Source organism: Janthinobacterium sp. 78, assembly GCF_003096775.1.
Classification (GTDB): Bacteria; Pseudomonadota; Gammaproteobacteria; order Burkholderiales; family Burkholderiaceae_D; genus Janthinobacterium; species Janthinobacterium tructae.
This window is the reverse complement of sequence record NZ_QENT01000001.1, coordinates 5,614,168-5,727,596: the sequence shown is the minus strand read 5'-3', so window position 1 is coordinate 5,727,596 and position 113,429 is coordinate 5,614,168. Positions and strand designations below refer to the sequence as shown.

At 63.4% G+C, this 113,429-nt stretch carries 104 protein-coding genes and 1 pseudogene (2 of these 105 only partly in view); 56 read left to right on the top strand and 49 right to left on the bottom strand.

Annotated features, from left to right (window positions below; genetic code table 11):
• A protein-coding gene (locus tag C8C92_RS25185; RefSeq protein ID WP_116746119.1) for a TorF family putative porin crosses the window boundary here: on the top strand, positions 1-456 show its 3' portion. 294 nt of this gene lie to the left of the window's left edge; only the last 456 of its 750 coding nucleotides appear in the window; its start codon lies off the left edge, out of view; its stop codon occupies positions 454-456.
• Positions 457-520: 64 nt separating this feature from the next.
• Here the strand turns inward: C8C92_RS25185 and C8C92_RS25180 are convergent, their stop codons facing one another.
• From C8C92_RS25180 to C8C92_RS25170, 3 genes are read right to left on the bottom strand one after another with little or no spacing between them, the layout of a single operon-like run.
• On the bottom strand, positions 521-1,030 hold the full coding sequence (locus C8C92_RS25180) for a cobyrinic acid ac-diamide synthase (RefSeq protein WP_243420353.1): 510 nt from the start codon (positions 1,028-1,030) through the stop codon (positions 521-523).
• A 10-nt stretch (positions 1,031-1,040) separates the two neighbouring features.
• Positions 1,041-2,072: a 4-hydroxy-tetrahydrodipicolinate synthase gene (dapA, locus tag C8C92_RS25175; RefSeq protein ID WP_099762117.1), complete on the bottom strand. Its 1,032-nt coding sequence runs from the start codon at positions 2,070-2,072 to the stop codon at positions 1,041-1,043.
• Positions 2,069-2,377 (bottom strand): hypothetical protein, encoded by a 309-nt coding sequence (locus C8C92_RS25170; protein ID WP_243136064.1) that lies wholly within the window; start codon positions 2,375-2,377, stop codon positions 2,069-2,071. The genes dapA and C8C92_RS25170 overlap by 4 nt, the downstream gene beginning before the upstream one ends.
• 220 nt (positions 2,378-2,597) lie before the next feature.
• On the opposite strand from C8C92_RS25170, the gene C8C92_RS25165 reads away from it, so the two are divergent.
• On the top strand, positions 2,598-3,599 hold the full coding sequence (locus C8C92_RS25165) for a type 1 glutamine amidotransferase (protein ID WP_207781049.1): 1,002 nt from the start codon (positions 2,598-2,600) through the stop codon (positions 3,597-3,599).
• Positions 3,596-4,675, top strand: a complete 1,080-nt coding sequence (locus C8C92_RS25160) for an alginate lyase family protein (RefSeq protein WP_133250826.1) — start codon at positions 3,596-3,598, stop codon at positions 4,673-4,675. Before C8C92_RS25165 ends, C8C92_RS25160 begins: the two co-directional genes overlap by 4 nt.
• Before the next feature lie 13 nt (positions 4,676-4,688).
• Here the strand turns inward: C8C92_RS25160 and C8C92_RS25155 are convergent, their stop codons facing one another.
• The 8 genes and pseudogenes from C8C92_RS25155 to C8C92_RS25125 form a co-directional block, all read right to left on the bottom strand.
• Positions 4,689-7,160 (bottom strand): TonB-dependent receptor, encoded by a 2,472-nt coding sequence (locus C8C92_RS25155; RefSeq protein WP_116745574.1) that lies wholly within the window; start codon positions 7,158-7,160, stop codon positions 4,689-4,691.
• 95 nt (positions 7,161-7,255) lie between these two features.
• Complete coding sequence (locus C8C92_RS27890; RefSeq protein ID WP_243420440.1) at positions 7,256-7,900, bottom strand: FecR domain-containing protein; 645 nt, start codon at positions 7,898-7,900, stop codon at positions 7,256-7,258.
• Between the two features lie 189 nt (positions 7,901-8,089).
• Positions 8,090-8,572: pseudogene (locus C8C92_RS27885) on the bottom strand (sigma-70 family RNA polymerase sigma factor); the annotation flags it as partial.
• A gap of 275 nt (positions 8,573-8,847) precedes the next feature.
• Positions 8,848-9,978, bottom strand: coding sequence for a YbdK family carboxylate-amine ligase (locus C8C92_RS25145; RefSeq protein ID WP_116745572.1), 1,131 nt, complete (start codon positions 9,976-9,978; stop codon positions 8,848-8,850).
• Positions 9,979-11,166: a cation:proton antiporter gene (locus tag C8C92_RS25140; RefSeq protein ID WP_165829546.1), complete on the bottom strand. Its 1,188-nt coding sequence runs from the start codon at positions 11,164-11,166 to the stop codon at positions 9,979-9,981.
• Positions 11,167-11,479: 313 nt separating this feature from the next.
• A complete protein-coding gene (locus tag C8C92_RS25135) occupies positions 11,480-12,649 on the bottom strand; it encodes a VWA domain-containing protein (RefSeq protein ID WP_116745571.1) in 1,170 nt (389 codons plus the stop codon).
• Complete coding sequence (locus C8C92_RS25130) at positions 12,643-13,305, bottom strand: GNAT family protein (RefSeq protein ID WP_116745570.1); 663 nt, start codon at positions 13,303-13,305, stop codon at positions 12,643-12,645. Before C8C92_RS25130 ends, C8C92_RS25135 begins: the two co-directional genes overlap by 7 nt.
• Positions 13,306-13,314: 9 nt before the next feature.
• Positions 13,315-14,184: a MoxR family ATPase gene (locus C8C92_RS25125; RefSeq protein WP_071075484.1), complete on the bottom strand. Its 870-nt coding sequence runs from the start codon at positions 14,182-14,184 to the stop codon at positions 13,315-13,317.
• 233 nt (positions 14,185-14,417) lie between these two features.
• Between C8C92_RS25125 and C8C92_RS25120 the strand changes: the two genes are divergently transcribed.
• Together C8C92_RS25120 and C8C92_RS25115 are read left to right on the top strand one after the other, a co-directional pair.
• The gene (locus C8C92_RS25120; RefSeq protein ID WP_092796428.1) at positions 14,418-14,747 is read left to right on the top strand and encodes a cytochrome c; all 330 of its coding nucleotides are present in this window, start codon (positions 14,418-14,420) and stop codon (positions 14,745-14,747) included.
• 11 nt (positions 14,748-14,758) lie between these two features.
• Complete coding sequence (locus C8C92_RS25115) at positions 14,759-15,100, top strand: cytochrome c (protein WP_116745569.1); 342 nt, start codon at positions 14,759-14,761, stop codon at positions 15,098-15,100.
• A 63-nt stretch (positions 15,101-15,163) separates the two neighbouring features.
• Here the strand turns inward: C8C92_RS25115 and norR are convergent, their stop codons facing one another.
• The gene (gene norR / locus C8C92_RS25110; RefSeq protein WP_116745568.1) at positions 15,164-16,723 is read right to left on the bottom strand and encodes a nitric oxide reductase transcriptional regulator NorR; all 1,560 of its coding nucleotides are present in this window, start codon (positions 16,721-16,723) and stop codon (positions 15,164-15,166) included.
• Between the two features lie 150 nt (positions 16,724-16,873).
• Here norR and nirK point away from each other — a divergent pair, with 150 nt between their 5' ends.
• From nirK to C8C92_RS25095, 3 genes are read left to right on the top strand one after another with little or no spacing between them, the layout of a single operon-like run.
• On the top strand, positions 16,874-18,358 hold the full coding sequence (gene nirK / locus C8C92_RS25105) for a copper-containing nitrite reductase (RefSeq protein ID WP_116745567.1): 1,485 nt from the start codon (positions 16,874-16,876) through the stop codon (positions 18,356-18,358).
• A gap of 29 nt (positions 18,359-18,387) precedes the next feature.
• Positions 18,388-19,065, top strand: coding sequence for an iron-sulfur cluster repair protein YtfE (gene ytfE / locus C8C92_RS25100; RefSeq protein ID WP_099762127.1), 678 nt, complete (start codon positions 18,388-18,390; stop codon positions 19,063-19,065).
• Between the two features lie 14 nt (positions 19,066-19,079).
• Positions 19,080-21,365 carry a nitric-oxide reductase large subunit gene (locus C8C92_RS25095; protein ID WP_116745566.1) on the top strand — a complete coding sequence of 762 codons (2,286 nt, stop codon included), beginning with the start codon at positions 19,080-19,082 and terminating at the stop codon, positions 21,363-21,365.
• 148 nt (positions 21,366-21,513) lie between these two features.
• Here C8C92_RS25095 and C8C92_RS25090 read toward each other — a convergent pair whose 3' ends face one another.
• Complete coding sequence (locus C8C92_RS25090; RefSeq protein ID WP_034780276.1) at positions 21,514-21,936, bottom strand: DUF1841 family protein; 423 nt, start codon at positions 21,934-21,936, stop codon at positions 21,514-21,516.
• Between the two features lie 487 nt (positions 21,937-22,423).
• On the opposite strand from C8C92_RS25090, the gene mqo reads away from it, so the two are divergent.
• The gene (mqo, locus tag C8C92_RS25085) at positions 22,424-23,980 is read left to right on the top strand and encodes a malate dehydrogenase (quinone) (protein ID WP_116745565.1); all 1,557 of its coding nucleotides are present in this window, start codon (positions 22,424-22,426) and stop codon (positions 23,978-23,980) included.
• 222 nt (positions 23,981-24,202) lie between these two features.
• Here mqo and C8C92_RS25080 read toward each other — a convergent pair whose 3' ends face one another.
• On the bottom strand, positions 24,203-24,835 hold the full coding sequence (locus tag C8C92_RS25080; protein WP_116745564.1) for an RNA pyrophosphohydrolase: 633 nt from the start codon (positions 24,833-24,835) through the stop codon (positions 24,203-24,205).
• Positions 24,836-25,039: 204 nt separating this feature from the next.
• On the opposite strand from C8C92_RS25080, the gene C8C92_RS25075 reads away from it, so the two are divergent.
• Both C8C92_RS25075 and C8C92_RS25070 read left to right on the top strand, forming a co-directional pair.
• Positions 25,040-26,779 carry a proline--tRNA ligase gene (locus C8C92_RS25075; protein ID WP_099762131.1) on the top strand — a complete coding sequence of 580 codons (1,740 nt, stop codon included), beginning with the start codon at positions 25,040-25,042 and terminating at the stop codon, positions 26,777-26,779.
• Complete coding sequence (locus C8C92_RS25070) at positions 26,776-27,402, top strand: lytic transglycosylase domain-containing protein (protein ID WP_099762132.1); 627 nt, start codon at positions 26,776-26,778, stop codon at positions 27,400-27,402. Before C8C92_RS25075 ends, C8C92_RS25070 begins: the two co-directional genes overlap by 4 nt.
• 133 nt (positions 27,403-27,535) lie before the next feature.
• Here C8C92_RS25070 and C8C92_RS25065 read toward each other — a convergent pair whose 3' ends face one another.
• The gene (locus C8C92_RS25065; protein WP_099762133.1) at positions 27,536-27,931 is read right to left on the bottom strand and encodes an SWIB/MDM2 domain-containing protein; all 396 of its coding nucleotides are present in this window, start codon (positions 27,929-27,931) and stop codon (positions 27,536-27,538) included.
• 345 nt (positions 27,932-28,276) lie between these two features.
• Entirely contained in the window at positions 28,277-29,644 is a 1,368-nt protein-coding gene (gene ffh, locus C8C92_RS25060) for a signal recognition particle protein (RefSeq protein ID WP_116745563.1), read from the bottom strand.
• Positions 29,645-30,045: 401 nt separating this feature from the next.
• On the opposite strand from ffh, the gene C8C92_RS25055 reads away from it, so the two are divergent.
• The 18 genes from C8C92_RS25055 to C8C92_RS24970 all read left to right on the top strand — a co-directional run bounded on the left by C8C92_RS25055 (position 30,046) and on the right by C8C92_RS24970 (position 52,708).
• A complete protein-coding gene (locus C8C92_RS25055) occupies positions 30,046-30,555 on the top strand; it encodes a sigma-70 family RNA polymerase sigma factor (protein WP_116745562.1) in 510 nt (169 codons plus the stop codon).
• A gap of 5 nt (positions 30,556-30,560) precedes the next feature.
• Positions 30,561-31,544 (top strand): FecR domain-containing protein, encoded by a 984-nt coding sequence (locus C8C92_RS25050; protein ID WP_243420352.1) that lies wholly within the window; start codon positions 30,561-30,563, stop codon positions 31,542-31,544.
• A 117-nt stretch (positions 31,545-31,661) separates the two neighbouring features.
• A complete protein-coding gene (locus C8C92_RS25045; RefSeq protein WP_165829544.1) occupies positions 31,662-33,860 on the top strand; it encodes a TonB-dependent siderophore receptor in 2,199 nt (732 codons plus the stop codon).
• Positions 33,861-33,976: 116 nt separating this feature from the next.
• Positions 33,977-34,258, top strand: coding sequence for a hypothetical protein (locus C8C92_RS25040; protein ID WP_116745560.1), 282 nt, complete (start codon positions 33,977-33,979; stop codon positions 34,256-34,258).
• Positions 34,255-35,958, top strand: a complete 1,704-nt coding sequence (locus tag C8C92_RS25035) for a PepSY-associated TM helix domain-containing protein (RefSeq protein WP_116745559.1) — start codon at positions 34,255-34,257, stop codon at positions 35,956-35,958. The genes C8C92_RS25040 and C8C92_RS25035 overlap by 4 nt, the downstream gene beginning before the upstream one ends.
• Positions 35,955-36,296, top strand: coding sequence for a DUF3325 domain-containing protein (locus C8C92_RS25030; protein ID WP_096237848.1), 342 nt, complete (start codon positions 35,955-35,957; stop codon positions 36,294-36,296). Before C8C92_RS25035 ends, C8C92_RS25030 begins: the two co-directional genes overlap by 4 nt.
• A gap of 91 nt (positions 36,297-36,387) precedes the next feature.
• Complete coding sequence (locus C8C92_RS25025) at positions 36,388-37,575, top strand: efflux RND transporter periplasmic adaptor subunit (RefSeq protein WP_116745558.1); 1,188 nt, start codon at positions 36,388-36,390, stop codon at positions 37,573-37,575.
• Between the two features lie 5 nt (positions 37,576-37,580).
• Positions 37,581-39,575, top strand: a complete 1,995-nt coding sequence (locus C8C92_RS25020; RefSeq protein ID WP_116745557.1) for a MacB family efflux pump subunit — start codon at positions 37,581-37,583, stop codon at positions 39,573-39,575.
• A gap of 140 nt (positions 39,576-39,715) precedes the next feature.
• Positions 39,716-40,246: a sigma-70 family RNA polymerase sigma factor gene (locus tag C8C92_RS25015; protein ID WP_099762139.1), complete on the top strand. Its 531-nt coding sequence runs from the start codon at positions 39,716-39,718 to the stop codon at positions 40,244-40,246.
• Position 40,247: 1 nt separating this feature from the next.
• On the top strand, positions 40,248-41,207 hold the full coding sequence (locus tag C8C92_RS25010) for a FecR domain-containing protein (protein WP_279340951.1): 960 nt from the start codon (positions 40,248-40,250) through the stop codon (positions 41,205-41,207).
• A gap of 80 nt (positions 41,208-41,287) precedes the next feature.
• On the top strand, positions 41,288-43,801 hold the full coding sequence (locus C8C92_RS25005) for a TonB-dependent receptor (protein WP_116745555.1): 2,514 nt from the start codon (positions 41,288-41,290) through the stop codon (positions 43,799-43,801).
• Positions 43,802-43,972: 171 nt separating this feature from the next.
• Positions 43,973-44,917, top strand: coding sequence for an ABC transporter substrate-binding protein (locus C8C92_RS25000; protein ID WP_099764410.1), 945 nt, complete (start codon positions 43,973-43,975; stop codon positions 44,915-44,917).
• Positions 44,918-45,148: 231 nt separating this feature from the next.
• Positions 45,149-45,952: a cytochrome c biogenesis protein CcsA gene (ccsA, locus tag C8C92_RS24995; protein WP_116745554.1), complete on the top strand. Its 804-nt coding sequence runs from the start codon at positions 45,149-45,151 to the stop codon at positions 45,950-45,952.
• Positions 45,949-46,209, top strand: coding sequence for a PP0621 family protein (locus tag C8C92_RS24990; protein WP_034746591.1), 261 nt, complete (start codon positions 45,949-45,951; stop codon positions 46,207-46,209). Before ccsA ends, C8C92_RS24990 begins: the two co-directional genes overlap by 4 nt.
• Before the next feature lie 121 nt (positions 46,210-46,330).
• Complete coding sequence (locus C8C92_RS28060) at positions 46,331-47,386, top strand: sigma-54 dependent transcriptional regulator (protein ID WP_116745553.1); 1,056 nt, start codon at positions 46,331-46,333, stop codon at positions 47,384-47,386.
• Positions 47,386-47,997 carry a 1,6-anhydro-N-acetylmuramyl-L-alanine amidase AmpD gene (gene ampD / locus C8C92_RS24980; protein ID WP_116745552.1) on the top strand — a complete coding sequence of 204 codons (612 nt, stop codon included), beginning with the start codon at positions 47,386-47,388 and terminating at the stop codon, positions 47,995-47,997. Before C8C92_RS28060 ends, ampD begins: the two co-directional genes overlap by 1 nt.
• Before the next feature lie 382 nt (positions 47,998-48,379).
• The gene (locus C8C92_RS24975) at positions 48,380-51,334 is read left to right on the top strand and encodes a ribonucleoside-diphosphate reductase subunit alpha (RefSeq protein WP_116745551.1); all 2,955 of its coding nucleotides are present in this window, start codon (positions 48,380-48,382) and stop codon (positions 51,332-51,334) included.
• Positions 51,335-51,556: 222 nt separating this feature from the next.
• Positions 51,557-52,708, top strand: a complete 1,152-nt coding sequence (locus C8C92_RS24970) for a ribonucleotide-diphosphate reductase subunit beta (RefSeq protein WP_099762146.1) — start codon at positions 51,557-51,559, stop codon at positions 52,706-52,708.
• A 720-nt stretch (positions 52,709-53,428) separates the two neighbouring features.
• Here C8C92_RS24970 and C8C92_RS27675 read toward each other — a convergent pair.
• The gene (locus C8C92_RS27675) at positions 53,429-53,878 is read right to left on the bottom strand and encodes a hypothetical protein (RefSeq protein ID WP_207781048.1); all 450 of its coding nucleotides are present in this window, start codon (positions 53,876-53,878) and stop codon (positions 53,429-53,431) included.
• On the opposite strand from C8C92_RS27675, the gene C8C92_RS24965 reads away from it, so the two are divergent.
• Positions 53,847-54,653, top strand: coding sequence for a hypothetical protein (locus C8C92_RS24965; RefSeq protein WP_207781047.1), 807 nt, complete (start codon positions 53,847-53,849; stop codon positions 54,651-54,653). The two genes, C8C92_RS27675 and C8C92_RS24965, sit on opposite strands and share 32 nt — an antisense overlap.
• A gap of 83 nt (positions 54,654-54,736) precedes the next feature.
• Positions 54,737-55,270, top strand: coding sequence for a YggT family protein (locus C8C92_RS24960; protein ID WP_279340950.1), 534 nt, complete (start codon positions 54,737-54,739; stop codon positions 55,268-55,270).
• Between the two features lie 117 nt (positions 55,271-55,387).
• Here the strand turns inward: C8C92_RS24960 and C8C92_RS24955 are convergent, their stop codons facing one another.
• The 9 genes from C8C92_RS24955 to C8C92_RS24915 all read right to left on the bottom strand — a co-directional run bounded on the left by C8C92_RS24955 (position 55,388) and on the right by C8C92_RS24915 (position 63,277).
• Complete coding sequence (locus tag C8C92_RS24955) at positions 55,388-56,326, bottom strand: carbohydrate kinase family protein (RefSeq protein ID WP_116745548.1); 939 nt, start codon at positions 56,324-56,326, stop codon at positions 55,388-55,390.
• Positions 56,327-56,337: 11 nt separating this feature from the next.
• Positions 56,338-57,294 (bottom strand): PfkB family carbohydrate kinase, encoded by a 957-nt coding sequence (locus C8C92_RS24950; protein ID WP_165829543.1) that lies wholly within the window; start codon positions 57,292-57,294, stop codon positions 56,338-56,340.
• Positions 57,295-57,305: 11 nt separating this feature from the next.
• Positions 57,306-58,424 carry a DUF3426 domain-containing protein gene (locus C8C92_RS24945; protein ID WP_243420351.1) on the bottom strand — a complete coding sequence of 373 codons (1,119 nt, stop codon included), beginning with the start codon at positions 58,422-58,424 and terminating at the stop codon, positions 57,306-57,308.
• Positions 58,425-58,537: 113 nt separating this feature from the next.
• A complete protein-coding gene (prmA, locus tag C8C92_RS24940; RefSeq protein WP_116745547.1) occupies positions 58,538-59,482 on the bottom strand; it encodes a 50S ribosomal protein L11 methyltransferase in 945 nt (314 codons plus the stop codon).
• Positions 59,479-60,894, bottom strand: coding sequence for an acetyl-CoA carboxylase biotin carboxylase subunit (accC, locus tag C8C92_RS24935; RefSeq protein WP_096237830.1), 1,416 nt, complete (start codon positions 60,892-60,894; stop codon positions 59,479-59,481). Before accC ends, prmA begins: the two co-directional genes overlap by 4 nt.
• 101 nt (positions 60,895-60,995) lie before the next feature.
• Positions 60,996-61,454 (bottom strand): acetyl-CoA carboxylase biotin carboxyl carrier protein, encoded by a 459-nt coding sequence (gene accB, locus C8C92_RS24930; RefSeq protein ID WP_096237829.1) that lies wholly within the window; start codon positions 61,452-61,454, stop codon positions 60,996-60,998.
• 90 nt (positions 61,455-61,544) lie between these two features.
• Positions 61,545-61,982, bottom strand: coding sequence for a type II 3-dehydroquinate dehydratase (gene aroQ / locus C8C92_RS24925; protein WP_071075522.1), 438 nt, complete (start codon positions 61,980-61,982; stop codon positions 61,545-61,547).
• Between the two features lie 82 nt (positions 61,983-62,064).
• Entirely contained in the window at positions 62,065-62,619 is a 555-nt protein-coding gene (locus C8C92_RS24920; RefSeq protein WP_116745546.1) for a TlpA disulfide reductase family protein, read from the bottom strand.
• Positions 62,620-62,638: 19 nt separating this feature from the next.
• Positions 62,639-63,277 (bottom strand): hypothetical protein, encoded by a 639-nt coding sequence (locus tag C8C92_RS24915; protein WP_116745545.1) that lies wholly within the window; start codon positions 63,275-63,277, stop codon positions 62,639-62,641.
• A 115-nt stretch (positions 63,278-63,392) separates the two neighbouring features.
• Here C8C92_RS24915 and mpl point away from each other — a divergent pair, with 115 nt between their 5' ends.
• From mpl to mtgA, 7 genes are all read left to right on the top strand, one after another.
• Positions 63,393-64,769 (top strand): UDP-N-acetylmuramate:L-alanyl-gamma-D-glutamyl-meso-diaminopimelate ligase, encoded by a 1,377-nt coding sequence (mpl, locus tag C8C92_RS24910; protein WP_116745544.1) that lies wholly within the window; start codon positions 63,393-63,395, stop codon positions 64,767-64,769.
• Positions 64,766-65,350 carry a YqiA/YcfP family alpha/beta fold hydrolase gene (locus C8C92_RS24905; RefSeq protein ID WP_116745543.1) on the top strand — a complete coding sequence of 195 codons (585 nt, stop codon included), beginning with the start codon at positions 64,766-64,768 and terminating at the stop codon, positions 65,348-65,350. Before mpl ends, C8C92_RS24905 begins: the two co-directional genes overlap by 4 nt.
• Positions 65,347-65,961 (top strand): chorismate lyase, encoded by a 615-nt coding sequence (locus C8C92_RS24900; RefSeq protein WP_116745542.1) that lies wholly within the window; start codon positions 65,347-65,349, stop codon positions 65,959-65,961. The genes C8C92_RS24905 and C8C92_RS24900 overlap by 4 nt, the downstream gene beginning before the upstream one ends.
• A gap of 2 nt (positions 65,962-65,963) precedes the next feature.
• A complete protein-coding gene (locus tag C8C92_RS24895; RefSeq protein ID WP_116745541.1) occupies positions 65,964-68,051 on the top strand; it encodes an RNB domain-containing ribonuclease in 2,088 nt (695 codons plus the stop codon).
• A 137-nt stretch (positions 68,052-68,188) separates the two neighbouring features.
• Complete coding sequence (locus tag C8C92_RS24890; RefSeq protein ID WP_116745540.1) at positions 68,189-69,046, top strand: energy transducer TonB; 858 nt, start codon at positions 68,189-68,191, stop codon at positions 69,044-69,046.
• Positions 69,047-69,057: 11 nt separating this feature from the next.
• A complete protein-coding gene (gene aroE / locus C8C92_RS24885) occupies positions 69,058-69,885 on the top strand; it encodes a shikimate dehydrogenase (protein ID WP_116745539.1) in 828 nt (275 codons plus the stop codon).
• Complete coding sequence (gene mtgA / locus C8C92_RS24880; protein ID WP_116745538.1) at positions 69,882-70,613, top strand: monofunctional biosynthetic peptidoglycan transglycosylase; 732 nt, start codon at positions 69,882-69,884, stop codon at positions 70,611-70,613. Before aroE ends, mtgA begins: the two co-directional genes overlap by 4 nt.
• A 64-nt stretch (positions 70,614-70,677) precedes the next feature.
• Here mtgA and C8C92_RS27610 read toward each other — a convergent pair whose 3' ends face one another.
• Complete coding sequence (locus C8C92_RS27610) at positions 70,678-70,836, bottom strand: hypothetical protein (RefSeq protein WP_165829542.1); 159 nt, start codon at positions 70,834-70,836, stop codon at positions 70,678-70,680.
• Between C8C92_RS27610 and corA the strand changes: the two genes are divergently transcribed.
• Positions 70,835-71,800, top strand: a complete 966-nt coding sequence (corA, locus tag C8C92_RS24875; protein WP_099762164.1) for a magnesium/cobalt transporter CorA — start codon at positions 70,835-70,837, stop codon at positions 71,798-71,800. The two genes, C8C92_RS27610 and corA, sit on opposite strands and share 2 nt — an antisense overlap.
• Positions 71,801-71,853: 53 nt before the next feature.
• Here the strand turns inward: corA and C8C92_RS24870 are convergent, their stop codons facing one another.
• The gene (locus C8C92_RS24870) at positions 71,854-72,087 is read right to left on the bottom strand and encodes a hypothetical protein (protein ID WP_116745537.1); all 234 of its coding nucleotides are present in this window, start codon (positions 72,085-72,087) and stop codon (positions 71,854-71,856) included.
• Here C8C92_RS24870 and C8C92_RS24865 point away from each other — a divergent pair.
• Complete coding sequence (locus C8C92_RS24865; protein ID WP_116745536.1) at positions 72,086-72,802, top strand: HAD-IA family hydrolase; 717 nt, start codon at positions 72,086-72,088, stop codon at positions 72,800-72,802. The two genes, C8C92_RS24870 and C8C92_RS24865, sit on opposite strands and share 2 nt — an antisense overlap.
• Positions 72,803-72,807: 5 nt before the next feature.
• On the opposite strand, the gene hemL is transcribed toward C8C92_RS24865, so the two are convergent.
• On the bottom strand, positions 72,808-74,097 hold the full coding sequence (hemL, locus tag C8C92_RS24860) for a glutamate-1-semialdehyde 2,1-aminomutase (protein ID WP_116745535.1): 1,290 nt from the start codon (positions 74,095-74,097) through the stop codon (positions 72,808-72,810).
• A gap of 59 nt (positions 74,098-74,156) precedes the next feature.
• Positions 74,157-75,014 carry a hydroxymethylpyrimidine/phosphomethylpyrimidine kinase gene (locus C8C92_RS24855; protein ID WP_099762167.1) on the bottom strand — a complete coding sequence of 286 codons (858 nt, stop codon included), beginning with the start codon at positions 75,012-75,014 and terminating at the stop codon, positions 74,157-74,159.
• Positions 75,015-75,110: 96 nt separating this feature from the next.
• Between C8C92_RS24855 and C8C92_RS24850 the strand changes: the two genes are divergently transcribed.
• The 6 genes from C8C92_RS24850 to C8C92_RS24825 all read left to right on the top strand — a co-directional run bounded on the left by C8C92_RS24850 (position 75,111) and on the right by C8C92_RS24825 (position 84,393).
• Positions 75,111-75,263 (top strand): rubredoxin, encoded by a 153-nt coding sequence (locus C8C92_RS24850; RefSeq protein ID WP_010401308.1) that lies wholly within the window; start codon positions 75,111-75,113, stop codon positions 75,261-75,263.
• An 85-nt stretch (positions 75,264-75,348) separates the two neighbouring features.
• A complete protein-coding gene (locus tag C8C92_RS24845) occupies positions 75,349-75,771 on the top strand; it encodes a response regulator (protein ID WP_116745534.1) in 423 nt (140 codons plus the stop codon).
• A gap of 34 nt (positions 75,772-75,805) precedes the next feature.
• Positions 75,806-76,171, top strand: coding sequence for a response regulator (locus C8C92_RS24840; RefSeq protein WP_099762169.1), 366 nt, complete (start codon positions 75,806-75,808; stop codon positions 76,169-76,171).
• 26 nt (positions 76,172-76,197) lie between these two features.
• The gene (locus tag C8C92_RS24835) at positions 76,198-76,818 is read left to right on the top strand and encodes a chemotaxis protein CheW (RefSeq protein ID WP_347708479.1); all 621 of its coding nucleotides are present in this window, start codon (positions 76,198-76,200) and stop codon (positions 76,816-76,818) included.
• Positions 76,818-79,055, top strand: a complete 2,238-nt coding sequence (locus tag C8C92_RS24830) for a methyl-accepting chemotaxis protein (RefSeq protein ID WP_099762171.1) — start codon at positions 76,818-76,820, stop codon at positions 79,053-79,055. Before C8C92_RS24835 ends, C8C92_RS24830 begins: the two co-directional genes overlap by 1 nt.
• A gap of 40 nt (positions 79,056-79,095) precedes the next feature.
• Positions 79,096-84,393 carry an Hpt domain-containing protein gene (locus C8C92_RS24825; protein WP_116745532.1) on the top strand — a complete coding sequence of 1,766 codons (5,298 nt, stop codon included), beginning with the start codon at positions 79,096-79,098 and terminating at the stop codon, positions 84,391-84,393.
• Between the two features lie 263 nt (positions 84,394-84,656).
• On the opposite strand, the gene C8C92_RS24820 is transcribed toward C8C92_RS24825, so the two are convergent.
• Positions 84,657-86,120: a deoxyribodipyrimidine photo-lyase gene (locus tag C8C92_RS24820; protein ID WP_116745531.1), complete on the bottom strand. Its 1,464-nt coding sequence runs from the start codon at positions 86,118-86,120 to the stop codon at positions 84,657-84,659.
• A 392-nt stretch (positions 86,121-86,512) separates the two neighbouring features.
• On the opposite strand from C8C92_RS24820, the gene C8C92_RS24815 reads away from it, so the two are divergent.
• From C8C92_RS24815 to C8C92_RS24790, 6 genes are all read left to right on the top strand, one after another.
• Positions 86,513-87,115, top strand: coding sequence for a YqgE/AlgH family protein (locus C8C92_RS24815; protein WP_099762174.1), 603 nt, complete (start codon positions 86,513-86,515; stop codon positions 87,113-87,115).
• Entirely contained in the window at positions 87,112-87,510 is a 399-nt protein-coding gene (gene ruvX, locus C8C92_RS24810) for a Holliday junction resolvase RuvX (RefSeq protein WP_232730726.1), read from the top strand. Before C8C92_RS24815 ends, ruvX begins: the two co-directional genes overlap by 4 nt.
• 39 nt (positions 87,511-87,549) lie before the next feature.
• Positions 87,550-88,074: a bifunctional pyr operon transcriptional regulator/uracil phosphoribosyltransferase PyrR gene (gene pyrR, locus C8C92_RS24805; protein WP_071075539.1), complete on the top strand. Its 525-nt coding sequence runs from the start codon at positions 87,550-87,552 to the stop codon at positions 88,072-88,074.
• Positions 88,067-89,032, top strand: coding sequence for an aspartate carbamoyltransferase catalytic subunit (locus tag C8C92_RS24800; protein ID WP_034746695.1), 966 nt, complete (start codon positions 88,067-88,069; stop codon positions 89,030-89,032). Before pyrR ends, C8C92_RS24800 begins: the two co-directional genes overlap by 8 nt.
• 24 nt (positions 89,033-89,056) lie before the next feature.
• Positions 89,057-90,358 (top strand): dihydroorotase, encoded by a 1,302-nt coding sequence (locus C8C92_RS24795; RefSeq protein WP_116745530.1) that lies wholly within the window; start codon positions 89,057-89,059, stop codon positions 90,356-90,358.
• Between the two features lie 147 nt (positions 90,359-90,505).
• Complete coding sequence (locus C8C92_RS24790; RefSeq protein ID WP_116745529.1) at positions 90,506-91,303, top strand: lysophospholipid acyltransferase family protein; 798 nt, start codon at positions 90,506-90,508, stop codon at positions 91,301-91,303.
• Here the strand turns inward: C8C92_RS24790 and C8C92_RS24785 are convergent.
• The 7 genes from C8C92_RS24785 to C8C92_RS24755 all read right to left on the bottom strand — a co-directional run bounded on the left by C8C92_RS24785 (position 91,245) and on the right by C8C92_RS24755 (position 97,689).
• Positions 91,245-92,009 carry an ABC transporter permease gene (locus tag C8C92_RS24785; protein WP_207781046.1) on the bottom strand — a complete coding sequence of 255 codons (765 nt, stop codon included), beginning with the start codon at positions 92,007-92,009 and terminating at the stop codon, positions 91,245-91,247. The two genes, C8C92_RS24790 and C8C92_RS24785, sit on opposite strands and share 59 nt — an antisense overlap.
• Positions 92,010-92,011: 2 nt before the next feature.
• Positions 92,012-93,256, bottom strand: a complete 1,245-nt coding sequence (locus C8C92_RS24780; protein ID WP_116745528.1) for an ABC transporter substrate-binding protein — start codon at positions 93,254-93,256, stop codon at positions 92,012-92,014.
• A gap of 17 nt (positions 93,257-93,273) precedes the next feature.
• Positions 93,274-94,068 carry an ABC transporter ATP-binding protein gene (locus C8C92_RS24775; RefSeq protein ID WP_116745527.1) on the bottom strand — a complete coding sequence of 265 codons (795 nt, stop codon included), beginning with the start codon at positions 94,066-94,068 and terminating at the stop codon, positions 93,274-93,276.
• Positions 94,065-95,150 (bottom strand): acyl-CoA dehydrogenase family protein, encoded by a 1,086-nt coding sequence (locus C8C92_RS24770; protein WP_116745526.1) that lies wholly within the window; start codon positions 95,148-95,150, stop codon positions 94,065-94,067. The genes C8C92_RS24775 and C8C92_RS24770 overlap by 4 nt, the downstream gene beginning before the upstream one ends.
• A gap of 1 nt (position 95,151) precedes the next feature.
• A complete protein-coding gene (locus C8C92_RS24765) occupies positions 95,152-95,706 on the bottom strand; it encodes a carboxymuconolactone decarboxylase family protein (RefSeq protein WP_116745525.1) in 555 nt (184 codons plus the stop codon).
• Between the two features lie 129 nt (positions 95,707-95,835).
• On the bottom strand, positions 95,836-96,756 hold the full coding sequence (locus C8C92_RS24760) for an AraC family transcriptional regulator (RefSeq protein WP_099762181.1): 921 nt from the start codon (positions 96,754-96,756) through the stop codon (positions 95,836-95,838).
• A gap of 93 nt (positions 96,757-96,849) precedes the next feature.
• Entirely contained in the window at positions 96,850-97,689 is an 840-nt protein-coding gene (locus tag C8C92_RS24755) for a symmetrical bis(5'-nucleosyl)-tetraphosphatase (RefSeq protein ID WP_116745524.1), read from the bottom strand.
• A 430-nt stretch (positions 97,690-98,119) separates the two neighbouring features.
• On the opposite strand from C8C92_RS24755, the gene C8C92_RS24750 reads away from it, so the two are divergent.
• The 4 genes from C8C92_RS24750 to waaA all read left to right on the top strand — a co-directional run bounded on the left by C8C92_RS24750 (position 98,120) and on the right by waaA (position 102,241).
• Positions 98,120-98,428, top strand: a complete 309-nt coding sequence (locus C8C92_RS24750) for an H-NS histone family protein (RefSeq protein ID WP_116745523.1) — start codon at positions 98,120-98,122, stop codon at positions 98,426-98,428.
• A 99-nt stretch (positions 98,429-98,527) separates the two neighbouring features.
• On the top strand, positions 98,528-99,922 hold the full coding sequence (locus C8C92_RS24745; protein WP_116745522.1) for a phosphomannomutase/phosphoglucomutase: 1,395 nt from the start codon (positions 98,528-98,530) through the stop codon (positions 99,920-99,922).
• 4 nt (positions 99,923-99,926) lie between these two features.
• A complete protein-coding gene (gene waaC / locus C8C92_RS24740) occupies positions 99,927-100,949 on the top strand; it encodes a lipopolysaccharide heptosyltransferase I (RefSeq protein WP_116745521.1) in 1,023 nt (340 codons plus the stop codon).
• A 17-nt stretch (positions 100,950-100,966) separates the two neighbouring features.
• Entirely contained in the window at positions 100,967-102,241 is a 1,275-nt protein-coding gene (gene waaA, locus C8C92_RS24735) for a lipid IV(A) 3-deoxy-D-manno-octulosonic acid transferase (protein ID WP_099762186.1), read from the top strand.
• Positions 102,242-102,373: 132 nt separating this feature from the next.
• Here waaA and C8C92_RS24730 read toward each other — a convergent pair whose 3' ends face one another.
• The 11 genes from C8C92_RS24730 to miaB all read right to left on the bottom strand — a co-directional run.
• On the bottom strand, positions 102,374-103,297 hold the full coding sequence (locus tag C8C92_RS24730; RefSeq protein ID WP_099762187.1) for a SprT family zinc-dependent metalloprotease: 924 nt from the start codon (positions 103,295-103,297) through the stop codon (positions 102,374-102,376).
• Positions 103,298-103,341: 44 nt separating this feature from the next.
• Positions 103,342-104,082: a lysophospholipid acyltransferase family protein gene (locus tag C8C92_RS24725; RefSeq protein ID WP_099762188.1), complete on the bottom strand. Its 741-nt coding sequence runs from the start codon at positions 104,080-104,082 to the stop codon at positions 103,342-103,344.
• A 16-nt stretch (positions 104,083-104,098) separates the two neighbouring features.
• Positions 104,099-104,686, bottom strand: coding sequence for a D-glycero-beta-D-manno-heptose 1,7-bisphosphate 7-phosphatase (gmhB, locus tag C8C92_RS24720; RefSeq protein ID WP_243420436.1), 588 nt, complete (start codon positions 104,684-104,686; stop codon positions 104,099-104,101).
• Positions 104,686-106,788, bottom strand: a complete 2,103-nt coding sequence (gene glyS, locus C8C92_RS24715) for a glycine--tRNA ligase subunit beta (protein ID WP_116745520.1) — start codon at positions 106,786-106,788, stop codon at positions 104,686-104,688. The genes gmhB and glyS overlap by 1 nt, the downstream gene beginning before the upstream one ends.
• 39 nt (positions 106,789-106,827) lie before the next feature.
• On the bottom strand, positions 106,828-107,745 hold the full coding sequence (glyQ, locus tag C8C92_RS24710) for a glycine--tRNA ligase subunit alpha (protein WP_099762190.1): 918 nt from the start codon (positions 107,743-107,745) through the stop codon (positions 106,828-106,830).
• A 146-nt stretch (positions 107,746-107,891) separates the two neighbouring features.
• Entirely contained in the window at positions 107,892-109,418 is a 1,527-nt protein-coding gene (gene lnt / locus C8C92_RS24705) for an apolipoprotein N-acyltransferase (RefSeq protein WP_116746114.1), read from the bottom strand.
• Between the two features lie 79 nt (positions 109,419-109,497).
• Positions 109,498-110,376 (bottom strand): transporter associated domain-containing protein, encoded by an 879-nt coding sequence (locus tag C8C92_RS24700; RefSeq protein ID WP_071075558.1) that lies wholly within the window; start codon positions 110,374-110,376, stop codon positions 109,498-109,500.
• Positions 110,377-110,493: 117 nt separating this feature from the next.
• Positions 110,494-110,913: a DUF4259 domain-containing protein gene (locus tag C8C92_RS24695; RefSeq protein WP_116745519.1), complete on the bottom strand. Its 420-nt coding sequence runs from the start codon at positions 110,911-110,913 to the stop codon at positions 110,494-110,496.
• 171 nt (positions 110,914-111,084) lie between these two features.
• On the bottom strand, positions 111,085-111,555 hold the full coding sequence (ybeY, locus tag C8C92_RS24690; protein ID WP_116745518.1) for an rRNA maturation RNase YbeY: 471 nt from the start codon (positions 111,553-111,555) through the stop codon (positions 111,085-111,087).
• Positions 111,539-112,603 carry a PhoH family protein gene (locus C8C92_RS24685; RefSeq protein ID WP_096237787.1) on the bottom strand — a complete coding sequence of 355 codons (1,065 nt, stop codon included), beginning with the start codon at positions 112,601-112,603 and terminating at the stop codon, positions 111,539-111,541. Before C8C92_RS24685 ends, ybeY begins: the two co-directional genes overlap by 17 nt.
• On the bottom strand, positions 112,600-113,429 hold the 3' portion of the coding sequence (gene miaB, locus C8C92_RS24680; protein ID WP_116745517.1) for a tRNA (N6-isopentenyl adenosine(37)-C2)-methylthiotransferase MiaB. It continues 538 nt past the right edge of the window; the window shows 830 of its 1,368 coding nt (coding positions 539-1,368); the start codon falls outside the window, past its right edge; it ends in the stop codon at positions 112,600-112,602. The genes C8C92_RS24685 and miaB overlap by 4 nt, the downstream gene beginning before the upstream one ends.

Here is a 113,429-nt window from a genome sequence, read left to right as displayed (position 1 = left end):
CAGCTGACCAGCGATATAGGCTACGACGTGGGCGTACTGGCGTATGTGTATGCGGACAACGGCTTGAACCATATCGACGGCCTGGCCAACGCGGACACGCAGGAAGTCTACGGCCAGCTGTCGTATGGCCCCGCCTACATCAAGTATTCGCACGCCGTCTCCAATCTGTTCGGCATCGTCAACAGCAAGAACAGCGCTTACCTGGACATCGGCGCGAATATCGACCTGACGAACGGCTGGACCGGTAACCTGCACGCGGGCCACCAGAAGGTCAAAAACAATGATGCGGCTAGCTACACGGACTGGAAAGTGGGCGTCACGCGCGATTTCGGCGTGGTGACGGGCGCGCTGGCCGTGATCGGCACGAACGCGGGCAAGTCGGCCTATGCGTCGCCAGTGAATGGCAAATTCATGGGCAAGACGGCGCTGCTGCTGACGGTCAGCAAAACGTTTTAATGGACTGAGTTGAGTGAGAGGAGAGGCGGCGCATGCGCCGCCTTTTTTTGCGTGTCCAGCCAGGCTAGGCAGGCAGATTGAAAACGGCGCAATACAGCTGTCCCAGGCTGACCACGCGGGCGGCCGGAATCTGTGCGGCCAGTGCATGGGCGGGGGCCGCTTGTGTATCCGTTGCCAGCAGGACGCGCAGGTCGGGATTGACGCTGCGCGCGTGCGCGATGCGGCGCGCCAGGCCAGCCTGCGCGTCGCCGTCCACGACGCCGTCGAGCGGCACCACCAGTACGCGCGCGGCGATCAGGGCCGAACGGCTGCCCATGGAGTCGCGGCCTTCGCTGTCGATGACGATGTCGTGGTAGCAGTTCACCAGGTGTTCCAGCTCCGGCTGCAAGCCCTTGGCGCTGATGGCGCGCGCCATCAGGCGTGGCCGCGTCAGGCTGCCGTGCATGGCGCCGTCGTGCATGTTCCTGGCCTGCTCCATGGCGCCCTGGCGCGGATCGGCATCGAGCAGCAATACCTTGCGTCCGGCCAGTGCACGCGAGGCGGCCAGTCGCCCGGCCAGGATGGATTTCTCCATCCCCCCGCGTTCATCCGTGATGGCGATGATCATCTTGGCGCACGGCTGGCATGATGTTGGAAGCGGAGACCAGCTGCAGCAGACAGCCTTCACGCGGCGCGTCCCTGTCGCTGGCGGTCCATACGGGCAGTTCCATCAGGGGCTCGAGTGCTTCGGCCAGCTTGTGCTGGCCGGCGGACGACATCGGCGTCATCGGCAGGCGCAGCTCGTCGCGCACCTTGCCCTGCATGGCCAGTGCCGCCTTCACGGGGCCAGGATTGGGTTCGGCAAACAGCAGGCGGATGACGGGCAACATGACCTTGAACAGGGCGCCGGCGGCGCCGTGGCGGCCCTGCCTGACCAGGTGGTACAGCTGCGCATACAGGTCGGGGCGTACCTGGGCGGCGGCCGACATGGCGCCGTGGCCGCCCATGGACAGGCTGGCCAGCAGCAGCGCATCGTCGCCGCACAGCACATCGAGGCGCGTGTCGAGCAGCAGTTCGCCCAGTTGTTGCAGCTTGCCGCCCGCTTCCTTGATGGCGACGAAGTGCGAGTCGCGCGCCAGCAGCGCCGCTGTCTGCGGTTCGAGATTGACGCCCGTACGTGCCGGCACGTTGTACAGCACGATGGACTGGTCGGTGGCGGCGGCGATGGCCTCGAAGTGGCGCACGATGCCGTCCTGCGAAGGGCGTACATAGGACGGTGCGGAGATCAGCAGGCCGGCCAGCGGATGGTCGTGATAGCGCTGTACCGTGGCGACGACGCTGCGCGTATCGCTGCCGCCGATCCCCATCACGACGGGGAAGCGGGGGCCGATGGCTTCGAGCACGCTATCGAGCAGCATGGTGTGTTCCGCGGCGCTCAGCATGGCCGCTTCGCCCGTGGTGCCGCACACCACCAAGCCATCGACGCCGCTGGTGGCCAGCTCGCTGGCCAGCTGCTGGGCGGCGTCGAAGTCGATCTCGCCGTCACGGAATGGCGTGACCATCGGCACCCAGATACCCTGGAAGTGCGCGGTGATGCGCGATGAAGACATCGCCTGCTCGCAGGCATACTGGTTCATAGCGATTTCCCCTGGCTGATGCGGCCAAATTCCGCCGCCGGCAGCAGGCGCATGACGGCATCCATGGTCAGGCGCAGGGCCGGCTCCGTCACGCACAGCCAGACCTTCATGCGTTCGGCGTGGTCGACCGCCTCGACGCGCATGAACGACAGCATGCCGCCGCACGTCCTGACGACCAGCTGGCGCAGCTCGGCCAGGCAGGACTTGTCGACCGTGATATGCATGAGGAAAGTGGGCAGGCGGGGATGGCGGTGGGGCAGTGCTTGATGCGCTTGATGCGTTTGCAGGCGTGAATGGGGTTCCATGGTGGCTTTGCAGCGGTGGTTGAGGTACGTTCAAGATTAGCAGCGGGAGCGTAAAGATTCTCTAAAAAGCGGGGTCTTTGGTGTAAACGGACTGTATGCAGTGTTATTGCCGGCGTGTTGCGTGGATGCGCCGCGCCTGTGCTTTTGTTACAAAATTGAATCGTGCTTTGGGAGTCAGGGGTTTATATTGAAAGCGTCCCCGCTTTCAGTCAGCCTTGCCATGTCAGACGAAAAAGATCCCCAGCATCCCCCTTCCACCGATCCCGCAGCGCCAGCGCCGTCAAGGCCTGACCGCGTGGGCCGCCGGGCGCCCGATGATGAGCACCGCGCGCGCGATGCGGCCCCTCGCTACCTGAAGGATAACGATACGCCGCTGGCGCTGGCCTGGCGCGTGATCTCGTCGCGCTACCGCTCCATGCGCGACAAGGCCAGCCGCGATTTCATGCGGCGCACCCTGCGCATCGGCATCTCGGCGCGCATTTTCCACCCGGAGCCGGGTGCCACTGGCCTGCGCAGCAAGAACCTGCAATACCTGGAAGAGTCGATCGCGCAGTGGGTCATGTCGCGCGATGTGCTGGTGTTCATGATCCCGACCGTCAATACCAGTGGCCAGCTACACCCGAGCAATATCACCTTGCGCCACTATGCGCGCCACCTGGACGGCCTGGTGCTGCAGGGCGGTGCCGACGTCTCGCCGCAGACGTATTCCGAGGCGGCCACGCGGCCGGAATGGAACGGCGACCGGGCGCGCGACCTGTACGAACTGGAACTGCTGCACGAATTCGTCGATGCGGGCAAACCCGTGCTGGGCATATGCCGCGGCTGCCAACTGATCAACGTGGGCTTTGGCGGCACCCTGTACCAGGACATCGCTTCGGACGTGGAAGGTGCGACTTCCCACGTCAACGACCTGTATGACCGTCACCGCCACACCATCGTCTTCCCGAAAGGCTCGTCGCTGGCGGGCATGTTCCCGAAGGCGGGCGAGGCGCTGGTCAATTCCATCCACCACCAGTCGGTCAAGGAGCTGGGGCGCGATATCACCGTGGAAGCGTATTCGCAGGGCGACAATATCGTCGAAGCCATCCGCTACCAGCGGGCGCGCTTCGTCATGGGCTTGCAGTGGCACCCGGAATTCCATTCGGCGGGCGGCGTCGAACTGCTCGATTGCACGCCCATCCTCGATAACTTTTTGCGCGCAGCGCGGGAGACGCGGTTTTGAGTACGCATCTGATGCGCCGGCGCATTGTGCTGGCCGGCTTGCTGGCGCTGCCCCTGGCAGGCTTGCGCGCCGCGCCGCGCCCGCATGAGGGGGCGCTGCCGTTTGCGCTGACGTCCGCCGCGCGCGCCCGCACGCTCAAGGCGCGGGTGGCGCCGGCCATTGCCGAGCAGGTGCTCAAGACGGCGCGCAAGGATGCGGCGCGGCCCGTGCACCTGATGGCCGAAGTGCGCACGGGCGGCTTGCTGAAGGGAGAAGGCGGACGCGAGACCAGCCAGCAGGCGCAGGAGGACTGGCGCCAGGTGCGCCTGCAGGCGCTGGCCTGGAGATTATCGGGCGAGATGGCGCATTTCGAGGCAGCGCGCCAGTTGCTGCTGGCCTGGAGCGGTACTTATCAGCCATCGTTCAGTCCCGTCGACGAGACGGAGCTGGCCAGCCTGCTGATCGGCTTTGACCTGGTACAGGAGCGCTTGAACGGCGTCGAGCGCGAACAGGTGCAGGCGTTTTGCCGCACCCTGGCGCAAGGGTATCTGAGTGATCCCATCAAGGTGGGCGGTCCGTCCACGGCGCGCAACAATTGGCATAGCCACCGCATCAAGATCGGCACGGCCGCCGCGTATGTCACGGGCGACGCCTTGCTGATCGCGCGCGCGAAGGAGCGCTTCCTGGCGCACGTGCCGCGCAATATCGGCGCCGGCGGCGTGCCCTTCGACTTCGAGCAGCGCGACGCCCTGCATTACACCACCTACAGCCTGGAGCCGCTGCTGACGACAGCCCTGATGGCGCAGGCGCATGGCGACGACTGGTATGGTGCGCCGGAAGCGCGGCGCCTGGCCGAGGCGCTGGCCTGGCTGGCGCCGTATGCGCAGGGCCGAAAGACGCACGAGGAGTTCGCGAAAAGCGCCGTGCCCTTCGACCGCAAACGCGTGGCGGCCGGTGAAAAGGGTTTTACGGGGAACTGGGAGAGCAAGGGCGCCGCCAATGTGTACCTGCTGGCGGCGCGCTTCGACCCCGCTTACCTGTCGCTGGCGCTGGAATTGCACCCGCCAGCCTGGGCGCTGGCGCTGTACGGAACTTAGTTAGAACTTCGCGTTAAAACTTCGTCCGTACGGTGAACATCACATTGCGCGGTTCGCCGTAGAAGCCCGTCTGGAACAGACCCAGTCCCGTGAAGTACTTCTTGTCGAGCAGGTTGTTCACGTTGAGGCTGGCCGTGACGTTCTTGCTGATCTCGTAGCGCGCCATCAGGTTGACCAGCGCATAGCCGCCCTGCTTGATGCGGGAATAGTCCACGATGGCGGGGTTCCAGATATTGCCGTGGTAGCTGCTTTGCCAGTTGATGCCGCCACCGACGGTCAGCTTGTCCAGGCTGGCCGGCAGGCGCCACGTGCCCTGTACGCGCACCAGGTGGGCAGGCTGCGTGGTTTGCATCATGGTGGAAAACACGTCCTTGCCATCCGCGTCGCGCACATGCGCATAGGTATAGCCGGCGCTCAGCTTCACGTCCTTCATCACTTCGCCCGTCACTTCCATTTCCACGCCGCGGCTGGTGACGCCATCGATGGCCTTGAACACGGCCTCACCGTTGACTTCGCCCGCAGGGCCGGCCACGTTGCTTTGGCGGATCTGGAACAGGGCGGCGCTGGCATTGACCTTGCCATCCAAATATTCTGCCTTCACGCCTGCTTCAACACCCTTGCCGCGCACGGGCGACAGAAAATTACGGTTCACGTCGCGGTTGCTCTGCGGCGCAAAGATGCTGGTGTAGCTGCCGAACACGGAATAGGTCTTGTCGAGGTCATACACGACGCCCGCATACGGCGTGATGACGTTGGTTTCCTCGATGCGCGAAGTGATGCGCGCAGTCTTGGGGTCGAAGAAGCTGCGGTCCGTCTCTTGCTTGTAGTTGCTGACGCGCGCGCCGACGATGACGGACAGCGCGTCAAGCGGATGCAGGCGCAGCGCGCCATACAGGCCGCTCTGGCGCGTGCTGTCGTTGTCGTTGCCCAGGCGCTTGAACGCCGGTTCCGCGTACTGGCCGCGCCAGTCGAAGTAACTGCTGTCCAGGGTCGGATAGACTGATTCGTAGACGGGGCCATCCTGCTTTGCCGTCGAGGTGGAGTAGCCGAGCATCGCTTCATGCTGGCGGCCGAAGGCCATGAACGGGCCGCTGGCGTCCACGTTGACGGTGGTCTGGCGGCGGTCGCCCTTGTATTTGCCCATGAAGAAAAACGTGCCTTCGCCCGTATCGGGGCGGGGATTGCCGCCGCTGGCCGAACCGAGCACGCTGTCATGCTTGCTGCGCAACTGGTTGGCGCTCAATTTCACTTTCCACGCGTTGGCGAACGTATGCTCCAGCGCCGTGAATAGGGTGGTGTTCTGCATGTCGCGGCGGCTCCAGTCCGTGGCCGGATTCCACGCGGTGGGGAAATCCGTGCGGGTGCCGTCGGAGAGCAGGACAGGGAAACCCGTCCAGGTCGAGCCGCGCGGTTTGTAATCCTGGTGCGTGAAGCCGGCCGTCAGCAGGGTGACTTGCGTCAGGTCCGCCTCGATGATGCCGTAGGCGACGGATTTTTGCTGCGTGTAGCGGTCCAGGTAGGAGTGCTTGTCCTGGTAGGCGGCCACCAGGCGGCCGCGCAGCGTGCGGCTGTCGTTCAGGGGGCCGGAGACATCGGCTTCGGCGCGGTAGTTGTCCCACGATCCCGCGCCCAGGGTGGCCGAGCCCTCGAAGCTGGCGGTGGGGCGCTTGCGCACCATGTTGACGGTGGCCGACGGGTCGCCCGAGCCGCTCATCAGCCCCGTCGCGCCCTTCAGCACTTCGATGCGGTCATAGATGGCCATGTCGCTGTTGGTCGTGCCCCAGTCGTACACGCCGTCATAGATGGCCGACACGCCGTCGTACTGGAAATTGGTGACGGCAAAGCCGCGCGCCTGGAAGCTCCAGCGGTCGCTGTCATAGTTTTGCACGCTCACGCCATTGACGTTTTTCATGACGTCGGAAACGGCGTTGCTGTTCTGGTCATCCATCTGCTGGCGCGTGACGATGGTCAGCGACTGCGGCGTTTCGCGCTGCGTCAGGGCCAGTCCCGTGGCGCCGCTGGCGGGGCCGCCCGTGTAGCTGCCCGTGCCGCTGGTGGCGGCGCTGCGCTCGGCCGCCGCCACCACGGTGACGCCGCTCATGACGGCCACGCCACGGCTGTCCGCCGTGGGTGCGCTGGCGCTGGCGGGGGTCTTTTGCAGCAGGTAGCCGCCATTCGATTGCGGCACGGCTTGCAGGCCGCTGCCGGCCAGCAGCAGGCGGAAGCCCTCCTGCAGGCCATAGCTGCCTTGCAGGCCGGCGCTGCGCAAGCCTTGCGTGGACTCGCTGGAGAACGACAATAAAATGGCGCTGTCGCTGCCGAAGCGCGTCAGCACGTCACCGAGCGCGCCGGCCGGAATGCTGTAGGCGCGCACTTGCCGGGTTTGCTCCTGGGCTGATGCCGGCAGGGCCAGGGCCAAGCCGATCTGCGACAGGGCGCACGCCAGGACGGTGCGGGTAAGGAGGGAACGCGAAGCGTGATGCATGGAATAAAACCTTTCGTGGATGCGCAAGATGGAGACTACCTGTCTACCAAGTCACGCGAGCACGGCGAAACAGCTCACTTTGCAGAAAATTTAATTCAATGCGCCGCCAGTTCGATCCTGACGATTTGCCGGCCCCAGAAGCGCGTGACGGTATTGCGCCGCAGTTGCAGGCTGGCACTGACGGCGTCGAGGATGGCGCCCACATCGGCCAGCGGGTAGGAACCGGACACGCGCAGGCTGGCGACGGCGGGGGGACAGCCCAGCGGATGATCGCTGTAGCGCGTCAGCTCGGCGAGGAAATCGGCCAGGCGCATGTCGCGCGCCACCAGCATGCCATCGAGCCACGCGCCGCCATACGGCGCCAGCGCCTGGCGGTGAGCACCCGTACCGTCGAAATGCGCGCCTTCGCCTGGATGCAGCACCAGGCGCTGAGCGCCATCATCGGCCAGCACGGCGACGGCGCCTTCGAGCACGCCGGCGCTGGCGTATTGCTCGTGCAGGCGCACGGTGAAACGCGTGCCCAGCGCCTGCAGGCTGCCGTGCGGCGTGTCAACGAAGAACGGACGTTGTGCCGCTTCCTTGCCGGTGGCGATGAAGATCTCGCCTGCCAGCAGTTGAATGCGGCGTTGTGCGCCGCTGTAGTCGACATTCACGGCGCTGCTGGTGTTGAGCGTGAGCTGCGTGCCATCAGCGAGGGTCACGACGCGGCGCTGGTTGACGGCCGTGCGGTAGTCGGCCATCCAGCCGCGCCATGGGCTGCGGCGTTCGAACGCATACAGCGAGGCGCCGCAGGCCAGCAGCAGGGCCAGGGTCTTGATGGCATGGCGGCGCGGCGCGTTGGCTTGCACGCAGGCGCGCAGCAGGCTCGCGTGCGCTGCGGGTGGCAGATGCTCGTGCTGCGTTTGCAGCTGCTGCCACGCCTGCGTGGCGCTGCCGGCGCGCTGCAGATGGCGTTTTACTGTCGCCAGCGAGATGCCGAGCTGGCGCGCGATGTCTTCCTGCGGCAGCTCGTCGAGCTGGCGCAGCAGGAAGGCCCGCTTCACGGGGGGCGGCAAGCCGTCGAGCATGCGGTCGAGTTCAAACACGGTGGCCAGCAGCAGCGCGCGTTCTTCCGGTGATGGCGCATGCGGGGGCGGCAGCTGCGCCAGCACGTCGAGGTAAGCCTGTTCCAGCTTCTGGCGGCGGTAATGGTTGAACAGCACGCGCTGCGCCACGGTAGCCAGAAAGGCACGCGGTTCGCGCGCGGCGACGGCGTCTTCTCGGTCGAGCAGGCGCATAAAGGTGTCCTGCGCCACATCGGCCGCGCAGGCCGTGCTGCCGAGTTTTTTACGCAGCCAGCCCTGCAGCCAGCCGTGGTGGTCGGCATACAGTGTCGCGATGTCCTGGCGTTGTAGCGGCTCTGCCAGCGGCATCGCGTTCCCCTTGCATGACCCGCCCGGGTGGGCTGGTGTTTTTAAACAGTAATAAGAATCATTCTCACTTATTGTAACAAGCGGGGGAGGTGGCTGTAAATGACGGGCAGGCGGGGTGTGGTTTTTTGGGTTGCGTTGTTGGGGTAAAAATCACGATGACTGGCAAAACCGTCGCGAGCGGAAGGGAGAGGTGGCTAAGAAGCGCAACCGTACGAAGGTACGGTGAGCATCGCAGGCCGCCTATACCGACGCGCAGCAGGTTTGGCCAGGCATCCTCAGTAATTCATCGGTTCGCCCCGGAAGCATCTGATCGCGGAATCGACCATGCCCTCGGCACTGCCCTGCACATTGCGCTGCTTGCGCAGGTATTGCGCGTCGCTCCATTGCTTGGCCACGTCCGACAGGTGTTTCAGGGCCGGCGTGCTGCCCAGCGCCTCGGCGTGCGGTTCCATTTTGCGCAAGGTGGTCATGATGTCTTCGCGCAGCGACATCGTTTCGTAGGTTTTCGGATGCGTGATGGCGCCATCGAGGCCGAAGCGGCAAGCCTGGAAGCGGTTGTAGTTATATACGAGGTAATCGTCTTCCACCGGCGGCACCTCCTTGCGTTCGAGCAGGTAGCGGCACAGCGCCTGCAGGTAGGCGGCCAGCGCGGCGGCCCGCTCCACCGTCAGCGGCGTGTCGCACACGCGCAGTTCAATGGTGCCGAATTCCGGCTTGGGACGGATGTCCCAGTAAAAATCCTTCATGCTCTTGATGATGCCCGTGTTCTCCATCTTGGCAAAATACTCGTTGGAGAACTGCTCCCAGCTCAAGGTGAACGGCGCGCGCCCGCTCATGGGAAACGCGAACACGGAGTTCAGGCGGGCCGAATCGAACAGGGTATCGCGTCCCTGCACGTAGGGCGAGGACGCCGACAGGGCGATGAAGTGGGGGATGTAGCGGTTCAGCGAATGCAGCAGGAACATGGCGTCGTCGCCCGAGGCGCAGCCGATGTGCACGTGCTGGCCGAAGATGGTGAATTGCTTGGCCAGGTAGCCGTACAGTTCCGAAATCTCCTGGAAGCGGGGCTTGGAAAAGATCTTTTGCGACGACCATTGCTGGAACGGATGCGTGCCGCCGCCGGCGATGCCGATATTGAGCTTGTCGCCGGCCGTGATCAAGGTGTCGCGGATTTCCTGCAACTGCGCCAGCAGGGGGCCGTGATGCGTGTGCACGCTGGAGTTAATCTCGATCATGCTCTCGGTGATTTCCGGCGTGACGTTGCCGGGGAACGGTTTTTTATTCAGCAGATGCAGCAGGTCGGGGCTGGCGGCCGTCAAGTCGTAGTCCGACAGGTTCACCAGTTGCAGTTCGAGTTCGACGCCAAAGGTCAGCGCGGCCGATTGGCCAAAGGGTTCCAGCGGCATTTAGCGCTCCTTGATTTCGTGGGTTTCTTTGGCCAGCATCAGCACGCGCTGCACCAGCACGGGGCCGACCAGTTCCAGGCCCAGGGTGATGGCGGCCAGGGCGTTCAATTCGTCGCCGAAGTTCACGCCGTGCTGGCGCGCGTGTTCCAGCAGCAGGATGATGAAGACGGAGACGGGCGTCAGTGCCACGCCCGTCAGCACGCCCTTGCGCCAGGAAATGCCGCTGACGTGCGAGAACGCGGCCACGCCGGCGACTTTCGTCAGCAGGCGTCCGCCGACGACGGCCAGGGCCAGGCCCGCACCGGCCGTCACGCTGGCCCATTCCAGGGTCGAGGCGGCATACACGAACAGCAGCACCGTCAGCAGCTCGCCCAGCGCGCCGAAATTGCGCTGCGCCTGGCTGAAGGCCACGCGGCGGTGGCGTGCCACCAGGCCGAAGGTGAGCGTGGCCAGCAGCGGCGACAGGCTGGTGGTGTAGGTCAGTGCGACGAGCAGCATCACCGACAGCGCGAACGCCACGGTGGCGTCCTGCGCCATATTGCCCAGGCGGCGCAGCATGGCCGGCACGACGATGCCGAAGACGGTGCCGGCGGCCACCGAGGCGGCCAGCACGGCGGCGCTGCTGCTGCTCGCCTCGATCAGGTCGGTGGAGCTCTGGAACATCCAGAAGCCGACGATGATGTTGAACGTGAAGACGGCCAGCACGCAATTGAGGGCGGTGAGGTGGACGATGCGTTCCGTCACCTGGCCCGAGCTGCGTTCCTCGTTGATGACGCGCATGATGGTGGCCGGAGAAGTGGACATGGCCAGGGACGCCAGCAGCAGCGCCGTCATCGAGGTGCTGCCGAATTCGATACCGATGAAGTAGACGACGGCAAAGGTCAGCAGGGATTCCACCAGGCCCGTGACGGCGATCCATGGGTTGTTCTTCAGCCAGCGCAGGTTGATGCGGTAGCCCACCTCGAACAGGATCAGGCCGAAGGCCACGTCGGCCAGCACCAGCATGGGGCCGGCGTCCGTCTGCGGCAGCACGCCTACCTGCGTCTGCGCGAGGACGAAACCGATCACGCCGTAAAAACTGATGCGCGGCAGGCCCGTCCAGCGGTGACCGAATTCGCCCACCACCCAGGCCAGGGTAATGGCGAATGGCCAGGACAGGTCGGCGGCGATCGAGATCAGACTTTGCATGCTCATTCCTTTGAAAATGGCGCTGGCACCGGCCGGCAGCACGGGGGCTGGCGCGGCTAGGTCGTGGTGCAGCGATGGTGCATGGTTTGCGCAGAGCGATACGCCGATTCTACCGGAGCAGACGGCGCGCACGATGTGCGCAATCGAACAGTGTCGCGGCCATGGCGGCCGCGCACAGGATGCAGCAGGATGGGGCAGGGCTGGTGTCAGCGTATGGTACCCGCCCGCAGCGGAGATGCTCCGCACGGTAGTTTTGTACCGCAGTGTACGACATGGCGGCGGCATGCCGCCATGGACTTTTTGTTGTGCGACTTTATTTACTGAGCAGACGCATGCCCCGTTCCAGCCCGTCGATCGACAGGGGGAACATGCGGTTGTTCATCAATTGCCGCATCACGCCGATCGACTGGCGGTACTGCCACAATCCCTCCGCCTCGGGATTGAGCCAGATGAATTTCGGGAACGCCTGGGTAAAGCGTGCCAGCCACGTCGATCCCGCTTCCTCGTTGTTGTATTCGACGCTGCCGCCCGGCTGCAGGATTTCATAGGGACTCATGGTGGCGTCGCCGACAAAAATCAGCTTGGTGTCGGGCGGGTATTTGCGCAGCACGTCCCAGGTGGGGAAACGCTCGGCGTTGCGGCGCCGGTTGTTCTTCCACAAGGTGTCGTAGACGCAGTTATGGAAGTAAAAGAACTCCATGTTCTTGAATTCCGTCTTCGCCGCCGAAAACAACTCCTCGGTGCGCTCGATATGGTCGTCCATGCTGCCGCCCACGTCGAACAGCATCAGCACCTTGATGCGGTTCTTGCGTTCGGGCCGCATCCGGATGTCGAGATAACCGGCGTTATTCGCCGTGGCGGCGATGGTGGCGTCGAGCGCCAGTTCGTCTTCCGCGCCTTCGCGCGCGAACTTGCGCAGGCGGCGCAGGGCCACCTTGATGTTGCGCGTGCCCAGTTCGCGCTCGGTGTCGTAATCCTTGTAGCTGCGTGCTTCCCACACTTTTACTGCCGTGCGGTTGCCGCCCTTGCCGCCGATGCGGATGCCTTCCGGATTCGTGCCGCCATTGCCGAATGGCGAGGTGCCGCCCGTGCCGATCCACTTGCTGCCGCCCTCGTGGCGCTCCTTCTGCTCCTTCAGCAGTTCATTGAGGCGGTCCATCAGCTTGTCGTAGCCGAATTTTTCCAGCTGCGCCTTCTGCTCGTCGGACAGTTCGCGCTGCATGCGTTTCAGCAGCCAGTCGAGCGGTATCGCCGCATTCGTCTCGAAGGCCGCGTTGACGCCCTTGAAGTACTGCGCAAACGCGCGGTCGAACTTGTCGAAATGCGCTTCATCCTTGACCAGGGTCAGGCGCGCCAGATAGTAGAAATCGTCCATCGAGGCGCCGATGATGTTCTTTTGCAGCGCCTCAAGCAGGGTCAGAAATTCCTTGATCGAGACGGGAATCTTCGCATCCTTGAGCGTGAAGAAGAAATCGATCAGCATGGCGCTTCCTCTGTCCCTGCTTCGGTCCCTTTACCTCCTGCGCGGGGCAGTGCGGTGATGGGGCGCTGCGCCAGCTTGTAGCGCAGATGGGCGGCAATTTCCGGCCACTCGCCGCGCGTGATGCTGTACATGACGGTATCGCGCACGGTGCCGTCGCGGCGCAGCGCATGGTGGCGCAGCACGCCATCCTTTTTCGCGCCCAGGCGCTCGATGGCCGCCTGCGAGGCGTGGTTGAAATTATCGGTGCGCAGGCCCACTAGCGCGTAGCCGAGCGTGTCGAAGGCGTGCGCCAGCAGCAGCAATTTGCAGGTGGTGTTGACGTGGCTGCGCTGGTAGCGCTTGGCGTACCAGGTGTAGCCGATTTCCAGGCGGCCAATGGCTGGCAGCACGTCGTGGTAGCTGGTGGTGCCGAGCACCTCGCCACTGGCCGCGTCGATGACGGCAAAGGCGAAGCGCGAAGGGCGCATCTCGATGCCCTTGAAAATATACTGGTCCACCTGCTCCGGTTCGGGCACGGAAGTGACGCGCAGATTCCACAGCTCGCCATCCGTGGCCGCCGCGCGCAGGCCTTGCGCGTGGTGTGGCGCCAGCGCTTCGAGGCGGATGCCGTGCAGTTCCAGGGGCACGAAGACCTTGTCCGGGCTGATGTCGTTCACCGGCGCTCCTTAGCGGTTGGTGCGCGACATGAACATCAGGCGCTCGAACAGGTGCACGTCCTGCTCGTTTTTCAGCAGCGCGCCGTGCAGCGGCGGCACGACGGCCTTGTTGTCCTTGCTGCGCAAGGCTTCCGCCGGGATGTCCTCGGCCAGCAGGAGCTTGAGCCAGTCGAGAAATTCCGAGGTCGACGGCTTTTTCTTCAGTCCCGGCACGTCGCGCACTTCGTAGAAGGTTTGCAGCGCCTGCGCCAGCAATTCCTGTTTCAGGTGCGGGTAGTGGACGGCGACGATCTGCTCCATCGTGTCCTTGTCCGGGAATTTGATGTAATGGAAGAAGCAGCGGCGCAAGAAGGCATCCGGCAATTCCTTCTCGTTGTTCGAGGTGATGATGACCAGCGGACGATGGCGCGCCGTGACCATTTCGCGCGTTTCGTACACATAGAATTCCATGCGATCGAGTTCGCGCAGCAAGTCGTTCGGGAACTCGATGTCGGCCTTGTCGATCTCGTCGATCAGCAGCACCACCGGTTCGGGCGCCGTGAACGCCTGCCACAGCACGCCCTTGACGATGTAGTTCTGGATGTCGCGCACGCGCTCGTCGCCCAGCTGCGAATCGCGCAGGCGCGACACGGCATCGTACTCGTACAAGCCCTGCTGGGCTTTGGTGGTCGATTTGATATGCCATTGCATCAGTGGCATGTTCAGCGCGGCCGCCACTTCCTCGGCCAGCATGGTCTTGCCCGTGCCCGGTTCGCCCTTGATCAGCAGCGGGCGCTGCAGGGTCAGCGCCGCGTTCACGGCCAGTTTCAGGTCGGCGGTGGCGACATAGCTGTCGGAACCTTCGAAGCGTTGGCCTTGCTGGGAGTGCTGTGCTTGCATGAGCGGTCTGCCAAAGTGGGGAAATGGAGAGTATAAACAGAACTGTGGCGCACCGCCACGCGGACGGGCTGTGCCCGCCCGCCTACAATGCGGGTTTTATAGGTGGACTTGCAAGAATATCTTGGCTAGAATCGGCAAGCAGCAGATTAATTGTCAACCTTAATTGTCAACACATAAGATCAAAAAAAACCAGCTCTGGCGTTTCTCCGATTACCTTTGTTCACATTGCCACTATGAAAAAAATATTTGCACTTCTCGTGCTTGCCGGCATAGCAAATGCCGTCACAGCGGCTGACATTGTAGGAAACGCCAAGGCAGCGACTGCCAAGGTGGAAATGTGTATCGGTTGCCACGGCATCCCCGGTTACAAGGCGACCTTCCCCGAAGTGTTCCAGGTGCCGATGATCGGCGGCCAGCCGGCAAAATATATCGAAAATGCGCTGCAAGCCTACAAGAAGGGCGATCGCAAGCACCCCAGCATGAAGGGCATCGCCAGCAGCCTGTCGGACCAGGATATCGCCGATGTCGCCGCGTATTATGCGCAACAAGCCAAGCCGAACTGAGGATCAGCCAGATGAAAACACTACTCGCCGCCCTCGTTTGCGCCACCGTCTCGTTCGGCGCCAGCGCCGCCGGCAATATCAATACGGGCAAGGCCCTGGCCGAAAAATACAGCTGCGCCACCTGCCACGGCAAGGATTATGGTTCGCCCATCGACCCGTCGTACCCGAAGCTGGCGGGCCAGCACAAGGATTACCTGGAACACGCCTTGACGGCGTATAAACGCGGTGACAAGGCCAATGGCCGCAACAACGCCATCATGACGGGCCAGGTGAAACCGCTGAGCAACCAGGACATCAAGGACCTGGCCGCCTACCTGCACAGCCTGCCGACCACCCTGGTGACCCACCGCTGAGTTGTAGCGCCGGATTGATTGGTTGTTCTGACACCTGACAAAACCGACGCGCAGTAGGTTTGGTTAGGTGTTCTTCAGTCCGACGCGGCGCGCCAGCTTATGCAGATTGCTGGCGTCGAGTCCTAACTGACGCGCCGCAGCGGCCCAGTTATCCTGATGCAGGACCAGCGCTTGCCGGATGGCCTGGCGCTGGCTCGCTTCGACGATCTGATGCATCGACAGCAGCGGTGCCGCCGGCGTGCCGCACGCGCCTGGCACTGGCGGCAACGCATCCGTGCCGGCCGGCGCTTCCAGCGCATCGAGGTCGAGCATATCCGTTTCCAGGGTCACGATGTCCTTGCGGTTCGCGCCGCGGATCACGGCTTTCAGCGCGGCCCGGCTGATCACATGTTCCAGTTCGCGCACATTGCCCGGCCAGCGGTAGTGGCAGAGCGCGTTTTCCGCCGCGGCGGACAGGCGCAGGCTGCGCAGCCCCAGGCGCGCGCGGTTCAGTTCCAGGAAACCGCCGGCCAGCAGCAGCACGTCATTGCCCCGCTCGCGCAGCGGCGGAATCGGCACGGGATACACGGATAAACGGTGATACAGGTCGGCGCGGAACGTGCCGTCGCGCACATGCTCGCGCAGGCTGCGGTTGGTGGCGGCGATCACGCGCACGTTGACCCGGCGTGGCCGGTCCGCGCCCAGGCGCTGGATTTCGCCATTTTGCAGGGTGCGCAGCAGCTTGGCTTGTATCGACAATGGCAATTCCCCCACTTCATCGAGAAACAGCGTGCCCCCTTCTGCCGCTTCGAAGCGGCCAGGCCGGTCGCTGACGGCGCCGGAAAACGCGCCGCGCACATGGCCGAACAATTCGCTTTCGGCCAGGGATTCGGGCAAGGCCGCGCAATTGACGTGAATCAGCGGCTTGCCCGCGCGGCGCGACAGCCGGTGCAGGCGGTGCGCGCACAGTTCCTTGCCCACGCCCGTCTCTCCCAGCAACAGCACGGGCAGGTCCGATTCGGCCACCACCTGCAGCTCGTGCAGCAGCTGCATGATGGCGCTGCTCTGGCCGACGAAGTCGTGTTCCTCGCGCGGCGCCTGCGCATCGGCCAGCATGGCGCCGCCCGACAGGCGCAGGGCGCGGATTTCCGTTTCCAGGCGGGTCACGCGCACGGCCGCCTCGATGGCGCAGGCCAGCTCGCCCAGGTCGCGCTGCGCGCGCGCGTCGAAGGTACCCACCTGCAGCGCATCGAGCGTGATCACGCCCCAGCGTTCGCCTTCCAGATCCAGCGCCATGCCCATGCAATCGTGCACGGGCAGCGGCTCGCCGGCCCGCTCGGCGATCAGGCCATCGTAGGGATCGGGCAGGGAGCTGTCGTGATGGAAGCACAGCACGCCGCGCCGCTGCAGGATGGCGGCCAGGCGCGGGTGGTCGGCGACGGCGAAGCGGCGTCCCAGCGCATCGCTGGCCAGGCCGGCCATCGCCACGGGGCGCAGGTGTTCGCCGTCGATTTTCAGCAAGGCCACGGCCTCGCAGCCGAAGTGCGCGCGCAGGCTGCCCACCAGGCGCTGCAGGCGCACGGCCACGGGCAGGTCGGCGACCAGGTCGGTAAGTAACAGCAGGTGGATGGCGGTGGTGGTCATAACTACCATGCAGGGTACAACGAACCACGCCTAAACAGGGTCATGCCGACCCTGCATTTTTCAAATCGTTGATTTAAAACAAGTTTTTCCTGGCACACGGATTGCCTAGGTAAGGGTGCCGAACCGGCATACAAGACCAAGGAAAGCTTGATGAAAACGACTCCCTCCCTCCGCGCCATTGCCGCCGCCGTCTGTGTTCTGGCCATGCCCCTGTCCGTGCAAGCCCAGGCGAGCCTGCCGGCCAGCGCCGCCGCCACTGCGGCCAAAGCCGCGCCTGCGACGCTCAAGCGATATGAACTGCAAACCAATATCGTCGACGGCAAGATGGTCTTCATCGACGCCAAGGGCCAGGTCAACCCGGTGCTGGCGGCCAAGGTGGGCGATACGGTGGAACTGGTGCTGAAAAGCGGCGAAGGCGCCGAGCACGATCTGCTGATCCCGGAACTCAACGTCGCATCCGCCAAATTCAGCGCCACTAGCGGCAGCACCACCGTGCGCTTCAAGGTCACGCGCGCCGGCACGTTCACCTATTACTGCTCGATTCCCGGCCACCGCCAGATCGGCATGGAAGGCAAGCTGGAAGTGACCGGCACGTCGCTGGCCGAAGCCGGGGCACCGAAGGCCGCCGCCGCCGGCAGCGCAGCGGGCGAATCGAGCCAGGCCGCCGCGCTGGCCCTGTACACGCCCGCGCCGTCGCCGATGCGCGGCCCCGATCCGTCCGCCGTCAACGTGGCGGCCAATCCGGCGCAGGTACCGGCCGCCATCGGCGTGCGCGCGCCGCAAACCCTGAAATACCGGATGGAGACGGTGGAATTGCCGGGCAAGCTCGATGACGGCACCACTTTTACGTACTGGACCTTCAACCGGCAAGTGCCCGGCCCGATGCTGCGCGCGAAGGTGGGCGACACGGTCGAACTGACCCTGTTCAACGCCAAGGACAGCAAGATGATCCACTCGATCGATTTGCACGCCGTGACGGGCGGCCATGGCGGCGGACAGCACACGCAGGTCGCGCCGGGGCAGGAAAAAACCGTCACCTTCAAGGCGCTCAATCCGGGGCTGTTCGTCTACCACTGCGCCACGCCGCTGGTGCCGCAGCATATCGCGGCCGGCATGTACGGCATGATCCTGGTCGAACCGGAAGGCGGCTTGTCAAAGGTGGACCGCGAGTATTACGTGATGCAGGGCGAGATGTATACGGGCCGTCCGCACGGCGCGCCCGTGCACCAGGAAGCGAACCTGGAAAAAATGGCCAATGAGCTGCCCGACTACTACGTCTTCAATGGCGAAGTGGGCGCCCTGAGCAAGACGCACAAATTGCAGGCGAAAGTCGGCGAGACGGTGCGCATCTATTTCGGCGTCGGTGGCCCGAACAAGATTTCGTCCTTCCACATCATCGGCGAGATCTTCGACAAGGTGTATAGCGAAGGCTCGATCAGCAGCCCGAAACACGACGTGCAAACGACGCTCGTGGCACCGGGCGGCGCGACCATCGTCGAACTCAAGGTGCAGCACCCGGGCAGCTATCTGCTGGTTGACCATGCCTTGTCGCGCGCCGGCAAGGGCGCCGTGGGCGTGCTGGAAGTGACGGGCGACCCCGTGCCCGGCGTGTATCACGCTGGCGCAGTGAAATAAATCTACCTATTCATCCTCAAGGAACTGTTATGGAAATGATCGAGTTATCCCTGGGCCAGCTGGCCCGCCGCATCCCTGGCGCCACGCGCCTGTTCGATGCGCACCGCCTGGATTTCTGCTGCGGCGGCAACAAGACCCTGCGCGCGGCGGCCGCAGCGGCCGGCGTGGACACGGCGCCCATCGTCGAGGAACTGCGGCTGCTGGCAGAGCGCGCAGATACCAGCGGCGAGCGTGACTGGCAGGACGCCCCGGCCACCGAGCTGGTGGAACACATCCTGGCGCGCTACCACGCCGTGCACCGCGAGCAGCTGCCCGAGCTGATACGCCTGGCGCGCAAGGTCGAGCAGGTACATGGCGACCGCGCCGACTGTCCGCACGGGCTGGCGGAACACCTGTCGGCCATGGCGCAGGAGCTGGAAAGCCATATGCGCAAGGAAGAAGACGTGCTGTTCCCGATGATCGTGCGCGGCCAGGGCCCCCGGGCCGGCGCACCCATCAACGTGATGCGCATGGAGCACGACGACCATGGCGTAGCCTTGCGCGCGATGGAGGCGATGACGAACGATATCACCGCGCCGGCCGGCGCCTGCACCACCTGGCGCGCGCTGTACACGGGCTTGCGCACCTTCCGTGCCGACCTGATGGCGCACATCCATACTGAAAACAATATCCTGTTCGAGCGCTTTGCGCCGGCCGTGGTGCACTGACAAAGGAAAGACCCATGGGTCCCTATAAAAAACTCTGGTTCACCCTGATCGGTGTGCTGATCGTGACGTTTTCGCTGCTCGGCTACTACGGCACGGAAGTCTACCGGCAGGCGCCGCCCATTCCCGCGCAAGTGCTGGCGCAGGATGGCCGGCAACTGTTCGACCGCGAGGGCATCCTCGACGGCCAGACGGCCTGGCAATCGGTGGGCGGCATGCAGCTGGGCTCCATCTGGGGCCACGGCGCCTACCAGGCGCCCGACTGGACGGCCGACTGGCTGCACCGTGAACTGACGGCCTGGCTGGAACTGGCCGCGCACGAGCAGCATGGCAAGGCGTACGCGGCGCTCGACGGCCCCGCGCAGGCGGCGCTGCGCGAAGCGCTCAAGATGGAATACCGCGCCAACCGGGTCGATGAAGAACAAGTACTGCACCTGTCGGCGCGCCGCGTGCAAGCCATCGCCAACACGGCGCACTATTACGACCAGCTGTTCTCCGACGCGCCCGCGCTGCACGCCAGCCGCGAGCATTTCGCCATGAAGGAAAACACCCTGCCCAGCGCCGAGCGGCGCGCGCAGATGACGCAGTTCTTCTTCTGGACGGCGTGGGCCGCCGCTACCGAACGTCCGGGCCAGAAAGTGACCTATACGAACAACTGGCCGCATGAACCGCTGATCGGCAACCAGCCCAGCGGCGAAAACCTCGTCTGGTCGGTCGCCAGCGTGGTGGTGCTGCTGGCCGGCGTGGGCTTCCTCGTCTGGGGCTGGGCCTTTTTGCGCGACCATGACGAAGCGCTGCCGACGCCCGGCGCGCGCGATCCTTTGAGCACGTTTGCTCTCACGCCCTCGCAGCGGGGGCTGGGAAAATATCTGTTCCTGGTGGTGGCGCTGTTCATCTTCCAGGTCTTCATCGGCGGCTTCACGGCGCACTACACGGTGGAAGGACAGCAGTTCTACGGTATCGACGTGTCGCGCTGGTTCCCGTATGCGCTCACGCGCACCTGGCATATCCAGGCCGCGCTGTTCTGGATCGCCACGGGCTTCCTGGCCGCCGGCCTGTTCCTCGCACCCCTGATCAATGGCGGCAAGGATCCGAAGTGGCAGCGCCTGGGCGTCGACGTGCTGTTCTGGGCTCTGGTCGCTGTCGTCGTCGGCTCGTTTATCGGCAATTACCTGGCCATTGCGCAAGTGATGCCGCCCGAGTGGAATTTCTGGCTCGGCCACCAGGGCTATGAATACGTGGACCTGGGACGTTTGTGGCAGATCGGCAAGTTTGTCGGTATCTTGCTGTGGCTCGTGCTGATGCTGCGCGGCGTCGTGCCAGCCTTGCGCCAGCCGGGCGGCGACAGGAACCTGCTGGCGCTGCTGACCGCATCCGTGGGCGCCATCGGCCTGTTCTACGGCGCCGGCCTGTTCTACGGCGAACGCACGCACCTGTCGGTGATGGAATACTGGCGCTGGTGGGTGGTGCACCTGTGGGTGGAAGGCTTCTTTGAAGTGTTCGCCACCACGGCGCTGGCCTTCATCTTCTCGACCCTGGGCCTGGTGTCGGTGCGCATGGCCACGACGGCCAGCCTGGCGTCGGCCTCGCTGTTCATGCTGGGCGGCATACCCGGCACCTTCCACCATCTGTACTTTTCCGGCACCACCACGCCCGTGATGGCCATCGGCGCGAGCTTCAGCGCGCTCGAAGTGGTGCCGCTGATCGTGCTGGGCCACGAAGCCTGGGAGAACTGGCGCCTGAAAGCGCGCGCGCCGTGGATGGAGCAGTTGCGCTGGCCGATGATGTGCTTTGTCGCCGTCGCCTTCTGGAACATGCTGGGCGCCGGTGTCTTCGGCTTCATGATCAACCCGCCCGTGGCGCTGTATTACATCCAGGGACTCAACACCACCGCGACGCATGCGCATGCCGCGCTGTTCGGCGTGTACGGTTTCCTGGCGCTGGGCTTTACCTTGCTGGTGCTGCGCTACTTGCGGCCCGACTACCGTTTCAGCCCTGCCTTGATGAAGACGGCGTTCTGGGGCTTGAACGGGGGCCTGGTGCTGATGCTCTTTACCAGCCTGCTGCCGATTGGCATCATCCAGTTTCACGCCAGCGTGACGGAAGGCCTGTGGTATGCGCGCAGCGAGGCATTCATGCAGCAGCCGCTGTTGCAGAATCTGCGCTGGATACGCACCTTCGGCGACGTGGTGTTCATCGTCGGCGCTATCTCCATGGCGCTGCAGGTGGTGCTGGGGTTGATGGAAAAAGGGCCGGCACAGGTATTGCCTCAACGCATGAAGGCGGCAGTAAAACCGATGTGAGGTAGTACTGGCACAACACCTGGCAAAACCGTAGCGAGCGGCAGCGATTTGTGGCTAAGAAGCGCAACCGTACTCTGTACGGGGGCGCCGAGCCGGTGAGCATCGCAGGCCGCAAAGCGCGACGCGCAGTAGGTTTTGACAGGTGTTCCTACCGGCGCCGCACGCAGTCGATATACGCGTCCGTATCCGGTGGCAAGCCCGAGCGCTGCGAAGCCCAGATCATCTGGCCCAGGCATTCCATCACTTCGTGCTGGGCGGCATGGGCCGAATCGAGGCGCTGCGTGAGTTGCTGGACGGCCGGGCGGATGCCGCGCGGCTGGTCCACCTGCACCTGCTCCGTGATCGACAGATGCATGGACAGGTGCAGGAAAGGATTGGCTTGTCCCCCTTCGACGGAATAGTCGCGCGCCAGTGCCGCTTCGACGTCGGAGAGCTCGTTTTCATACTCGGGATGCTCAAGGATCCAGTCGAGCGCGATGGCTTCCATCGGCGTGAGGATCTCATGGGCGCGGTGCTTGCGTAATGTTTCGCAAAAGAAGCGGCGCACATCGTCGGAAGAGGGGTTGAACATGGCTGAAGGACTATGGCTAAAGGGCAGCCGGCATTGTACCGCGTAGATACGCAAAGGGCATCGAGGATGCCCTTTTTGCCGTCTGGCACCCGCTGGCATGACCCGATAGTCACCGCGATTTAATACCCTGCAGTAAGTATTATCCACTACCGCCGCAGACTGGCGGTGCCAAATAACGGTGATAAAATCGCCGCTCTTGATATTTGCTCTGGACATGACGGCGATTTCATTGCCGGTTTTTCAGCCGACAAGGTAGTCCGCGCTGTCCATTGCCCGCACCTTTGCCACCAGATCCTGCTTTCGGGACATCCCGGAGCGCGGCAGCATGCCTATCACCATCGACATTGCGCTGTCCGGCCGCCCTGGCGTTCTGGTTGGCCAACTGTTTTCATTTCATACAGCGATGGTGCCGCCACGGTGGCGCGCAAGAATCATCCTTCAGTATCCAAAAATGGAGTTACGAATGCGTAAATCGCTATTACTTTTGATGTCGTGCCTGATCCTGGCGGCATGTGACAAGACCCCTCCGGCCTCGTCCGAAAAACCGGTCGATGTACTGCTGATCGGCGCCGGCACCATGAGCGCCACCCTGGGCAGCATGCTCAAGGAACTCGATCCGTCGCTGACGATGGAAATGGTCGAGCGCCTCGATTCTGTCGCCGCCGAAAGCTCGGATGCGATGAACAACGCAGGCACGGGCCACTCGGCGTTTGCCGAACTGAACTACACGCCGGAAGCGGCCGATGGCAGCATCGAGACCAAGAAAGCCGTTGCGATCAACGAGCAATTCGAAATTTCCAAGCAATTCTGGGCTTATCAGGTAGCCAACAAGCACCTGGGCGCGCCGCAAACCTTCATCAACAATGTGCCGCACATGGCCTTTGTCTGGGGTGACGATAATATTGCCTTTTTGAAGAAGCGCTACGCCGCGCTGCAAAAGGAAAACCTGTTCAAGGGCATGCTGTTCTCGGAAGACCCGGCGCAGATCGCGCAATGGGCGCCGCTGGTCATGCAAGGGCGCGACCAGGGCCAGAAAGTGGCGGCGACGCGCATGGACATCGGTACCGACGTCAATTTCGGCAACCTCACGCGCGGCCTCGTGAGCTACCTGACGGATAGCCACGGCATGGTCCTGCACCTGCGCCACCAGGTGGAAAACATCCAGCGCGGCGCTGATGGCGTGTGGAACGTGACGGTGAAAGACTTGAACGCCGGCAAGGAAAAAATCGTGCGCGCCAAGTTTGTCTTCATCGGCGCCGGTGGTGGTTCGCTGCCGCTGCTGGAGAAATCGGGCATTCCTGAAGCCAAGGGCTACGGCGGCGTGCCGGTGGGCGGCCAATGGCTGGTCACGACCAACCAGGAACTGGTGGCGGCGCATGCGGCCAAGGTCTACGGCAAGGCATCCGTCGGTTCGCCGCCGATGTCCGTGCCGCATCTCGATACGCGCATCATCGATGGCAAGAAAGCGCTGCTGTTTGGCCCGTTTGCCACCTTCTCGACCAAGTTCCTGAAAAACGGTTCGTGGATCGACTTGCCTGCTTCGATCGGCACGGGCAATGTGAAACCGATGCTGCAAGCCGGCTACGACAATATTCCGCTGACCAAATACCTGGTCGAGCAAGTCATGAACACCCCGGAAGACCGCTTGAAGACCCTGCGCGAATACTTGCCGAACGCCAAGATGGAAGACTGGACCTTGCAAAACGCTGGCCAGCGCGTGCAGATCGTCAAGGATGACCCGGTCAAAGGCGGCTTGCTGCAGTTCGGCACGGAAGTCGTCGGCGCCGCCGATGGCAGCATCGTTGCCCTGCTGGGCGCCTCGCCTGGCGCCTCGACCGCGCCGCCGATCATGATCAAGGTGCTGCAAACGGCATTCAAGAGCCGTCTGGCCACGCCGGAATGGCAAGCGAAGATGGTGGAAATGGTGCCGTCGTACGGTCAAAAGCTGAACAATGACCCGGCCCTGGCCAACAAGATTCGCCACTACAGCAGCAATATCCTGGGCTTGAAGGCGATTACCCTGGACGTTCCAGCCGCTAATTAACACCTAACCAAACCTACTGCGCGTCGCGCTTTGCGGCCTGCGATGCTCACCGTACTAGAGTACGGTTGCGCTTCTTAGCCACAAATCACTGCCGCTCGCTACGGTTTTGTTAGGTGTCGAAACTGTCTGCATTTTTAAAAGAAAGTTTCTTACCTGTATGTAAAAAGGGGCAGCCTGGTCAGGCTGCCCCTTTTGCGTGGGAAGTGCGTGCATTGCGGCGGACTACCCCTTGCCCGGCAAGATCAGCTCCGGTGTACACCCTTCGGCGGCAATGGCGTCGCAAGGCTTGCCCAGTACCGCGCCGTCCTGCGGGCGTGGCGCATGCGGTTGGCGCAGGTAGCGCGAGGTGTGGCGCTGCGCTTGCTGTGCGTTGCCATGCACGGGCCAGGTCAGGAAGCGGGACAGCTCCTGCAAGGCGCGCTGGTACACATCGCGTTTAAATTCAATGACGACATCGAGCGGGACCCAATATTCATGCCAGCGCCAGGCGTCGAACTCGGGATGGTCGGTCAGGCGCAGATTGACGTCGTTATCGCGCGCGCACATTCTCAGCAGAAACCAAATCTGCTTCTGGCCACGGTAATGGCCGCGAATCTCGCGCTTGATGAAGTGGTCTGGCACTTCATAGCGCAGCCAGTCGCGGGTGCGGCCGACAATTTTGACGTGTTCCTGTCTGAGTCCGATTTCCTCTTCAAGTTCGCGAAACATGGCTTGTTCCGGTGTTTCGCCATATTTGATACCGCCTTGTGGAAACTGCCATGAGTGCTCGCGCACCCGCTTGCCCCACCACACCTCGTTCTGGGCGTTTAGCAGGATGATGCCGACGTTGGGCCGAAACCCTTCACGGTCGAGCATAATGCACCTCAAACTTTCTGCGACCGAGCGTCCTTTTTTACATAATTACCCACAACTTCGCAAGCCGGTGACCTTTTCGGGGTGCGAAAAGCGCCGGAATCGCACCAATTGAGCGCATTTGTGTAAAGTATGGACGCATCAGCCAGCTAATCCTTTAAAATTAGGTTGATTATAACCCTCTCTTTTTAAAAAGAATTCACCGTTATGCGCGCCTCCCGTTTTTTTATTTCCACACTTAAAGATGCACCTTCTGACGCGGAAATCGTCAGCCACCAATTGATGATGCGTGCAGGCATGATCAAACGCCTCGGTTCCGGCATCTATACCTACATGCCGATGGGCTTGCGCGTGATCCGCAAGGTGGAAGCCATCATCCGTGACGAGATGAACAAAGCCGCCGGTATCGAACTGCTGATGCCGCTCGTGCAGCCGGCCGAACTGTGGCAGGAGACGGGCCGCTGGACCAAGATGGGCGACGAACTGATGCGCGTGAAAGACCGCCACGGCCGCGAATACGCGATCCAGCCGACGTCGGAAGAAGTCATCACCGACGTCGTGCGCACGGAAATCAAGTCCTACCGCCAACTGCCGCTGAACTTCTATCATATCCAGACCAAGTTCCGCGACGAGCGCCGTCCCCGCTTCGGCCTGATGCGCGGCCGCGAATTCACCATGAAGGACGCGTACTCGTTCGACCGCGACCTGGCCGGCATGCAAGCGTCGTACAAGGTCATGTTTGACGCCTACACGCGCATCTTCACGCGTTTCGGCCTGAAATTCCGCGCCGTGGCCGCCGACAATGGCGCCATCGGCGGTTCCGGTTCGCATGAATTCCACGTCATCGCCCACACGGGTGAAGACGCGCTCGTGTACTGCCCGACGTCCGACTACGCGGCCAACATGGAAGCGGCCGAAGCGCTGCCGCCAGCGGGCGAGCGCCCGGCCGCAGCCCAGGCGCTGACGAAAACGGCCACGCCGGACACCGTCAAGTGCGAAACCGTGGCCGCCTTGCTGGGCCTGGAGCTGTCGCAAACCGTGAAAACCATCGCCCTGACGGTCGATACGACGGGCAAGGATGACAAAGTCACGCAACAGCATTTCATGCTGCTGCTGCGCGGCGACCATGAATTGAACGAGATCAAGGTGGGCAAGGTTGCCGGCCTGGCCGGTCACCGTTTCTCGACGGAAGCGGAAATCCTGGAAGTCTACGGCACCATTCCTGGCTACCTTGGCCCGATCGGCACCAAAGCACCGGTCACCGTGGTGGCGGACCGCACGGTCGCCCACATGAGCGACTTCGTCTGCGGCGCGAATGACGCCGGTTTCCATTACACGGGCGCCAACTGGGGCCGCGACGTGGCCGAGCCAGCCATCGTGGCCGACTTGCGCAATGTCGTCGCCGGCGATGCTTCGCCGGATGGCCAGGGTGCGTTGGCGATTGAGCGCGGCATCGAAGTGGGCCACGTGTTCCAGTTGGGTACGGCGTACTCGGAAAGCATGAAAGCCACCTTCCTCGACGAAAACGGCAAGCCTGCGCCGCTGCAGATGGGGTGCTACGGTATCGGCGTGACGCGCATCCTGGGCGCCGCCATCGAACAGAACTTCGATGACAAGGGCATCATCTGGCCCGCCTCGATCGCGCCGTTTGAAGTCGTGCTGTGTCCGATGGGCATGGACCGCAGCGAACTGGTCAAGGAAGAGACTGAGAAGCTGTACGCGGCCCTGCAAGGCGCTGGCGTGGATGTCATCGTCGACGACCGTGGCTTGCGCCCTGGCGCCATGTTTGCTGACTGGGAACTGATTGGCGTGCCGCACCGCATCGTCATCGGCGAACGGGGCCTGAAAGAAGGCAAGCTGGAATACCAGGGCCGCCGCGACGCGGAAGCCACTGGTGTGGCGCCGGACGAGATCGTCGCCTTCATCCAGGGCAAAATGGCGCAGTGAAGCGTCCATCCGTAAGCAAGGTGGCTGGCGCGCTTGCGCTGGCCGCCGGCCTGGCCTGCGCTTTCCCGGCGCAGGCCGGCAACCAGAAAGAGGAGGCGCTGGCCGACTCCGTCCGCCTGGCCCTGTCGCACGCGATCCGCGACGAACGCCCGCCGCAACCCAAATTTGCCACCCCCATCGAACTGCAGCGCTACCAGCAATGGCTGGCGCAGATGTCGCAACGCCTGCAACGCAAGCTGCCGGACGCGCAGCTGCGCACGGAATTTTTGGAAACCGTCTGGTATGAAGCGCGTCGCGCGGGCCTGGAGCCGGCCCTGGTGCTGGGCCTGATCCAGGTGGAGTCGGCCTACCGCAAATATGCCGTCTCGCTGGCTGGCGCGCGTGGCTACATGCAGGTGATGCCGTTCTGGACGGGCGTCATCGGCGACCATGACCGCAGCAAGCTATTCCACATGCAAACGAATTTGCGCTATGGCTGCGCGATCTTGCGCATGTACCTGGATATGGAACGCGGGGATTTGTACCTGGCGCTGGGGCGGTATAACGGTAGCCGGGGGCGGGCCGAGTATCCGAATGCGGTAAGGGCGGCTTGGAAGCAGTGGGAGTTCAAGCCAGCAGGGTAGGTCGGACGTAGGTCGGATTAGGTCTGCAAGACCGTAATCCGATAACATTGTTGGCGCTTACAGCCAAAAAAATGCCCCGCTCGCTGAATCAGCTGCGGGGCACTCGCTCGGTGTTGGGCCGGCGCGTATCTGATTATTTCAAATGATCGGAGATCAGTTTCGTCATTTCAAACATGGAGACTTGGGCTTTGCCGCCGAAAACAGCTTTCAGCTTGTCGTCCGCATTGATCATGCGGCGGTTGGCCGGATCTTGCAGATCGAGTTTCTTGATGTAATCCCATACCTTCTTGGTCACTTCCGTGCGCGGCAGTGGTGCTGCGCCAACAACGGCGGCCAGATCTTTCGATGGCGTCATTGCTTTCATGAATGCTGCGTTTGGCTTGCGTGGTGTTGCCGGTGCTGCCGCTTTCTTCACCGCTGCTGGTTTAGCTGCTGCTTTGGCTGCGGGTGCTGCTTTTTTGGCGGCTGCAGGCTTGGCTGCTGCTGCTTTGGCTGGCGCTGCTACTGGGGTTTTTTTGGCTGTTGCCATCTTCGAGCCTCCTTAACAAACACATGGGAAATTGCGCAATTAATCGCACGGCTAATATTGGTGTGGATTTACCTTGTATGCAAGTGTTTTTCACGTTTTCACGAGGAAAAGGCAGGGAAATGGCGATGCTGTCGCCCGGGCGCACCGCTTGGGAGTGCGGAAGCGTGTTTTTGCCCGTAAATGGCATGGTTACTGGCTATGCGGGGGAGGAGCACTGCGGGGGGAGGGAAGAGTGATGCCGGACACATGAAAATGCAATCCGGCATTATTTGAAACGGTGTTTTTACTTGGATGTGCGGCGTAATGAACGCCATCAAAATCCCCGTGAACGGGGATTTTGATGCCTTAACGCATGCCAGGCATCATGCCCTTCATACTGCGCATCATCTTCATCATGCCGCCGCCCGACAATTTCTTCATCATCGTTTGCATTTGCTCGAATTGCGTCAGCATGCGGTTCACTTCCTGTACCTGCACGCCGGCGCCGGCGGCGATGCGGCGCTTGCGCGTGGCCTTGATCAGTTCAGGCTTGGCGCGCTCCTGCGGCGTCATCGAATCGATGATGCCGCACATGCGGCGCACCTGTTTATCGGCTTGATCCATGTTCTTGCCGCCCGCTGCCTGCTGGAACTGGGCCGGCAGCTTGTCCATCAGGTTGGCCATGCCGCCCATTTTCTTCATCTGGCCCAGTTGCGCCTTGAAGTCGTTCATGTCGAACTTGCCGCCGACCTTGATCTTTTGCGCCAGGTCGGCCGCTGCCTTGCTGTCGACGCCCTTGCGCGCTTCTTCCACCAGGGCGAGGATGTCGCCCATGCCCAGGATGCGGTTGGCCATGCGGGTCGGGTCGAACGCTTCCAGGCCGTCGAGTTTTTCCGAGACACCGGCAAACTTGATCGGTTTGCCCGTGATGTGGCGCACCGACAGGGCAGCACCGCCGCGTGCATCGCCATCGAGCTTGGTCAGCACGATACCGGTCAGCGGCAGCGCATCGTTGAAGGCTTTTGCCGTATTGATGGCGTCCTGGCCCAGCATGGCGTCGACGACAAACAGGGTTTCGATCGGTTTCACGGCGCCGTGGATGGCGGCGATTTCGCGCATCATCTCTTCGTCGATACCGAGGCGGCCTGCCGTATCGATGATCAGCACGTCGTGGTAATGCTTTTTCGCCCAATCCAGCGCGGCCAGCGCGATATCGACCGGCTTGTCGGTGCTGGCGGACGGGAAGAAGTCGGCGCCCACCTGGGCGGTGACCGATTGCAGCTGGGCGATCGCGGCAGGGCGGTACACGTCGGCCGAAACGGTCAGTACTTTCTTCTTCTTTTCTTCTTTCAGGTACTTCGCCAGCTTGCCGACGGTGGTGGTCTTGCCCACACCCTGCAGACCGGCCATCAGGATGATGGCGGGCGGTTGCTGCGCAAAGCTGATCTGCGACGCTTCCGGTCCCAGGTCGGCGCCCATCAGGGCGGCCAGCTCGCGCTGCACCACGCCGACCAGGGCCTGGCCTGGTGTGAGCGAGGAAATGACATCCTCGCCCATGGCTTTTTCTTTGACTTTGACGATGAATTCGCGCACGGCGGGCAGGGCGACGTCGGCTTCGAGCAGCGCCAGGCGCACTTCGCGCAGCATGTCGGCGGTGTTCGCTTCGGTCAGGCGCGCCTCGCCGCGCATGGTCTTGACGACTTTGGCAAGCCGTTGGGTGAGATTATCTAGCATGATGAACCTGCAATGAAAAGCTTGGGAGTGGGCGGAGCTAAGAGCCTACCTCAGTAGGGAGCGTCTTCTGCTAGCAGCTCATCAGGAGCGCGGACAAGGCGTGAGGAGGAAGCGTGGCAAGCCACGCGACGACGAGCAACGCAGTCCCCGCTTCTGAGGGGCGCCAGCAGGAGATGTATTCATCTACTGAGGTAGGCTCTAAACCGGACGATGGGCGCCATTTTACCCCATCGCGGGTGGCGGGCGGTCCTGCGCTGCAGTGCCTGGCGGTTGGCCGGCTTTTGAATTAGTTGGTATTTCTGCCAACGCCACGATTGCATGAAAGCCAAAAACACGGTTAGAATGAGAATAATTCTTATTTACATTCTCGGGTGACGCACGCCTGAGCGGAAAGGGATGCCATGTCGGCCGCCGATTTTGCCCAGCAACAAGACCTGCACGCGCTCTACAGCAGCCATCACGGCTGGCTGCAGGGCTGGCTGCGGCATAAGCTGGGCAATGCGGGCGAAGCGGCGGACCTGGCGCAAGACACCTTTGTCAGTGTGCTGACCAATGGCACGGCGCCGCAGATCCGCGAAGCGCGGCCTTTTCTCGCCACCATCGCGCGGCGTCTGGTGGCGCACCGCTACCGCCGGCAAGTGCTGGAAGACGCGTATCTGCAGGCGCTGGCCTGCCTGCCGCCCGAGGTGGCGCCCGCGCCGGAAGAACGGCTGCTGGCGCTGGAAGCCTTGCAGGAAATCGATGCCGCCCTCGATGGCTTGCCGGGTCCCGTACGCACGGCGTTTTTGCTGGCGCAACTCGAAGGCCTCAGCTATGCCGAGATCGCCGTGCGCCTGAGGGTGTCGGCCAGCTCGGTCAAGCAATACCTGACGCGCGCCAACCGCCAGGTGTTTTTCTCCCTGCCGGCATGAGCGCGGTGGCAGAATCCGCGGCCCCGGCGGCCATAGCCGAGGAAGTGCAGCAGCAGGCGGCCGAGTGGCTGACCGTGCTGATGTCGGACGAGGCCAGCGAAGCGGAGCACGCCGCCTGGCAACGCTGGCGCGGGGCCGACCCGGAACATGAACGGGCCTGGCAGCATATCGACGCGGTGTCGCAGCGCTTCAACGGCTTGCACCGCGGTGCGGCCGCGCAGGCGCTGGCCGGCACGCAACAGCAAGCCGTTAACGGCAAGCGGCGCCAGTTGCTGGCATGGCTGGGCGTGGCCGCTGGCGGCGGCTTGCTGGCCGCGCAGACGGGCGCCTGGGATGGCGTGCGCGCTCTGCGCGCCGACTACCGCACGGCCACGGGCGAGCGGCGCGAGGTAGTGCTGGACGATGGCAGTGTGCTCAGCCTGAATACGGGATCGGCCGTGAACGTGCGTTTCGACGCCAGCCGCCGCCTGATCGAGTTGCTGGCCGGCGAAATCCTCGTCAGCAGCGGCCACGGTGCCGGCAGCGCCGCGCCGTTGGTGGTGGCCACGCGCGAAGGCCTGGTGCGCGCGCTGGGCACGCGCTTTGTCGTGCGCCAGCAGGATGGCGTCAGCACCGTGGAGGTGTTGGAAAGCGCCGTTGAAATCCGCCCGCGCGACAGCGCTGGCGCGCCCTTGCTGCTGGCGGCCGGGCGCGGCGTGGCGTTTTCCCGCCATGCGCCGGACGCGCCGCACTCCATCGATGCGTATGCGGATGCCTGGTCGCGCGGGCAACTGATCGTCGACGACGTGACCCTGGGCGACTTCCTGGCCGACCTGGCCCGCTATCGCCCGGGCGTGATCGACTGCGCGCCGGCAGTGGCCCAGCTGCGCCTGTCGGGTGTATTCCCGCTGGCCGATACCCAGCGCATTTTGAACATGCTGCCCAACTCGCTGCCGGTGCAGGTGCGCAGCCGCACGCGTTACTGGGTGACGGTGGAGCCGGCCGCGTAGCCCGCCTCGGTAAAAATATTTTTCAATCGGACTGCCCGTTTTTCGTTTTCGCGGCACCTACAGAGTAGGGCGCCTGTTTTTTACCGTCTGATGACGCCATTACTATCAGGAACTTTCATGTCGCACGCTTTGCCTTTTGTCAGTTTGCCATCTTCTCACTCCGCGTTGCGTCCGCTGGCGCAAGCCGCCGCTGCCCTGTGCCTTGCCGCCAGCCTGCCGGCCATCGCGCAGCAGGCGCGAGCCACCCCCGCCACCGAACAGACCATGCTCGGCGTGTCCGTCACGGCAGGACGCGATGCGGCGACGGAAGGCAGCGGCTCCTACACAACGGGCGTGAGCAATACGGCAACCAAGCTGAGTCTGTCGCTGCGCGAAACGCCGCAGTCGGTCAGCGTGCTGACGCGCCAGCAGATCGACGACCTGGGCATCACAACCCTGGACGACGCCGTCCAGTCGATCACGGGCCTGGTCATGCAAAAAGGCAACTTTACGGGCGATTCGGGCAGCTTCAGCGCACGCGGTTTTCCAGTCGACAACATCCTGTTCGATGGCTTGCCCACCAGCCTGGGCGCGAACGGCACCTTCAATGGCGACAATGACGACCTGGCCATCTATGACCGCATCGAGGTGGTGCGCGGCGCCACGGGCTTGATGACGGGCAGCGGCACGCCCAGCGCGGCCATCAATATGGTGCGCAAGCGCCCGACGGCCACGCCGCAAGCGTCGTTTTCGGCCAGCATCGGCAGCTGGAGCAACTACCGCCTGGAAGCCGATGCGGCCAACGCGCTCAACGAAGCGAAGACCCTGCGCGGGCGCATCGTCGTGACGCTGCAGGACAAGAAGGACTATGTTGACGTGCTGCATGGCCGCAATCACCAGTTGTACGGCATCATCGAGGCCGACCTGCGCCCCGATACCACCTTGACCCTGGGCGCCCACTACCGCAAGACCGATAACGACGGCGTCACCACGGGCGTGGTGACGGCCGCCGACGGCACCTTTTTGAACTTGCCCCGCTCGACTTACCTGGGCACCGACTTCGATGACTGGCGCCAGACGGATAAAACCATCTTCGCCGAACTGGAACACCGTTTCGGCAACGGCTGGAAGGCCAAGCTGGCGGCCACGCGCAAGACGCCCGAGATCGACACGACGTTTTCCGGCATCAACCGCCGCGGCGACACCCTGCGCTTCAATTCGCAAAGCTACCGCGCCGAGCTGGCCAATACCAGCTATGACGCGTATGCCAGCGGCAGCTACAGCCTGTTCGGCCGCGAACACGAGCTGACGGTCGGCGCCAGCCATCGCCGTTCGTCGAAAAACAGCTATGGCGGCTGGGCCCCGTACAGCTGGGGCGCAGCGGCGCCGGTGCTCGACCCGTTCAACTGGGATGCGGGCAGCGTGGCGCGCCCCGTCATCAACTACGCGCAGTGGGGCACGGCCAGCATCACCGAGCAAAGCGGCGTGTATGCGGGCACGCGCATGCGCCTGGCCGATCCGCTGTCGCTGGTGCTGGGCGGGCGCGTGAGCTGGTACAAGGACGATGCCGGCTACTCGGTGGCGCGCGAATTCACGCCCTACGCCGGTGTCGTGTATGACCTCGACAAGCAGCATTCCGTGTACGCCAGCTGGACCGAGATCTTCCAGCCGCAAGCATCCACCGACGCCAATGCGCAGCCCCTGAAGCCGATCAGCGGCACCAACTATGAAGCGGGCGTGAAGGGTGAATACTTCGGCGGCGCCCTCAATGCCAGCGCGGCCGTGTTCCAGATCCGCCAGCAAAACCGCGGCGTGGACGACCTGGCCGGCCCGAGTCCCTGCCCCGGCAGCACCTGGGGCTATTGTCAGCGCGCGTCGGGCGAAGTGCGCAGCGAAGGCGTGGAGCTGGATGTGGCGGGCGCGCTGACGCCTGACTGGCAACTGTCGGCCGGTTTTACGTATGTGAAGGCGCAATTTACGCGCGACAGCGATCCGGCCAATATCGGCAAGGATTTCAACAGCCGCTATCCGCGCCAGCAGCTCAAGCTGGCCACCAGCTACCGCCTGTCCGGCGCGGCGCAAGGCTGGCGCGTCGGCGCCTCGGTGTACGGGCAGGGCGCGACCGAATCAAACGACGGCACTTATCACCTGCGCCAGGGCCGCTACGCGATCCTGGGCTTGAATGCGGCCTGGCAGATCGACAGCCGCGCCGAGCTGCGCCTGAACGTCAACAATGCGCTCGACAAGCACTATTACCAGAGCATCTACTCCGATGTCTTCGGCAATCTGGTGGGCACGCCGCGCAACCTGATGCTGACCTTGAACTACAAATTGTAAATAATCACTTTTGAATGACCTATCTTGATGAAGGATGCATGGCTTATGAATGTGCAGTTGAATCTGGCCCACGCCAGCAATGGCGTGAGCTGGCGTATGCCACAGGGAGCGCCGCGATGATGAAATCGGCCAATATGCTGTTGTTCTCGCGCGTGCTCGCCGCCGTCTTTGGCGGCTATGCCCTCACGTCCGGCGTGGCCGTGCTGTTGTCGGCCGTGCTGCCGCTGTCGCGCGCCGAAGCCGTGCTGACGGCCACTCTGAGCGCCTTCGTCGTCTACACCTGCGCCGTGGTCTGGGTCTTTGCCGTGCAAGACCTGCGCCGCGCCTGGCTCGGCATGCTGCTGCCGGCGATTCTGTGCGGCGGCCTTGGCCTGCTGCTGTCGCGAGGTGCCGCATGAACGCCGTCAAGGTAGACAAAGTGGTGAAAACGCCGCAACAGGGCGGCTTGCGCCAGGCCATGGCCTGGCTGCATACGTGGAGCGGGCTGTGGATTTCCTGGCTGCTGTTCGCCATTTTCCTGACCGGCACCCTGGCCGTCTTCGACGACCCGATCGGCCACTGGATGACGCCCGAACACGCTCTGGAAGAGGCGGCGCATGCGAACGATCCGCCGCTGCCGAAGGTCACGGACCGCGCGCACCGCCTGGAACTGGCGCTCGACTTCATGGCCAAAGAACACCCGAAGGCGGACATGTGGGAAATCTGGCCGGTGCAGCGTCCCGACCACGGCTTGTCCGCCTACTGGTTCCAGCCCAGCGGCGGCTACGGCTCGGCGGACCTCGATCCGCTGACGGGCGCCGTCATCGAACATGCGCGCGAGGTAACGCAGCGCGAGACCATCGGCGGCCACCACTTTGTCGATTTCCACTACGAACTGCACGCGGGACGCATCGGCGTCTGGATCGTCGGCATCACCACCATGATCATGCTGGTGGCGCTGGTGAGTGGCGTCATCACGCACAAGCGCATCTTCAAGGATTTCTTTACCTTCCGCCCGGCCAAAGGCCAGCGTTCGTGGCTCGACGCGCACAACGCGGTGGCCGTGCTGACCTTGCCGTTCCAGTTCATGATCGCCTACACGGGCCTGGCATTTTTCAGCGATGACTATGTGCCGGCCCCCGTGGTGGCGCAATATGGCATGGACAATCCCAAGAAAGCCTTCCTGGCCGACTGGAACGATGCGGGCAAGCCTGCGCGCTCGGGCCAGCCGCTGGCCATTCCCGCGCTGGAATCGTTTGCGCAGCGCGCCGAGCAGGCCATCGGCCAGGAAATCCGCGCTGTGGTGCTGGACAATCCGAACGACGCCTCCATGCGCGTGTGCATGTATGGCTGGAACGAGGATACGGAACTGCTCACGCGCATCAGCGCCAATACGGGCAGGGCCTGTTATGCGCTGGCCACGGGCGAGCAGGTTGCCGTGCGCCTGCCGGGCGAGTCGGACACGGGCGGTGCGGGCCTGACGCGCTCCGTCATGTCGAACCTGCACATGGTCGGTTTTGGCGGCACGCCGATGCGCTGGCTGTACTTCTTTTGCGGCCTGGCCGGCACGGCCATGATGGGCACGGGCGCGATCATGTTCATGGTCAAGCGGCGCCAGAAGTCCGGTGGCGAGTTCGGCGCCTATACGCAGCGCGTGTACCGCGTCATCGCCTGCCTGAACGTGGCGGCGATTGCCGGCCTGTCGATCGCTTGCGTGGGCTTCCTGTGGGCCAACCGTTTGATCCCCGTCGGCATCGAGCACCGGGCAGGTTGGGAAGTGCGTGCCTTCTTCGGCGTGTGGTTTTTGATGCTGGTGCACGCCTGCCTGCGCGCGGAAAAGCGCGCGTGGATCGAGCAACTGGGCTTGCTGGCGGCTCTGTGCCTGCTGCTGCCGGTGCTCAATGTCCTGAGCACGGGCGACAACCTGGTGGCGCAGGTCGCGCGCGGCGACTGGGAAAGCGCCGGCGTGGAACTGGGCAGCATGGCCTTCGGCCTGCTGGCCGCCTGGGGCGCGTGGAAAGTCCGGAAGCGCAAGGAAAAGCCGCTTGAAAAAGCCGCCGCCAGAGAAAACGCTGCGCCCACGGCCAGCCTGCATGTCACTACGGAAGGACAGTCATGATCAACACCATCCTGTGCGCGCTTGGCCTGTCGTATGCGGGCATGGCCAGCCTCTCGCTGGCGATGGATCGCCACCATGGCCAGGTCTGGGGCAGGGACGCGGCGCCGAACGTGCGGCGCGCGCTGCAACTGGCGGGCGCCATCCTGCTGGCGCTGGCCATCTGGCCTTGCGTGGCCGGCTGGAGCGCTACCGTCGGCGTGGTCGCCTGGCTGGGATTCATCGGGGCGGGAGCGCTGCTGGTGGCCCTGCTGCTGCCGTATGCCCCCCGCTTGCTGTTTCGTAGTTCCCTGCTGGCAGCCGTCGCCGCGCTGGCAGGGCTTGTGACGTTCCTGCGGTGATGACCACCGCCATTTTCAAGGATAGACCGATGTATTTTTCACGCCTGGCGACACCGATTGATGTTTTGAATGTACTGAAGGCGGCTTCCTGATGGCGGCCCGCCTGCCTTCCCGCCGCGCCCGCATTCTGGGCGGCGCGGTCTTGCTGGCGCTGTTTGGCGCCGGTGCCCTGTGGGCCACGCGTGGCCCGGCCACCGTGTTCGACACGGCGCCCGTCAAGCGCGGCAATATCGAGGCCAGCGTCACGGCCATCGGCACCTTGCAGCCGCAAACCTATGTCGATGTGGGCGCGCAGGTGTCGGGCCAGATTACGCGCCTGCACGTGCAGCCCGGCAGCGCCGTGGAAAAGGGCCAGTTGCTGGCCGAGATCGACCCCAGCGTGCAGCAAGCCACGGTCGACGCGGGCCGCGCCGCCCTGGCGGGCTTGCGCGCGCAGCTGGCCGACCAGCAGGCGCAGCACCGCCTGGCCGGCCAGCAGCATGGCCGCCAGAAGCAGATGGCCAAGTTCGACTCGACGCCTTTGGCCGACCTGGAAACGGCCGAAGCCACGCTGGCCTCGGCCGGCGCCAAGATCGACCACCTGAAGGCGCAGATCGACCAGACCCAGGCCAGCCTGAAGGCGGACGAGGCGCGCCTCGGCTATACGCGCATCTACGCGCCCATGGCTGGCAAGGTGGTGGGCCTGGACGCCAAGGAAGGGCAGACCCTGAACGCCACGTACCAGACGCCGAACATCCTGCGCATCGCCGATCTGTCGGCCATGACGGTATGGACGGAAGTGTCGGAAGCGGACGTGCGCCGCGTGCGCCCGGACATGCCCGTGTACTTCACCACCCTGGGTGGCGACCAGCGGCGCTGGAGCGGCAAGGTGCGGCAAGTGCTGCCGGCCCCGCCGGTGCCCGGTGGTTCCGCCGCCGGCACGGCGCTGGCGCCGTCGACCAGCAAGGTGATTTTATATACCGTGCTGTTCGACGTGGATAACGCCGATGGCGAACTGATGCCGCAGATGACGGCGCAGGTGGTGTTTGTCACGGCAGCGGCAAACAATGTGCTGGCCGTGCCCTTGCCGGCCCTGAAACCGTCGACGGAAGAAGGCGCCAAGCCGGGGCAGTTCACGGCCCGCGTGATGGATGCGGACGGCAAGGTCGATACGCGCGCCGTCACCGTGGGCGTGCGCAACCGCCTCAGCGCGGAAGTGCTGCAAGGCTTGCGCGAAGGTGAATTGCTGGTCACGGGCGAGCAGCCGGGCAGCAGCGGCGCCAGCAGGTTCCAGTTATGAGTGCCATGAGCGAGGCCGCGTCACTGGGGCAACCGGGAGAACCTGGCCAGCCGGCGCCACTGATTGAACTTGCCGGCATCCGCAAGCGTTACGGCGGCCACGACGGCGCGCCGGCCGTGGAAGTGCTGCGCGGCCTGACCTTGTCCATTGGCGCCGGTGAATTCGTCGCCATCGTGGGCGCGTCCGGTTCCGGCAAATCGACCCTGATGCATCTGCTGGGCTGCCTGGACCGTCCCAGCGACGGCACCTACCGCTTCGCCGGCCAGGACGTGGCCAGCCTGAATCCCGATGAACTGGCGTGGCTGCGGCGCGAAGCGTTCGGCTTCGTCTTCCAGGGCTATCACCTGATCGCCACTGAATCGGCGCGCGAAAACGTGGAAGTTCCGGCCCTGTACGCGGGCATGCCGGCCGCGGCCCGCCACGCCCGCTCGGAAGCGCTGCTCAAGCGCCTGGGCCTGGGCGACCGGCTCGACCACCGGCCGAATCAATTATCGGGCGGGCAGCAGCAGCGCGTGTCGATCGCGCGCGCGCTGATGAATGGCGGGCGCATCATCCTTGCCGATGAACCGACGGGGGCATTGGATAGCAGCAGCGGCGCCGAAGTCATGGCTCTGCTGGGCGAACTGGCCGACGCGGGCCACACCATCATCCTCATTACGCATGACCGCAAGGTGGCGGCCCAGGCGCGCCGCGTGATCGAGATCAGCGATGGCGAAATCATCGCAGATTCGGGCGCCATCGCCATCCCCGCTACGTCGACGGCCCTGCCGCCGCTGGACATGTCGCGCGCCGCGCATGACACTGGCGCGTCGCTGGGCACGGAATTGCTCGACGCGGCGCGCGCGGCCTGGCGCGTGCTGTGGATCAACCGCTTCCGCACGGGCTTGACGCTGCTGGGCATCGTCATCGGCGTCGCTTCCGTGATCGTCATGCTGGCCATCGGCCTGGGCACGCGCCAGCAAGTGATGGCCCAATTGGGCGCGTTCGGCTCGAATTTGCTGTACATGGCGTCGCGCGGCGAAAGCTCGCGCATCCCCGGGCGCAGCATCACCCTGGCCGACCTCGATGCGTTGAAAGACGTGCCGGGCATCACCCACGTGCTGCCGAATGTCACGGGCAACAAGGTGATACGCCACGGTAACCTCGACGTGCAGACGTATGTGCGCGGTACGGGGTCGGCCCTGCCGCAGATCCAGACCTGGCCGGTGGCCAAGGGCGGCTTCTTTACCGAAGAAGACGAGCGCGAGATGGCCACCGTGGCCGTGCTGGGCGCGCACCTGGCCGAAAAACTGATGCCCGATGTGGCCAATCCCGTGGGGCAGAGCATCCTGATCGGCAATGTGCCGTTCCAGGTGATCGGCGTGATGAGCGCGAAGGGCGCGCTGACGGGCGAGAAGGATGAAGACGACGTGCTGCTGCTGCCGTTTTCCACGGCCGGCATCCGCGTCTTCGGCCAGCGCGAGCCGACGTACACGGTGATGGCGGTGGCCGACGTCAAGCGCGTGACGGAAGTGGAGGCGGCGGTCGACGCCACGATGTTCGAGCGCCACCGCATCCGCGACTATGGCATCAGCAACGCGGCCGCGTCGATCGCCGCCGAAGCCAAGACGCAGGACAACATGACCATGATGCTCAGCCTGATCGCTGCCGTGTCGCTGGTGGTGGGCGGCATCGGCGTCATGAACGTGATGCTGATGACGGTGCGTGAGCGCACGCGCGAAATCGGCATCCGCATGGCGACGGGCGCGCGCCGGCGCGACATCCTGCGCCAGTTCCTCACCGAAGCCGTGCTGGTGTCGGTGGTGGGCGGCGTGGCCGGCATCGTGGTCGGCGTGACGGTGGCCGGCTTGCTGCTGGTATGGGACGTGCCGGTGATCTTTTCGCTGAGCGCCATCGCCGGCGCGTTTGCCTGCGCCGTGGTGACGGGGCTGGTGTTTGGCTTCATGCCGGCGCGCAAGGCGTCGGGACTCGATCCGGTGGTGGCGCTGGCCGGACAGTAGGTGTTGTAAAAACGGTTGTAAAAACGCCGGCGCAATGCCTGCCATCGCGGCCAGGCATTGCGCCGGCGTTGTTGTTTCGGCTAAAATGAGAATAATTCTTATTTGCATTGGTGCCAGGCGCCTGACAGGAAAGGATGCCCATGTCGGCCGCCGACTTCGCCCTACAGCAAGACCACTCTTCTCCCACGCATGCCGCCCAGGCGCTGTACCAGCAGCACCACGGCTGGCTGCATGGCTGGTTGCGCTACAAGCTGGGCAATGCCTTTGACGCGGCCGATCTGGCGCACGATACCTTCGTGCGCATCCTGGCCGGGCGCGACATCGTCGCTATCAGCCAGCCGCGCGCCTACCTGACGACGGTGGCGCGGGGCATCCTGATCAACTGGTATCAGCGCCAGGCGCTCGAACGCGCCTATCTCGACGCCATCGCCCTGTTGCCCGAACTGCAAGCGCCATCGTGTGAAGAGCAATTGCTGATCCTGGAAACCCTGCACCAGGTCGACGCCATGCTCGATTCCCTGCCGGCTGTCGTGCGGCGTGCCTTTTTGCTGTCGCAGCTGGAAGGGCTCACGTATGACGCCATCGCCGTGCGGCTGGACGTGTCGCTGGCCAGCGTGAAGCGCTATATGAAGCAGGCGTTCCTGGCATGCCTGCAGCTCGATGGCGACTAGCGTGGGCGCCCGTGTTCCGATTGATCCACGCGTGCTCGAGCAGGCGGCCGACTGGCTGATGCAGCTGCACTCGGGCGCGGCCAGCGCGCAGCAGCGGCTTGCCTGTGAGCGCTGGCGCGCCAGCGACCCGGAACATGCGCGTGCCTGGCAGCGTGCCGAAGCGTTGCTGGGAAAACTGGGCGGCCTGCCGCCGGAGCTGGCCATGCCGGCGCTGGACCGCTCGCGCGAATTGGACCGCAGCTCGGCGCGCCGCGCCGCGCTGCTGAAACTGGCCGCCTTGCTGGCGGTGGTGCCCGGCGCCTGGCTGCTGATGGAGCAGCAGGGCTGGCGCCACGATTACCGCACGGCCACTGGCGAGCGGCGCGACATCGTGCTGGCCGATGGCAGCCGCATCAGCCTCAATACGGCCACCACCCTGGACGTGCAATTCGATGGCGCGCAGCGCCTGCTGACCCTGCGGCAGGGCGAAATCGCCGTGCAGACTGCCGCCGATGCGCAGCGCCGTCCCTTCCTTGTCGCCACGGCCGAAGGCCGGCTCGAAGCGCTGGGCACGCAGTTTTCCGTGCGCCAGGATGATGGCCGGACGCTGCTGGCGGTGCGGGAAAGCCGCGTGCGCGTGCGCGCGCGCAGCGGTGCGCAGCACATCATTCCAGCGGGACGGCAAGTGGCCTTCACGGCGGCGGCCATCGGCGAACCGGCGGCGCTGGACGGCGGCGCGCTGGCGTGGCAGCGCGGCATGCTGCTGGCCGACGACATGCGCCTGCACGATTTTGCGCTGGAACTGGGCCGCTACCGGCCCGGCATCGTGCGCTGCGATCCCCGCGTGGCCAATGTGCGCGTCTCGGGCGCCTTTCCCATTACGGACACGGATGCGGCGCTGGTGATGCTGGTATCGACCTATCCGCTGGCGGTACGCACGCGCCTTGGCGGCTACTGGGTCACCCTGGATGCACCTGAATAAATAGTTGAAAAAACCTGACACTTTTTTCGCGCCGGGCTGGCAAGGGGAAGAAGATCCCATTGCCATGTAAAGGAAACGTCATGCCTGCAGCTCCCCTCCGTTCCATCGTTTTTCTCGCCGTCCACCTGGCCGTGCTGGCCATGGCCGCGCCCGTCCATGCCGCATCGCCGGACGCGCCCGCCGCGCGCAGCGTCGCGCTGCCGGCTGGCCCCCTGGGCCGTAACCTGTCCACCCTGGCCGTCGAGATGGGCATCGCCCTGTCGTTCGATCCAGCTCTGACGGCGGGGCTGAGCAGCCCGGCCCTGAGCGGCAGCTATACGCCGCGCGAAGCGCTCACGCGTCTGCTGGCCGGCAGCGGCCTGGAACTCGTCGGCCGCAGCGACGGCAGCCATACCTTGCAAAAAGCGCTGCCGGCAACGGCTGCCGCTGCGGCCACTGCCGCCAGCGCCGCGGATGAGCAAACCCTGGCCGCGATTCGCGTGCGCGCGCGCCGCGCCGCCGATGGCAGCACGGAAGGCACGGGCTCGTACACCAGCCGCGTCACCAGCATCGCTTCGAAGACGGACCAGTCGTTTCGCGAAATTCCCCAGTCTGTATCGGTGGTGACGCGCCAGCAGCTCGATGACCAGGACGTCAAGGATATCGGTGGCGCCATGGCGCTGACGCCGGGCATCACCTTGCAGCGTGTAAACGGCCACGCCTACAATTTCTATTCGCGGGGCTTCCAGATCGACAGCATGCAGATCGATGGCGGTGCGCCCTTCAATATCGGCAGCTACACCGCGACGGCGATCCAGGATATGGCGATGTACGACCGGGTCGAGGTGATGCGCGGCGCGTCCGGCCTGCTGTCCGGCGCCGGTGATCCGGGTGGCATCATCAATCTGGCGCGCAAGAAACCTCTTGAGCGTCGACAACTGGCGGCCGCTCTGTCGGCGGGTAGCTGGAGCAATTATCGCGCCGATATCGACGCCACGGGCCCGCTCACTGACGATGGACGGCTGCGCGGGCGGGTGGTGGTCATGTATGAAAATGATGGCTCCTTCATGCGCCACTTCCGTACGGAAAAGGCACTCGTGTACGCGGTGCTGGAAGCGGACCTGCCCACGGGGTCGCTGTTGACCGTGGGTGGTTCGCACAGCAAGCGCGATACGAATGGCAGTGGTTCCGGTCTGCCCCGTTATGCCGATGGCACGGATTTGCAGCTGCCGCGCTCGACCAATCTGAGCCAGCCCTGGGGGTATGTCGACAATGCGGTCACGGAACTGTTTGCCCAGCTTGAACACCGCTTTGCCACTGGCTGGAAACTGAAATTGAATGCCAGCCACGTCGAGCAGAGCGCCAAGGGACGCGGCACGTTTACCACCGGCGCCGTGCAGCCTGGCGGCAGCGATGGCGTGGTGTGGGCCGGTACGCGCAACAATGCCTGGAATCACCAGAATGTGCTGGACCTGAATCTGACGGGCAATTTCAAGTTGCTGGGACGCACGCACGAGTTGCTGCTGGGAGCCGACCGGCAGAAGGTCACGAGCTACTGGGATTCGGCCCGGCAGACGGGGGCCGGCAGTACGCCGGCCAATCCTTTCAATCCCGATGCCACGCCATGGGCCGGCGGCGACAATGGCCCTGTCTGGTACCGTTTTCATCCATGGGAGCAGGAACAGTATGGCGCGTATGGCACCGTGCGCCTGCATCCCAGCGACCAGTTGCACGTGGTGCTGGGCGCGCGCCTGGCCCGTTACAAATTCAAGCAATACGTGGCATCCCTCGATGGCGACACGGGCGTGTGGGCGCCCGACTCGGACAGCCGCTTCAGCGAGCCGACCAAGCTGACGCCGTATGGCGGCATCATTTACGACCTCAATGCACAGTGGTCGGCATATGCCAGCTATTCCGCCATCTTCAAGCCGCAGGCGCTGTACAAGGCGGGGCCGATGCCGGGCACCTCGCTCAAGCCAATCACGGGCAAGAGCTATGAAGGCGGCTTCAAGGGTGAACTGCTCGACGGGCGCTTGAATGCCACCTTCAGCCTGTTCCATGTCGAACGCAATGGCGAGGCTGTGCTCGACCCCAGTTATCCGGAAGAAACCGATCTGTATGCGGGCAATTGCTGCTATCTGCCGCAAGGCAAGGTGACCAGCCGTGGCGTGGATATGGAAGTGGGCGGCGAACTCTTGCCTGGCTTGCAGGCCGCCGCCGGCTATACTTTTAACCACAGCAAGAATGACAGCACGGGCTTGCCTTTCAGCAGCATCACGCCCAAGCATCTGTTCAAGCTGTCGACGGCGTATACCTTGCCTGGCGCCTGGTCTGCCTGGAAAGTGGGCGGCAACGTCGCCATCCAGAGCGCCAGCTACACGAGTGGCACGGTGCTCACGCGCGCCGGCGCCGTGCAGGACTTCCAGTTTACGCAGGGCGGCTATGCCGTCTGGAGCGCGCTGGCGCAATACCGCATCGATCCCCGCTGGTCGCTGGCCCTGAACGTCAATAATCTCTTTGACAAGCGCTACTATGAAAAGACGGGCTACTCAGGCGGCGGCAACTGGTATGGCGCGCCACGCAATGCGAGCGTGACCCTGCGCGCCACGTTTTAAACAGGGCGGGCTGGCCAGGGCAAAAAAATGTTGCCCTGCCCCCAACACGCGGTACTATCTCCCATAATAAAAAAAGCTGTGTTTAATGCCCTTGCGGGCACACACCAACCACCACAGGAGAACCCGATGCAGAAGAAATCAACCTTGAAGACCGGTATCGCCGCCGCCCTCATGCTGGCGTTCGGCATGGGCGCCGTGCAGGCCCAGGCACAGGAAGTCGTGCGCCTGGGTAATTTGAAATTCGCCCACTACGGCGCCGTGTCGTACATCAAGGAAATTGCGCCCAAGTGCGGCATCAAGGTCGAAGAGCATATCTTCGCCAAGGGCCTCGATGTGATGCAGGCGATTATCGCCGGCGAGCTGGACGTGGGTGCGACGGCGTCCGAAGCGGCCATTTCCGGCCGTGCCGGCGGCGCGCCCATCTATGTGGTGGCCGGCTTTGCCAAAGGCGGAGCGCGGCTGGTGGGGGGCGCCGGGCAAAAGATTGCCAGCGTCAAGGATTTGAAGGGCAAGCGCGTGGGCGTGACGCGCGGCGGCATCCAGGAAGTGCTGCTGCTGGCCGAGCTGGCGCAAGCGGGCCTGACGTATGCCGACACCAAGGGCAAGGATGTGCAACTGGTGTTCCTGGCCTACGCCGACTTGAACCAGGCGCTGATGGGCAAGAATATCGACGCCATGATGCAGTCGGAACCGCAATCGTCGCAGGCGATCAACAAAGGTTTTGGTACGGAAATCCTGAAACCGTACGACACGCCGATCGGCGAACCCGTGCGGACCATGGTGATGACGGAAAAGTTCTACAAAGAACGCCGTCCGGTGGCGGAAAAATTCATGCGCTGCTTCGTCGAAGCGACCAAGACCTTTATCGACAACAAGGCGACGGCGGAAAAGTATGTGCGCGAAGTCGTGTTCCGCGGCCAGATCACGAAGGATGACTTCGACGATGCGATCAGCAATTCGCCGTATTCGTACGACATCTCGCCCGAGCATATCCAGGTGACCACCGATGTGATGGTGAAAACGGGCGTGGGCCGCATGACGAAGCCGCCCGTGGCCAAGGAGTGGGTCAAGACGGACTTGCTGGAGCAGGCGAAAAAGAGCTTGAATGTAAAGTAAGCCGGAGATTGGCAGTGCCCGATGGCCCGCTTGAGCGGGCCATCATTTTTTGCGGCACACTGATATATAGGCAGGTGGTGCGAAAGATTGCCAAAATCTTGAGGGTGCGCTACCCCGTTGCGCCTCAGGCGCGATATCATGGCAGGCTTGCAGCATTGGCTGGCGGCGGAATGCCTGTCACCCTGGCTGTCGCTTGAATCGCGCTTGTCGGCTATGGTGTAAACTTAAACTATGCAGATCTATTTCTTTCTTATCGCCGCCCTGTTGTACGCGGCGTGCGCGGTGCTTCCCTCGTCCCGTGCCCGGCTCATTGCCGGCCTGACCGGCGTCGCCTGGCTGGCGCACGCCGCCACCCTGTGGTTCGACCTGATGGCGCCGGGCACCTTGCGCTTCGGCTTTTCCGCCATGCTGTCGGCCGCGCTGTGGGTATCGGTGGGCGCCTACTGGATAGAGAACCGCAATTTCAGTCTGGATGGACTGCGCCGCATGGTCATGCCCAGCGCCGTCCTCGCCATCGGCCTGGCCTGGGCCTTTCCTGGCAGCCAGGTCAGCATGGAAGGCAAGTCGGCCGTCTTCGGCTGGCATATTGCCGTGGCCGTGCTCGCCTATAGCACCCTGACGATTGCCGCCTTTCACGCCGTGCTGATGGCGCTGCAGGAATCGCGTTTGCATACGCGCAGCGAAAGCCGCGGCTTCATCGGCACGGCGCTGGACCAGTTGCCAGCCCTGCTGACGATGGAAAAGTTGCTGTTTCGCATGATCGGTCTGGGCTTCATTCTGCTGAGCCTGACCGTGCTGTCAGGCATCGTGTTTTCCGAACAATTATTTGGCAAGGCCTTGACCTGGGATCACAAGTCGGTGTTTACCATGCTGTCGTGGCTGTTGTTTGCCTCGCTGCTGGCAGGCCGGCGCTTCCGCGGCTGGCGCGGCAAGACGGCCCTGAGCTTTACCCTGGCCGGTTTCGCCACCTTGCTGCTGGCCTATGTCGGCAGCCGTTTTGTACTGGAAGTGGTTTTACACCGAGGATTCGCATGACACGTGTTTTATTCTGGCTGGCGCTGGTGTTCCTGGTGCTGTTTGCTATCCGCAGCAAGATCCGTGGCATGCAGCAACGGGCCCGCGCGCAGCAGCAGCAACAGCCGAACCCGTTTGCGCCGCCTGGCCGGCCGCAGGAATTGCCGGATGCCGAACTGATGCTGTGCTGCGCCCACTGCGGCGTGTACTACCCGGCCTCGGAAAACGTGCAGGCCAAGGGCCATGATTACTGCAGCCACGCGCACGCCACGTTGTAAGGGCAGGTCGCCGGCAGACTCGCTCGCGTTGCTCATCCGTATCGTAACGTCCTCCTGCCTGCGCCCGGCGTAGCATCTGCAGCAGGCGCTTCGTCGCCGCCATTGCAGAAAGGCGCGTCCCATGTCCAGTCCCCGCCCCAGCCCGCATACCGTGACCGCCGCCGGCATGCCACCGGCGCCGCAACTGAGCGGCAATTCGCTGCCCATGCAGGCGCTGCGCGCGCAGATCGGCCGCATCGCCCGCTGTGGCGCGCCGGTGGCCATCCGCGGCGAATCGGGCACGGGCAAGGAATTGGCGGCGCGCGCCATCCATGCGCAGGGCGCGCGCGCCAGCTTCCCGTTTATCGCCGTCAACTGCGGCGCGATTCCCGAAGCGCTGATGGAAGCCGAATTCTTCGGCTGCCGCCAGGGCGCCTATACGGGGGCGCATGAGCGCCAGGGATTGTTCCAGGCGGCCCATGGCGGCAGTTTGCTGCTCGATGAAGTCGACGATCTGCCGCTGGCCATGCAGGTCAAGCTGTTGCGCGTGCTGCAGGAGCGGCGCGTGCGCAAGCTGGGCGGTAGTACTGACGAGGCCGTCGACGTGCGCATCCTGTGCGCCAGCCAGCATGGCCTGGCGCGCGGTGTGGCCGCCGGCACGTTTCGCCAGGATCTGTTTTACCGCCTCCATGTGATCGAGCTGGCGCTGCCGCCATTGCGCGAGCGGCGCGGCGATCTGCAGGTATTATGTGAGGTGATCCTGGCGCGTCTGGCGCCACGCCAGGCCGTGAGCCTGGCGCCGCCGGTGCTGGCGGCTTTGGCCGCGTATGCGTTTCCCGGCAATGTGCGCGAACTGGAAAACCTGCTGGAGCGGGCATTGGCCTTTGCCGACGGCGGCGTGATTGCACTCGACGCGCTGGCCTTGCCGTCCGCGGCGGGCAGCATGCCGCTGCAGGCGCCGCCGGCATTGCCGGACTTGCCGGAGCGGCAACTGTGCCTGCCCGGCATGGCGGCATATGGCGTGCCGCCCGCTTTGCCGCTGGACATGTATTTACGCCAGGCCGAGCGCGACATGATCATGCAGGCGCTGGTGCAGGCGCGCTATCACCGCGCACGGGCGGCGCGCCAGCTGGGCCTGAGCGTGCGCCAGCTGCGTTACCGCATGCAGAAATTGACGATACAGGAAGCGTTATCTTGATGACAGCATGGACGATAGATGAAGACGGCTGGTGCGACGGCGCGCTGCGCTATGACTCCCAATACCACGATGCGCGCCCGGACGGTGCGCAAGTCGATTTGCTGGTGGTCCATAACATCAGCTTGCCGGGCGGCCACTTCGGTGGACCGCATGTGTCGGACTTGTTTACCGGCCGGGTAGACTATAATGCCGATCCTTCTTTCGCCGACCTGCGTGGCTTGCAGGTGTCGGCGCACTTTTTTGTGCGGCGCGATGGTGCTCTGTTGCAATATGTTTCTACTGATCAACGTGCCTGGCATGCGGGCGCGTCCACGTTCGAAGGGCGCCCGCAGTGCAATGGCTATTCCATCGGTGTCGAAATGGAGGGCACGGACTTTGTCCCCTTCCAGCCGCAGCAATACCGCGTGCTGGCGGCGCTGACGGCGGCGCTGGTGACGCGCTACGGGCTGTCCCAGGTGCGCGGCCACGCGCATATTGCGCCGGGGCGGAAGACGGATCCGGGGCCGTTTTTTGACTGGTGTTTTTATCAAAAATGCTGGCTGGAAACTATGCGCGGGCAGCCTGCGTTAGCGCTTACTACGCGGGGATTGGGCTTTCCATCCGTGCCCTGAAAAGTCAACCGAAATCGTATATGAAAATACAAAAAATTACGCTGGCGGATGCCGGAAAACTATTGCATCGCCTTTCGATGGGCACTACAATTAGTACATAACTTGGATTTAAAGACTATATGTAGTGCCATCACAGACATTTTCAGAATTATTACCAAAGCTACCCTGTTTGTTGATATGGCAACGGGAACTGGCGTTTCATCACCCTTGATCGTGTTTCGCGCCAGCCGGGCTGTACAGGTTGGCCGTCTGATTTTCGGCTGTATATTATTTATTATCTAGCAACAAATACCTGAAGAAACCCTGACCATCGGGCGTTCTATTCAACAACACACGCGGCAGCAAAACTGCAGGCTGACTTTAGCTGACAACGGGAGCTTCAATGCAATCACCACAAGATATTTCCATCCATCCAACGCCAGTATCGCCAGCGCCAGGCGCGGCCAATAGCGTGGCGAGCACCGGCGCGGCATTGGGCGACTATCGCATCATCCGCCGCAACGGCGCGGTGGTGGCATTTGAGCCTTCGAAGATCGCCATCGCCATGACCAAGGCGTTTTTGGCCGTTAACGGCGGCCAGGGCGCCGCTTCGGCACGCGTCCGCGAACTGGTGGAGCAACTGACCGACGGCGTCGTCGCCGCGCTGGTGCGCCGCCATCCGGGTGGCGGCACCTTCCATATCGAAGACGTGCAAGACCAGGTGGAACTGTCGCTGATGCGTTCGGGCGAGCACGATGTGGCGCGTGCCTACGTGCTGTACCGCGCCAAGCACATGGAAGAGCGCCGCTTGCAGAAGGAGGCGCTGGGCGCTTCCGCGCAAGTGACCGCACCCCAACTGAACGTCACTGACAACGGCGTGCGCCGCCTGCTGAACATGCAGGAAGTGCGCGACCTGATCAACGCCGCCTGCGCCGGCCTGGAAAAGCACGTCGATGCCGACGCCATCCTGGCGGAAACGGTGAAGAACCTGTACGACGGCGTGCCCGTCGAAGAGCTGCACAAGTCGGCCATCCTGGCGGCGCGCGCGCTGATGGAAAAAGATCCGGCCTACAGCCAGGTCACGGCCCGCATCCTGCTGCACACGGTGCGCAAGGAAGTGTTCGGCAAGGAAGTGCCGCAAGCGGCCGCTGCCGCCGAGTACCTGACGTATTTCCCGCAATATATCGCCAAGGGCATCGCCAACGATCTGCTGAACCCGGTACTTGCCAGTTTCGACCTGGAACGCCTGGCCAAGGCCATCGTTGCCGACCGCGACTTGCAATTCGGCTACATCGGCCTGCAAACGCTGTATGACCGCTACTTCCTGCACATCCATGACGTGCGCATCGAAATGCCGCAGGCGTTCTACATGCGCGTGGCCATGGGCCTGTCGCTGAACGAAGCGGACCGCGAAGCGCGCACCATCGAGTTCTACAATCTGCTGTCCTCGTTCGACTTCATGAGCTCGACGCCGACCCTGTTCAACTCGGGCACCCTGCGCTCGCAGCTGTCGTCGTGCTACCTGAGCACCGTCTCGGACGACCTGGAAGGCATCTACGACGCCATCAAGGACAACGCGCTGCTGGCCAAGTACGCCGGCGGCCTGGGTAACGACTGGACGCCAGTGCGCGCCCTGGGCGCCCACATCAAGGGCACCAACGGCAAGTCGCAAGGCGTGGTGCCGTTCCTGAAAGTGGTCAACGACACGGCCGTGGCAGTCAACCAGGGCGGCAAGCGCAAGGGCGCCGTCTGCGCCTACCTGGAAACCTGGCACATGGACATCGAGGAATTCCTCGACCTGCGCAAGAACACGGGCGACGACCGCCGCCGCACGCACGACATGAACACGGCGAACTGGATTCCCGACATGTTCATGAAGCGCGTCATGGAAAAAGGCGAGTGGACCCTGTTCTCGCCATCCGAAACGCCAGATTTGCACGACCTGGTCGGCAAGGCCTTTGAAAAGGCTTACCTGGGCTACGAAGCCAAGGCCGCCGCCGGCGAAATCCGTTCGTTCAAGAAAATCGCCGCGCTGGACCTGTGGCGCAAGATGCTGTCGATGCTGTTTGAAACGGGCCACCCATGGATCACGTTCAAGGATCCTTGCAACATCCGCAGCCCGCAGTCGCACGTCGGCGTCGTCCACAGCTCGAACCTGTGCACGGAAATCACGCTGAATACGGGCCCTGACGAAATCGCCGTCTGCAACCTCGGTTCCGTGAACATGCCGGCGCACATGAAGGAAGGCAAGCTCGATCACGTCAAGCTGGCCAAGACCGTGCGCACCGCCATGCGCATGCTCGACAACGTCATCGACATCAATTACTACGCCGTCGAGAAGGCGCGCAATTCGAACATGCGCCACCGTCCGGTCGGCATGGGCGTGATGGGCTTCCAGGACTGCCTGCACATGATGCGCATCCCGTTCGCTTCGGACGCCGCCGTCAGCTTCGCCGATACCTCGATGGAAGCGGTGTGCTACTACGCCTACCTGGCGTCGACGGAACTGGCCGAAGAACGCGGCCGCTATGAATCGTATGCCGGTTCGCTGTGGGACCGTGGCATCCTGCCGCAGGACTCGGTCAAACTGTTGGCCGAAGAGCGCGGCGGCTACCTGGAAGTCGATTCCTCGTCGGCCATGGACTGGACCCCGGTGCGCGAACGCATCGCCAAGTTCGGCATGCGCAACTCGAACTGCGTGGCGATCGCCCCGACGGCGACGATTTCGAACATCATCGGCGTATCGGCCTGTATCGAGCCGACGTTCCAGAACCTGTATGTGAAATCGAATCTGTCGGGCGAATTCACCGAGATCAACGGCTACCTGGTGCGCGACCTGAAGGCGCGCGACCTGTGGGATGAAGTCATGATCTCCGACCTGAAGTACTTCGACGGTTCGCTGGTGAAGATCGACCGCATCCCGCAAGACTTGCGCGACATCTACGCCACCGCCTTTGAAGTGTCGCCAAGCTGGCTGGTGGAAGCGGCTTCGCGTCGCCAGAAGTGGATCGACCAGGCCCAGTCGCTGAACATCTACATGGCTGGCGCGTCGGGCAAGAAGCTCGACGAGACCTACAAGCTGGCATGGCTGCGTGGCCTGAAAACCACCTACTACCTGCGTACCATCGCCGCTACCCACATGGAGAAATCGACCTCCAAGACGGGTGCCCTGAACGCCGTGGCAGTCGATGGCGGCATGTCGGCCAGCGCCCAGAGCGCACAGGCAGCGATCGTGGCGGCAGCCGCTGCCGCCGTGGTGGCACCCGTGGTGGCAGCTGCAGCGGACGACGCCGATGGCGAAGCCTGCTACCTGCGTCCGGGAGATGACGGTTTCGAAGAATGCGAAGCCTGCCAGTAAAAACCTGCTGCGCAGCCCCCTCTCGGGTTCTGTGTTGCTCACCGTACTAAAGTACGGCTGCGCTACTCGACCCGATATCGGGCTTGCTCGCGACGGTTTTTAAAAATTTTAGTTGTCAGTCCAGCGCTGCTGGGCTGATTCAATGTTGTTAATGTCCGCATTGTCCGATTCAACGGGCCTGTTGCGGATCGCCGGCTCGCCGGCATGGAAAGGAAGAAGATTATGTCGTTGTCCTGGGATGATGAAACCACGTCGGCAGCTGTGCCGCGTCCGGCGCAGCAAGCGCCATTGGGAAATACCGAATTGAACCTGCCGGCCGGTGCCGAACCGTCCGAAGCGAACGCCGAGCAAGTGGCGCGCCGCGTGAATGCCGACGACAAGCGCATCATCAACGGCAAGACGGACGTCAACCAGCTGGTGCCGTTCAAGTACAAGTGGGCGTGGGACAAATACCTGGCCGGCTGCGCCAACCACTGGATGCCGCAGGAAGTGAACATGCAGCGTGATATCGAGCTGTGGAAAAACCCGAACGGCCTGACGGACGACGAGCGCCGCCTGGTCAAGCGCAACCTGGGCTTCTTCGTGACGGCCGACTCGCTGGCCGCCAACAACATCGTGCTGGGCACCTACCGCCACATCACGGCGCCGGAATGCCGCCAGTACCTGCTGCGTCAGGCGTTCGAGGAAGCGATCCACACGCACGCCTACCAGTACATCGTGGAATCCCTGGGCCTGGACGAAGGCGAGATCTTCAACGCCTACAACGAAGTCAAGTCGATCCGCGACAAGGATGAATTCCTGATCCCGTTCATCAACACCCTGACCGACCCGGCATTTACCACCGGCACAGTGGAAAACGACCAGAAGCTGCTGAAATCCCTGATCGTGTTTGCCTGCCTGATGGAAGGCCTGTTCTTCTACGTCGGCTTCACGCAGATCCTGGCGCTGGGCCGCCAGAACAAGATGATGGGCGCTGCCGAGCAGTACCAGTACATCCTGCGCGACGAATCGATGCACTGCAACTTCGGCATCGACTTGATCAACACGATCAAGATGGAAAACCCGCAGCTGTGGACGGCCGAATTCCGCGAAGAGATCAAAGTGCTGTTCATGCAAGCCGTGGAGCTGGAATACGCGTACGCGGAAGACACCATGCCACGCGGCGTGCTGGGTCTGAACGCACCGATGTTCAAGGGCTATCTGCGCTTCATCGCCAACCGCCGCGCGCAGCAGATCGGCCTCGAGCCGCTGTTCGCGCAAGAGGAAAATCCATTCCCGTGGATGAGCGAAATGATCGACATGAAGAAGGAACGCAACTTCTTCGAGACGCGCGTGACCGAGTACCAAACGGGTGGTGCGCTGAACTGGGAATAATCCTTTTTCAGGCTACGCCAGGAAGCGCCGTCCTCGTGACGGCGCTTTTTTTTTCGCGTGCATGGCGGTGGAAAAATGCATGCTTTATTCAGCGCTGCGACGAGGCTTGCGCGAGGATTTTCGCCTGCTGCGAAGGGGCGCATGGCGGGTCCCAAAAATCATTTCAGGAGACGCTGGCGGCGGCATTTGCCGCGCGATTGTGCGATAGCACGCGTAACGTGCAAAAAAGCGGGTGAAAACGTGTCGTGCCGGTTGCGCATTGACAAGGTTTTCGTGTACTTTATGAGATTGCAAATGCGAGCGTTAGAATGCGGGGTTTTTTAACCAGCGCGGTAGCAAAAAAAGCTCGCAAAACAGGGATACAGATTTACACGGATATGCACAAAACCACACCGTTTTCGTCTGCCGCCGTGCCCGAATTTTTTCAGGCATGGCGGTTTTTTATTTGACGCATGGGTGTTGTGGCGAGCGCGATGCGAGGAGCGAAAAAACGCACGGCATCGAAAACGAATGACCGAATTCAGACTTTGCCACCAGCTGCGAGATAAAGCAGGGTGGCACCGACGATGGCTGAAGTGCTGCAAACGTGAGGAGTTGCAGCAGTTCAGCTGGTGCCGAATTCATTAGCGCAAACGACCGTTTGTGCCGATGAATAATTCGCCTGGCCTATCCCTGTGGTGGGTCGGACGGGTTTAAATCTTGTAGCTTAAATTTCTCATCTCAGATGAAGGAGAGACAAATGGCAACAGCCGCTAAGAAATCAGAAGTAAAGAAACCAGCCGTCAAGGCTGCTCCTGCCGCGAAGAAGCCGGCAGCCGCAGTCAAGACGGTTGCCGCTAAACCAGCTGCCAAAGCCGCAGCGAAACCAGCCGCCAAACCAGTCGCCAAAGCCGCAGCCAAGCCTGCAGCAAAAGTGGCTGCCAAGCCGGCAGCAAAAGTGGCAGCCAAGCCAGTAGCAAAAGCCGCAGCGAAACCAGCGGCCAAGGCTGCAGCAAAGCCGGCAACCAAGCCGGCAGCCAAGCCAGCCGCGAAAGTGGCAGCGAAACCTGCCGCCAAGGCAGCAGCCAAGCCAGTGGCGAAAAAAGCCGTTGCCAAGCCAGCAGCAAAAGCTGCAGCAAAACCAGCAGCCAAGCCAGCAGTGAAAAAAGCCGCAGCGAAACCTGCCGCCAAACCGGTCGCCAAGGCAGCAGCCAAGCCTGCAGCGAAAAAAGTCGTCGCCAAGGCAGCAGCCAAGCCGGCCGCCAAAGCAGCAGCCAAGCCAGCAGCAAAAGCGGCAGCCAAGCCAGCGGCCAAGGTAGCAGCGAAGCCCGCAGCAAAAGCGGCAGCCAAGCCAGCCGTCAAGGCAGCAGCGAAAAAAGCCGTTGCCAAGCCGGTAGCCAAAGCAGCAGCCAAGCCAGCAGCTAAGCCAGCAGCGAAAGCCGCAGCGAAACCTGCCGCCAAAGCAGTAGCGAAGCCAGCAGCCAAGCCAGCAGCGAAAAAAGTCGTCGCCAAGCCAGCCGCCAAAGCAGCAGCGAAGCCGGCAGCCAAGGTAGCAGCCAAGCCGGTAGCGAAAGTTGCCGCCAAGCCAGCAGCTAAAGTAGCCGCCAAAGTAGCCGCCAAACCGGTCGCCAAAGCAGCAGCGAAACCTGCCGCCAAGGTCGCAGCGAAACCTGCAGCCAAGCCAGCGGCCAAGGTAGCAGCGAAGCCAGCAGCCAAGCCAGCAGCGAAAGCCGCAGCGAAACCTGCCGCCAAGCCAGCCGCAGCGCCAGTCGTGGCAGCAGCAGCTCCAGCGGCACCAGTCGCCGTGGCCGCCAAGCCAGCCGCCAAGAAGGCCGCGCCTAAAAAGGCCGCACCGAAGAAGGCAGCGCCTGTCGCCAAGCCATCGGCACCTATCGCACCTGTAGCAAAAACCGTGTTGGCACCGGCTGCAGCCTGGCCATTCCCAACCAGCACCCGCCCATCGTAATTCTTGCGATACGGGTGCCTGGATGAGGCAACACGCCGCTGTGTGACTCAATCACACAGCGGTTTTTTTTTGGAGAATTAGTCGTGCTGATCGTTATCCTTACATTGATCGTTGATACCATTGCCACCTTGCTGGGCGGCGTATTGCTGCTGCGCTTCTGGATGCAGGCGGTGCGCGTGCGGCCCCCTTCATCGGTGGCGCAATTCACGTTTCAATTGTCCGACTGGCTGGTGCGCCCCCTGCGCCGCGTGGTGCCGGGCGTGGGCGGGTATGACTGGGCCAGCCTGATCGGCGCCTTCCTGATTGTGCTGCTGGCCAGTTCGGTCCTGTTTATTGCCGGCGCTCCCGTCGAGGTGGTGCTGCTCAAGTCGCTGCAACGCTTCCTGCAATGGATACTCTACGGTTTCATGGCTCTGCTGATCATCGAAGCCATCTTCAGCTGGGTCAACCCGCATGCGCCGCTGGCGCCGTTTATACGGGCCCTGAACGAGCCGCTGCTGCGTCCGCTCCGCAAGGTCGTGCCGCTGGTCGGCAGCCTGGATTTGTCGCTGCTGGTGGCGCTGATCCTGTTGCAGATCGCGCAAGTGCTGGTGGGGATGATTATTGTGCTGCGATGACGGTGATGGTGGTGTAGGTCGGGTTAGCCTGGCGTAACCCGACATCACCCGCGATGCCAATGATGTTGTCGGATTACGCGTGGCTGCGCCCCGCTAATCCGACCTACGACCTACATATTAATAGCGGTAACCAAATGCCGCTTCGAACTGCTCGGCGATGCTTTCTGGCGTAAACACATGGTTTTGCGCGCCCTGCGTGGCGATTTTAATCGCGCCCAGCAGGCTGGCCAGGCGGCCGCTGGTTTCCCAGCCCAGGTCGTTGGTGATGCCGAACAGCAAGCCAGCACGGTAGGCGTCGCCGCAACCGGTCGGGTCCAGCACTTCCTTGGCGGTCACGACAGGAATGTCGATGCGCTTGCCGTCCGTATAGATCTCCGACCCTTTTTCGCCACGCGTGACGATCAGCGCGTCCAGGCGGCTGGCGATGTCCGGCAGGGTCAAGCCCGTACGTTCCATCAACATTTCCATTTCATAGTCGTTGGCCGACACATACGTGGCTTTGTTGATGAAGTCGATCAATTGTTCGCCATTGAAGCGTGGCAACTGTTGACCCGGATCGAACATGAAGGGGATGCCCAGCTCGGCCAGGTCGGCGGCGTGCTTGAGCATGCCCTGGTCGCCGTCGGGCGAAATGATGGCAACCTTGGCCGGGCCCGCATTGGCGATCGGGTTTTCATGTGCAAACGACATGGCACCCGGGTGGAAGGCATTGATCTGGTTATTGTCCGCATCGGCCGTGACGAAGCACTGCGCGTTGTAGCTGTCGGCCTTGATCAGGATGTTGGCGGTGGAAATGTCCAGCTTTTTCAGGCGTTCCAGGTAGGCGGCGCTGTCCTGGCCCATGACGCCGACGATGCGCGGGTCGCCGCCCAGCATCTTCAGGCTGTAGGCGATGTTGCCCGAGCAACCGCCGAACTCCGTGCGCATGGTGGGCACGAGGAAGGACACGTTCACCTTGTGCAACTGGTCGGCCAGCAGCGATTCGCCGAAGCGGCCGGGGAATTGCATGATGGTGTCGGTGGCGAGCGAGCCGCAGATCAGCGATGTTTTGGTCATGATAGTGTCGGTTAAGGGTAAAAGATGGCGATATGGTAACCAGACGCCGTGAGCTGGTCTAATGCAAAGTACAGTTTGATGGTTTGTTCCGAGCGCGGCGCAAAGCCCTGGCTCACATCGATCGTGGCCGGCAGGTAGTCGCGCGGCGCGATCACGCGGCGCAAGAGCGGCTTGTCGTTGGCATCGTTGAGTATCAGTTCGATGCTGGGCCAGGCTTGCACGCTGCGGCTCTGGTTGCGCAGCAGCGAGACGTAGGAAAAGGTGTGTTCCTTGAGGGTCTGCAATTCACCCTGTTCGACGGACAGCGCCTCGATCAGCGCGTCCAGGCGGCTGGCGATGTCCGGCAGGGTCAAGCCCGTACGTTCCATCAACATTTCCATTTCATAGTCGTTGGCCGACACATACGTGGCTTTGTTGATGAAGTCGATCAATTGTTCGCCATTGAAGCGTGGCAACTGTTGGCCCGGATCGAACATGAAGGGGATGCCCAGCTCGGCCAGGTCGGCGGCGTGCTTGAGCATGCCCTGGTCGCCGTCGGGCGAAATGATGGCAACCTTGGCCGGGCCCGCATTGGCGATCGGGTTTTCATGTGCAAACGACATGGCGCCCGGGTGGAAGGCATTGATCTGGTTATTGTCGGCATCGGCCGTGACGAAGCACTGCGCGTTGTAGCTGTCGGCCTTGATCAGGATGTTGGCGGTGGAAATGCCCAGCTTTTGCAGGCGTTCCAGGTAGGCGGCGCTGTCCTGGCCCATGACGCCGACGATGCGCGGGTCGCCGCCCAGCATCTTCAGGCTGTAGGCGATGTTGCCCGAGCAACCGCCGAACTCCGTGCGCATGGTGGGCACGAGGAAGGACACGTTCACCTTGTGCAACTGGTCGGCCAGCAGCGATTCGCCGAAGCGGCCGGGGAATTGCATGATGGTGTCGGTGGCGAGCGAGCCGCAGATCAGCGATGTTTTGGTCATGATAGTGTCGGTTAAGGGTAAAAGATGGCGATATGGTAACCAGACGCCGTGAGCTGGTCTAATGCAAAGTACAGTTTGATGGTTTGTTCCGAGCGCGGCGCAAAGCCCTGGCTCACATCGATCGTGGCCGGCAGGTAGTCGCGCGGCGCGATGACACGGCGCAAGACGGGCTTGTCGTTGGCATCGTTGAGTATCAGTTCGATGCTGGGCCAGGCTTGCACGCTGCGGCTCTGGTTGCGCAGCAGCGAGACGTAGGAAAAGGTGTGTTCCTTGAGGGTCTGCAATTCACCCTGTTCGACGGACAGCGCCTCGATCTGCGCCGGCAAGTCGACCTGGCAGCCACTGAGCTTGCACAGCGCGACCAGGGTCGGCTTCCACTGCGGAAACTGCGCCGCCAGCGGATTGCGGAAGGTGGTCATTACTTGCAGCAATAACAAAAGTAACAGCACTACCGAGCCGGTGGCCATGGCGATGCGCAAGGCCTTGCCGCTCTGTTCGCGGCGCCGGCCCTGGATCACAAAGGCCGGTTCGTCGTCGGCCGGCGGCAGGACGGGGTCGTCCTGCTCTTCGGCTGGCTCCGGCGCAACGGGGGCGGCAGGCAGCGCGTCGAAAGCGTGGTCGGCCAGCGTCGGTTCCCGGCGCGCGGGGGTGGGCTTGTCCAGGCTGACTTTTTCGGCTGGGACTACTGGGGCTGCCACCGTTTCCAGGCTCGGTTCGCGGCGGCTGTCGCGCAAATACGTGGCGAAGGCGGGCGCGTCATCGACCTGGCGGCGCTTGAAGGGCGCCATTGGGCGGGGTAGCGGTGGTTCAGGCAGCTCTGCCGGTGTTTCTACTGGTAGTTCGAGCGGCGCGTCATCCAGCGCCTCGTCGGGCAGGCTGACGTCGAGGTCCAGCTCGATGTGCTCGCCATCGTCTTCATCGTCCTTGAGCTGCGCCGTTGCCGGCAAGATGCCGAACGGGTCGAACGAGGTGTCGAAGTCGAGAGAATAGATGGGTTCGTCGTCCGTGGCGGACGGCAGGCTGTGGTTCGCAGGATCGGTGGTCGACAGCGGGGCGGCAGCGCCGGGGCCGGATGTTAAAAACGGCGATGCCGCGGCTGGATCGACCAGCGCGGCATTGCCGTCAAACACTTCCCTGCACGTGCCACAGCGCACGATGCCCCCACGTAACTTCAACTGGTCAGCAGCGACCCGAAATATCGTGTTGCAATGGGGGCATTTGGTGGCGAGGGCCATTGCTGTGCTTATGCACCTTCCGCGCGGGGCGCAGGCGCTTGCGTGCTGCCCAGGCGGCCATGCAGGGCCACCCAGCCGTCTTGCTCGGCCCAGACACCCAGTTCGATGAACGGTGCGTAGGCGGCAGCCACTTCTTCGGCCTGGCGTGCCAGCACGCCGGACAGGATCAGCGCGCCGCCGGCGGCAACACGGCCCGACAGCATCGGCGCCATCACCTTCAATGGGCTCGACAGGATGTTGGCAACGACGATGTCAAACTTGGCCGTGGCGTGTGCCGACGTGGCAAACGTGTCTGGCAAGAAATATTCGATCTCGCACTGGTTGCGTTCGGCATTCAAGCCAGCCGATTCGATCGCTTGCGGGTCGATATCGACGCCGACCACGGTTTGCGCACCGAGCTTCTTGGCCACCATGGCCAGGATGCCGGAACCGCAACCGTAGTCGAGCACGCTCTTGCCAGGGGCGGGATTGGCTTCCAGCCACTCCATGCACAAACGCGTGGTCGGATGGCTGCCCGTGCCGAAGGCCAGGCCCGGGTCCAGTTCCAGGATCAGGCCGTCAGGATCCGGTGCCTCGTGCCAGCTGGGCACGACCCAGATATTCTTGCCGATGTGAATCGGGGCGAATTGCGACTGGGTCAGGCGCACCCAGTCCTGCTCTTCCACCGGGCGCATGGTAAACGCCGGTACCGTTGCCATGCCGACAGCGGCGGCGGCGGTCGCCACGATGGCGGCCTGGTCGGCGTCGACGTCGGTCAGCGCCACCACGCGGCTGCGTTCCCACGCCGCTTCCTTCGGTTCCATGCCGGGCTCGCCAAACAGGGGCTGCTCGGCATCCGTGCCTTCATCGGCGTCTTCCACCGAGACCGACAGGGCACCCGCTTCCATCAACGCGTCGGACATGGCCTCGGCGTTGTCACGGGCGATTTCGATGACGATTTCTGTCCAGCTCATGCGTCCGCCTTGATTTCGGATTTCTTGGCGATGCTGGGGCTGCCGCCATTCAGGTTCTTACCCAGGTCCGGCATGTCGGCCAGTTTCTGTTCCAGATAGTGAATGTTGGTGCCGCCTTCGATGAAGCGCGCGTCGATCATTAGTTCGCGGTGCAGGGCGATATTCGTGTTGATGCCTTCGACCACCATTTCGGACAGGGCGATCTGCATGCGGCGGATCGCTTGCTCGCGCGTGGCGCCGTAAGCGATCACTTTGCCGATCATCGAGTCGTAGTGTGGCGGCACGTAGTAACCGGCGTAGGCGTGCGAGTCGACGCGGATACCCGGGCCGCCCGGCGCATGCCACGACACGATCTTGCCTGGCGATGGCGTGAACTTGAACGGATCTTCGGCATTGATGCGGCACTCGATGGCGTGGCCCGACAGCAAGACGTCGCGCTGGCGGAAACGCAGTTTTTCGCCGGCGGCGATGCGGATCTGTTCTTGCACGATGTCGATGCCGGTGATCATCTCGGTGACGGGATGTTCCACTTGCACGCGGGTATTCATTTCAATGAAATAGAACTCGCCGTTTTCGTACAGGAATTCAAACGTGCCGGCGCCGCGGTAGCCGATCTTGCGGCAGGCTTCGGCGCAACGGTCGCCGATTTTCTCGATGAGTTTGCGCGGGATGCCCGGCGCTGGTGCTTCTTCGATCACTTTCTGGTGGCGGCGCTGCATGGAGCAGTCGCGCTCGCCCAGCCAGACGGCGTTCTTGTGTTCGTCGGCAAGGATCTGGATTTCCACGTGGCGCGGATTTTCCAGGTACTTCTCCATATACACTTCAGGGTTGCCGAACGCCGTGCCGGCTTCCGTCTTGGTCATCGACACGGCGTTGATCAGGGCAGCTTCCGTGTGCACCACGCGCATGCCGCGTCCGCCACCGCCGCCGGCGGCCTTGATGATGACCGGATAGCCGACCTTGCGGGCAATTTGCACGATCGCTTTCGGATCGTCCGGCAATGCACCTTCCGAGCCGGGCACGCAAGGCACGCCGGCCTTGATCATGGTTTGCTTGGCCGACACTTTGTCGCCCATCAAACGGATCGATTCGGAGCGCGGGCCGATGAAGACGAAGCCCGATTTCTCGACGCGTTCGGCAAAGTCGGCGTTTTCCGACAGGAAGCCATAGCCTGGGTGAATCGCTTGTGCATCCGTCACTTCAGCGGCGCTGATAATGGCGGGCATGTTCAGGTAGCTCAGGGCCGACTGTGCCGGGCCGATACAAACGGATTCGTCGGCCAGCTTGACGTATTTTGCGTCCTTGTCGGCTTCGGAGTGGACTACAACCGTTTTGATGCCCATTTCGCGGCAGGCGCGCTGAATACGGAGGGCAATTTCACCACGGTTGGCAATCAGGATTTTTTCAAACATGGTAGGTTCGCGTATGTCTGTGAGAGCCGGCGAGCCGGCGAAACAACAAGTGTGAGGGGCTAAAACTGCAAACGGCCGTTGCCGGCCGTGTGGACTGGGTTTTAGCCGATCACAAACAAGGGTTGACCGAATTCGACCGGCTGGCCATTTTCGACCAGGATCTGGGTCACGACACCGGCTTTATCGGAGTCGATTTCATTGAGCAGCTTCATCGCTTCGATGATGCACAGGGTATCACCTTCCTTGACGGCCGAGCCCACTTCAACATAGGCGGCGCTGCCAGGAGCGGAGGAGCGGTAGAAGGTGCCAACCATCGGCGACTTGACCACATAGCCCGTAGGCTCGGCGGCGACGACTGCGGCCGCTGGCGCAGGCGCGGCAGGCGCGGCTGGCTGGTAGTGGGCTTGCATGCCTTGCGGCTGCATCATGACCATCTGGTTTTGCGGCATGGCCGACGATTTGACGATGCGAACCTTGCTTTCGCCTTCGGTCACTTCCAGCTCTGCGATGTCCGATTCGGCGACCAGGTCGATCAAGGTCTTGAGTTTTCGTAGATCCATGTAAAACCCCTAGGAATGTAGTTTGTTTTATGAGTGATGCGGTGATGTCCAGAACCTATCGCCGCGCTAAATACGTGCAGATCGCGTAGATTAACGTTTTTTAAGCGCAAAGTCGATGGCAAGCCGATATCCATCGATACCTAGCCCGCAGATCGTCCCCTGCGCGATCGCGCTGAGAAATGAGTGATGTCGAAACGTTTCGCGTTGATAAATATTCGAGATATGGACTTCCACGAACGGGATGGCGACCCCGGCCAGCGCATCGCGCAAGGCAACGCTGGTATGGGTCAGGCCGCCCGGATTGATGACGATGGCATCGATCCCTTCCGCTCGCGCGGCATGGATGCGGTCGATCAGTGCGCCTTCATGGTTGCTTTGAAAGCAGATCAGGTCGGCACCGGCCGCCATGGCTTGCGCCATTGCTGCCTGCTCGATATCGGCCAAGGTGCTGGCGCCGTAGACCTCTGGCTCGCGCGTTCCCAGCAAATTCAGGTTGGGACCGTTGAGCAGAAGGAGGTTTTTTGCCATGTATGGAAGACCGTTTTAGCGAAAGTTCCGCATTTTGCCGCCAAAGATACGCATTGGCAAGAGAAAAAAGCACGCTCCGAATTTACAATTTATCCAGATCGGCGCGCAACTGATCAAATTTCAAGCGGCCCAGATAGGTCTTTTTGACTTCGCCATCGGCGCCGATCAGCACCGTAAAGGGCAAACCGCCGGTGGCATTGCCAAAATGACGCGACAGGTCGGTGCCGCTCAAACCGGACACATACACCGGATAGGCGATCTTGACCTTGCTGGCAAAAGTGGCAATATTACTGGCCGAATCGATACCGATACCGATCACTTGCAGGTTTTTCGCCGCATAGTGGCCTTGTACTTCGGATAACTCCGGCATTTCTTCCACGCAAGGCGGACACCATGGCGCCCAGAAATTCACCAGCAAATTCTTGCCTTTCCATTGCGACAAGGCTTGCGTGGCGCCCGCCGCGTCCGGCAGGGACAGTGCATACAGTTCGTTGACGGGACCGCTCGCGCCGGGCGCGATGGTGGTCGTCAGCGGTCCCGCTGCTTTCGCTTTTTCCTTGCTCAAGCCCACGTAGGCGCCCATGGCGCCGAACATCAGCGCCACGATGGCGCAGCCGATCCAATTCTTTTTTGTCATAACTTTATCTATATCAATGTTAGTCGGCAGCCGGCACGCCATCGGCGAGGCTGGTTGCCAGCAGGCTGCGCAGCCCGGCGATGTCGGTGCGCAGCACCTTGCCGTCCGCCTTGGCTTTCAGTGCGCCGCGCATATCGTCGAGCTCATACATGGCTGCGTGCACGCCTTCGTTTTTCCACAAGAAACTGGCTGTCTCGACCGCATCATAACGCGCCCCCTTGAAATGCGGGCTTTCCGACATGTCGAGCACGACATTTTTATTCAGCAGAAAGATGTGGATATCCTTGGCGCTCTCGGCAAACAGCTGCAAATAGATTTCGTCGTGGGGGCCGGCCGTGCCGTTGAGCACGGGGCCGCTGAGCAGGGGATGAAACTGTTGCAACGCTTCCATGACCTGCAGCGCGATCGTGCGCAGCTGGAACAGGCGCGCCGGCTGGCTGTCGGCCAGGAACAGGGCATTGTATTGCCGCACCTGTTCCTCGATCATGTCGTTATCGGGAAGTACGTTGGGCGGGCTGGGCGCGTCGCCCAGGACCTGCCGCGCCGCTTTGCGCTTGGCACTGCCATAGTCGGCGCCATCCTGCGCCACGAGGCGCGCGGCAGCGGCGGCGATTTCCTGGCGCAGCTGCGCACTATCGTCAAATGCATCGTTCGTCATGAGCGAGATGATACTCCGAAGCGGAAAAAGTCATGGCGTCAGGTAAAATCCCACACTTGCTCTTTTTTATCTCACCGTCTTACTTACTTAAGCGTGCACCTTTCGCACTGATCACATGCATATTCATATTCTCGGCATTTGCGGTACCTTCATGGGCGGCCTGGCCGTGCTGGCCAAGGAAGCCGGCCATAAAGTTACTGGTTGCGATGCCAACGTGTATCCGCCGATGAGCACCCAGCTGGAATCGCAGGGAATCGAACTGATCCAGGGCTTTGATCCGGAACAAACCAAGCTGAACCCGGATTTGTATGTGATTGGCAATGTCGTCTCGCGCGGCAACCCGCTGGTGGAAGAAATCCTCAACCGCAGCCTGCCGTACGTGTCCGGCCCGCAGTGGATCGGCGAACACATCTTGCGCAACAAGTGGGTACTGGCCGTGGCCGGCACGCATGGCAAGACGACTACCTCGGCCATGCTGGCCTGGATACTCGAAGACGCGGGCTATGCGCCGGGCTTCCTGATCGGCGGCGTGCCGATGAACTTTGGCATTTCCGCCCGCCTCAGCGGCAAGATCGATGGCAAGAGCGCCGAGTCAGACTTCTTCGTCATCGAAGCCGATGAATACGATACGGCCTTCTTCGACAAGCGCAGCAAGTTCGTGCATTACCACGCGAAGACGGCCATCATGAATAACCTGGAATACGATCACGCCGACATCTTCCCCGATCTGCACGCGATCGAGACGCAATTCCACCACCTGGTGCGCACGGTGCCCGGCATCGGCCGCCTCGTGTTCAACGGCGACGAAGCGTCGCTGCAGCGCGTGCTGGCGCGTGGTTGCTGGAGTGAAAAGGAAAGTTTTGGCCAAGATGCCAACTGGCAACTGCAAGAGCAGGCCGATGGCAGCTTCGACGTGTATTTCAATGGCCAGCAGGAAGGCCATGTGGCGTGGGCCCTGACGGGCAAGCACAACCGCAGCAATGCGCTGGCAGCCATCGCCGCCGCGCGCCATGTGGGCGTGCCGATGGCCCAGGCCTGCGCGTCGCTGGCCACGTTCGAGAGCGTCAAGCGGCGCATGGAAGTACGCGGCGTGGTCAACGCCATCACCGTGTACGACGATTTCGCGCATCACCCGACGGCCATTGCCACGACCGTGGGCGGCCTGCGCCAGAAAATAGGCAGCAGCGCCCGCATCCTGGCCGTGCTGGAACCGCGTTCGAACACCATGAAGCTGGGCGCCATGAAAGATGCGCTGCCTGGCAGCCTGAAGGATGCCGACCTGGTCTTCGGTTACGGCAGCCATGCCGCGCTGGGCTGGAGCCTGGGCGACGCGCTGGCGCCGCTGGGCAAGATTGCCAGCGCGTATGAAGACATCGATACCCTGGTGGCCGCCGTGGCCGCGGCCGCCCGTCCTGGCGACCAGATCGTGGTCATGAGCAATGGCGGCTTTGGCGGCGTGCACCAGAAGTTGCTGGAGGCGCTGGGCCGATGATTCTGTACCTGCATGGATTCCGCTCGTCGCCCCTGTCGATGAAGTCGCGCCTGCTGGCCGCGCAGATGCAGGCGCTGGGCCGCGAGTCAGAGTGGCTGTGCCCGCAATTGCCGGCTTCGCCCAAGCTGGCCATCGAGCTCGCCCTGTCGCTGGTCAAGGACGTGGCGCCGGGCGACCTGACCATCATCGGCTCGTCCTTGGGCGGCTATTACGCCACCTGGCTGGCCGAGCAGCTCGGTTGCCGCGCCGTGCTGCTCAACCCCGCGATTGTTCCCCTGATCGACCTGGAACAGCATGTGGGCGTGACGACCGAGTTCCATTCGGACCAGCCATTCGAGTTCAAGCGAGAGTATATCGACGAACTGCGTGCGTTTGCCGTAGCGAAAATTACGGAGCCGCAACGTTACTTCCTGATTGCCGCCACCGGCGATGAAGTACTCGACTACCGCGACATGCTGGCGCATTATCAGGGGGCGCAACAGTGCGTCATCGACGGCAGCGACCATGGCATCAGCGAATTTGCCGATTATGTGGCGCCCGTGCTGGCCTTTTGCAGCATCGATGCGGACGCCGCCCGGTGAGGCCGGGTTCGCTGCGCCAGGCGCAATGGCATGCGCACGTGAATGCCGTCAATGCGCCACCCACCCTGCGCCACTGGCTCACGGGCGGCGGCTCGCTGACGGCCAAGCTGAAAGCGCATAGCCAGGCATTTCGCGTGCAATGTTTGCATCAGGAAACGGCGCGTTGTTTGAGCGACGAGGCGGCGATCATTGGTTTGCACCGCGCGGGCCGGGTATGGGAACGCGAAGTGTTGTTGCGTTGTGATAACAGACCGGCCGTGTTTGGCCATACCGTCGTGCCCATGCAGGCGACGGCCACGGACTGGCCCTTGTTTTCCGCGCTGGGCGAGCGTTCGCTGGGCACGACCCTGTTTGGCGACCGCATGGTACGGCGCGGTGCACTGGAATTTGCCCGTTTGCGCGCCGGCCACCCGCTGGTGCAGCGGGCGCAGGCGGCGCTGTCACGGGAAGGGCAGCGCGTCGACGATACGGCGCTGTTTTTTGCCCGCCGCTGCCTGTACCAGCGTCACCAGGGCTTGCTGCTGGTAACCGAAGTATTTTTGCCGGCGGTGCTGGAGTTGATGCCCCTCACTCGCACCGTTACAACCGACACATTAATAAACAAAGCATAACAATGAATCTATTTTTTGAAGAATCCGGCGATTTCAAGGTCGGCACGGTCCTGTCGCAAGCGGGTGAAGCGTATCAAGTGGAAATGGCCAGCGGCAAGCGCACCAAGGTCAAGGTCAAGGATGTGCTGCTGCAGTATGAAAAGCCGGCCCCGGCCGAGCTGCTGGAACAGGCCAAGAGCATTGCCGCCGAGATCGACCTCGATTTCCTGTGGGAAGTGGCGGGCGAAGACGAGTTCGGCTTTGCCGAGCTGGGCGCCGAGTATTTCGGCCACGCACCGTTGCCGCCAGAAGCGGCCGGCCTGATCCTGGCCCTGCATTCGGCACCCGTGTATTTCTACAAGAAGGGCCGTGGCCGCTACAAGGCGGCGCCGGAAGCGTCGCTGAAGGCGGCCCTGGCCGGCATCGAAAAGAAAAAGCAGCAGGCGCTGGTGCAGGCAGGCTATGTGGACGAGCTGAAACAGAACCGCTTGCCTGCCTCGATGCAGCCCATGGTGCTGCAACTGCTGTTCAAGCCGGACAAGAACACCATCGAATACAAGGCGCTCGAAGCGGCGTGCACGCAATTGCACACGACGCCGCCGCGCCTGATGCTGGCCGTCGGCGGTATTGCTTCGCCGAAAGACTTGCACCTGTCGAAATTCCTCTTTGAAAATTTCCCGAAAGGCGCCGGCTTCCCGAGCGTGCCCGTGCCCGCCGTGACGGCCAAGCTGCCGCTGGCCGAGGTGGCCGCCTTCTCGATCGACGACGTGACCACCACCGAGATCGACGATGCCTTCTCCGTGCAGCCGCTGCCCGATGGCACCGTGAAAGTGGGTATACACATCGCCGCGCCGGGCCTGGGCATCCGCCCGGAAGACGTGATTGACAAGATGGCGCGCCAGCGCATGTCGACCGTCTACATGCCGGGCGACAAGATCACCATGCTGCCGGACGAAATCGTGAATGCTTTCACGCTCGCCGAAGGCACGACGTGCCCGGCCCTGTCGCTGTACGCCACGCTGGACCCGAAAGCCGACTGGGCGGTCATCAGCACGCAGACGCGCGCCGAGCTGGTGCCGATTGCCAGCAATTTGCGGCATAACCAGTTGGACGATCTGGTCAACGAGGAAACCCTGGCCAGTGGCGAAGGCGAGTACCCGCACAAGGCCGATTTTGCCGTGCTGTGGCAGTGGGCGCAGCAGCTGGAGCAGGGCCGCATGAAGAAGCGCGAAGCGTTCGGCCTGAAGCCGGAACAGAATAACCGTGTCGATTTCAACTTTTATGTGGAAAACGATATCGTCACCGTGGCGCGCCGCAAGCGTGGCGCGCCGCTCGACAAGATCGTCGCTGAACTGATGATCTTTGCCAACAGTACCTGGGGCAAGATGCTGCACGACCATGGCGTGCCGGGCATCTACCGCAGCCAGGGCGGCGGCAGCGGCAATAGCTGGGCGGCCAAGATGCAGGTACGCATGGTGACCCATGCGGCGCCGCACCAGGGCCTGGGCGTGGATCAATACGCGTGGAGCACCTCGCCTTTGCGCCGCTATACGGATCTGGTGAACCAGTGGCAAATTATCGCCTGCGCCGAGCATGGCGTGACGGCCCCCTTGGTGGCCCCGTTCAAGCCCCGTGATGCAAATTTGTTCGCCATCGTTTCGGCCTTCGACGCCGCGTATGCCGCGTATGGCGATTTCCAGTCGAACATGGAACGCTACTGGTGCTTGCGCTGGCTGCACCAGGAAAACGCGCGCCAGGTCGATGCCGTCGTCTTGAAAGACGAGATTTTGCGCCTGGTCGACATTCCGCTGGTCATCAAGCTGCCGGGCATGCCATCGGTGGCGCGCGGTGCGCAGGTCAAGCTGGATCTCTTGCGCTGGGATGAAGTCGACCTGAGCATTGAAGCGCGCCTGCTGGAAATCGCCGCCGTGCCCGATGCGGCGGCCGATGCCGAGCTCGACTACGAAGAAGAAGCGGGCGACGACGGTGCCGACGCGGGCGACGTGGCGCAAGAAGCTTCGCCGGAAGCGGCCAACCAGGTCAGCGATGCCGATGCGGAAGTGGCGGAACTGGCCAGCGAAGACGTGGTCAGCGAACCCGAGGTCAAGTAAGGTCCCAGGCAGACCACCAGGGCGGTGCTGAAAACTGTTGCCGGCATCGCCCTTTGACGTAGAATTCAGCCATCTTGTATCGTGTGTTGTAAGGAACTGGGTTGCGCGTGAAGTCTTTCCGAGAGTATCGTTTCCTGATGATTGCCGTGGCGGTATCGCTGCTGGCGCACGGCGCCTTGCTGGCGATGCATTTTGTCGCCCCGGCGCCACAGCGCGCCGTCGCCACCGATCCCGGCCTGGAAGTGATCCTGGTCAACGCCAAGCATGCGAACAAACCGCTGAAGGCCGATGCCCTGGCGCAAGCCAACCTCGATGGCGGTGGCCAGGCCGACAAGGGCCGCGCCAAGTCGCCCTTGCCCGACATGCGCAAGGTGGAAGAGGGCGACAGCGTCAAGGCCAGCGCCCGGCGCATTGCCGAACTGGAACAAAAACAGCAGCAATTGCTGACGCAGGCGGCCAGGCCGACGCCCTACAGCGCCGCGCCCGTCACGGAACAGGACAAGCCCAATCCGCTGGCGTCCGGTTCGGACTTGATGGAAAGCAGCAAGGCCATCGCGCGCATGGCGGCCGAGATCAGCCAGACCGTGGAAGACCAGAATAAACGTCCGCGCAAGACGTTTATTACGCCCAGCACGCAGGAGGTCGGCTATGCCATGTATTACAAGACCCTGCAAAAGCGCATCGAGGAAATCGGCACCCTGAATTTCCCGCAAAAGAATGGCCGCAAGATATATGGCGAACTGGTCGTCTACATCCCTATCTTCCAGGACGGCACGATTTACCAGAAGGAAGGCGGCGCCCGCGTGGAGAAAAGCTCGGGCAACCCCGTGCTCGATGCGGCGGCCCTGGCCATCGTGCGCCGCGCGGCGCCGTTCGGCCGTTTTCCACCGAATATGTTGTCGAGTGACAAGGACGACCTGTGGGTGGTGATCACCCGCTTCAAATTTACGCGCGAAGAAAAAATGGAAGCTAACCTGACTGGCGGCAGCAATTGAACAAGCAAGCAATGAATCCCGATCAATATTGCGTCTTCGGCAATCCCATCGCCCACAGCAAGTCCCCCCTGATCCACGCCGCGTTTGCCCTGCAGACGGGCGAGCCCGTCGTCTACGAACGCCGGTTGCCGCCGCTCGATGGCTTTGCCCTGGCGGCCCGCACGTTTGCCGCCGAGGGCGGCAAGGGCGCGAACGTGACGGTGCCCTTCAAACTCGATGCGTGTGCGCTGGCCACTGTCCTGACGCCGCGGGCCAAGGCGGCCGGCGCCGTCAATACCCTGCGTTTCGATGGCGACACCATTCTTGGCGACAATACCGATGGCGCGGGCCTGGTGGCTGACATCGTGCGCAACGCGGGCGTGGCCATCGCGGGCAAGCGCGTCCTGCTGCTGGGCGCGGGCGGCGCGGCGCGCGGCGTGGTGTTGCCCTTGCTGGAACAAGGGCCGCAGGAAATCTTCATTGCCAACCGCACCGTGGCCACGGCCGAGGCGCTGGTGGCGCAGTTTGCGCATGCGGCGAGTCACGCTGCCCAGCTGCGCGCAGGTAGCTTCGCGCAGGCGGACGGCGTCTTCGATATCGTCATCAATGCCACTTCGGCCAGCCTGGCGGGCGACTTGCCGCCCGTGCCGCCCAGTGTTTTTGGCAGCCACACGCTGGCGCTGGACATGATGTACGGCGCCCAGCCCACCGTCTTCATGGACTTTGCCGCGCAGCATGGCGCGCAGGTGCGCGACGGCCTGGGCATGCTGGTGGAGCAGGCGGCCGAAGCGTTTTACGTGTGGCGCGGCGTGCGGCCGCAGACGCAGGACTTGCTGGCGCAATTGCGGGGCAACCTGTGAGTGGCGGCAAGAAGGGCGCGCGCAAAGGGGGTAACGGCAGCCGCTACGGCTGGATCAAGTGGCTGTTTATCGTGCCTATCCTGGCCTTTATCGTCGTGCAACTGTATTTCTTCCTGCAAATCTGGTGGTGGATCGACCACAACCCGTCCAGCACGGCCTTCATGCGCGAACAGTTGTCTGTCTTGCAGGACAAGAATCCGAATGCCACGATCAAGCAGACGTGGGTGCCGTACAACCGCATCTCGAACAACCTGAAACGGGCCATCATCGCCTCGGAAGATGCGAATTTTTCCGAGCACGAAGGCGTGGACTGGGAAGCCTTGCAAAAGGCGTATGAAAAAAACAGCAAGAAGCAGAAAGTCGTGGCCGGTGGCTCCACCATCACGCAGCAGCTGGCGAAGAATCTGTTCCTCTCCGGTTCTCGCAGCTATGTGCGCAAGGGCCAGGAACTGATCATCACGTATATGCTGGAAAACCTGATGGAAAAAGAGCGTATTTTCGAGATTTATCTGAACGTGGTAGAGTTTGGCACGGGCACCTTCGGCGCCGAAGCGGCCGCGCGCCACTATTACAAGGTCAGCGCGGCGGGCCTGAGTACGGCGCAGGCGGCGAAACTGGCCGTGATGCTGCCGAATCCGCGCTTTTACGACCGTCACCGCGACACGGGCTATCTGAACCGGCGTACCAGTGTCATCCTGCGCCGCATGGGCGCGGCGGAATTGCCTTGATGGCAGCCGACTTTATTTGCATAAAATCAAAGCTGCCTGATTGGCACTATTGCGACGCAGCATCTTAATCGTCACCCTTGGTGCAACGCCGCACTTTTTCCGTGAAAAAGCGCTGCCGGGGGTGGTCGTGAAAAGGCCTTTGCGGGTACACTTGCGCTGTTTTCATTTTTGGCGCCAGCGCCAGCACATCACGATAACCCAACATCCGGCTGAGAGCGCGCATGATCAATGTCTTTGTATTACAGAATGGCCGGCTCAACCAGGTGCCGATCGACAGCCGCGCAGACCTCGAAAATGCCGAACCGGTGTGGGTCGACCTGACCGACCCCACCGATGATGAACGGGCCTGGGTCAAGGCCATCTACAACGTCACCCTGCCGGGCGAAGACGAAGTCAAGGATATTGAAGCGTCGGCCCGCTATTACGAAGCGGAAAACGGCGACTTGCACCTGCGCACCGACTTCCTGCGCGAAGAAGACGACGGCCCGTCGCGCGTCATCACGGTCGCCTTCATTCTGGCCCGCAAGATTTTGTTTTCCATGCATACGGACGACCTGCCCGTGTTCCGCCTGGTGCGCATGCGCGCCCGCTCGCGGCCAGGCTCGATTGCCGACTACATGGACGTGCTGCTCGACCTGTACGCCACCGATGCCGAATATTCGGCCGACGTGCTCGAAGGCATCTACCAGAACCTGGAAGAAGTCAGCACGCGCGTGCTGCAAAAGGAATTTACCGATGCGCACGCGGCCGAAGCGCTGAACGCGATTGCGCACGAGGAAGATTTGAATGGCCGTATCCGCCGCAACATGATGGATACGCGCCGCGCCGTGAGCTTTCTGATGCGCGGCCGCTTGCTCAATTCCGAGCAGTTCGAGGAAGCGCGGCAGATTTTGCGCGATATCGAATCGCTTGACGGCCATACTTCGTTCCTGTTCGACAAGATCAACTTCCTGATGGATGCCACCGTCGGTTTCATCAACATCAACCAGAACAAGATCATCAAGATCTTCTCGGTGGCCAGCGTGGCCTTCCTGCCGCCAACGCTGATCGCCAGCGTATACGGCATGAACTTCAAGCTGATGCCGGAACTGGAATGGACCTTCGGCTATCCGTGGGCCTGGGGCTTGATGATCACCAGCGCCATCGCGCCGTTCCTGTACTTCCGCCACCGTGGCTGGCTGAAATAACCGTCTTGCCGGGACGCTCCCGCGTCCCGGATTTCAAGGCGAGCGCAGCAATTTCAAAAATCAGCGATAATCATTGGTATTGCGTGGTATTGAATTGGTATTTGCGCGTAGCCGCTTGCCTGGCGCCCCATTCTTTCCCCCGTAGTCTGCTGTTTGCAGAAAAGTATCGTCATGCAGACGTTTTCTGCGTGGTAGCGTCCGCCTGTTCCACCTATGATCGTTGCGATGCCTGCCTTGGCCGGCTGGCCGCCGCATTTCCCGTCACCGTTGTCTTCTGGAGAGTCCATGCCTGATACCGCCACCACCCCACTGCGCTTTACCCATCTGATCAGCGACTGCGATGGCGTGCTGATCGACAGCGAAGCCGTGGCGCTGCAAGCGCTGCTGGAATTGCTGGCACCGCGCCTGCCGAACCTGCCCCAGGGCGTCACCCTGCAAGGCTTGATCGAGCCGCGCCTGGGCCAGCGCCTGGTGCCGCTGATGCAGGATATCTACAAGGAGCTGGGCTTGCCGCAATTGCCGGCCGACGAGATCATGGCCATCGGCAACGCCGTCGATGCGGCCTGCGATGCGCAATTGCGCGCCGTACCGGGCGTGGCCCAGGCGCTGGCCGCCATTGCGCTGCCCAAGGCCGTGGCCTCGAACAGCGTCAGCGCGCGCGTGCTGTCGGCGCTCGAGCGCACTGGCATGGCGCCGCTGTTCCATCAACGCGTGTTTACGCCCGACCTGGTGGGTCACGCCAAGCCGCATCCGGGCGTGTACCTGGCGGCAGCCGCCGCTTTCGGCGTGCCGCCAGGCCAGTGCCTGGTGCTGGAAGACAGCGTCACGGGTGTGACGGCCGCCGTGGCGGCGGGCATGACGGTATTGGGATTCATCGGCGGCGGGCATATCGCCGCAGGCCAGGAAGATAGGTTGAAAGCGGCCGGCGCGCATGTCGTGTTCAAGGACATGGCCAAGCTGCCGGCGCTGGTGGCCGCGGTGATGGACACCGCGGCAGTGTAAGACGCTTACGCGAGGGCGGCAAACACCTTGCGCGCGGCGGCGATGGTGGCGTCGATGACGGCATCATCGTGCTGTGCCGAGACGAAGCCGGCTTCGAAGGCGGCGGGCGCGAAGTACACGCCTTCGTCCAGCATGGCGTGGAAGAAGGCGTTGAACTTGCTGCGGTCGCCCGCCATCATTTCCGCGTAGCTGGTCGGTGGCGTGGCGCTGAAATAGATGCCGAACATGCCGCCGATGTAGTCGGCGCAGAAGACCACGCCCGCTTCTTTGGCGGCGGCGGTCAGGCCTTCGGCCAGGCGCTGGGCGGTGGCGCCCAGCTGCTCGTAGAAGCCCGGCTGCTGGATCAGTTTCAAGGTGGCCATGCCGGCCGCCACGGCGACCGGGTTGCCGGACAACGTACCGGCCTGGTAGACGGCGCCCAGCGGCGCCATGTGGTGCATCAGCGCCGCGCTGCCGCCGAAGGCCGCCACCGGCATGCCGCCGCCGATCACCTTGCCCAGCGCCGTGAGGTCGGGCTTGATGCCGTACAGCGCTTGCGCGCCGCCCAGGGCCACGCGCAAGCCGCACATGACTTCATCGAAAATGAGCAGGGCGCCGTGCTGCGTGCACAGCTCGCGCATCGCCTGCAGGAATTCTGGCGTGGCTTTGACCAGGTTCATGTTGCCGGCCACCGGCTCGACGATGACGCAGGCGATTTCCGTGCCGAAGCTGTCGAAGGCGTCCTTCAGCTGTTCCACGTTGTTATAGTCGAGCACCAGGGTGTGTTTCACGAAATCTTCCGGCACGCCGGCCGAGGTCGGGTTGCCGAAGGTGAGCAGGCCGCTGCCCGCTTTCACCAGCAGCGAATCGGCATGGCCGTGGTAGCAGCCTTCGAACTTGACGATCTTGTCGCGTCCCGTGGCGCCGCGCGCCAGGCGCAGGGCGCTCATGGTCGCTTCCGTGCCCGACGACACCAGACGCACCTGCTCGATCGACGGCACCAGGCGCGTGATTTCCTCGGCCATCAGCACTTCGCCTTCGGTCGGCGCGCCGAACGACAGGCCCAGCGCGGCCGCATCCTGCACCGCTTTCACCACTTCCGGATGGGCGTGGCCGACGATGGCCGGGCCCCACGAGCCGATGTAGTCGATGTAGCGCTTGCCGTCCGCATCCCAGAAGTACGGGCCTTCGGCGCGCGTGATGAAGCGCGGCGTGCCGCCGACGGAGCGGAAGGCGCGCACGGGCGAATTGACGCCGCCTGGCGTGGTTTTTTGTGCGCGGGCAAACAGGATGTCGTTCTGTGAAGTCGTCGTCATGATAATCGTGCCTTGAAAGTGGATCGTTGTCTGTGTCGTCTGTCTGGTCTGCTACAGAATTATTGGGCGTCGCGCTGGCGCTGCTGCCGGAACAGCCGGTTCGGCACCAGCTTACCCATGCCGTGGCGCTGCGCGTGGGCTAGCGCGCCGGTGGTAAATTCCTGCGCCGCCACGACCACCTGCGGCACATCGTCTTCGTTTTGCGCCAGGGCCAGCAGGGCGGTGGCGGCAGCCGACAGGGTACTGCCGGCGCCGTTGAAGATGCCCGGCAGGTGCTGCCATACGTCGTGGCGCACCACGCCGTCTTCGCCGAACAGGGTATTGGCGCGCAACTTGCCTTCGCCCGTGCCGGACTTGCTGGCGTCGGCCGGCATGCCCGTGACGAGCACGTATTCGCAGCCCAGCGCCACCAGGTAGTCGACATCGTTTTGCAAGGTGTCGTCCGGGTCGGCGTCGCGCCAGGTCTCGGCCAGGCGCTCCAGTTCCACCGGCGAGAGCACCAACAGGGTCGTTTGCGGGATCAGCAGCTGGCGCACGGCGGTGAGGATGTCTTCGTCGTCCATGCCCTGTTCCGGCAGCGCCGAAATGAAGGGATCGAGGATCAGCGGCACGTTCGGATAGTCGGAGACGATTTCGGCGATGGCCGTGACGTTTTCCACGCTGCCCAGGGCGCCGATCTTGATGGCCGAGACGGACATGTCTTCCAGCAGCACGCGCGCCTGGTCGGAAACCCAGTCCGGGTCGACCGCCTGCACGTCTTCCACGCGCGCCGTATCGCTGATCAAGAGGCCCGTGGTGACCGACAGGCCATGGCAGCCGAAGGCTGAAAATGTGGCCAGGTCGGCCTGGATGCCGATCGCGCCGACCGGATCGGACACGCCGAAGCTTAATATGAGGGGAGAAGTTTGGTTTTGCACGGCGGGTAGATTAAGATACCTAATTCAGCATTTTACTTGATTGAAGGGTGGCAGAACGTGAGTAGCAACGAAACAACGCAGCAATTCCAAACGTGGATGTGTCTTATTTGCGGCTGGGTTTATGATGAAGCGGCCGGCCTTCCCGACGAAGACATCGCTCCCGGCACGCGTTGGGCCGATGTTCCGATGAACTGGACCTGTCCTGAATGCGGTGCGCGCAAGGATGATTTCGAGATGGTGGCGCTTTAATTTATCCCGATCCCCGGGATGGTACTGCCGCACGCAGCTATCGCGGCAGCCTGTGCTATGGTATGAAAGATTGTCGAATAATCACATGACGCGTCCCTTTTTGCCCGAGGCGCCGTCCGATGCCGTGTGCGCCAGCGCCACAATACTGGTCATCGATGACAGCGCCACCAGCCGCAGCGCGGCCGAAAAGGTCTTGCGCGAGGCAGGGTATCGCGTGGTGGTGGCGGAAAACGGCTTCGAGGCCCTGGCCAAGATCGCCGATTGCCAGCCGGCGCTGATCGTGTGCGACATTCTGATGCCGCGCCTGGACGGCTACCGCACCTGTGCGCTGATCAAGGCCAGTGCGGCGCATCACGCCACGCCGGTGCTGATGCTGTCGTCGAAGGAGGGCTTGTTCGACCGCGCGCGCGGCGCCATGGCAGGCGCCAGCGCCTGCCTGGCCAAGCCGCTGGCGCGCGAGGCGCTGCTGGAGGCCGTGCGGCTGCACCTGGCCAGGCATTTTGAGTAGTGATTTATTGATTGACAACGCAGCAAGGAAGCAGATGGCCATACACACAATTCTGATCGTCGATGACTCGGCGACAGAACGCTATTACCTGAGCGAGATGCTGGTGCGTGCCGGTTATGCCGTCTTTACGGCGCAGGACGGCGCCGACGCGCTGGCGCAACTGAAGCAGGCCAGGCCCGACCTGATCCTGATGGACGTGGTGATGCCCGGTGCGAATGGCTTCCAGATCACGCGCGCGATTGCGCGCGATCCCGAACTGCAGGACGTGCCGGTGATTATCTGCTCCAGCAAGAGCCAGGAAACGGACCGCATCTGGGGCTTGCGCCAGGGCGCGCGCGATTACCTGGTCAAGCCGGTGGTCGAAGCCGAGCTGCTGGCCAAGATCGCTGCGCTTTCCTGAGCATGCACACGATGCCAGGTAACGGCGTGTCCACCGCAGCCTTTTCGCCTGCCGCTGCCGCCATGCCATCGTTCGAGACGGGCGCGCGGCAGGGGCGCCTGCGCCAGTATCAGCTGCAATTGATCGAGCGGATACAGGCCGCGCGCAGCGGCGCGCTGGCGGCGCGCAAGGAATTGGGCGTGATGCTCGGTGGCCGGCCGTGCCTGCTCGACCTGACGCAGCTCGGTGAAATCGTCATCGCTGCCGGGGTGCAGATCCAGGGCGTGCCGCTGGCGCAGGATTGGTATCTGGGCCTGGCGGCCATGCGCGGACGCCTGACGGGGGTCGTCGACCTGGCCCGCTACATGGGCGAACCGGCTTGCGCGGCAGGCAGTCACTGCCGCATCATCACCTTTTCTCCGCGGCTGGGCCTCAATTGCGCCGTGCTGGTCGAACGCGTGCTGGGCTTGCGCCAGCTGCGCACGCTGCAGTCCGTGCGCGTGCACGATGCGGCGCAGGGTGTGCTACCACCGTGGGCGGCGCAAACGCTGCGCGACAGCGAAGGGCAGCAGTGGCTGCGCCTGGACCTGGCGCAGCTGGCGCAAGCGGAGCGCTTCCTCGATGCCGGTTTTGGCGCCTTCCCCGCACTCCACAAGGATATTTGCTGATGGGCGCTCATTCCCCCATTCTGGCGGCCGGCATGTCCGAGGCGGAGCACGCCGCTGGCGAACCGGCAGCGGCGGCCGACCTGCCGCTGCGCCTGCGCGACGCGCTGGGACGGCGCAAGTCGCTGGCCAGCGCGCCGGCCGGGGACTGGAAGCTGCCGCTGATCGGCCATTTGCCGCTGCAAAAACAGCTGAGCATCCTCTCGACGGTGATGGCCCTGAGCCTGGCCGCCAGCCTGCTGTTCGTTGGCCTCAACACGCGCAGCGGCAATATCGCCTCGGCGCAGACGCAGCTGGCCAGCGATGCGCTGATGCATTCGCAGCGCCTCGGCAAGGCTGCGCCGAACGCCGTGCAAGGCAATCCGGAAGCCTTCCGCCAGCTCGAGGAAAGCCGCAATGAACTGAACCAGGATTTCCGCCTGATGCTGCGCGGCGGGACGTATCACGGCCGCGATATCGGCGAGTCGCGTTCCGCCCTGCTGGCGGCGGTGGCCGACGCGCGCAAGAAGTGGGCCAGCAGCGACCGCGCGGCCAGCACCATCCTGCGCCTGAAAACGGAGCTCGGTGAATTCGACAAGACCTTGCAGCAATTGAACGCGCTGTCGCCGGCGCTGCTGGCGCAGACCGAGGAAATCGCGGCGCTCAAGGTGCAGCGCGGCGGTAACGCGCGCGACCTGGCCGTCATCGGCCGTCTGATGATGCTGAGCCAGCGCATGAGCCGCAGTGCCAGCGAGTTCTTGTCGTCGGGCAGCATCAGCTCGGAAACGGCATTTTCGCTGGGGCGCGACACGACGTATTTCCGCACTGCCGTCGAAGGTTTGCTCAATGGCAGCGTGGCGCTGCAATTGGCGCCCACGCGCGACGCCGAACTGCGCGACCGTCTGGTGGCGCTGAAGGGCAGTTTCGACACTTACCAGAAGCTGGTCTCGTCGATACTCGACCGGCTGGATAAATTCAGTGCGGCGAAAAGCGCCGAACAGCTGATCTTCAACGAGAACGAAGACCTGCGCCAGCGTCTGACCCTGCTGCAGCAGATGTACCACGTGAACCAGGAAACGCTGGGCATGGCCTTCTGGATGATGGTCGGCGGCGTGTTGCTGACCCTGATCGCGGCAGCCGGTATCGGCCGCGTGCTGCTGCAGGACTCCGTCAACCGCACGCGCGACGCCGAGCGGCGGCGCCAGGAAGCGGAAATCCTGCGCCTGCAGTCGCAGGAAAAAGAGGAAGTGGCGAAGGCCCGGAATGAGCAGAACCAGGCGGCTATCCTGCGCCTGATGAACGAATTGCAGAAGGTCGCCGACGGCGACCTGACGGTGCAGGCCACCGTGTCGGAAGACATCACGGGCGCCATCGCCGATTCCGTCAACTACACGGTCGAGGAATTGCGCGGTCTGGTGGGCAGGGTGACGGCGACGGCGGAACAGGTCAACCGCGCCTCGACGCAGGCGCAAAGCATCTCCAGCAAGCTGCTGATCGCTTCGCAGCAGCAGTCGCGCGAAATCCAGGGCGTCAGCGCCACCGTGGTCAAGATGGCCAATGCGATTACCGACGTGTCGAAGTCGGCCAGCGTCTCGGCCGACGTGGCGCGCCAGTCGGTGGCGGCGGCGCAGCAGGGGGCGACGGCGGTGGAAAACGCCATCAAGGGCATGCATGAAATCCGCGAGCAGATCCAGGATACCTCCAAGCGCATCAAGCGCCTGGGCGAATCGTCGCAGGAAATCGGCGAAATCACCGAGCTCATTTCCGACATCACCGAGCAGACCAACGTGCTGGCGCTGAACGCCGCCATCCAGGCTGCATCGGCCGGCGAAGCGGGGCGCGGCTTTTCCGTCGTCGCCGAGGAAGTGCAGCGCCTGGCCGAACGCTCGGCTGCCGCCGCCAAGCAGATCGGCGCGCTGGTGCGCACCATCCAGGCCGATACCCAGGACGCGACGCGCGCGATGGAAAAATCCACGCAGGGCGTGGTCGAGGGCGCACACCTGTCCGACGCGGCCGGTGCTGCCTTGAACGACATCAGCCAGGTGTCGAAGCACCTGGCTGAACTGATCCAGGGCATCTCGTTTGCCACCGGCACGCAGGCCGGTTCGGCCAGCGGCGTGGCCTTGAATATCCAGCATATCCTGAGCGTGACGGAGCAGACCCAGGATGGCACGCAGCAAACAGCGCAGTCGATCCACAAATTGTCGATGCTGGCGCAGGAACTGAAAAATTCGGTGTCGCGCTTCCGCGTCGCCGCCTGAACGCCGCGCCAGTCCAGGCGATTTCCTTACCGAGGCATGCATGAGCACACCTGATAGTCCGCAGCAGTCCAAGCCGTTCGACAGTGAGCCCTTGTCGTGGGTGATGGTGGAAATCCGCGAAGCGCTGGGCCGCTCGAAAACGGCGCTGTTCGAAGCCGGTGGCCGCCAGCGCGAGGAGCGCGCCACGGCACTGCAGCATGCACGCTCGCACCTGCACCAGGCGCATGGCGCGCTGGTGATGGTGGACGTGGCCGGCGCCAGCCTGCTGACGGATGGCGCGGAACAGGCACTGGCGCGCTTTCGCGACGGCAGCCTGGAATATACGCTCGACCATGCGCAGGTCGTCGCCCGGTTGTATCAGGCCCTGACCGAATACCTGGAAGACCTGGTGGCCGGCACGCCGCCGCAGCCGACGCGTTTATTCCCCTACTACCGCGACCTGCAAACCATGCTGGGCGCCGAGCGCATCCACCCGGCCGACCTGTTTTTTCCGCCTGCATCGATGCTGGAAGGGCATGCCATCGCGCTGGCGCAATCGCCGCCGGTGGCCGATTATCCGGCCTGGCGCGGGCGCTTTGAAAAGTCTTTGCTGCCCTTTCTGAAAGCGCAGGATGAGGCGGCGCGGCGCCAGCACGCCAGCGACTTGCACGCCACCTTGACCCTGGTGGCCGACGCGCAGCAGGCAGCGCCGGCGCGTACCTTCTGGTTCGCCATGCAGGCGTTTGCGGGACTGGCGGCCAGCGGCGAGGGCATGGGCACGCTCAACGTCAAACAGTTGTTCGGCCTGATCAATCTGCAATTGCGCCGCCTGGCGCAGGGCACGGCCAGCCTGCCCGAAGCGATGCTGCGCGACGCCCTGTACTTCATTGCCGCCGCCGCCGAGCCCACATCTGAGGCACGCCAGCTGCGTGCCGCCTTCGCGCTGGAGGGCATGGTTCCCGCCGACGTGGAAGCGCGGCGTTACGGCCAGGTCGACCAGGAAGCCTTGCACGGTGCACGCGCGGCCCTGGCGCAGGCGCGCGCGAGCTGGAGCCGTCTGGCGCAAGCCGATCTCGATCCGGCACTGAGCACGGACTTTGACGAGTCGCTGCAAGAGGTGGCAGTGCATGTGGAGACCTTGAAGCAGCCAGCCCTGGCCAGCCTGCTGCGCGAATGCGCGGCCGTGGCGCGGCTCGCCGTGGCCAGCGGGCGCAGTGCGGCGCTGGAGAATGAAATCGGCATGGCGCTGCTGTTTGCCGACACGGGACTGGAGCAGGTGCGCCGCCTGCCCGACGATTTTGCCGGCAATGCGGAAACCATCGCCGCGCGCCTGCAGGCGCTGCTCGCTGGCGAAGCGCCGCCGCCCGTCACGGCGGGCGAGCTGTCGCGCCAGATCGAGCAGGGCCAGACCGTCGCCGCGCTGGCCGAGGACATGAAGACGGGCTTGCGCCAGGTGGAAAAGGTGCTCAACGCGTATTACGCGGATGCCTCGCGCGGCGCGGTGGGGGCCCTCGATGGCGTTGCCCACGTGCTGGAACAGTTGCAGCAGCAGCTGGCCGGGCTGGGACAGGAAGACGCGCGCGCCGCCGTGCTGCAGGTCGATGCGGCCGTGCGGCAGCTGGCCGCTGGCGACACCAACGCGGACGCCAAGGCGGACGCCAAGGCGGACGCGCACGCCGGGGCGCTCGACGACATCGCGCAAAATGTCAGCGCGCTGGGATTTTTTGTCGATATGCTGGGCCGCAACGCGCAAGCGGCCAGCGGACGTTTCCATTTCGATGCCGCCGCTGGCACCTTCCGCGCGCTGCCATTTGAAAAAGTCGCCGCCGCCGGCGCCGTGCCGGTGCCCTTGCTCGACCAGGCCCTGGCGCCCGCCGCGCCTGCCGGCATGGATGCCGCACCGGCAGTGACCGATGTCGACGCGGAGATGCTCGATATCTTCATTGCCGAAGCGCGCGAAGTGCTGGCCTTTATCGATGCCACGCTGGCCCTGCCGCGCGAGCAGGCCGCCAGCGGCGACCACCTGGCCATGCTGCGCCGCTGGTTCCATACCTTGAAAGGCAGCAGCCGCATGATCGGCCTGGCGCAGTTTGCCGAGGCAGCCGACGCCATCGAACGTGTCATGAATACCTGGCTGGCCGAAGCGCGCCCCGTCAGCGATGATCTGTTTACCCTGCTCAATTACGGCTGGTACCAGCTCAGCGAATGGGTGGCCGAACTGGAAGGCGGCGCAGGGCGCGAGCGCGAGGCTGGCATGCTGCTGGCAGCGGCCGAGCGCGTGCGCGAAGGCGGTCCGTTCGAACTGCGCAAGCCTCGCCCGGCATCGGCCGCACCGGTGGCTGGCAACGGCAATGTGATCGGCTTTCCGTCGGCCACGGCGCCCGCCGCCCACGAAGCGCCCGACGATAACCTCAAGCACGTCGGCGACCTGCGCGTCAGCCTGCCCTTGTACAACATTTACCTGGCCGAGACGGATGAATTGTTGCGCGTGCTGACGCGCGACTTCGGCGAATGGCGCCATGAACAGCGTGCCGTCAGCGCGGAGGCGCTGCAAGCCGTGCATACCCTGGCGGGAACGTCGGGCACGGTGGGTTTCCAATCCCTGCGCGACCTGGCGCATGCGCTCGAAACGGTGATCGAAACGGTGGTGCCGCCGCTGGCCGGCCTGCGCGCCGAACAGCACGACGTGCTGGAGCAAGCCACGCAGCGCATCGGGCAAATGCTGCAGGCGTTTGCGCTGGGCGACCTGGCTCCAACGCAGCCGGACATGATCGAAGCGCTCAACACCCTGTGGCGCGCCCTGACGGCGCCGCCGGGCGAGAGTCAGGAAGAGCGGCTCGACGCCCTGTTTGCGGCCGCCTACGCCAGCATCGTCGGCGCGCCGGCGCAAGCTGACGAGCCACTCGCCGAAGTCCCTCTGCCGCAGCTTGAGACCTTGTTCGAGGCGACGTATGCGAGCATCGTCGCCGATGCGCTGCAGCCCGCTGCGGCTGAAGTGCCGGCGCCCATGCAGGACAGCGGTGCCAGCGACGACCTGTTCGACGCCGGTTTCGAGCACGCACCGCCGCTGGAACACGCGGCGCCGGAAGCGCCGGTGTCCGCCATCATGCCGGCCGATGCGGCTGCGCTGCTGGCGGCCAGCGCCGGCATCAGCGATGAACTCGACCTCGATTTATTGTCCGTCTTCCTGGAAGAGGGCGCCGACCTGCTGCCGCAGATCGGCGAGGCGCTGCGCAGCTGGCAGCAACAGCCGCACGACAGCGGCCAGGCGCAGATGCTGCTGCGCACCCTGCATACGGTCAAGGGCAGCGCACGCATGGCCGGCGCCATGCGCCTGGGCCAGCATGCGCATGAAATCGAGACGCATATCGAAAACATGCTGCACGCTGGCACCGCCACGCCGCAAGCCTTCGAGGAATTGCTGGCCCATTACGACCATGCGCTGCACCTGTTCGAACAGCTGCAGCAACCGTTGCTGCCCTTGCCGGGCATGGAAGATACGCCGGCCGCCGAACCGAAGGCGGCGCTGGTGCGCGTGCGCGCCGACATCCTCGACCGCCTGGTGAACCAGGCCGGCGAAGTGTCGATCACGCGCTCCAAAATGGAAAATGAAGTCGGCGTGCTGGGCGCTTCGCTATCCGAGTTTTCCGACAACCTGGCGCGCTTGCGGCGCCAGCTGCGCGAAGTGGAAATGCAGGCTGAATCGCAGATCGCCTCGCGCATGGCCGTCGGCAGCGAGCGCGAATTCGACCCGCTCGAATTCGATCGCTTTACGCGCCTGCAGGAACTCACGCGCATGATGGCCGAAAGCGTCAACGACGTGGCCTCGTTCCATGAAAACCTCAGCCTCAGTGTCGACGCGGTGACGGACGACCTGATACTGCAGGCGCGCCTGACGCGCGAGCTGCAGCGCGACCTGATGCAGATCCGCATGGTGCCGTTTGCCAGCATCGCCGAACGGCTGTTCCGCGTGGCGCGGCAAAGCGCCAAGGAAGTCGACAAGCGCGTCAACCTCGATATCCGCGGCGGCGGCGTGGAAATCGACCGCAGCGTGCTCGAACGCATGGCGGCACCGTTTGAGCACCTGCTGCGCAACGCCATCGTGCACGGCGTCGAGCCGCGCGAGGCGCGCCTGGCGGCGGGCAAGAGCGAGACGGGCGAGCTGCTGGTACAGGTCAGCCAGCAGGGCAATGAAGTGGCAATCGCCTTTTCCGACGACGGCGCGGGGCTGGACCTGGAACGCATCCGCGCCAAGGCGCACGGCGCAGGCCTGGTGGCGACGGATGCGCCTTTGACCGACGCGCAGGCGGCCGAACTGATTTTCACGCCCGGTTTTTCCACCGCCGACAGCCTGACGGAACTGGCCGGGCGCGGTTTTGGCATGGACATCGTGCGCTCCGAAGCGCTGGCCCTGGGCGGAAGAGTGGAAACGCTGACGCAGGCCGGCCAGGGTATGCGTTTTACCATTCACTTGCCGCTGACCCTGGCCGTCACGCAAGTGGTGCTGCTGGCGGCCAACGGCAAGACGTATGCCTTGCCATCGGTGCTGGTAGAGCAGGTGCTGCACCTGAAAGGCGAGCAGCTGCAGCAGGTGCGGGCGGCCGGGCGCATCGAGTCGCACGGGCAGTCGCTGGCGCTGCACCACCTGTCGGCCATGCTGGGCGAGACGCCGGCGGCGCAGGCCACGCAGCGCCATGCGCCCGTGCTGCTGCTGAGGAATGGCAATGACAGGCTGGCGCTGCAGGTCGATGACGTGGTGGGCAACCGCGAAGTCGTGGTCAAGCATGTGGGCCCGCAACTGGCGCGCATGCCGGGCATCGCTGGCGCCACGGTGCTGGGCACGGGCGACATCGTGCTGATCCTCAATCCGGTGGCGCTGGCGCAGCACCTCGAGCATCACCCGGAGCTGCTGTCGCAATACGCGCTGGCCAGCAGCGAACAGCATGCCGCTTCCAGCGCACTGGCCGTGCCAGCCGTGCGCGTGATGGTGGTCGACGATTCGCTGACGGTGCGCCGCGTGATGCAGCGTTTGTTCGAGCGCGAAGGCTATCAGGTGCTGCTGGCCAAGGATGGTCTCGATGCGCTGGAGCAGCTGCATGCGCTGGAACCGGCCGCCATGCCGGCCCTGCTGCTGGTCGACGTGGAAATGCCGCGCATGGACGGTTTCGACCTGACGCGCAATGTGCGCAGCGACGACAAGACACGTGCCATCCCCGTCATCATGGTCACCTCGCGCAGCGCCGACAAGCACCGCGCGCACGCGTTCGAGCTGGGCGTGAATGCGTATTTTGGCAAGCCGTTCCAGGAAGAGGAATTGCTGGCGGAGGTGGGGCGCTTGCTTGCCGACGGCGTGGCGTAACCCGGCGCCACCACCGGCCAAAACAACAATATCGTCGGATTACGCGAGGCCTTGCCCCGCTAATCCGACCTACGCCACCACTTTCACCACCGCATAGCGCTCCAGGGTTTCCTTGCGCGCCGCTATTGCTGGCGGAAGTGGGGCGTTTGCTGGGCGGTGACGTGGCGTAGGTCGGGTTAGCGCACAGCGCGTAACCCGACACCACCACCGGCCAAAGCAACAATATCGTCGGATTACGCGAGGCCTTGCCCCGCTAATCCGACCTACGCCACCACCTTCACCACGGCATAGCGCTCCAGCGTCTCCTTGCGCGCCGCATCGTGCTGCACCAGCGGCTCCGGATAATCGCGTCCCAGCACGATGTTTTTTTGCTCGAGCAGCATGCGCGGCACCAGCCAGGGCGCGTGGATTTCCTTGTCGCCCAGCGCCTTCAGCTGCGGCAGGTAGCGGCGGATGAAGCGTCCGTTCGCATCGAATTTTTCCGATTGCGTGATGGGGTTGAAGATGCGGAAGTACGGTTGCGCGTCGCAGCCGGACGACGACGCCCATTGCCAGCCGCCGTTGTTCGACGCCAGGTCGAAGTCATTCAGGTGCAGCGCGAAATACGCTTCGCCGCGGCGCCAGTCGATGCCCAGATCCTTGATCAGAAAGCAGGCCGTGACCATGCGCAGCCGGTTGTGCATATAGCCCGTCTGGTTCAGCTGTGCCATGGCCGCGTCCACCAGCGGATAGCCGGTGCGCCCCTCGCACCAGGCGGCAAAGGCGGCATCGGCCTCGGGTCCTGTTTCCCAGGCGATCGCGTCGTAGGCAGGCTTGAAGGCGCCGCCTTCCACATGCGGGTTCTGGTACAAAATCATGGCGTAGAAATCGCGCCAGATCAGTTCGGCCAGCCATACGGGCGCGCCGTCGCCGCCACCGCCCCGGTCCATCAGGTCGACCACGCTGCGCACCAGGTAGCGCAGCGACACGGTACCGAAGCGCAGATGCATGGACAAATACGACGGCCCCTTCAGGGCAGGAAAATCGCGCGCCACGTCATAGCGGGCCAGGCGCGGCAGGAAATCCTCGAACAGCGTGCTGGCGCCCGACATGCCGGTGGGAATGGCCAGTTCGGCCAGGTTGCTGGCCTCGAAACCCAGCTCGCCCAAGGTCGGCAGCGGGGCCGGCGTGCTGGCGCGCGGCGGCGCCAGGCTGGCCGCATGCGGTTCGATATCGAGCGGCGCCAGGCAGCCCGGTTCGGCGCGCATTTTCTTCAGCCAGGCATTCTTGTACGGCGTGTAGACCGTGTACGGCCTGGCCGAAAGCGTCAGCACTTCGTCCTTTTCAAAGATCACCTGGTCCTTGAAACTGAACCACAGGCGCGTCGCGTGCGTGAGCGCGGCCGCTACCTTGCGGTCGCGGGCGGTCGCTTGCGGCTCGTAGTCGTGGTTGGCAAACACGGCGTCGGCGTTCAGCTCGGCGGCCAGGCGCGGGATGGCTTCGGCGGCGTCCGCGTGCAGCACGATCAGGTCGCCACCCAGCTGGCGCAGCTCGCCGGCCAGTTCGGCCACGCTGGCATGGATGAAATCGACCCGCCGGTCGCGGCGCGGCAGCGCGGCCAGGATGGCGGTGTCGTAGACGAAGACACAATGCACGGCCTGGCTCTGGCGCAGGGCGTGATGCAACGCAGCATGGTCAAATGCGCGCAGATCGCGCCGGAACCACACCAGGGAAGTCTTGATTGTCATTATTTTGCGTGTTCAGGGTCAAAGATAGGCCATTTTTTGCCGCCAACAGGGCTTTATGGCCGCGCGCGTCGTGCCTTTGGCGTCGCTGCGGCGGCAATTCAGTGTAAACTAGCAGGTATGTTCGTGGTGGTTTATATGCGACAGCGATTGTGCCAGTTGCAAAGCGTGCATGGCGCAGTCGCAAGGCCAGGCGAATTGATAATTAATTTACAATAAATTTACAACATAACGAGAATAGCGCCTGGCATCACGGTGCGTGCCGCCCAGCATTCGCGGCAGCTTGCGCCAGGCGTACGATAGCGGGGTAAGCGAGACTTGCCAGCAAGCCCACAGAGAGAGCATCGCGTATGAAAAAGAGTAAAATCGACCAGACTCTACCAGGACATCGTTTGATGCAGGGTGTGGGAGAGCCGGCCGCGACCGGTTCCTCCACCTTGAATCTGGCCAACCATTTCCTGATCGCGATGCCGGCCATGCAAGATCCGGTCTTCGGCGGCACGGTCGTGTACGTCTGCGAGCACAATGAGAACGGCGTGCTGGGCGTCGTCATCAACAAACCCACCGACATGACCATGGAAGTGCTGTTCGATCGCATCGACCTGAAACTGGCGGCCGGCAGCGACACGCCCATCATCAATGAACCGATCATGTTCGGCGGCCCCGTGCAGGACGACCGCGGCTTCGTGCTGCATACGCCGGGCGCGCACTATTCCTCGTCGCTGACGGTGACCGATGAAATCGCGTTTACCACCTCGATCGACGTGCTCGAAGCCGTCGCCAAGGGCGATGGTCCCGAGCGCATGCTGGTGTCGATCGGCTATTCGGGCTGGAGCCCGGGTCAGCTGGAAGACGAGATCGGCCGCAACGGCTGGCTGACGGTGGGTGCCTCGGCCGACATCCTGTTCGACTTCCCCATCGAGCAGCGTTACGTGGCGGCCATCAAATTGCTCGGTATCGACCCTCTCATGCTGGCGAGTGAGGCTGGCCACGCATGAGCGGTGACGCCATCGACACCATCCTCGCCTTCGATTTCGGCTTGAAACGCATCGGCGTGGCCATCGGCAATAGCATGATTTGCCAGGCCAAGCCGCTCAGCGTGATCACGGCCACGGCGAACGAGCCGAAGTTTGCCGCCATCGATAGCCTGATCAAGGAGTGGGGCGCGAGCCGCATCGTGGTGGGCTTGCCCAGCCATCCGGATGGCACCGAACACGAGATGAGCGCGCGTTGCCGCCGTTTCGCCAACCAGGTGCATGGCCGCTTCAACCTGCCGGTGGAACTGGTCGACGAACGTTATTCCTCGGCCGTCATCGCTGCCAAACGCGGCGAAGTCATCGATGACCGCGCCGCCGCCATCATCCTGCAACAGTATTTCGACGCGAATTATTAATCTGACCTTAGACTCCCTCCCTGAATGATTAAGAACTCTATGCCGCATCCTACGAATCCTTCCCAACTCGACGCCGAGGCCCTGTACGCGGTCTTGCTGCAGCAGGTGCAGAGCGGCCTGGCGGGCATCCCCAACGTGGCCATCGTCGGCATCCATTCGGGCGGCGCCTGGCTGGCCGAACGCCTGGCGCGCGACCTGAACCTGCTCGATCGCCTGGGCGTGCTCGACGTGTCGTTCTATCGCGACGACTTCGCCCAGAAAGGCCTGCATGCCGACGTCAAGCCGACGCAGATCGCCTTCGACGTGGCCGGCGCCACCATCCTGCTGGTCGACGACGTGCTGTACACGGGCCGCACCACGCGCGCGGCCATCAATGAATTGTTCGACTATGGCCGTCCGGCCAAGATCATGCTGGCCGCCCTGGTCGACCGCGGCGAGCGCCAGCTGCCGGTGGCCGCCGATTTCGTGGCGGCCTTCACTGCCGTGCCGGCGGGCCAGGCCCTGGTCCTGAAGCAAGCCGACGATGGAAAATTCACGCTCACCCTAGATACCCACCATGCTTAATCCGCAACTGAATAAACACGGCGAACTGCAACATCTGCTGACGATTGAAGGCCTGCCGAAGTCTATCGTCAACCACATCCTCGATACCGCTTCCTCGTTCGTCGGCATTTCCGACCGCGATGTGAAAAAGGTGCCGCTGATGCGTGGCAAGAGCGTTTTCAATCTGTTCTTTGAAAACTCCACGCGCACCCGCACCACCTTCGAGATCGCCTCGAAGCGCCTGTCGGCCGATGTCATCAACCTCAATATCCAGGCCTCGTCGGCCAGCAAGGGCGAGTCCCTGCTCGACACCATCGACAACCTGTCGGCCATGCATGCCGACATGTTCGTCGTGCGCCACGCGCAGTCGGGCGCGCCCTACCTGATCGCCAAGCACCTGATCGACACCAAGCAGCCGCACGTCCACGTCGTCAACGCGGGCGACGGACGCCACGCGCACCCGACCCAGGGTTTGCTCGACATGTACACGATCCGCCACTACAAGAAGGATTTCACCAACCTGACGGTGGCCATCGTGGGCGACATCCTGCACAGCCGCGTGGCACGTTCCGACATCCACGCGCTGACCACCCTGGGCGTGCCGGAAGTGCGCGCCATCGGCCCGCACACTTTGCTGCCGGGCGGCCTGGAGCAAATGGGCGTGCGCACCTTCACCAACATGGATGAAGGCCTCAAGGGCGTGGACGTGATCATCATGCTGCGCCTGCAGAATGAACGCATGAGCGGCGCACTGCTGCCGTCGGCGCAGGAATATTTCAAGAGCTACGGCCTGACGCCCGAGCGCCTGGCGCTGGCGAAACCGGACGCCATCGTCATGCATCCGGGCCCGATGAACCGTGGCGTGGAAATCGATTCGGCCGTGGCCGACGGTCCGCAGGCGGTGATCCTGCCGCAGGTGACGTTCGGTATCGCCGTGCGCATGGCGGTGATGAGTATTTTGGCTGGTAATCAGGGCTGATAGCCCAAGGACGAGTAAGCGAGCATGACGACACTACATATCAAGAACGGCCACCTGATCGACCCTGCCAACGGCATCGATGGCTTGCAAGACCTGTTTATCGCCGATGGCAAAGTGCTGGCCGTGGGCAGCGCCCCGGCCGGCTTTACCGCCGATACCACCTTTGATGCGGCCGGCCTGGTGGTCTCCCCCGGCCTGGTCGACCTGTCCGCGCGCCTGCGCGAGCCGGGCTACGAATACAAGGCGACGCTGGAATCGGAATTGCAGGCGGCGCTGCAAGGTGGCGTCACGAGCCTGGTGTGCCCGCCCGACACCGATCCGGTGTTAGATGAGCCGGGCCTGGTGGAGATGCTGAAATACCGCGCCAAGACGCAGAACAAGGCCCACGTGCACCCGCTGGGTGCGCTGACCATGGGCTTGAAAGGCAAGTCGCTGACGGAAATGGCGGAACTGACGGAAGCGGGCTGCATCGGCTTCGCGCAGGCGGAGGAACCAATCGAAGACACCACCGTGCTGCTGCGCGCGATGCAGTACGCGAACACCTTCGGCTACACCGTCTGGCTGCGCCCGCAGGATCCGCATATCGGTCGCGGCGGCATCGCCCACAGCGGTCCGCTGGCCTCGCGCCTGGGCCTGTCTGGCGTACCCGTGATGTCCGAAACCATCGCCCTGCACACGATCTTTGAATTGATGCGCGCCAGCCGCGCGCGCGTGCACCTGTGCCGTATCTCGTCGGCGGCGGGCCTGGAACTGATCCGCGCCGCCAAGGCCGAAGGCTTGCCCGTCACCTGCGACGTGGGCGTGCACCATGTGCATCTGACGGACGCCGATATCGGCTTTTTCGATTCGAACGCGCGCGTCACGCCGCCGTTCCGTAGCCAGCGCGACCGCGATGCGATCCGCGCCGGTCTGCTCGATGGCACGGTCGACGCCATGTGCTCGGACCATACGCCCGTCGACGACGATGAAAAGCTGCTGCCGTTCGGCGAAGCGTCGCCGGGCGCCACGGGCCTGGAACTGCTGCTGTCGCTGGCCCTGAAATGGGCCGACGACTATGCCTTGAACCAGCCGCAAGCGGGCGCGCGTCCGCTGGCGCGCGCCGTGGCCAAGGTCACGTCCGACGCGGCCCGTGTCGCCGGTATTCCGGCCGGCAGCCTGGCCGTGGGCGAAGCGGCCGACATCTGCGTCTTCGATCCCGCCGCGCGCTGGACCGTGTCGTCGGCGTCGCTGGCCAGCCAGGGCAAGCACACGCCTTTCCTCGGCTATGAGCTGAGCGGCATCGTCAAGGCGACCATCGTGGCCGGACGGGTGGCGTTTCAGCGTTAATTATTTGTATCGGAGCCGTAGGTCGGATTAGCGGTACGCGTAATCCGACAAGTCCATGGCGGCTCCTGTCGGCTTACGCAGCGCCTCACCGGCGCAGCTAAGCCGACCTACGCGGCTGCATGGATTTGCTTCCAACCTTGGTGTCATTTGAAACTTCTGCTTACCTACCGCCTCGCGCGTATCGCCATTCACCTGGGCTGCGGCATGGCCAAGAGCGCCGTGCTGTTCCCCTGGCTGGACCTGGAGGGGCGCAACCGGCGCATCCGCCGCTGGTCGACGCAGTTGCTCGACATCTGCGGCGTGCACGTGGCGCAGCCGGCCGGCAGCGTGCCGGCACTCGAGCATGCGATGGTGGTGGCGAACCACGTTTCGTGGCTCGACATCTTCGTCATCAATGCCGTCCATCCCTGCCGTTTCGTCGCCAAGGCGGAAATCCGCGCCTGGCCTATCCTCGGCTGGCTGGCGGGGCGCGCCGGTACCATCTTCATTTCGCGCGGCAGCAAGCGTGACCTGCGCCTGATTTTCCAGGGCCTGGTGGATAAATTGACGGCGGGCGAGCGCATTGCGTTTTTCCCCGAAGGCACCACCGCCGCGCAAGGGCAGATTTTGCCGTTTCACGCGAATCTGTTCGAGGCGGCCATCGACGCGCAAGTGCCGGTGCAGCCGTTCGCGCTGGTGTATGTGGATGACAAGGGGACCTTGCATCACGCCGTCGACTTCATCGGCGACATGAGCTTTGCGCAAAGCATGGTGGCGATCCTGAGCGGCCCACCGATCACGGCGCGCCTGACCTGCCTGGCGCCGGAAGCCACGGCTGGCGCGCACCGGCGTGAACTGGCGGCGGCAACGCAGGCGGCGGTGGCCGCTGCGCTGCCGCTGGAACAGCTTAGTTCTTCACATGCAGCCAGCGCGCGTGCGCGGCGCGGGCCAGGTAGTCAAGCATAAACCCTAAAATCCCGATCAGCACGATGGCGGCCATCAGCTCCGAATATGCGAGGCGGTCGCGCGTGTCGAGGATGAAGTAGCCGAGGCCGGCCGAGACGCCCAGCATTTCCGCCGGTACCAGCACGATCCAGATGATGCCGATGGCCAGGCGCACGCCCGTCAGAATATCGGCCGTAATGCCCGGCAAAATCACCTTGAAGACGATCTCGCTGCGCGTGGCCGACAGGCTGCGCGCCAGCAGCAGCCAGTTCGGATCGAGCCGCGCCACGCCGGCCGCCGTATTGAGCAGGATCGGCCAGACGGCCGCAAACGCCAGCAGGAAGTACACGGGCGCGTCGCCTACCCCCAGCACCATCACGGCAATCGGCATCCACGACAACGGCGAAATCATGCGCAGCAGCTGGAACAGCGGCATGGCCGCGCCGGAAAAGCTTTTCGACATGGCCACCAGCACGCCCAGCGGCACGCCGATGATGATCGCCAGCCCCAGGCCGACAGCTACCCTTTGCAGGCTCAGTACCACGTGCAGCCAGATATCCGAGCCGCCCAGCATCTCCTTGAACGCCAGCGCCGTGGGCAGCGGTGCAAAGGCGGTGGCGATCGGTGTTGATTTCTCCAGCGCCGTCACGCCCACGGACCACAACAGCACGGCACAGGCCAATCCCACCAGGGGCAGGCCGAACTTCGTCAACAACTTCTGTGCCATCGTCAGACCGCCACGGTTTCGCTGCGCAGCAGGTTGGCCGGCAAGCCGAAGGCGGCGGGGCCACCGACTGCGGTGATGGCCTTGCGCACGAAGCGGTCATCGACCAGGTCGCGTGCGGCGAATTTCGGATCGAGATTGGCCAGGAAGCGCGTATCGCCTTCGACCTTGGTGCGGCCGATGGCGCGCACCAGTTCTTCCGTGTACGAGGCGAACGGATACGGCTGGAAGTCGATGCGGCGCTGCTGCCAGTTCTTGTGCACGATCAGGCCCTGTTTTTCGTAGCTCGCGTAATCGGTGGTGGCCAGCACCTTGGTCAGCACCTGCAGCGGATGCGGCGTGTAGCGGTGCTCGCCCACGTTCGACAGCAGCTTGGCCGTGTCGACCTGGTTCGAGCGCGTCCACAGCTGCGCCTTGACGATGGCGTTGGTGACCTTCTGCGCCCATTCGGGACGCGTGTTGATGTCGCGCTCGGACAGGAAGGTGACGCAGCACGCATGGTTTTTCCACACGTCGCCCGAGAAGCGCAGGATCTTGCCGATGCCGGCGTTTTCCGCCGCCGCATTGAACGGCTCGGCCACGATGTAGCCGGCAATCGACTTGCTGGCCAGGGCCGAGACCATTTCAGCCGGCGCCAGCACGATCAGGTTCACTTCATTCGATTTGATGGTGGCGTTGCGCGCGCGCGTGACCGGGGTCAGGCCATTCGAGGACAGGATTTGCTGCAGCAGGATGTTGTGGATCGAGTACCAGAACGGGATGGCGACCGTGCGCCCGCCCAGGTCGGAGACCTTGTTGATCTCGTTGGCCACCGTCAGCGCGGAGCCATTGACGTGGTTCCAGGCCACGACCTTCGCCGGGAACTTGGCGCCGTAGCGCACCCACAGGGTGGCCGGCGACAGCAAATGGATGACGTTGACCTGGCCGGCGACGAAGGCTTCGATGATCTGTGCCCAGCTGCGGAACAGGCGCGGCGTTTCCGCCTGCAAGCCTTCCGCTTCAAACATCTTGCGGGCGTGGGCGACCAGCAGCGGGGTGGCGTCGGTGATCGGCAGGTAGCCGATTTTGACGGGCTGGTCGTCGCCTTTCGGGCCTTGCTGGGCCATGGCGTCGCCGGCGAACAGCAGCGGCGAAGCGACGCTGGCCGTGGCCAGGGCCGACATGCGCAGGAAGTCGCGCCGCGTCAGGCCGCAGTCGCAATCGGACGAGGCGCAGATGTGCAGGGGTTTGTTTTGATCTTCGAATGTCATGGGAAAGTTCCGGTCGTTTAATTGGGGGCGAAGGCGGGCGTTTGATCCTGCTTTTGCAGCGCCTGCAGCGCGTCGAGGATGTCCATTTTCAGGGCGATGACGTCGGCGCTGTGGCCGATGCGCGGCTGGGCGATGGCGACGGGCCATTCGCGCACGATGTTGCCGGGCTTGCCGCCCATCAGCAAGATGCGGTCGGCCACGAGGATCGCTTCATCGATATCGTGCGTGACGAGCAGCACGGCCGTATGCCAGCGGTGCACCACGTCGACCAGCAGCGACTGCATCTCGGCGCGCGTGATGGCGTCGAGTGCGGAAAACGGTTCGTCGGCGAACAGCAGTTCCGGTTCGCGCGCGAGTGCGCGGGCCAGGGCCACGCGCTGCGCCATGCCGCCCGACAGCGCGGACGGATACAGCTTTTCGCGGCCCTTCAAACCCACCGCTTCGATAGCTTGCGCCACGCGCGCCTGATGCGCTTCGCGCGTGAGCTGCGGCTGGTGCTTGAAGTCCAGGCCGAAGCCGGCGTTGCCCGTGACGTTCAGCCACGGCAACAGGCTCGCCTGCTGGAAGACGAGGGCGCTGCGCGGGTCCGGTTCGCGCATGGGCGCATCGAGGAATTGAATTGCGCCCGTGGATGGCGGCTGCAAGCCGGCCAGCACGCGCAGCAGGCTCGATTTGCCGCAGCCGCTGCCGCCCAGCAGACAGACGATTTCGCGCTTGCGCACGCCCAGCGAGACATGCTGGAACACGGGTGCCGTGCCCGGATAGGCGTAGCTCAGATCCTGCGCCTGCAAGGCCCAATCAGCTACGCTCATGCCGGCGCTCCCGCTGCCTTGGCAGCCTGCTGGCTGTCGAACAGCTGCAAGGCCGCCTGCAATTGCGTCAGGCTGGGGGTGACGATGGGGATGAACGACGATTCGCGCCAGCGGCGCGCAAAGCCCTGCTGTTCCGCGTTCAGGTAGGCGCGCCCGCCCATGGCTTGCAGTTCCAGCATCAGCGCTTGCTGCAGCACGTCGGCCAGCTGTATGCGCAGGCGGAACATGGCCGGCGCCTGCGTCTTGAAGCGGCCATCGTGCACGCCGGCCAGCAAGGTGTCGACAGCTGCCTCCAGGGTAGCTTGCAGCGCTTCGATGCGTGGCGTGAGCGCGTTGCGCGAGCCGGCCGAGATCTGCGCCGCCTTTGCCAGGCTGGCGCGCGCCAGGCCGATCGACAGGCCGCACTGCATGCCGAGGAACGAGGGGCGCACCTGCGGCAGCCAGGCTGGCGCGTTGTCGCTGATGATGTCCGCAGCGGGGATGTGCACCTGCGTCAGCTTGACGGAGGCCGTATTGCTGCCGCGCAGGGCGATCAGGTCCAGGTCGTCGCTGCGCTGCACGCCTGGCGTGCCGCTGTCGAAGGCGACGATGGCCGGTGGCGCACCGTCGTTGGGCGCCACGGCGGCCGCCGCGACAAAGCCCGCCTTGCGCAAGTTCGTCACCCAGGCCAGGCCGCCGTCGACCAGCAAGCCGTCATTGTGGCGCACGCCCGTGATTTGCAGCTGCTCGATGCCGGACAAGAATTTCATGGCGTTCGACAGGCCGCTGGCGCCTGCCTGCGTGCCAGCCAGCAGGCCGGGCAAGCGGCGCTCGGCCAGCGCGCGGTTCTCGCTTTGCAGCAGGAATTCGATGAAGCAGCGCTGGCCCCAGAAGACAAAGGCCGCCGTGACCGATTGCTCGGCGACGTTGGCGATGGCGTCGATGGCGTCGCGCACGTCACCGCCCGCGCCGCCGTGCTCCTGCGGCACGCCGATGGCCAGCAGTTGGTCGCTGGCGAGGGCCGGCAAAACGGTTTCAGCCAGTTCCGACGATTGGTCGAGCTGGTCGGCATGCATGTGCAGCCAGTGATGGAGTTGGCCCATGTCAGACGGCGCCAGGCAGGTAGGGCGTCAATTGCGGATTGACGGGCGTGCCGGCCAGGCTGTTGGAAAAATTGCACAGGGTGGCCAGGCTGATGCCCAGCACGACTTCCAGCGCCTGCTGCTCGTTGTAGCCGGCGGCCAGGAAGGCTTGATATTCGGCGTCGCTGACGGCGCCGCGCGTGGCGATGACGGCCGTGGCGAAGGCGGCGACGGCGTCGAGTTTGACGTCGCCCGTCGGCTGGCCGTGCTGCAGTGCGCGCACGATGTCGGGCGTCTGGCCCGCCTTTTTCAGCGAGATGGCGCTATGGCCGGCGATGCAGAAATCGCAGCCGTGGATGCGCGCGGCCGTGATTTGCACCACTTCGCGTTCCATTAACGTCAGGCTGGCGCGCGCATTGATGCCGGAGACGGTCAGGTAGGTTTCCAGCGCCAGCGGGGCATTGGCCAGCACGCCGATCAGGTTGGGCAGGAAGCCATTGTTGGCGATGGCCTTTTCCACGAAGGGGCGGCTATCGGCCGGGGCGGTATCGAGAGTGTGCAGCGTCAGACGGGACATGGGGTACCTTGCTAAGTTGGTAAGTCACCCGGGCATTATATCGGCCATATCGCGCACGCAACAGACGTCAGCGTCGTCCTTTTGTGCTCGTTCGTCTGCGATTGTGTGATCCTTGATTCCGGCAGGCTCTTAGCTGGCCAGCTGGCGCAATCGCTGGTCGCGCCGGTAGGCACCCGGTTGCTCGCCCGTGACCCGCTTGAAGGCGCGCGTAAAGGCGGCGTGCGAGCGGTAACCCACCAGTTCGGCCGCGCGTTCGACGGAGACGCCGTCGTGCAGCCGGCGTGCCGCGATCTTCATGCGCAGCAGGAGCAGGAATTGGGCCGGCGAATGGCCGCTGGCGCTGGCGAAATGCTTGCAGAAGCTGGCGCGCGACATGCACGCTGCCTTGGCCATGTTCTCGATCGACCAGTCGTCGGCGGGGGCGTCGAGCATGCGTTCGAGCAGCGGCGAAAATGCGGGCTGGTGCAGCAGCGACAGCAGGCCGGCCGCCACCTGCTCGCCCTGCGCCACGTGGCGGATCAGGTAAAAGAACAGCAGTTCGACCAGGCGTGCGATGAGCGGCGACGGTTGCTCCGGATCGCCGCCCGCTTCAAGCAGAATCAGGTCGAACAGCGCGGCGGCGGCGCTGAAGGCGGGTGCGTCGCCGCGTATCAGCAGATATGGCGGGAAGGAGTCGACGATCAGCGCGGAAAGGGCGCCGCGAAATTGAAAGAAGCCGCAGGCCAGCGCCGTCGCCGGCTGCTGCGTGGGTGTTTGCAGCGGCAGCATGGCTTGCGCGCTGACCGCCTGCAGCGGATCGCTGTGCGGGCTGAGGAAATGCGGCAAGTCGCGCAGCAGGAAGACGCCGTCGCGCGGGCCGAGCGCTATCGGCGCGGCGCCATCGAGGTGCAAATAGCAGTGGCCATCGAGCACCAGGTGAAAGCTGCCCAGTTCCCGGCCCGCCGTGGAAGCGCGCCAGCGGCCGCAGTACTGGCCCACATGCAGGACGGCGGTGTCGAGTTCCAGGCTGCCGAGCAGCCAGCGCGCCAGTCTGTCGGTATCAGGATGCATGGGATGGCACAGGCAAAAGCTGCATCATACGGCGCCGGCGCGCCAGGGCCAACGACCGATTTCGATTAAGCATATGCGCGCCATGCGTAGCACTTACCGCTTGCCACTGTGCTGCTGAAAGGCGGGACAGTCGACTTGCAGCAGCGAGCGATCTTCCAGGCACACGGCCGACAGTTTCCCGCCCCAGACGCAGCCGCTATCGAGGCCGATCAGGTCGGGTCGCAACTGCAGTCCCAGCGCCGACCAGTGGCCGAAGACGACAGTGTCGCCCGCGCTGCGCCGGCCCGGCACGTCGAACCACGGCAGCAGACCGGAGCCCGGCGGCGCGCTGCCGCTCTCCTTCATCTTGAAGTCCATTACGCCGTCCGGCGTACAAAAGCGCAGCCGCGTCATGGCGTTGACGATACAGCGCAGCCGGTCGGTGCCCTGCAGGTCGTCGCGCCAGGCTGCCGGCTCGTTGCCGTACATGCTGTGCAGGAACGCCACCCAGCCATCGCTGCGCAGCATGGTCGACACTTCCTCGCTCAGGGACAGGGCCTGGGCCGCACTCCATTGCGGCAGCAAGCCCGCATGCACGAGCACATGCCCCTGGTGCTGCAAGGCGAGTGGCCGCTGGCGCAGCCAGGTGATCAACTCGTCGCGATCGGGCGCGTCGAGGATCTCGGCCAGCGTATCGGACGCATGCTCGGGCCGGATGCCGTTGGCCACGGCCAGCAAATGCAAGTCATGGTTGCCCAGGACACTGTCGGCCAGGCCTTGCTGCGCCAACGCGTAAATGTGGCGCAGGGTGGCCAGCGAGGCCGGGCCGCGGTTGATCAAGTCGCCCGCGAACAGCAGCCGGTACGGGCCATCGGCTGCCGCCTGGATCCGTTCGATCAGTTCGACGGTTTGTGCATGGCAGCCTTGCAGATCGCCGATAAAGTAAGTTTTCATAGGTACCAGGGTGAAGTGAACTACGCGCAGGCATTATAAGCATGGCTGCCCTTGGTCGTCGGGAGCTTTTCTTGCTGATGCCGGATTGCGCGCATGGCCGGTCGGAAGGGAAAGGCCGGACACGATTATTTTATATGGGCATTTACTTTAGCTGAATATCTCGCTGCTTTATCGCGATAATCATTGCCTGGCATATTTGCTGGAATCGATGATCGTGCCATGCCAGCCGAAATGTCATTTTATTCATGTTTATTCATGTCTCCCGTGTGGTTTCGACATATTCTTCATTTAATCTTAATGTTGAGCCGGTAAATAAATCGCGGTCTGCCATTCAGGCGACGAGGAATTACGTTACCGTGCGCGGATTTTTATGCAATGTAGTATATTTCACGTGATTTTATTATTTAATTGAATATAAAGGATATACAGGATGGATCTGTCAACGATGACGATGCTGGAATTGCGCAAGCTGGAAGATAATGTGAAGCAGGAATTGAACAGCCGCGAGCGTGAAGATTTGAACAAGGCGCGCGAACAAATCATGGCCATCGCGCAGCAAGCGGGCATTCCGCTGAAACAGCTGATACTCGACGGCTTGCACCCGCGCACGGGCAAAGTCGCGGTACGTTACCGCCATCCTGACAATGCTACTCAACAATGGACAGGCCGTGGTCGCCAGCCGCTGTGGGTCAGGCAGTGGGTGGAATCGGGCAAATCCATCGATCTGCTGCGCGTATAATTCGGTATACTCTTGGCGCAGTGGCAAGCTGCCAGCCACGCGCTGTACCTTGCCAGGCACCTTATCGATACCCTTACTTATACTGATAGCGCCCACACCATGCTTCCATTGTCCAGAACGATCTTCAAGGCCTACGATATTCGCGGCATCATCGCCAAAACCCTCGATGCAAGCGTGGCCTACAAGATCGGTCAGGCATTTGGCCAGGCCGCCCTGGACAAGGGTGAGCAGCGGGTCGTGATCGGCCGCGATGGCCGCTTGTCGGGACCTGAACTGACGGCGGCGCTGGCGCAAGGCTTGCAAGCGGCAGGCGTCGACGTGATCGACCTGGGCGTGGTGGCCACGCCGATGGTGTACTTCGGCACGAATGTGCTCGACACGCGTTCCGGCATCATGGTCACGGGCAGTCACAATCCACCTGACTACAATGGTTTCAAGATGGTGCTGGCGGGCGAAGCGATCCACGGCGAAGCGATCCAGGCGCTGTACCACAGCATCGTCGCCCACGACGGCAGCGCCAGCGCCAAGGACGTTGCCAACCCGGGAGCCTATGCGACCCACGATATCCGCGCCGCCTACCTGCAGCGCATCCTGGGCGACGTCAAGCTGGCGCGCCCGATCAAGATCGCCGTCGATTGCGGCAATGGCGTGGCCGGCGCCTTCGCGGGCGACCTGTTCCGCGGCATGGGCTGCGAGGTCATCGAACTGTTCTGCGACGTCGATGGCAATTTCCCGAACCACCATCCGGACCCGGCGCATCCGGAAAACCTGCAAGACCTGATCCGCTGCCTGGCCGAGACGGATGCGGAGATCGGCATCGCCTTCGATGGCGATGGCGACCGTCTGGGCGTGGTCACCAAGGATGGCCAGATCATCTACCCTGACCGCCAGATGATGCTGTTTGCCGCCGACGTGCTGACCCGCCATCCGGGCGCGCAAATCCTGTATGACGTGAAATGCACGCGCCACCTGGCGCCGTGGATCAGCAAGCATGGCGGCGTGCCGCTGATGTACAAGACGGGTCACTCGCTGGTAAAAGCCAAGCTGCGTGAGACGGGTGCGCCGCTGGGCGGCGAAATGAGCGGCCATATCTTCTTCAAGGACCGCTGGTACGGTTTCGACGACGGCATGTATTCGGCCGCGCGCCTGCTGGAAATCCTGACGCGCGAGGCAGATCCATCGGCCTTGTTGAATTCCCTGCCGCAGTCCGACAGCACGCCGGAACTGCACCTGGAATTGCAGGAAGGCGAGAACGTCGCGCTGATGGACATGCTGCGCCGCGATGCCGTCTTCCCGGGTAACGAACAGATCATCACCATCGATGGCTTGCGCGTGGAATACGCGGACGGCTTCGGCCTGGCCCGTTCGTCCAACACCACGCCGGTGATCGTCATGCGCTTTGAAGCGGAAACGCCGGCAGCCCTGGCGCGCATTCAGGGCCAGTTCAAGAGCGTGATCCTGGCCGCCAAGCCTGACGCCGTTCTGCCGTTCTGACAGCATGGCCGGTCAATCTGGCGCACAGGCGCCCTTGAAAATCCTGCTGGTGAGGGTATCTTCGCTGGGTGACGTGCTGCATAACCTGCCGATGGTGGCGGACATCGCCCGCCATTATCCGCATGCGACCATCGACTGGGTGGTCGAGGAAGGCTACACCAGCCTGGTGCGCCTGAACCCGCGCGTGGGTACCATCTTCCCGTTCGCGCTGCGGCGCTGGCGCAAGGGCCTGGGCAAGAAGGAGACGCGGGCGGAAATCGCCGCCTTCTTCCGCAGCCTGCGCCAGACGCGCTACGATTATGTGTTCGATACCCAGGGCTTGCTCAAGACGGGCGTCATCATGGGCGCCGCGCGCCTGGCGCCGGGCGGGCAGAAGGTCGGCCTGGCGAATGGCAGCGAAGGCTCGGGCTACGAAGGTATCTCGCGCATCTTTCACACGAAAAGCATTCCGCTCGATCCACGCACGCATGCGGTAGCGCGCGGCCGCCTGGTGGCCGCCGCGGCACTCGGCTACACGCTCGACACGCCGGCCGATTTCGGCTTGCCGGAAGTGTCAGCCAGCGAGCCGCGCCCGGACTGGATGGGTGCGGCGCCATACTGCGTGTATTTCCACGGCACCGCGCGTGACGCCAAGAAATGGGCGCCGGAGCACTGGATCGCCCTGGGCCAGGCGCTCGCGCCCATGCCGATTTTGCTGCCCTGGGGTTCGCCCAAGGAAAAGGCCGAAGCAGAAGTGCTGGCGGCCAGCCTGCCACATGCGCGCGTGCTGCCGAAGCTGTCGATGGGCGATGCCACGCTGCTGGCGCGCCACGCGGCCCTGGTGGTCGGCGTCGACACGGGCCTGACGCATATCGCTGCCGCCTTTGTGCGTCCCACGGTGGAAATCTATGCTGATTCGCCGCTGTGGAAAACGGAAGGCAACTGGTCGCCGAAAATCATCAACCTGGGCGACAAGGGTTCGCCGCCCGGCGTGCCGGAAGTGCTGGCCGCGGCACAGCGCCTGCTGGCCGACTATCCTCCCGCCTGACTTCAACGTTACCTATCATGCGACTTCTTTATACCCTTGCCTGGTGGCTGGCCTTGCCCCTGGTGCTGGCGCGGCTGTGGCTGCGCGGACGCCAGGAACCCGGCTACCGGCAGCACTGGGGCGAGCGCCTGGGCTTTTACCCTCGCCAGCTGGCACCTGCACCAGCCACGCTCTGGCTGCACGCCGTCTCCGTCGGCGAGACGCGCGCGGCCGAGCCGCTGATCGATGCGCTGCTGGCCGCATGGCCCGCGTGCCGCATCGTCCTCACGCATATGACGCCTACAGGGCGCGCGACCGGTAAAACCTTGTTTGCCAAACATGGTGCGCGCCTCGTGCAAAGCTATCTGCCGTACGACACGGGCGCCATGCCGGCCCGTTTCATCCGTCACTTTGCGCCGCGCATCTGCATCCTGATGGAGACGGAAGTGTGGCCGAACCTGATCCATCAATGCAATCGCTACAAAGTGCCGGTGGTGCTGGCCAACGCGCGCTTGTCGCAGCGTTCGCTGGGCAAGGCGCAGCGCCTGGGCAAACTCATTGCGGACGCGGCGCGCGGCATCACCCTGGTGGCGGCGCAGACGCAGGACGATGCCGAGCGCGTGCGCGTGCTGGGCGTGCAGAACGTGGTTGTCACGGGCAGCATCAAGTTCGATGTCGTCGTGCCCGCGGCGGCCCTGACGACGGGGGCGGCGCTGCGCGCCGCCATCGGTGCGCGTCCCGTGCTGCTGTGCGCCAGCACGCGCGAAGGCGAAGAGCCATTGATTCTCGATGCCTTTGCCCGCGCCAGCTTGCCCGATGGTGTTCTGCTGCTGATCGTGCCACGCCATCCGCAGCGCTTCGACGAGGTGGAAAAACTGATCGCGGCGCAGGGCCTGGCCGTGCAGCGCAGGTCCGGCCTGGCGCAGGACGATTTTGTGGCGGCGGACACGCAGGTGCTGCTGGGCGACTCGATGGGCGAGATGTTTGCGTACTACGCGGCCTGCGATTGCGCCTTTGTCGGCGGCAGCTTGCTGCCACTGGGCGGGCAAAACCTGATCGAGCCGGCGGCCCTGGGCAAGCCCGTGCTGATCGGCCCGCACACCTTCAATTTCGCGCTGGTGACCGAACAGGCGATCACCGCCGGCGGCGCCGCGCGGGTGGCGGACGCCGATGCGCTGATGGCGCAAGCGTCAGTCCTGCTGCAAGACCCCGCGCAGCTGGCATCGATGGGACAAAAGGCGCTGGCCTTCGCGGCCCAGCACCGGGGTGCCACGCCGAGGACCATTGCGGCCATCCAACCGCTGCTGCCGTGATGGATGCACGGCCAACAATGGCGTCGGATTACGGCCTGCGGCCTAATCCGACCTACGCGACCTACTACCGTGATCAAGGTAGGTCGGATTAGCGCTTGCGCGTAATCCGACAGGCGCCGCCAACAATGTTGTTTACGCGAACAGAACGGGCAGCTCCTGCGAACGTTTTCTCAGCGCCTGCTTGGCCCCATCATAATCGGGATAAATCGATTCCACGGTGGCCCAGAAGCGGGGGCTGTGGTTCATTTCCAGCAGGTGCGACAGTTCATGCGCCACCACGTAGTCGATCAGCGGCAGGGCGAAGTGGATCAAACGCCAGTTCAGGCGGATCTTGCGCTCGATGGTGCAGCTGCCCCAGCGCGTGCCGGCCGAGGATAGCGATAATGAATCGTAGCGCACACCCAGCTTGTCCGCATACAGGTCCAGGCGCGCTTCGAACAGCTGGCGCGCTTCATGCTGGAACCAACCCTTCACTTTTTCCTTCAACTGCTGTTCGCTGCCCGTGGGCGTGACCCATACGTGCAATTCATTCGTCTCGCGCTGGAAGCTGGCGCGGTGGCGCGGCGCCTGGTGCAATCGCAAGGTGATTTCGCCACCGAGGTAGGGCAGCGCGGCGCCATCGACCCATGCCACGGGCGGGCGCTGCTGGCGCTGCACCTTGCGCTCGCCCCGTTCCAGCAGCTTCGAGACGATCCAGCCCTGCTTGGCGCGGATGGCATTGTCGATCTCGGCCAGGGTGACGCGCTTGGGCGCGGTCACGCGCAAGCCGTTATCGTCGATCATGAAGCCGATGGAACGGCGCGTGGAGCGGCGCAGGGCGAATTCGACCAGGTGGCTGCCCAGTTGCAGCTGGCGCAGCGGAGGGCCATCGGCAGGGCGTGGCGGGGAAGGCAGGGGCGACGGGGCGGGGCGAACGATGGGAGGCGCGGGTGCCACTAGCGGTGGTGCCACGGGCGGCGCTGGCGGTGCCGTGGGGCGCACCGCCGGGGGCGTGCTGGTCGAGACGTCATGCGCGAACAGATCCAGTTGCTGGTCGCCGACCTTGATGGTCTTCATCTGCTGGCGCAGGGTCGGCTCCTGGATGACCGCGCTGATGCCGTCTAGCCAGCGTTGTAGGCGTGAGGCGAAATGACGCGCATTTCTGATTCTATCCAATTTTCCACCTGTTGCATCATGCTGTCCGGGGTGTGCCCTTCCGGCGAAATCGGTTTGCCTATCGAGACGGTGATCAGTCCCGGGCGTTTGAGGAATGACTGCTTGGGCCAGCATTCGCCTGAGTTATGCGCAATGGGCACCACCACGGCGCCCGTGGCAATGGCCAGGCGCGTGCCACCGCTCTTGTACTTGCCCGCCTGGCCCACGGGGATGCGGGTGCCTTCGGGGAACATGATAATCCATTGGCCGTCGGCCAGGCGGCGTTTGCCATGCGCGACCACGCTCTTGAACGCATGCTTGCCCTGTTTGCGGTCGATGGGAATCATGCGCAGCAGCGCCATGGCCCAGCCAAAGAACGGGATGTACAGGATCTCCTTCTTGAACACATACACCAGCGGACGGGGAAGGCTGGGCAGCAGGAAGATGGTTTCCCAGGCCGACTGGTGCTTTGACAGCACGATGGCCGGCGCATCCGGGAAGTTCTCGGCGCCCTTGACTTCATAGCGGATGCCGCAAATGACCTTGGCGCACCACAGGATAAACACGTTCCAGCGCGAGGTGACCCAATAGCGCTTGTTGTAGCTCAATGGCGCGGCAAAAAAGCACACGCAGGCCCAGACGATGGTGGCCACGATCATGATGGTCATGAACAGCAGGGATCGCAGGAACAGGGAAGTATTACGCAATGCGGTTCTCCGAAAATTAGATACTGAATGCCACAGTGGGCGCAGATGCTGCTGGCGCCTTGAGCAGGTGGCTGACCACGGCAGCCAGGTCGGGGAAGACCTGGGTACCGGGCGGCAGGCCACCCGTTTCATTGGTTTTTTCGCCCTTGCCCGTCAAGACCAGGTAGGGCACGCAGCCGCTGATGAAACCTGCCTGCAGGTCGCGCAGCGAATCACCAACGGTGGGCACGCCTTTCAGGCTCGTGTTGTAGCGCTTCGAGATTTCATGGAACATGCCCGGTTTCGGCTTGCGGCAGTCGCAATTGTCCGCGCCCGCGTGCGGGCAAAAGAAGATGGCGTCGATATCGGCGCCCACCTGCTGCGCCAGGGTGTGCATCTTCTGGTGGATCGCGTTCAGCACCGTCATGTCGAAGTACTCGCGCGCGATGCCCGACTGGTTCGAGGCGACGACGACGCGATAGCCGGCCTGGTTCAGGCGGGCGATCGCTTCGAGCGAACCGGGAATCGGCAGCCATTCGGCCGGCGACTTGATGAAGTCCGGCGAGTCATGATTAATGACGCCGTCGCGGTCGAGAATAATCAGTTTCAGCGCCGGCATGCCCATCATGCCGCCAGCTTGGAAATGTCGGCCACGCGGTTCATCATGCCGTGCAGCGACGACAGCAAGGCCAGGCGGTTGTTGCGCAGGGCGACATCTTCGGCCATCACCATCACGTCGTTGAAGAAACCGTCGACGTCGTCGCGCAGCTGCGCCAGTGTTTGCAGGGTGCTGGTGAAGTCGCCCTTGGCGAAGGCCGCGTCGACTTCCGGCTGCACGCGCGAGACGGCGGCGGCGAGTTTTTTCTCCGCGTCGTCTTGCAGCAGGGCCACGTTGACGCCACTGTCGGCGACCAGCTTGAGCGCTTCCTCGTTCTTTTTCAGGATGTTGGTGATGCGCTTGTTGGCGGCGGCCAGCGAAGCGCTTTCCGGCAGGGCGGCGAACGCCTGCACGGCTTCCAGGCGCTGCACGATGTCGTCCAGGCGATCCGGGTTTTGCGCCACGACGGCTTCGATTTCATTCGGCGAGAAACCGCGTTCGCGCAAGATGCCGCGCAGGCGCTCGAGCATGAAGGTGGTCACATCCGCGACCGGGTCCTTGAAGCCGGGCACGGCTGCGAACTGCGCGGCGGCGTCCGCCAGCAAGCCATGGATCGACAATGGCAAACGCTTTTCCAGCAGCATGCGCAGCACGCCCAGCGCATGGCGGCGCAGCGCGAACGGGTCCTTGTCGCCCGTGGGCGCCAGGCCGATAGCCCAGATGCCGACCAGGGTTTCGAGCTTGTCGGCCAGGGCCACGGCGGTGCCGGTGGCGGTCGATGGCAGGCTGTCGCCGGCAAAGCGCGGCTGGTAGTGTTCGGAGGCGGCCAGCGCCACTTCTTCCGGCTCGCCGTCATGGCGCGCGTAATACGTGCCCATGATGCCTTGCAGTTCGGGGAATTCACCCACCATGTCGGTCAGCAGATCGGCCTTGGCCAGCAGGGCACCCCGTTCGGCCAGGGCCACGTCGTAGTCCAATTTGGCGGCGATGGCGCCGGCCAGCGACTTGACGCGCTCTGTGCGGGCAGCTTGGGTGCCCAGCTTGTTGTGGTAGACCACGTTGGCCAGCAGCGGCAAACGCGATGCCAGCGTCTTCTTCTTGTCTTGCTCGAAGAAGAACTTGGCGTCGGACAGGCGCGGGCGCACGACGCGCTCGTTGCCGCCGATGATGTGTTCTGGCGTGCTGGTTTCGATGTTGGAGACGATTAGGAAGCGCGAGCGCAGCTTGCCTTCGCTATCCGTCAGGGCGAAATACTTCTGGTTCGTCTGCATGGTGAGGATCAGGCATTCCTGCGGCACGGCCAGGAATTCTTCCTCGAAGTGGCACTCATACACGACCGGCCATTCGACCAGGGCCGTCACTTCATCGAGCAGCGCTTCGGGCATCAGCACCTGGTCGGCACCGGCCTTGTCCAGCAACTGGGCGCGGATGCGCTCCTTGCGTTCCTCGTTGCTGGCGATGACGCTGGCGTTGAGGATCAGCGAGGCCGCATAGTTTTCCGCGTGCGCGATGGTGATCGGTTCGCCATCGGTGAGGAAGCGGTGGCCCAGGGTGCTGCGGCCGGCCGTGAGGCCCAGCAGGGTCAGGGGCAGCACGTTGATGCCATGCAGGGCGAGCAGGCTGTGGGCCGGGCGCACGAATTGCACGGTGGTGCCGTCCGGGCGCTGATAGCTCATCAGTTTTGGAATCGGCAGCTTGGCGCAAGACTCCGTCAATGCCGCCTGCGCGCCGGTGGCGAGCTGGCTGCCCGGCGCCGTGTAGGTGTAGAAGAAGCTTTCAGCCTTGCCGTCGACGGCGCGTTCCAGGTCCGCTACCGTCAGGTCGGGGAAGCCCAGCGCGGCCAGTTTCTTGGCCAGCGGCGGCGTGCCGTTGCCGTTCGCGTCCAGCGCCACGGAGACGGGCAAGACTTTTTCGCGGATGGATTTATCGGGCGAGACTTCGCGCACATTGGTGATGGAGACGGCCAGGCGGCGCGGCGAGGCGTAGCTGGTGGCGACGCTGTCGGCTTCCAGGAAGTCGCGCGCTTTGAGGCCATTGACGATGCCGGCGGTGAAGGCGGCGCCCAGTTTGGCCAGCGCTTTCGGCGGCAGTTCTTCGGTCAGCAGTTCGATGAGCAGTGTTTGGTTCATGGTGTTCTTGTCTGGTACGGCGGTGTATGAGCTAGGCGATCAAGCGGCGGCGGGTTGGTCTGCGGCGGGCAGCATCGGGAAACCGAGGCGCTCGCGCGAGTCGTAATACGCTTGCGCCACCAGGCGCGACAGGGTGCGCACGCGGCCGATATAGGCGGCGCGTTCCGTCACCGAAATGGCGCCACGCGCGTCGAGCATATTGAAGCTGTGCGAAGCCTTCATGATCTTCTCGTAGGCGGGCAGGGTCAGTTGCAGCTCGATCAGGCGCTTCGCTTCCGCTTCGTAGTTGCCGAACTGTTCGAACAGCAGGTCCGTATTCGCGTGCTCGAAGTTGTAGGTCGATTGCTCCACCTCGTTCTGGTGGAAGACGTCGCCGTAAGTCAGTTTTTTCGTGACACCGTTTTCTTCCCACTCGGTCCACACCAGGTCGTACACGTTTTCCACGCCCTGCAGATACATGGCCAGGCGTTCGATGCCGTAGGTGATTTCGCCCAGCACAGGCTTGCAATCGAGGCCGCCCACTTGCTGGAAGTAGGTAAATTGGGTCACTTCCATGCCGTTCAGCCAGACTTCCCAGCCCAGGCCCCAGGCGCCCAGGGTCGGGCTTTCCCAGTCGTCTTCGACGAAGCGCACGTCATTCTGCTGCAAGTCCAGGCCCAGGGCGGCCAGCGAACCCAGATACAGGTCGAGGATGTTTTCCGGCGCGGGCTTCAAGACCACCTGGTACTGGTAGTAGTGCTGCATGCGGTTCGGATTTTCGCCATAGCGGCCATCCTTAGGACGGCGCGACGGCTGCACATACGCGGCGCGCCAGGGTTCCGGGCCGATCGCGCGCAGGAAGGTGCCGGTGTGGAAAGTGCCGGCGCCGACTTCCATGTCGTAAGGCTGGAGCAGGGCGCAACCTTGCTTGTCCCAATAGGTTTGCAAGGTCAGGATAATTTGTTGAAATGTGAGCATCGTATGAGTTCGCCGCGCGCGAGGCTGCGCTTTGTTAAGGTTTGCTTGAAGCCCGCACGCTGCTAACAAGCGCGTTCGGGCCGGGATTTTGCTAATTTTAGCGGTTTTTACGGGCCCACTGTGACTCTTCGGGCAATATCGGCCGCTTATTGCTGCGTGGCGCGGCCACGGCGCGCGGCGCGCGACAGCAGGAATGCCGTCAGCAAGGCCAGCGCGGCCAGGGCCAGCACCAGTTTATTGCCATACAGAATGTATGGCGTCATGCCGCCCATGCCTTGCACCTTGGCCGCCAGGGTGGCTTGCTGTTCCGGCGGCAGCAGGCTTTGCACCACGCCCTTGCCGTCGATGACGGCGGTGGCGCCCGTATTCGTCGAGCGCAGCATCGGGCGGCCCGTTTCCAGGCTGCGCATCTGCGAAATCTGCAGATGCTGGGGGATGGCGATCGAGTCGCCAAACCAGGCCAGGTTCGAGATATTCAACAGCACCGAGGCCGACTGCTTGCCGTTGCGGTGGGCGCTGGCCAGCTGTCCCGCGATTTCTTCGCCAAACAGGTCTTCGTAGCAGATATTGGGCAGCACAAGCTGGTCGCGCACGGGCAAAGGCGCTTGCACTTCCGCGCCGCGGCCCATGTCGCCCAGCGGGATGGCCATCATGGCGACAAACCAGTGCAGGCCGGGCGGCACGAATTCGCCGAACGGCACCAGATGGTGCTTGCGGTACTGGTAGTACGGTCCCGGCGTGCCGGTGGGCGTGATCCCCACAGCCGCATTGTAGAAGCGCTGCTGTTCGTCGAGCACGGGCATGCCGAGCAAAATCGTGCTGCCCGTCTGCTGCGAATACGTCGCCAGGCTATCCAGATAGCCGGGCGGCAGCTGGTGCGGCAGCACCGTGACGGCCGTTTCCGGCGTGGCGATCAGGTCGGCCGGCGCGCTGGTGATGGCATTCTGGTACATCTGCAGGGCGCCCAGCACGAAGCCGGGGTCGAATTTCTGCTGTTGCGGCACATTGCCCTGCAACAGGCGCACCGTGATCGCGCGTCCGACCGGATGGGTCCAGTTCACGTATTGCAAGCCAACGCCGGCCGCGTACAGAGCGATGACGCCGCCCAGCGCGCTCCAGCGCGTGCGGCGCAGGGGATGGACTAGCAGCAGCAGGGCGCCGGCCGACAGCGCCGCCAGCCAGCCCAGACCGTACGATCCGACGATAGCGGCAAAGCCGCCCAGCGGGCTGGCATTGTGGGCGTAGCCCGTGGCCAGCCACGGGAAACCCGTAAACAGCCAGCCGCGCGTCCATTCGAACAAGGTCCAGGTGGCGGGCAATACCAGCAAGGTCATGGCGGGCAGCGAGAGCACCCAGCGCTGGCGCAGCCAGGCGGCCGCGCCCATGGCCAGGGCCACGTAAATGGCCATCAAGAGGGCCAGTAGGGCCACGGCGATGGCGGCGATCGGTGCGGCCATGTCGCCATAGCGGTGCATCGAGATATACAGCCAGTGCGTGCCGGCCGCGCACCAGCCGAAGCCATAGGCCCAGCCGATCAGCGCGCCGGCCTTGACGTTCGATGCGCGCAGCACCTGGTAGAACAGCACGCCCAGGCTGAGGATTTGCAATGGCCAGTAGCCGAACGGGGCGAACGCCAGCACCGCGACGGCGCCGGCGATGGCGGCAGTCAGCATGCGCGCCCACGTGCTGCGGGGCGGTTTGGCGGGGGCGTTGGGGTCAGCGCGTCTGAAACGCATTTACAGCACGCGCATGTCAGAGTTCCAGTTCCGGCACGTTGGGCAGGCGCTCGACGAGCAGCACGTGCACCTGGCGCGCATCGGCGCGCAGCACCTCGAAGCGCAGATTGCCCAGGTCGAAGATGTCGCCCTTGTGCGCCATGCGGCCCAGGTACTTCGAGACCAGGCCGCCGATGGTGTCGACGTCGTCGTCCACCAGGTGGCTGCCCACTTCTTCGTTGAACTGTTCGATCTCGGTCAGTGCCTTGACGCGCCAGCGGGGGCCGAACTGGCCTTCCTTGAGCGAGAGGATGTTGTCCTCGGCTTCGTCGAAGTCGTATTCGTCCTCGATGTCGCCGACGATCTGTTCCAGCACGTCTTCGATGGTGATCAGGCCGGCGACGCCGCTGTATTCATCGACGACGATGGCCATGTGATTGTGGTTGGCGCGGAAATCGCGCAGCAGCACATTCAGGCGTTTCGATTCGGGGATGAAGATGGCGGGGCGCAGCATGTCGCGCACGTCGAAAGTCTCTTCTGCGTAATAACGCAGCAAGTCTTTCGCCAGCAGGATGCCGATGACCTTGTCGCGCTCGCCTTCGATCGCGGGGAAGCGCGAGTGGGCGGTGGACAGGACTTCCGGCATCCATTCCTCGATCGGCTTGCTGATGTCGATGACATCCATTTGCGAACGGGGAATCATGATGTCGCGCGCACAGAGATCCGATACCTGAAACACGCCTTCGATCATCGACAGGGCGTCGGCGTCGATCAGCTTGCGTTCATGCGCATCGTGTAGAACATCGAGCAATTCTGCACGGTTCTCTGGCTCGGGGGAGATGAGTGCGGTCAGGCGTTCAAACAGTGACCGGTGGGGCTTGACGTCAGTTCTGACGCCACTAGGGTGCTCGGGCATAGGAGGCGTGAGCCGTTGTTGCGAAGGGATATAGGATACACCAAAAGTGGGGGAATACCGGATTTCCCCGCTTTTGATGCAAATTTAATACGTTGAAGTGCGCCGTTGCCCGATGTTTCAGGCGTCCTGGCCCAGCACACGGGCGCGCAGGGCCGCCACGTCCGCCTGCCAGTCCGTAAAATGCTCGCTGTCCTGCCACAGCTGGCGCAGTTCCGACGACTCGGCCATGATGCGCTCGAACGCCAGGCGTGCTTTTTCCAGCAGCGGCGGCGTGACTTTCTTCTTGCAGGCGGCCACCCATTCGTCCACTTCCGCCGTGGCCGGGTCGTTTTCTCCCGGCTTGCCTTGCAGGCGCGCGATCACTTCCAGCGCGGCCAGCGCTTCGGCGGCGAACGGCGCTTCGAGTTCCGCCTCCTGGCTGTCGATGACGTTGTCGAGCGTCGTCTCGACCAGTTCCAGGGTTTTGTATTCGTGCAGATCCTGCGCCCAATCCATGGCGTAGTCGTTGCCGAAGGCGTCGGTGGCCCAAGTGCCCATAGTGTGTCCTTGTTGCGTGTGTGGTTGATGGCGCTATTGTGGCTGTCGGGTTACGGCGTATCGCCTAACCCGACCTACGACTCCGGTGACGTTGTTGGATGTTGTCGGGTTACGCCCTGCGGGCTAACCCGACCTACCCCGACCTACCGGATCGGCCCAGGCTTGCGCGGCTTATTTCTGGTCGGTGTAGGGATCGGCTATCCCCAGCTTGGCCAGGATCTCCGTTTCCAGGCCCTCCATCTCGGCCGCTTCCTCGTCATCCATGTGGTCGTAGCCCTGCGCATGCAGCACGCCGTGCACGATCAGATGGGCCGTGTGCTCTTCCACGCTTTTCTTTTGCTCCGCCGCTTCCTTTTCCAGCACGTCCGTGCACAGGATGATGTCGGCGCGCGTCGGCTCGTCGTCGCTTAACTCTTCGCCTTCGTTGTAGGCAAACGTCAGCACATTGGTGGCGTAATCTTTTTCGCGGTAGTCGCGGTTCAAGGTACGGCCTTCTTCCGCGTCGACGAAGCGGATGGTCAATTCGGCGGGCGCGAACAGGGCCGCTTTGACCCAGCGGCGCACTTTGGGCCGCGTGATCAGGGTTTCCAGGCGGGCGTCCGGGTATTGCACGGACAAGGACAGTTTATTTTTTTCGGACATTTTTGGCGGCAGCTGGTGTCAATAAAGGAAGTAACTGGGCGGCGCTGGCGCCGGCCGCTTGCGCCGTTTCATACGCATCGACGATGCGCGCGACGAGCGGGTGGCGCACCACGTCGCTGCTGTTAAATTGTGTGAAGCCGATGCCGCGCACGTCTTTCAGTACGTGCACGGCGTCGATCAGGCCGCTTGTCTGGCTCTTGTGCAGGTCGACTTGCGTCACGTCGCCCGTCACCACGGCCTTGCTGCCAAAGCCGATGCGCGTCAAAAACATCTTCATCTGTTCGACGGTGGTGTTCTGCGCTTCATCGAGGATGACGAAGGCGTGGTTCAGGGTGCGTCCGCGCATGTAGGCCAGCGGGGCGATCTCGATCACCTGTTTTTCAAACAGCTTTTGTGTGCGGTCAAAACCCAGCAAATCGTACAGCGCGTCGTACAGGGGCCGCAGATACGGATCGACCTTTTGCGCCAGGTCGCCCGGCAAAAAGCCCAGGCGCTCGCCCGCTTCGACGGCGGGGCGCGTCAGGATGATGCGCTTGACGGCGTCGCGTTCGAGCGCGTCGACGGCGCAGGCGACGGCCAGATAGGTTTTGCCGGTGCCGGCCGGACCCACGCCGAAGCTGATGTCGTGTTCGAGGATGTCGCGCAGGTAGGCGATCTGGTGCGGCGTGCGCCCGCGCAGGTCGCTGCGCCGCGTTTTCAGCACGGGGCTGGCGATGTCCGGCTCGACGAAGGTGCTGGCAGGCGCGTTGACGTGGTGTTCCGAAGCGGCGGACAGTCCCGCGCGCTGCTCCACCAGGGCCAGCTGCACTTCTTCCAGCGGCACGACCTTGTTGGCGATGGCGTAGAACTGGTCGAGGATTTCCACGGCCCGTTCGGCATTGCTGCCGCCGACGATGAATTTCTCGCCGCGGCGGAAGATCGTCACGTCGAGGGCGGCGGAAATCTGGCGCAGGTTTTCATCGAGCGGCCCGCACAGGTGCGCCAGGCGCGTGTTGTCCAGCGGCTCGGGGATGAAGTAATGCGGCTGTATCGGGGCTTTGGTTTTCAACTGGCTCTTTTCAATGCGGAAGCGCCGGCGACGAGTTCGCCGCGCAGGGTGTAGGAGTGGCTTTCGGTAATGCGCACGTCGACCAGCTGGCCGATCAGTTGCAAGCCGTCCGGGCCGGCGTCGAAATTGACGACGCGGTTGTTTTCCGTGCGGCCTTGCAGTTCACTGTCATCGGTGTCCTTCTTCGAACGGCCTTCGACGAGGATGGTTTGCACGCTGCCCACCATGGCCAGGCTGTACTTGCGCGTGTTGGCGTCGATGGCCGCCTGCAGCTGCTGCAAACGGGCCAGCTTCACTTCATGCGGCGTATCGTCTGCCAGGCTGGCGGCCGGCGTACCGGGGCGCTTGCTGAAGATGAAGCTGTAGCTGTTGTCAAAGCCCACGTCGGCGATCAGTTTCATCATGGCGTCGAAGTCGGCCTGCGTCTCGCCGGGGAAGCCGACGATGAAGTCGGACGAAATGGCCATGTTCGGGCGCACGGCGCGGATGCGGCGGATGATGGACTTGTATTCGAGGCCCGTGTAGCCGCGTTTCATGGCCCCGAGGATCTTGTCGGAACCGTGCTGCGCCGGCAGGTACAGATGGTCGACCAGCTGCGGGATCTTCGCATAGGCATCGATCAGGCGCTGCGTGAATTCCTTCGGGTGGCTGGTGACGAAGCGCATGCGCGCGATGCCGGGAATGTCGGCCACGTATTCGAGCAGCAAGGCGAAGTCGGCAATGTCTCCGCCTTCCATCGCGCCACGGTAGGCGTTCACGTTCTGTCCCAGCAGGGTGATTTCCTTGACGCCCTGGGCGGCCAGGCCCGCCACTTCCGTCAGCACGT

What these genes read in the sequence shown, in the direction of transcription:
- C8C92_RS25000 (WP_099764410.1), top strand. Translation starts at nt 43,973, where the DNA reads ATGCTGGCGTTCGGCATGGGCGCCGTGCAGGCCCAGGCACAGGAAGTC.
- C8C92_RS25140 (WP_165829546.1), bottom strand. Translation starts at nt 11,166, where the DNA reads ATGCAAAGTCTGATCTCGATCGCCGCCGACCTGTCCTGGCCATTCGCC.
- C8C92_RS25025 (WP_116745558.1), top strand. Translation starts at nt 36,388, where the DNA reads ATGGCGGCCCGCCTGCCTTCCCGCCGCGCCCGCATTCTGGGCGGCGCG.
- C8C92_RS24850 (WP_010401308.1), top strand. Translation starts at nt 75,111, where the DNA reads ATGTGTCTTATTTGCGGCTGGGTTTATGATGAAGCGGCCGGCCTTCCC.
- C8C92_RS24975 (WP_116745551.1), top strand. Translation starts at nt 48,380, where the DNA reads ATGCAATCACCACAAGATATTTCCATCCATCCAACGCCAGTATCGCCA.
- C8C92_RS24745 (WP_116745522.1), top strand. Translation starts at nt 98,528, where the DNA reads ATGCTTCCATTGTCCAGAACGATCTTCAAGGCCTACGATATTCGCGGC.
- C8C92_RS24760 (WP_099762181.1), bottom strand. Translation starts at nt 96,756, where the DNA reads ATGCATCCTGATACCGACAGACTGGCGCGCTGGCTGCTCGGCAGCCTG.
- C8C92_RS24775 (WP_116745527.1), bottom strand. Translation starts at nt 94,068, where the DNA reads ATGAGCGTAGCTGATTGGGCCTTGCAGGCGCAGGATCTGAGCTACGCC.
- C8C92_RS24785 (WP_207781046.1), bottom strand. Translation starts at nt 92,009, where the DNA reads ATGGCACAGAAGTTGTTGACGAAGTTCGGCCTGCCCCTGGTGGGATTG.
- C8C92_RS25020 (WP_116745557.1), top strand. Translation starts at nt 37,581, where the DNA reads ATGAGCGAGGCCGCGTCACTGGGGCAACCGGGAGAACCTGGCCAGCCG.
- hemL (WP_116745535.1), bottom strand. Translation starts at nt 74,097, where the DNA reads ATGACGACGACTTCACAGAACGACATCCTGTTTGCCCGCGCACAAAAA.
- C8C92_RS24700 (WP_071075558.1), bottom strand. Translation starts at nt 110,376, where the DNA reads ATGCCCGAGCACCCTAGTGGCGTCAGAACTGACGTCAAGCCCCACCGG.
- C8C92_RS25170 (WP_243136064.1), bottom strand. Translation starts at nt 2,377, where the DNA reads ATGGAACCCCATTCACGCCTGCAAACGCATCAAGCGCATCAAGCACTG.
- C8C92_RS28060 (WP_116745553.1), top strand. Translation starts at nt 46,331, where the DNA reads ATGTCCAGTCCCCGCCCCAGCCCGCATACCGTGACCGCCGCCGGCATG.
- C8C92_RS24955 (WP_116745548.1), bottom strand. Translation starts at nt 56,326, where the DNA reads ATGACCAAAACATCGCTGATCTGCGGCTCGCTCGCCACCGACACCATC.
- accC (WP_096237830.1), bottom strand. Translation starts at nt 60,894, where the DNA reads ATGTTTGAAAAAATCCTGATTGCCAACCGTGGTGAAATTGCCCTCCGT.
- C8C92_RS25135 (WP_116745571.1), bottom strand. Translation starts at nt 12,649, where the DNA reads ATGCTGATCGATTTCTTCTTCACGCTCAAGGATGCGAAGATTCCCGTC.
- C8C92_RS24795 (WP_116745530.1), top strand. Translation starts at nt 89,057, where the DNA reads ATGACGACACTACATATCAAGAACGGCCACCTGATCGACCCTGCCAAC.
- glyQ (WP_099762190.1), bottom strand. Translation starts at nt 107,745, where the DNA reads ATGCTCACATTTCAACAAATTATCCTGACCTTGCAAACCTATTGGGAC.
- ccsA (WP_116745554.1), top strand. Translation starts at nt 45,149, where the DNA reads ATGCAGATCTATTTCTTTCTTATCGCCGCCCTGTTGTACGCGGCGTGC.
- C8C92_RS24865 (WP_116745536.1), top strand. Translation starts at nt 72,086, where the DNA reads ATGCCTGATACCGCCACCACCCCACTGCGCTTTACCCATCTGATCAGC.
- C8C92_RS24815 (WP_099762174.1), top strand. Translation starts at nt 86,513, where the DNA reads ATGCAGGGTGTGGGAGAGCCGGCCGCGACCGGTTCCTCCACCTTGAAT.
- C8C92_RS25065 (WP_099762133.1), bottom strand. Translation starts at nt 27,931, where the DNA reads ATGGCAACAGCCAAAAAAACCCCAGTAGCAGCGCCAGCCAAAGCAGCA.
- C8C92_RS25145 (WP_116745572.1), bottom strand. Translation starts at nt 9,978, where the DNA reads ATGCCGCTGGAACCCTTTGGCCAATCGGCCGCGCTGACCTTTGGCGTC.
- C8C92_RS25040 (WP_116745560.1), top strand. Translation starts at nt 33,977, where the DNA reads ATGATGAAATCGGCCAATATGCTGTTGTTCTCGCGCGTGCTCGCCGCC.
- C8C92_RS25165 (WP_207781049.1), top strand. Translation starts at nt 2,598, where the DNA reads ATGTCAGACGAAAAAGATCCCCAGCATCCCCCTTCCACCGATCCCGCA.
- aroE (WP_116745539.1), top strand. Translation starts at nt 69,058, where the DNA reads ATGAATCCCGATCAATATTGCGTCTTCGGCAATCCCATCGCCCACAGC.
- C8C92_RS25095 (WP_116745566.1), top strand. Translation starts at nt 19,080, where the DNA reads ATGGGTCCCTATAAAAAACTCTGGTTCACCCTGATCGGTGTGCTGATC.
- corA (WP_099762164.1), top strand. Translation starts at nt 70,835, where the DNA reads ATGATCAATGTCTTTGTATTACAGAATGGCCGGCTCAACCAGGTGCCG.
- C8C92_RS25030 (WP_096237848.1), top strand. Translation starts at nt 35,955, where the DNA reads ATGATCAACACCATCCTGTGCGCGCTTGGCCTGTCGTATGCGGGCATG.
- C8C92_RS24765 (WP_116745525.1), bottom strand. Translation starts at nt 95,706, where the DNA reads ATGTCCCGTCTGACGCTGCACACTCTCGATACCGCCCCGGCCGATAGC.
- dapA (WP_099762117.1), bottom strand. Translation starts at nt 2,072, where the DNA reads ATGAACCAGTATGCCTGCGAGCAGGCGATGTCTTCATCGCGCATCACC.
- C8C92_RS24770 (WP_116745526.1), bottom strand. Translation starts at nt 95,150, where the DNA reads ATGGGCCAACTCCATCACTGGCTGCACATGCATGCCGACCAGCTCGAC.
- C8C92_RS24970 (WP_099762146.1), top strand. Translation starts at nt 51,557, where the DNA reads ATGTCGTTGTCCTGGGATGATGAAACCACGTCGGCAGCTGTGCCGCGT.
- C8C92_RS25045 (WP_165829544.1), top strand. Translation starts at nt 31,662, where the DNA reads ATGTCGCACGCTTTGCCTTTTGTCAGTTTGCCATCTTCTCACTCCGCG.
- C8C92_RS24755 (WP_116745524.1), bottom strand. Translation starts at nt 97,689, where the DNA reads ATGAAAACTTACTTTATCGGCGATCTGCAAGGCTGCCATGCACAAACC.
- C8C92_RS24920 (WP_116745546.1), bottom strand. Translation starts at nt 62,619, where the DNA reads ATGACAAAAAAGAATTGGATCGGCTGCGCCATCGTGGCGCTGATGTTC.
- C8C92_RS24800 (WP_034746695.1), top strand. Translation starts at nt 88,067, where the DNA reads ATGCTTAATCCGCAACTGAATAAACACGGCGAACTGCAACATCTGCTG.
- C8C92_RS25125 (WP_071075484.1), bottom strand. Translation starts at nt 14,184, where the DNA reads ATGCAAGCACAGCACTCCCAGCAAGGCCAACGCTTCGAAGGTTCCGAC.
- C8C92_RS24905 (WP_116745543.1), top strand. Translation starts at nt 64,766, where the DNA reads ATGATTCTGTACCTGCATGGATTCCGCTCGTCGCCCCTGTCGATGAAG.
- C8C92_RS24990 (WP_034746591.1), top strand. Translation starts at nt 45,949, where the DNA reads ATGACACGTGTTTTATTCTGGCTGGCGCTGGTGTTCCTGGTGCTGTTT.
- C8C92_RS25035 (WP_116745559.1), top strand. Translation starts at nt 34,255, where the DNA reads ATGAACGCCGTCAAGGTAGACAAAGTGGTGAAAACGCCGCAACAGGGC.
- C8C92_RS25015 (WP_099762139.1), top strand. Translation starts at nt 39,716, where the DNA reads ATGTCGGCCGCCGACTTCGCCCTACAGCAAGACCACTCTTCTCCCACG.
- C8C92_RS24825 (WP_116745532.1), top strand. Translation starts at nt 79,096, where the DNA reads ATGAGCACACCTGATAGTCCGCAGCAGTCCAAGCCGTTCGACAGTGAG.
- norR (WP_116745568.1), bottom strand. Translation starts at nt 16,723, where the DNA reads ATGACCACCACCGCCATCCACCTGCTGTTACTTACCGACCTGGTCGCC.
- C8C92_RS24820 (WP_116745531.1), bottom strand. Translation starts at nt 86,120, where the DNA reads ATGACAATCAAGACTTCCCTGGTGTGGTTCCGGCGCGATCTGCGCGCA.
- ybeY (WP_116745518.1), bottom strand. Translation starts at nt 111,555, where the DNA reads ATGTCCGAAAAAAATAAACTGTCCTTGTCCGTGCAATACCCGGACGCC.
- C8C92_RS25075 (WP_099762131.1), top strand. Translation starts at nt 25,040, where the DNA reads ATGCGCGCCTCCCGTTTTTTTATTTCCACACTTAAAGATGCACCTTCT.
- accB (WP_096237829.1), bottom strand. Translation starts at nt 61,454, where the DNA reads ATGGATCTACGAAAACTCAAGACCTTGATCGACCTGGTCGCCGAATCG.
- mpl (WP_116745544.1), top strand. Translation starts at nt 63,393, where the DNA reads ATGCATATTCATATTCTCGGCATTTGCGGTACCTTCATGGGCGGCCTG.
- C8C92_RS27610 (WP_165829542.1), bottom strand. Translation starts at nt 70,836, where the DNA reads ATGCGCGCTCTCAGCCGGATGTTGGGTTATCGTGATGTGCTGGCGCTG.
- C8C92_RS27890 (WP_243420440.1), bottom strand. Translation starts at nt 7,900, where the DNA reads ATGGCCGACTACCGCACGGCCGTCAACCAGCGCCGCGTCGTGACCCTC.
- ffh (WP_116745563.1), bottom strand. Translation starts at nt 29,644, where the DNA reads ATGCTAGATAATCTCACCCAACGGCTTGCCAAAGTCGTCAAGACCATG.
- prmA (WP_116745547.1), bottom strand. Translation starts at nt 59,482, where the DNA reads ATGAGCTGGACAGAAATCGTCATCGAAATCGCCCGTGACAACGCCGAG.
- C8C92_RS24830 (WP_099762171.1), top strand. Translation starts at nt 76,818, where the DNA reads ATGGGCGCTCATTCCCCCATTCTGGCGGCCGGCATGTCCGAGGCGGAG.
- C8C92_RS25080 (WP_116745564.1), bottom strand. Translation starts at nt 24,835, where the DNA reads ATGCTCGACCGTGAAGGGTTTCGGCCCAACGTCGGCATCATCCTGCTA.
- gmhB (WP_243420436.1), bottom strand. Translation starts at nt 104,686, where the DNA reads ATGGGCATGCCGGCGCTGAAACTGATTATTCTCGACCGCGACGGCGTC.
- C8C92_RS24915 (WP_116745545.1), bottom strand. Translation starts at nt 63,277, where the DNA reads ATGACGAACGATGCATTTGACGATAGTGCGCAGCTGCGCCAGGAAATC.
- C8C92_RS24750 (WP_116745523.1), top strand. Translation starts at nt 98,120, where the DNA reads ATGGATCTGTCAACGATGACGATGCTGGAATTGCGCAAGCTGGAAGAT.
- waaC (WP_116745521.1), top strand. Translation starts at nt 99,927, where the DNA reads ATGGCCGGTCAATCTGGCGCACAGGCGCCCTTGAAAATCCTGCTGGTG.
- C8C92_RS24895 (WP_116745541.1), top strand. Translation starts at nt 65,964, where the DNA reads ATGAATCTATTTTTTGAAGAATCCGGCGATTTCAAGGTCGGCACGGTC.
- pyrR (WP_071075539.1), top strand. Translation starts at nt 87,550, where the DNA reads ATGCCGCATCCTACGAATCCTTCCCAACTCGACGCCGAGGCCCTGTAC.
- C8C92_RS24695 (WP_116745519.1), bottom strand. Translation starts at nt 110,913, where the DNA reads ATGGGCACTTGGGCCACCGACGCCTTCGGCAACGACTACGCCATGGAT.
- C8C92_RS25090 (WP_034780276.1), bottom strand. Translation starts at nt 21,936, where the DNA reads ATGTTCAACCCCTCTTCCGACGATGTGCGCCGCTTCTTTTGCGAAACA.
- lnt (WP_116746114.1), bottom strand. Translation starts at nt 109,418, where the DNA reads ATGCTGACTGCCGCCATCGCCGGCGCCGTCGCGGTGCTGGCGTTCGCC.
- C8C92_RS25155 (WP_116745574.1), bottom strand. Translation starts at nt 7,160, where the DNA reads ATGCATCACGCTTCGCGTTCCCTCCTTACCCGCACCGTCCTGGCGTGC.
- glyS (WP_116745520.1), bottom strand. Translation starts at nt 106,788, where the DNA reads ATGAACCAAACACTGCTCATCGAACTGCTGACCGAAGAACTGCCGCCG.
- C8C92_RS25180 (WP_243420353.1), bottom strand. Translation starts at nt 1,030, where the DNA reads ATGGAGAAATCCATCCTGGCCGGGCGACTGGCCGCCTCGCGTGCACTG.
- C8C92_RS24840 (WP_099762169.1), top strand. Translation starts at nt 75,806, where the DNA reads ATGGCCATACACACAATTCTGATCGTCGATGACTCGGCGACAGAACGC.
- C8C92_RS25115 (WP_116745569.1), top strand. Translation starts at nt 14,759, where the DNA reads ATGAAAACACTACTCGCCGCCCTCGTTTGCGCCACCGTCTCGTTCGGC.
- ruvX (WP_232730726.1), top strand. Translation starts at nt 87,112, where the DNA reads ATGAGCGGTGACGCCATCGACACCATCCTCGCCTTCGATTTCGGCTTG.
- waaA (WP_099762186.1), top strand. Translation starts at nt 100,967, where the DNA reads ATGCGACTTCTTTATACCCTTGCCTGGTGGCTGGCCTTGCCCCTGGTG.
- C8C92_RS24780 (WP_116745528.1), bottom strand. Translation starts at nt 93,256, where the DNA reads ATGACATTCGAAGATCAAAACAAACCCCTGCACATCTGCGCCTCGTCC.
- C8C92_RS25055 (WP_116745562.1), top strand. Translation starts at nt 30,046, where the DNA reads ATGTCGGCCGCCGATTTTGCCCAGCAACAAGACCTGCACGCGCTCTAC.
- C8C92_RS24950 (WP_165829543.1), bottom strand. Translation starts at nt 57,294, where the DNA reads ATGACCAAAACATCGCTGATCTGCGGCTCGCTCGCCACCGACACCATC.
- ampD (WP_116745552.1), top strand. Translation starts at nt 47,386, where the DNA reads ATGACAGCATGGACGATAGATGAAGACGGCTGGTGCGACGGCGCGCTG.
- ytfE (WP_099762127.1), top strand. Translation starts at nt 18,388, where the DNA reads ATGGAAATGATCGAGTTATCCCTGGGCCAGCTGGCCCGCCGCATCCCT.
- C8C92_RS25005 (WP_116745555.1), top strand. Translation starts at nt 41,288, where the DNA reads ATGCCTGCAGCTCCCCTCCGTTCCATCGTTTTTCTCGCCGTCCACCTG.
- C8C92_RS24845 (WP_116745534.1), top strand. Translation starts at nt 75,349, where the DNA reads ATGACGCGTCCCTTTTTGCCCGAGGCGCCGTCCGATGCCGTGTGCGCC.
- nirK (WP_116745567.1), top strand. Translation starts at nt 16,874, where the DNA reads ATGAAAACGACTCCCTCCCTCCGCGCCATTGCCGCCGCCGTCTGTGTT.
- C8C92_RS24870 (WP_116745537.1), bottom strand. Translation starts at nt 72,087, where the DNA reads ATGGACTCTCCAGAAGACAACGGTGACGGGAAATGCGGCGGCCAGCCG.
- C8C92_RS24890 (WP_116745540.1), top strand. Translation starts at nt 68,189, where the DNA reads ATGATTGCCGTGGCGGTATCGCTGCTGGCGCACGGCGCCTTGCTGGCG.
- aroQ (WP_071075522.1), bottom strand. Translation starts at nt 61,982, where the DNA reads ATGGCAAAAAACCTCCTTCTGCTCAACGGTCCCAACCTGAATTTGCTG.
- mqo (WP_116745565.1), top strand. Translation starts at nt 22,424, where the DNA reads ATGTCGTGCCTGATCCTGGCGGCATGTGACAAGACCCCTCCGGCCTCG.
- C8C92_RS25120 (WP_092796428.1), top strand. Translation starts at nt 14,418, where the DNA reads ATGAAAAAAATATTTGCACTTCTCGTGCTTGCCGGCATAGCAAATGCC.
- C8C92_RS24730 (WP_099762187.1), bottom strand. Translation starts at nt 103,297, where the DNA reads ATGAAGACCATCAAGGTCGGCGACCAGCAACTGGATCTGTTCGCGCAT.